At 64.6% G+C, this 115343-nt stretch carries 98 protein-coding genes, 3 tRNA genes, 2 other RNA genes and 2 pseudogenes (1 of these 105 running past the window's edge); 66 read left to right on the top strand and 39 right to left on the bottom strand.

All coding sequences use genetic code 11. From position 1 onward, the window contains the following. The 12 genes from ASF90_RS00510 to ASF90_RS00455 all read right to left on the bottom strand — a co-directional run. Positions 1-255, bottom strand: partial view of a DsbE family thiol:disulfide interchange protein gene (locus ASF90_RS00510; RefSeq protein WP_055844441.1) — the 5' portion only. 288 nt of this gene lie to the left of the window's left edge; the window shows 255 of its 543 coding nt (coding positions 1-255); its start codon is at positions 253-255; its stop codon lies beyond the left edge, outside the window. Next, complete coding sequence (locus tag ASF90_RS00505; protein WP_055844438.1) at positions 252-2240, bottom strand: heme lyase CcmF/NrfE family subunit; 1989 nt, start codon at positions 2238-2240, stop codon at positions 252-254. Before ASF90_RS00505 ends, ASF90_RS00510 begins: the two co-directional genes overlap by 4 nt. A gap of 63 nt (positions 2241-2303) precedes the next feature. Continuing rightward, positions 2304-2774: a cytochrome c maturation protein CcmE gene (gene ccmE, locus ASF90_RS00500; protein WP_055844435.1), complete on the bottom strand. Its 471-nt coding sequence runs from the start codon at positions 2772-2774 to the stop codon at positions 2304-2306. Further along, positions 2771-2977 (bottom strand): heme exporter protein CcmD, encoded by a 207-nt coding sequence (ccmD, locus tag ASF90_RS00495; RefSeq protein WP_055844432.1) that lies wholly within the window; start codon positions 2975-2977, stop codon positions 2771-2773. The genes ccmE and ccmD overlap by 4 nt, the downstream gene beginning before the upstream one ends. Continuing rightward, complete coding sequence (gene ccmC / locus ASF90_RS00490) at positions 2974-3732, bottom strand: heme ABC transporter permease CcmC (protein ID WP_055844428.1); 759 nt, start codon at positions 3730-3732, stop codon at positions 2974-2976. Before ccmC ends, ccmD begins: the two co-directional genes overlap by 4 nt. A gap of 10 nt (positions 3733-3742) precedes the next feature. Further along, complete coding sequence (locus ASF90_RS00485) at positions 3743-5062, bottom strand: S8 family serine peptidase (RefSeq protein ID WP_055844425.1); 1320 nt, start codon at positions 5060-5062, stop codon at positions 3743-3745. Beyond that, complete coding sequence (locus ASF90_RS00480; RefSeq protein ID WP_055844422.1) at positions 5059-5709, bottom strand: zf-HC2 domain-containing protein; 651 nt, start codon at positions 5707-5709, stop codon at positions 5059-5061. The genes ASF90_RS00485 and ASF90_RS00480 overlap by 4 nt, the downstream gene beginning before the upstream one ends. After that, the gene (locus ASF90_RS00475) at positions 5706-6299 is read right to left on the bottom strand and encodes a sigma-70 family RNA polymerase sigma factor (protein WP_193552531.1); all 594 of its coding nucleotides are present in this window, start codon (positions 6297-6299) and stop codon (positions 5706-5708) included. Before ASF90_RS00475 ends, ASF90_RS00480 begins: the two co-directional genes overlap by 4 nt. A 51-nt stretch (positions 6300-6350) precedes the next feature. Then, positions 6351-7013, bottom strand: a complete 663-nt coding sequence (locus tag ASF90_RS00470) for a hypothetical protein (protein ID WP_055846152.1) — start codon at positions 7011-7013, stop codon at positions 6351-6353. A 526-nt stretch (positions 7014-7539) separates the two neighbouring features. Beyond that, positions 7540-7929, bottom strand: a complete 390-nt coding sequence (locus ASF90_RS00465; protein ID WP_055844416.1) for a c-type cytochrome — start codon at positions 7927-7929, stop codon at positions 7540-7542. Positions 7930-7952: 23 nt separating this feature from the next. Continuing rightward, positions 7953-9299 (bottom strand): hypothetical protein, encoded by a 1347-nt coding sequence (locus ASF90_RS00460; RefSeq protein WP_055844413.1) that lies wholly within the window; start codon positions 9297-9299, stop codon positions 7953-7955. 71 nt (positions 9300-9370) lie between these two features. Beyond that, positions 9371-9880 (bottom strand): cytochrome b/b6 domain-containing protein, encoded by a 510-nt coding sequence (locus ASF90_RS00455; protein WP_055844410.1) that lies wholly within the window; start codon positions 9878-9880, stop codon positions 9371-9373. A 411-nt stretch (positions 9881-10291) separates the two neighbouring features. Here ASF90_RS00455 and ASF90_RS00450 point away from each other — a divergent pair, with 411 nt between their 5' ends. The 14 genes from ASF90_RS00450 (at position 10292) to ASF90_RS00385 (ending at position 24157) form a co-directional block, all read left to right on the top strand. Beyond that, a complete protein-coding gene (locus ASF90_RS00450; protein WP_055844407.1) occupies positions 10292-10729 on the top strand; it encodes an FdtA/QdtA family cupin domain-containing protein in 438 nt (145 codons plus the stop codon). Beyond that, positions 10726-11397, top strand: a complete 672-nt coding sequence (locus ASF90_RS00445; protein ID WP_055844404.1) for an acetyltransferase — start codon at positions 10726-10728, stop codon at positions 11395-11397. The genes ASF90_RS00450 and ASF90_RS00445 overlap by 4 nt, the downstream gene beginning before the upstream one ends. Before the next feature lie 3 nt (positions 11398-11400). Beyond that, the gene (locus ASF90_RS00440) at positions 11401-12354 is read left to right on the top strand and encodes a hypothetical protein (protein ID WP_055844402.1); all 954 of its coding nucleotides are present in this window, start codon (positions 11401-11403) and stop codon (positions 12352-12354) included. After that, positions 12341-13273 (top strand): GNAT family N-acetyltransferase, encoded by a 933-nt coding sequence (locus ASF90_RS00435; RefSeq protein ID WP_055844399.1) that lies wholly within the window; start codon positions 12341-12343, stop codon positions 13271-13273. Before ASF90_RS00440 ends, ASF90_RS00435 begins: the two co-directional genes overlap by 14 nt. Beyond that, positions 13273-14385, top strand: a complete 1113-nt coding sequence (locus tag ASF90_RS00430; RefSeq protein WP_055844396.1) for a DegT/DnrJ/EryC1/StrS family aminotransferase — start codon at positions 13273-13275, stop codon at positions 14383-14385. The genes ASF90_RS00435 and ASF90_RS00430 overlap by 1 nt, the downstream gene beginning before the upstream one ends. Beyond that, positions 14382-15635, top strand: coding sequence for an O-antigen translocase (locus tag ASF90_RS00425; protein ID WP_055844393.1), 1254 nt, complete (start codon positions 14382-14384; stop codon positions 15633-15635). The genes ASF90_RS00430 and ASF90_RS00425 overlap by 4 nt, the downstream gene beginning before the upstream one ends. Next, positions 15632-16582 carry a glycosyltransferase gene (locus ASF90_RS00420; RefSeq protein WP_055844390.1) on the top strand — a complete coding sequence of 317 codons (951 nt, stop codon included), beginning with the start codon at positions 15632-15634 and terminating at the stop codon, positions 16580-16582. Before ASF90_RS00425 ends, ASF90_RS00420 begins: the two co-directional genes overlap by 4 nt. Next, entirely contained in the window at positions 16579-17712 is a 1134-nt protein-coding gene (locus tag ASF90_RS00415) for a hypothetical protein (RefSeq protein ID WP_055844387.1), read from the top strand. Before ASF90_RS00420 ends, ASF90_RS00415 begins: the two co-directional genes overlap by 4 nt. Before the next feature lie 39 nt (positions 17713-17751). Beyond that, complete coding sequence (locus ASF90_RS00410; protein WP_055844384.1) at positions 17752-18594, top strand: Wzz/FepE/Etk N-terminal domain-containing protein; 843 nt, start codon at positions 17752-17754, stop codon at positions 18592-18594. Positions 18595-19013: 419 nt separating this feature from the next. Beyond that, positions 19014-19856 (top strand): class I SAM-dependent methyltransferase, encoded by an 843-nt coding sequence (locus tag ASF90_RS00405; protein ID WP_055844381.1) that lies wholly within the window; start codon positions 19014-19016, stop codon positions 19854-19856. A gap of 12 nt (positions 19857-19868) precedes the next feature. Next, complete coding sequence (locus ASF90_RS00400; protein ID WP_193552569.1) at positions 19869-21086, top strand: amidohydrolase family protein; 1218 nt, start codon at positions 19869-19871, stop codon at positions 21084-21086. Beyond that, positions 21083-21781 (top strand): methyltransferase domain-containing protein, encoded by a 699-nt coding sequence (locus tag ASF90_RS00395; RefSeq protein ID WP_055844375.1) that lies wholly within the window; start codon positions 21083-21085, stop codon positions 21779-21781. The genes ASF90_RS00400 and ASF90_RS00395 overlap by 4 nt, the downstream gene beginning before the upstream one ends. A 127-nt stretch (positions 21782-21908) precedes the next feature. Further along, positions 21909-23039 (top strand): glycosyltransferase family 4 protein, encoded by a 1131-nt coding sequence (locus tag ASF90_RS00390; RefSeq protein ID WP_055844372.1) that lies wholly within the window; start codon positions 21909-21911, stop codon positions 23037-23039. Beyond that, the gene (locus ASF90_RS00385; protein ID WP_055844370.1) at positions 23036-24157 is read left to right on the top strand and encodes a glycosyltransferase family 4 protein; all 1122 of its coding nucleotides are present in this window, start codon (positions 23036-23038) and stop codon (positions 24155-24157) included. The genes ASF90_RS00390 and ASF90_RS00385 overlap by 4 nt, the downstream gene beginning before the upstream one ends. Positions 24158-24522: 365 nt before the next feature. Here ASF90_RS00385 and ASF90_RS00380 read toward each other — a convergent pair whose 3' ends face one another. Both ASF90_RS00380 and ASF90_RS00375 read right to left on the bottom strand, forming a co-directional pair. Next, positions 24523-25737: a nucleotidyltransferase family protein gene (locus ASF90_RS00380; protein WP_055844367.1), complete on the bottom strand. Its 1215-nt coding sequence runs from the start codon at positions 25735-25737 to the stop codon at positions 24523-24525. Between the two features lie 161 nt (positions 25738-25898). Then, positions 25899-27453, bottom strand: a pseudogene (locus tag ASF90_RS00375) (radical SAM protein). A gap of 156 nt (positions 27454-27609) precedes the next feature. Here ASF90_RS00375 and ASF90_RS00370 point away from each other — a divergent pair. Beyond that, positions 27610-28680, top strand: coding sequence for a hypothetical protein (locus ASF90_RS00370; protein WP_055844364.1), 1071 nt, complete (start codon positions 27610-27612; stop codon positions 28678-28680). A gap of 78 nt (positions 28681-28758) precedes the next feature. Further along, positions 28759-30486, top strand: coding sequence for an ABC transporter ATP-binding protein (locus ASF90_RS00365; protein ID WP_055846148.1), 1728 nt, complete (start codon positions 28759-28761; stop codon positions 30484-30486). Positions 30487-30531: 45 nt separating this feature from the next. Here ASF90_RS00365 and ASF90_RS00360 read toward each other — a convergent pair whose 3' ends face one another. After that, the gene (locus tag ASF90_RS00360) at positions 30532-31929 is read right to left on the bottom strand and encodes an MFS transporter (RefSeq protein ID WP_193552570.1); all 1398 of its coding nucleotides are present in this window, start codon (positions 31927-31929) and stop codon (positions 30532-30534) included. Positions 31930-32138: 209 nt separating this feature from the next. On the opposite strand from ASF90_RS00360, the gene ASF90_RS21065 reads away from it, so the two are divergent. The 3 genes from ASF90_RS21065 (at position 32139) to ASF90_RS00350 (ending at position 33918) form a co-directional block, all read left to right on the top strand. Continuing rightward, positions 32139-32214, top strand: a non-coding RNA gene (locus ASF90_RS21065) — sX9 sRNA. Positions 32215-32355: 141 nt separating this feature from the next. Further along, on the top strand, positions 32356-33357 hold the full coding sequence (locus tag ASF90_RS00355) for an LLM class flavin-dependent oxidoreductase (protein ID WP_055844361.1): 1002 nt from the start codon (positions 32356-32358) through the stop codon (positions 33355-33357). A 60-nt stretch (positions 33358-33417) separates the two neighbouring features. After that, complete coding sequence (locus ASF90_RS00350) at positions 33418-33918, top strand: pyridoxamine 5'-phosphate oxidase family protein (RefSeq protein WP_055844359.1); 501 nt, start codon at positions 33418-33420, stop codon at positions 33916-33918. A gap of 423 nt (positions 33919-34341) precedes the next feature. On the opposite strand, the gene ASF90_RS00345 is transcribed toward ASF90_RS00350, so the two are convergent. Together ASF90_RS00345 and ASF90_RS00340 are read right to left on the bottom strand one after the other, a co-directional pair. Beyond that, the gene (locus ASF90_RS00345) at positions 34342-35013 is read right to left on the bottom strand and encodes an exopolysaccharide biosynthesis protein (protein ID WP_055844356.1); all 672 of its coding nucleotides are present in this window, start codon (positions 35011-35013) and stop codon (positions 34342-34344) included. After that, on the bottom strand, positions 34997-36337 hold the full coding sequence (locus ASF90_RS00340; protein ID WP_055844353.1) for a hemolysin family protein: 1341 nt from the start codon (positions 36335-36337) through the stop codon (positions 34997-34999). Before ASF90_RS00340 ends, ASF90_RS00345 begins: the two co-directional genes overlap by 17 nt. Before the next feature lie 274 nt (positions 36338-36611). On the opposite strand from ASF90_RS00340, the gene ASF90_RS00335 reads away from it, so the two are divergent. The 3 genes from ASF90_RS00335 to ASF90_RS00325 all read left to right on the top strand — a co-directional run bounded on the left by ASF90_RS00335 (position 36612) and on the right by ASF90_RS00325 (position 39245). Continuing rightward, positions 36612-37238: a DUF47 family protein gene (locus ASF90_RS00335; RefSeq protein WP_055844350.1), complete on the top strand. Its 627-nt coding sequence runs from the start codon at positions 36612-36614 to the stop codon at positions 37236-37238. Positions 37239-37247: 9 nt separating this feature from the next. Next, positions 37248-38375 carry an inorganic phosphate transporter gene (locus ASF90_RS00330; RefSeq protein WP_055844347.1) on the top strand — a complete coding sequence of 376 codons (1128 nt, stop codon included), beginning with the start codon at positions 37248-37250 and terminating at the stop codon, positions 38373-38375. A 108-nt stretch (positions 38376-38483) separates the two neighbouring features. After that, entirely contained in the window at positions 38484-39245 is a 762-nt protein-coding gene (locus ASF90_RS00325; protein ID WP_055844344.1) for a YdcF family protein, read from the top strand. Between the two features lie 61 nt (positions 39246-39306). On the opposite strand, the gene ASF90_RS00320 is transcribed toward ASF90_RS00325, so the two are convergent. After that, positions 39307-40809, bottom strand: a complete 1503-nt coding sequence (locus tag ASF90_RS00320; protein WP_055844341.1) for a S10 family peptidase — start codon at positions 40807-40809, stop codon at positions 39307-39309. Positions 40810-40948: 139 nt separating this feature from the next. Here ASF90_RS00320 and ASF90_RS00315 point away from each other — a divergent pair, with 139 nt between their 5' ends. Continuing rightward, the gene (locus tag ASF90_RS00315; protein WP_055846142.1) at positions 40949-41743 is read left to right on the top strand and encodes a CDP-diacylglycerol diphosphatase; all 795 of its coding nucleotides are present in this window, start codon (positions 40949-40951) and stop codon (positions 41741-41743) included. A 307-nt stretch (positions 41744-42050) separates the two neighbouring features. Here ASF90_RS00315 and parE read toward each other — a convergent pair whose 3' ends face one another. Continuing rightward, positions 42051-43940 carry a DNA topoisomerase IV subunit B gene (gene parE / locus ASF90_RS00310; RefSeq protein ID WP_055844337.1) on the bottom strand — a complete coding sequence of 630 codons (1890 nt, stop codon included), beginning with the start codon at positions 43938-43940 and terminating at the stop codon, positions 42051-42053. A gap of 164 nt (positions 43941-44104) precedes the next feature. Between parE and ASF90_RS00305 the strand changes: the two genes are divergently transcribed. The 8 genes from ASF90_RS00305 to ispF all read left to right on the top strand — a co-directional run bounded on the left by ASF90_RS00305 (position 44105) and on the right by ispF (position 50680). Further along, positions 44105-44347 carry a hypothetical protein gene (locus ASF90_RS00305; protein ID WP_055844334.1) on the top strand — a complete coding sequence of 81 codons (243 nt, stop codon included), beginning with the start codon at positions 44105-44107 and terminating at the stop codon, positions 44345-44347. 171 nt (positions 44348-44518) lie between these two features. Next, on the top strand, positions 44519-46183 hold the full coding sequence (locus ASF90_RS00300; protein ID WP_055844331.1) for a CTP synthase: 1665 nt from the start codon (positions 44519-44521) through the stop codon (positions 46181-46183). 199 nt (positions 46184-46382) lie between these two features. Then, positions 46383-47213, top strand: coding sequence for a 3-deoxy-8-phosphooctulonate synthase (gene kdsA, locus ASF90_RS00295; RefSeq protein ID WP_005992423.1), 831 nt, complete (start codon positions 46383-46385; stop codon positions 47211-47213). A 13-nt stretch (positions 47214-47226) separates the two neighbouring features. Beyond that, the gene (locus ASF90_RS00290) at positions 47227-47589 is read left to right on the top strand and encodes a hypothetical protein (protein ID WP_115559800.1); all 363 of its coding nucleotides are present in this window, start codon (positions 47227-47229) and stop codon (positions 47587-47589) included. A gap of 124 nt (positions 47590-47713) precedes the next feature. Next, complete coding sequence (gene eno, locus ASF90_RS00285) at positions 47714-49006, top strand: phosphopyruvate hydratase (protein WP_055844328.1); 1293 nt, start codon at positions 47714-47716, stop codon at positions 49004-49006. A 3-nt stretch (positions 49007-49009) separates the two neighbouring features. Continuing rightward, positions 49010-49375 carry a cell division protein FtsB gene (ftsB, locus tag ASF90_RS00280; protein WP_055844325.1) on the top strand — a complete coding sequence of 122 codons (366 nt, stop codon included), beginning with the start codon at positions 49010-49012 and terminating at the stop codon, positions 49373-49375. Continuing rightward, entirely contained in the window at positions 49372-50172 is an 801-nt protein-coding gene (gene ispD, locus ASF90_RS00275) for a 2-C-methyl-D-erythritol 4-phosphate cytidylyltransferase (protein ID WP_055844322.1), read from the top strand. The genes ftsB and ispD overlap by 4 nt, the downstream gene beginning before the upstream one ends. Positions 50173-50188: 16 nt before the next feature. Beyond that, positions 50189-50680: a 2-C-methyl-D-erythritol 2,4-cyclodiphosphate synthase gene (ispF, locus tag ASF90_RS00270; protein ID WP_055844320.1), complete on the top strand. Its 492-nt coding sequence runs from the start codon at positions 50189-50191 to the stop codon at positions 50678-50680. A 4-nt stretch (positions 50681-50684) separates the two neighbouring features. On the opposite strand, the gene ASF90_RS21055 is transcribed toward ispF, so the two are convergent. Then, positions 50685-50760, bottom strand: a non-coding RNA gene (locus ASF90_RS21055) — sX9 sRNA. A gap of 166 nt (positions 50761-50926) precedes the next feature. Here ASF90_RS21055 and truD point away from each other — a divergent pair. Further along, positions 50927-52030 carry a tRNA pseudouridine(13) synthase TruD gene (truD, locus tag ASF90_RS00265; RefSeq protein WP_055846136.1) on the top strand — a complete coding sequence of 368 codons (1104 nt, stop codon included), beginning with the start codon at positions 50927-50929 and terminating at the stop codon, positions 52028-52030. Between the two features lie 644 nt (positions 52031-52674). Here truD and ASF90_RS00260 read toward each other — a convergent pair. Further along, positions 52675-53214 carry a Smr/MutS family protein gene (locus tag ASF90_RS00260; protein WP_055844315.1) on the bottom strand — a complete coding sequence of 180 codons (540 nt, stop codon included), beginning with the start codon at positions 53212-53214 and terminating at the stop codon, positions 52675-52677. Between the two features lie 99 nt (positions 53215-53313). On the opposite strand from ASF90_RS00260, the gene surE reads away from it, so the two are divergent. From surE to ASF90_RS00240, 4 genes are read left to right on the top strand one after another with little or no spacing between them, the layout of a single operon-like run. Beyond that, entirely contained in the window at positions 53314-54093 is a 780-nt protein-coding gene (gene surE, locus ASF90_RS00255; RefSeq protein WP_055844314.1) for a 5'/3'-nucleotidase SurE, read from the top strand. Continuing rightward, positions 54090-54770 (top strand): protein-L-isoaspartate(D-aspartate) O-methyltransferase, encoded by a 681-nt coding sequence (locus ASF90_RS00250; protein ID WP_055844310.1) that lies wholly within the window; start codon positions 54090-54092, stop codon positions 54768-54770. Before surE ends, ASF90_RS00250 begins: the two co-directional genes overlap by 4 nt. An 18-nt stretch (positions 54771-54788) precedes the next feature. After that, positions 54789-55403: a YqaA family protein gene (locus ASF90_RS00245; protein WP_055844306.1), complete on the top strand. Its 615-nt coding sequence runs from the start codon at positions 54789-54791 to the stop codon at positions 55401-55403. Further along, positions 55400-56176, top strand: coding sequence for a peptidoglycan DD-metalloendopeptidase family protein (locus tag ASF90_RS00240; RefSeq protein ID WP_055844305.1), 777 nt, complete (start codon positions 55400-55402; stop codon positions 56174-56176). Before ASF90_RS00245 ends, ASF90_RS00240 begins: the two co-directional genes overlap by 4 nt. 195 nt (positions 56177-56371) lie before the next feature. Here ASF90_RS00240 and ASF90_RS00235 read toward each other — a convergent pair whose 3' ends face one another. Continuing rightward, complete coding sequence (locus ASF90_RS00235) at positions 56372-56746, bottom strand: Mth938-like domain-containing protein (RefSeq protein WP_055844294.1); 375 nt, start codon at positions 56744-56746, stop codon at positions 56372-56374. A 15-nt stretch (positions 56747-56761) separates the two neighbouring features. Further along, complete coding sequence (gene yhbY / locus ASF90_RS00230; RefSeq protein WP_055844291.1) at positions 56762-57067, bottom strand: ribosome assembly RNA-binding protein YhbY; 306 nt, start codon at positions 57065-57067, stop codon at positions 56762-56764. Between the two features lie 66 nt (positions 57068-57133). Between yhbY and rlmE the strand changes: the two genes are divergently transcribed. The 15 genes from rlmE to ASF90_RS00155 all read left to right on the top strand — a co-directional run bounded on the left by rlmE (position 57134) and on the right by ASF90_RS00155 (position 75468). Continuing rightward, positions 57134-57766, top strand: a complete 633-nt coding sequence (gene rlmE / locus ASF90_RS00225; RefSeq protein ID WP_055844288.1) for a 23S rRNA (uridine(2552)-2'-O)-methyltransferase RlmE — start codon at positions 57134-57136, stop codon at positions 57764-57766. A gap of 60 nt (positions 57767-57826) precedes the next feature. Beyond that, positions 57827-59767 (top strand): ATP-dependent zinc metalloprotease FtsH, encoded by a 1941-nt coding sequence (gene ftsH / locus ASF90_RS00220; RefSeq protein ID WP_055844285.1) that lies wholly within the window; start codon positions 57827-57829, stop codon positions 59765-59767. A gap of 411 nt (positions 59768-60178) precedes the next feature. Next, positions 60179-61081, top strand: a complete 903-nt coding sequence (gene folP, locus ASF90_RS00215) for a dihydropteroate synthase (RefSeq protein WP_055844282.1) — start codon at positions 60179-60181, stop codon at positions 61079-61081. Beyond that, positions 61081-62064 (top strand): tRNA (adenosine(37)-N6)-dimethylallyltransferase MiaA, encoded by a 984-nt coding sequence (gene miaA / locus ASF90_RS00210; protein WP_055844279.1) that lies wholly within the window; start codon positions 61081-61083, stop codon positions 62062-62064. The genes folP and miaA overlap by 1 nt, the downstream gene beginning before the upstream one ends. Before the next feature lie 77 nt (positions 62065-62141). Next, the gene (hfq, locus tag ASF90_RS00205) at positions 62142-62420 is read left to right on the top strand and encodes an RNA chaperone Hfq (protein WP_005915027.1); all 279 of its coding nucleotides are present in this window, start codon (positions 62142-62144) and stop codon (positions 62418-62420) included. Between the two features lie 11 nt (positions 62421-62431). After that, on the top strand, positions 62432-63751 hold the full coding sequence (gene hflX, locus ASF90_RS00200) for a ribosome rescue GTPase HflX (protein ID WP_055844274.1): 1320 nt from the start codon (positions 62432-62434) through the stop codon (positions 63749-63751). Positions 63752-64125: 374 nt separating this feature from the next. Further along, positions 64126-64620 carry a CinA family protein gene (locus ASF90_RS00195; RefSeq protein WP_005992383.1) on the top strand — a complete coding sequence of 165 codons (495 nt, stop codon included), beginning with the start codon at positions 64126-64128 and terminating at the stop codon, positions 64618-64620. A 255-nt stretch (positions 64621-64875) separates the two neighbouring features. After that, positions 64876-67410, top strand: a complete 2535-nt coding sequence (locus ASF90_RS00190; RefSeq protein WP_055844271.1) for a TonB-dependent receptor — start codon at positions 64876-64878, stop codon at positions 67408-67410. Positions 67411-67848: 438 nt separating this feature from the next. Beyond that, on the top strand, positions 67849-69525 hold the full coding sequence (gene ubiB / locus ASF90_RS00185; protein ID WP_055844268.1) for a 2-polyprenylphenol 6-hydroxylase: 1677 nt from the start codon (positions 67849-67851) through the stop codon (positions 69523-69525). Positions 69526-69605: 80 nt separating this feature from the next. Continuing rightward, on the top strand, positions 69606-70247 hold the full coding sequence (gene lexA, locus ASF90_RS00180; RefSeq protein WP_055844265.1) for a transcriptional repressor LexA: 642 nt from the start codon (positions 69606-69608) through the stop codon (positions 70245-70247). 172 nt (positions 70248-70419) lie between these two features. Further along, entirely contained in the window at positions 70420-71454 is a 1035-nt protein-coding gene (gene recA / locus ASF90_RS00175; protein WP_055844262.1) for a recombinase RecA, read from the top strand. Positions 71455-71701: 247 nt separating this feature from the next. Next, positions 71702-72190, top strand: coding sequence for a recombination regulator RecX (recX, locus tag ASF90_RS00170; RefSeq protein WP_055844260.1), 489 nt, complete (start codon positions 71702-71704; stop codon positions 72188-72190). A gap of 101 nt (positions 72191-72291) precedes the next feature. After that, complete coding sequence (alaS, locus tag ASF90_RS00165) at positions 72292-74940, top strand: alanine--tRNA ligase (RefSeq protein ID WP_055844257.1); 2649 nt, start codon at positions 72292-72294, stop codon at positions 74938-74940. 139 nt (positions 74941-75079) lie between these two features. Further along, positions 75080-75292, top strand: coding sequence for a carbon storage regulator CsrA (csrA, locus tag ASF90_RS00160; RefSeq protein WP_003481884.1), 213 nt, complete (start codon positions 75080-75082; stop codon positions 75290-75292). Between the two features lie 83 nt (positions 75293-75375). Then, positions 75376-75468 (top strand) — tRNA-Ser (locus ASF90_RS00155). Positions 75469-75555: 87 nt separating this feature from the next. Here ASF90_RS00155 and ASF90_RS23130 read toward each other — a convergent pair. After that, positions 75556-75723, bottom strand: coding sequence for a hypothetical protein (locus tag ASF90_RS23130; protein WP_156364934.1), 168 nt, complete (start codon positions 75721-75723; stop codon positions 75556-75558). 1771 nt (positions 75724-77494) lie between these two features. Here ASF90_RS23130 and ASF90_RS00150 point away from each other — a divergent pair. Next, a complete protein-coding gene (locus tag ASF90_RS00150; RefSeq protein WP_193552590.1) occupies positions 77495-79426 on the top strand; it encodes a PAS domain-containing methyl-accepting chemotaxis protein in 1932 nt (643 codons plus the stop codon). A gap of 270 nt (positions 79427-79696) precedes the next feature. Here ASF90_RS00150 and ASF90_RS00145 read toward each other — a convergent pair whose 3' ends face one another. Further along, complete coding sequence (locus tag ASF90_RS00145) at positions 79697-80398, bottom strand: pirin family protein (protein ID WP_055844255.1); 702 nt, start codon at positions 80396-80398, stop codon at positions 79697-79699. Between the two features lie 135 nt (positions 80399-80533). Here ASF90_RS00145 and ASF90_RS00140 point away from each other — a divergent pair, with 135 nt between their 5' ends. Together ASF90_RS00140 and ASF90_RS00135 are read left to right on the top strand one after the other, a co-directional pair. Continuing rightward, the gene (locus ASF90_RS00140; protein WP_055844252.1) at positions 80534-81478 is read left to right on the top strand and encodes a LysR substrate-binding domain-containing protein; all 945 of its coding nucleotides are present in this window, start codon (positions 80534-80536) and stop codon (positions 81476-81478) included. Between the two features lie 44 nt (positions 81479-81522). After that, positions 81523-82515: a DedA family protein/thiosulfate sulfurtransferase GlpE gene (locus ASF90_RS00135; protein ID WP_055844249.1), complete on the top strand. Its 993-nt coding sequence runs from the start codon at positions 81523-81525 to the stop codon at positions 82513-82515. Positions 82516-82797: 282 nt separating this feature from the next. On the opposite strand, the gene ASF90_RS00130 is transcribed toward ASF90_RS00135, so the two are convergent. From ASF90_RS00130 to ASF90_RS00090, 9 genes are all read right to left on the bottom strand, one after another. Then, positions 82798-82874 (bottom strand) — tRNA-Arg (locus tag ASF90_RS00130). A 93-nt stretch (positions 82875-82967) separates the two neighbouring features. After that, a tRNA-Arg gene (locus ASF90_RS00125) sits at positions 82968-83044 on the bottom strand. A gap of 40 nt (positions 83045-83084) precedes the next feature. Next, a complete protein-coding gene (locus ASF90_RS00120; protein WP_055844246.1) occupies positions 83085-84005 on the bottom strand; it encodes an alpha/beta fold hydrolase in 921 nt (306 codons plus the stop codon). Then, positions 84002-84811, bottom strand: coding sequence for a bifunctional hydroxymethylpyrimidine kinase/phosphomethylpyrimidine kinase (gene thiD / locus ASF90_RS00115; RefSeq protein WP_055844242.1), 810 nt, complete (start codon positions 84809-84811; stop codon positions 84002-84004). Before thiD ends, ASF90_RS00120 begins: the two co-directional genes overlap by 4 nt. Positions 84812-84880: 69 nt before the next feature. Then, positions 84881-85363: a hypothetical protein gene (locus tag ASF90_RS00110; protein WP_055844240.1), complete on the bottom strand. Its 483-nt coding sequence runs from the start codon at positions 85361-85363 to the stop codon at positions 84881-84883. Next, positions 85363-86760, bottom strand: coding sequence for a PhoH family protein (locus ASF90_RS00105; RefSeq protein WP_055844239.1), 1398 nt, complete (start codon positions 86758-86760; stop codon positions 85363-85365). Before ASF90_RS00105 ends, ASF90_RS00110 begins: the two co-directional genes overlap by 1 nt. Before the next feature lie 82 nt (positions 86761-86842). Further along, positions 86843-87325, bottom strand: a complete 483-nt coding sequence (locus ASF90_RS00100) for a peroxiredoxin (RefSeq protein ID WP_055844227.1) — start codon at positions 87323-87325, stop codon at positions 86843-86845. A 39-nt stretch (positions 87326-87364) separates the two neighbouring features. Continuing rightward, positions 87365-87715, bottom strand: a complete 351-nt coding sequence (locus ASF90_RS00095) for a ribonuclease E inhibitor RraB (protein ID WP_055844224.1) — start codon at positions 87713-87715, stop codon at positions 87365-87367. A 13-nt stretch (positions 87716-87728) separates the two neighbouring features. After that, on the bottom strand, positions 87729-88355 hold the full coding sequence (locus ASF90_RS00090) for a glycine cleavage system protein R (RefSeq protein WP_115511939.1): 627 nt from the start codon (positions 88353-88355) through the stop codon (positions 87729-87731). Between the two features lie 93 nt (positions 88356-88448). Between ASF90_RS00090 and dapA the strand changes: the two genes are divergently transcribed. Beyond that, complete coding sequence (gene dapA / locus ASF90_RS00085) at positions 88449-89357, top strand: 4-hydroxy-tetrahydrodipicolinate synthase (RefSeq protein ID WP_055844221.1); 909 nt, start codon at positions 88449-88451, stop codon at positions 89355-89357. A 16-nt stretch (positions 89358-89373) separates the two neighbouring features. After that, the gene (locus ASF90_RS00080; protein WP_055844218.1) at positions 89374-89889 is read left to right on the top strand and encodes a hypothetical protein; all 516 of its coding nucleotides are present in this window, start codon (positions 89374-89376) and stop codon (positions 89887-89889) included. 107 nt (positions 89890-89996) lie between these two features. Here ASF90_RS00080 and fdxA read toward each other — a convergent pair whose 3' ends face one another. The 5 genes from fdxA to ASF90_RS00055 all read right to left on the bottom strand — a co-directional run bounded on the left by fdxA (position 89997) and on the right by ASF90_RS00055 (position 94178). After that, positions 89997-90320, bottom strand: a complete 324-nt coding sequence (gene fdxA, locus ASF90_RS00075) for a ferredoxin FdxA (protein ID WP_005994928.1) — start codon at positions 90318-90320, stop codon at positions 89997-89999. Between the two features lie 300 nt (positions 90321-90620). Further along, on the bottom strand, positions 90621-91499 hold the full coding sequence (locus ASF90_RS00070) for a 2-dehydro-3-deoxygalactonokinase (RefSeq protein WP_055844215.1): 879 nt from the start codon (positions 91497-91499) through the stop codon (positions 90621-90623). Continuing rightward, a complete protein-coding gene (locus ASF90_RS00065; RefSeq protein WP_055844212.1) occupies positions 91496-92407 on the bottom strand; it encodes an SMP-30/gluconolactonase/LRE family protein in 912 nt (303 codons plus the stop codon). The genes ASF90_RS00070 and ASF90_RS00065 overlap by 4 nt, the downstream gene beginning before the upstream one ends. Further along, positions 92401-93549, bottom strand: coding sequence for a galactonate dehydratase (gene dgoD, locus ASF90_RS00060; protein ID WP_055844210.1), 1149 nt, complete (start codon positions 93547-93549; stop codon positions 92401-92403). The genes ASF90_RS00065 and dgoD overlap by 7 nt, the downstream gene beginning before the upstream one ends. Further along, the gene (locus ASF90_RS00055; protein ID WP_055844207.1) at positions 93546-94178 is read right to left on the bottom strand and encodes a 2-dehydro-3-deoxy-6-phosphogalactonate aldolase; all 633 of its coding nucleotides are present in this window, start codon (positions 94176-94178) and stop codon (positions 93546-93548) included. Before ASF90_RS00055 ends, dgoD begins: the two co-directional genes overlap by 4 nt. Before the next feature lie 414 nt (positions 94179-94592). Between ASF90_RS00055 and ASF90_RS00050 the strand changes: the two genes are divergently transcribed. The 10 genes and pseudogenes from ASF90_RS00050 to ASF90_RS00005 all read left to right on the top strand — a co-directional run. Next, entirely contained in the window at positions 94593-95564 is a 972-nt protein-coding gene (locus ASF90_RS00050) for a LysR family transcriptional regulator (RefSeq protein WP_055844203.1), read from the top strand. Positions 95565-95823: 259 nt separating this feature from the next. After that, positions 95824-98757, top strand: coding sequence for a TonB-dependent receptor (locus ASF90_RS00045; protein WP_055844200.1), 2934 nt, complete (start codon positions 95824-95826; stop codon positions 98755-98757). A 333-nt stretch (positions 98758-99090) separates the two neighbouring features. Continuing rightward, positions 99091-101811: a TonB-dependent receptor gene (locus ASF90_RS00040; RefSeq protein ID WP_055844198.1), complete on the top strand. Its 2721-nt coding sequence runs from the start codon at positions 99091-99093 to the stop codon at positions 101809-101811. 111 nt (positions 101812-101922) lie between these two features. Further along, on the top strand, positions 101923-104181 hold the full coding sequence (locus tag ASF90_RS00035; protein ID WP_055844195.1) for a hypothetical protein: 2259 nt from the start codon (positions 101923-101925) through the stop codon (positions 104179-104181). A 106-nt stretch (positions 104182-104287) separates the two neighbouring features. Beyond that, a complete protein-coding gene (locus ASF90_RS00030; protein WP_055844192.1) occupies positions 104288-106204 on the top strand; it encodes a sialate O-acetylesterase in 1917 nt (638 codons plus the stop codon). Positions 106205-106215: 11 nt separating this feature from the next. Next, positions 106216-107958 carry a GH35 family beta-galactosidase GalD gene (galD, locus tag ASF90_RS00025; RefSeq protein ID WP_055844189.1) on the top strand — a complete coding sequence of 581 codons (1743 nt, stop codon included), beginning with the start codon at positions 106216-106218 and terminating at the stop codon, positions 107956-107958. 59 nt (positions 107959-108017) lie between these two features. After that, positions 108018-110921, top strand: coding sequence for a TIM-barrel domain-containing protein (locus tag ASF90_RS00020; protein WP_055844186.1), 2904 nt, complete (start codon positions 108018-108020; stop codon positions 110919-110921). A 133-nt stretch (positions 110922-111054) separates the two neighbouring features. Beyond that, complete coding sequence (locus ASF90_RS00015) at positions 111055-113385, top strand: glycoside hydrolase family 95 protein (RefSeq protein ID WP_055846129.1); 2331 nt, start codon at positions 111055-111057, stop codon at positions 113383-113385. Continuing rightward, positions 113382-114875 (top strand): xylulokinase, encoded by a 1494-nt coding sequence (xylB, locus tag ASF90_RS00010; RefSeq protein WP_055844184.1) that lies wholly within the window; start codon positions 113382-113384, stop codon positions 114873-114875. The genes ASF90_RS00015 and xylB overlap by 4 nt, the downstream gene beginning before the upstream one ends. A 36-nt stretch (positions 114876-114911) precedes the next feature. Further along, positions 114912-115343, top strand: a pseudogene (locus tag ASF90_RS00005) (xylose isomerase); the annotation flags it as partial.

The following is a 115343-nucleotide window of genomic DNA, read 5'->3' as shown; positions in this document are numbered from 1 at the left end:
CAGCACCGGATGCTCGTGCACGCATTCGGCGCACCAACTGCCGAATACGTTGAGCACATACGGCTTGCCCAGCAGCTGCTCACGGGTGACAAGCTGGTCGGGCGCATCCAGCCGCGGCAGCGAGAAGGCCGGTGCCGGTTTGCCGATCAATGGGGAGGGCACATCACGCGGGTTGTGCTGCATGGTCCAGTAGATGCCGAAGCCGAACAGGGCGGCGATCAACAAGAACCCCAGCAAGGGCAGCATGCGCTTCACGGGTGCGACTCCTGCGCGATGATGGGCGCTTGGTATGTCGGCGATGCAGCCGCCTTGGCTGCAGAGACCGGCGCGCGAAAGCGCCGAGCGCAGGCGCTGACGAAGCCGCCCAGCATCATCAACAGGCCGCCGGCCCAGATCCAGCGGATGAAGGGCTTGTAGTACAGCCGCAAGGTCCAATCGTGTTCGATGTGCTGGTCGTCCAGTGGCTCACCAAGCGCGACATAGAGATCGCGGGTGATGCCGGGATCGATCGCCGATTCGGTCTGGATGCGTTCGCTGCTGTACAGGCGTTTTTGCGGATGCAATTGCGCAATGACCTTGCCATCGCGGCTGACTTGCACGCTGCCTTGTTCGGCTTTCCAGTTAGGCCCGTCGACCAGCTGCACGCCGTCGAAGCGGAACGCATAGCCGGCAATATCCGCGCTCTGGCCGGGCGACAGCCGTACATCGCGTTCGACCGACAGGCTGTCGGAGATCAGCACGCCGGCGACGAACACCGCGACCCCCGCATGCGCGATCAACATGCCGGCCATCTCTGCCGGAAAGCGCCGCCCACGCGGCATCTCGCGCCAACGTTTATAGACGTAAAGCGCCGTGCCGGTGGCCACCCATGCCGCCACGCCAATGCCGGCGATGGCCTTGGCCTGGCCCTCGGCAAACAGGCTGCCGACCAGCGCGCAGGCGATTGCAGCGATGCCGGCGCGGGCACCCAGCGCCTTCAAGGGGGCGGCGTCGGCCTGTCCCCAACGCAGGTAGGGGCCGAACGGCAGCAACAGCACTACCGGCAACATCAGCAACGGGAACAGCAGGCCGAAATACGGCGGCCCCACCGACACCTTGCCCAGGCCGAAGGCGTCGGCAATCAGCGGGAACAAGGTGCCTAGCAACACCATCGCTGCGGCGACGGTAAGCAATAGATTGCCGATCAGAATCCCAGTTTCGCGCGAGGCGGCGGCAAACGGTTTGCCGCTGGCGATTCTGGGTGCGCGCAAGGCGTAGAGCAGTAACGAACCACCGACCACTGCGACCAGGAAGATCAGGATGTACAGCCCACGGCGCGGGTCGGCGGCGAACGCATGTACCGAGGTCAGCACGCCCGAGCGCACCAGGAACGTGCCCAGCAGCGACAGCGAGAACGCCAGGATCGATAGCAGGATGGTCCACGCACGCAGGCTGCCGCGTTTTTCGGTGACAGCCTGGGTGTGGATCAACGCGGTGCCCACCAGCCACGGCATGAAACTGGCGTTTTCCACCGGGTCCCAGAACCACCAGCCGCCCCAGCCCAGTTCTGCATACGCCCACCAGCTACCGGCCACGATGCCGGCTGTGAGGCAGGCCCAGGCCACATTGGTCCATGGCCGCGCCCAGCGCACCCAGGCCTGTTCCAGTTCGCCGCCCAGCAGGGCCGCTACCGCGAACGCAAAGGCCACCGAGAAACCGACATAGCCGGTGTAGAGCACCGGCGGGTGGAAGGTCATGCCCGGATCCTGCAACACCGGATTGAGCTCGTTGCCGTCCAGCGGAATCGGCGACAGCCGCCCGAACGGATTGGAGGTCAGCAGGATGAAGGCCAGAAAGCCCACCGACACCAGGCCCAGCACCGCCAACACGCGTGCAGCGAAATACTGCGGCAGATGCCGGCTGAAAGCGGCCAGCAACACCGTCCAGGTGGCAAGGATGGCGATCCACAGCAGCAGCGAGCCTTCGTGCGCGCCCCACACCGCGGCAAAGCGGTAGTACCAGGGCAGGGCGATGTTGGCGTTGGCGGCGACATAGCCGACCGAAAAATCCAGCGACAGCAGCGACCAGGCGAGCAGGCCGAACGCCATCCACACGAACACGGCCTGACCCACCGCTGCCGGCCGCGCGACGCCCATCAAGGCGGTATTGCCACGCCAGGCACCGATCAGCGGCAACACGCCCTGGGCAAGCGAAAGCAGCAGCGCCAGGATCAGTGCGATCTGGCCGAGTTCAGGCGTCATGAGTGGGTCGCAGCGTGCGGCAAAAAGAGATTGGCGAGTGAGCGGCGCGCAGCCAACGCCGCCTCAACGCGACGCGGCCAGCGGCATGGCGGTCGCGGGGATCGGCTTGCCGACATGGCCTTCGGCCATCGCGTCCTTGAGTTCTTTCGGCATGTAGGTTTCGTCGTGCTTGGCCAGCACTTCGTTGGCGACAAAGCGTTCGCCCTGCATGCGCCCGTTGGCGATTACCGATTGGTTGTCGCGAAACAGGTCCGGCAGGATGCCGGTGTACTCGACCTGGGTGGCCGCATGTTTATCGATGACGGTGAAGCTGACTTTCAGCGAGTCGCTGGCGCGCTGGATCGAGCCGGCCTTGACCATGCCGCCGAGACGGAACTGTTGATAGCTGGCCGCTTCGCCGGCGTGCACCTGGCTGGGCGTGAACAGGTAGCTCATGTTCCGCTGCAGCGCGAACACGATCAGCGTCACCGCGAGCGCGGCGGCGGCGATGACGCCAAGCACCAGCCACAGACGTTGTTTGCGCGTGGCATTCATGGCGCGTCGCGCTCCAGCGTTGGCGCCGGTTGATCGCGCGCACGGCGCGGGGTTTGCCGCTGCAACTGGCCACGCAGTTCGCGCGGCAGGCGTCGGCGTCGCAACCACGGCGCGGCCAGGTCCGCCAACAGCACCAGCACGAACAACGCGTAGGACGTCCACACGTATTGGCCGTAGCCGCCCATCGCCAAAAACGTAGTCATGCGGTGCGCTCCGTCAATACGATGCGTCGTGCCCAGTCCTTGCCGCTTTCCAGCGCCAGCAGGTCCACGCGCACGCGCCCGAACAGGCTGGCGACGTAGTAGCACTTGGTGGCCAGCATCATCGTCAGCAACGGCCACAGCATGTCCGCGCCCATCTTTGAGGGGCCGAGCAGGCGCACGGTGGAGCCCTGGTGCAGCGTGTTCCACCACACCACCGAGTAATGCACGATGGGCAGATTCACCAGGCCGACCAGGGCAAGCAAGCCGGCGGCACGCATCGCCTGACGACGGTCTTCCACCGCGTGGTACAGGCCCAGCACGCCCAGATACAGAAACAGCAGCAGCAACTCCGAGGTCAGTCGCGCGTCCCAGGTCCACCAGGTGCCCCACATCGGCTTGCCCCACAGCGAACCGGTGCACAAGGTGATGAAGGTGAACGCCGCACCGATCGGTGCCGATGCCATGGTCACCACTTCGGCCAGCTTGATCCGCCACACCAGCGCGATAAACGCCGACACGCCCATCGCTGCGTAGATGAAAAGACTCATCCAGGCACTGGGCACGTGGATGAAGATGATGCGGTAGGCATCGTGCTGCTGATAATCCGGCGGCGCCAGCACCAGCCCGCCGTAGGCGGCCACCGCGCCGAGCAGCAAGGCCAGGCCCAGCGCCCACGGGCGCACGCGTCCGGCGAAGCGGTAGAACGTCGGCGGCGAGCTGAGTTTATGCAGCCACAAGGGAATCCACTTGGCCATGCCGGTGTCGTCAGTTGGAATGTTTGGAAGGCGACAGCGCATCGACGGCGGCGCCTGCATTGACCTGCAACTGGCCGTCGGAGACCTTGCTGGTGCGTTGCAACAGGTCGCGCAGCGCAGTGGCATCCATCGACGGCGACAGCGACAACAGCAGTGCGGCCATGCCGCTGACATGTGCGGTGGCCATCGACGAGCCGGAGGTGAAGTCGTAACGGCCGTTCGGCTGGGTGGTCAGAATGTCCTTGCCGGGTGCGCTGAGCACGCCGGGCATGGCAGTGGTGGCGCTGCTGCTGCGAACCACCAGCACGCCGGGCACATCATTGGGAAAGCCATCCAGCCGCCCGTTCGGCGGCATTGCCGCGACCACGATGCGGCCCTGCTGCACCAGATGCAGCAGCATCTTGCTCAGCAGCGGGTCGGCCGGGCCGCCCAGGCTCAGGTTGACCACGCGTGCGGAGCTGTTGTTGATCGCCGCCAGCGCCTTGGCCAGGGTGAAGGTATTGCAGCGTGCGGTGGCGCCCACCGTGGGCGCATACCAGCACGCCTTGTAGACGCTCAGCATGGCCTTGGGCGCCATGCCGACGATGCCTTGATGGTTGTTGCTGCCGGCCGCAATGATCCCGGCCACTTCGGTGCCGTGCGAATCGCTGCTGGTCATGCCCGGCTTGTCGTCGACCAGGTCGTGCACGTCGCGGATGCGCGATTTCAGATCGGGGTGGTTGATGTCCACGCCGGTATCGACCACCGCCACCAGCACACCGCGGCCCTGGGTGATGGCCTGCGCGCTGGCGGCATCGGTATCGATGAAGCCACGCTGCATATCCACGTATGGGTCGTTGTAGCCGGACAACGGTGTGGTCTTTTCCGCCGCATCGGTAGAAAACACCGAGAAATCCTGCACCGGCTGCACCAGCTCCACGCCCTCGTCGTCAGCCAGGGCGGTGACCAGCTCATCGCGCGACACGCCCGGTGGCGGCTGCAGCACCGCGCAATACAGGCCCAGCGAAGTGATCGGCCAGCCGGACACTTCGCGCAGCTTGTAACGTTGCTTGATGGCTTCCATGCGCACGGCGGCCTTCTGGCCGGCGCCGTAATAGCTGGAGGCGTAGCCGATCAGGCTGGAGCCGGCGCGGGCCGGCGGCGCGCTGAGCGGATTGGCCACCGCCAGCAGGATGTCCCGGCTGCTGTCGGGCGTATGCGCATCGGCGGACGTCGCGTTGGCGCTGGCTGCATCCTCAGCAGTGTTCTGCAACGCCGCGGCATGCGCATTGCCATGCACGCCCATGCTGAGCAGCGCGGCGACCAGGCCGATGGCGAGGAAACGGCTCATGGGGCGGAGACGATCTCGGCCAGCCGGATGCCCGGATTGGCGCGCAGTTGCTGCACGGTCCGTTGCGGCTGGGCCGGCGGCTGCGGCGCAGCAGGCACCACGGTGTAGGCGCCCATGTCGTTGGGCCCACCGATCACCTGCAACTGCTGCGCATGCAGCAGGCGGTCCCAGTCGGCTACGGTCATGCTGGCATCCGGCACCACGCGGATAGCGCCTTGCGGCACCGGCAGCGCAGTGGCGCTGCTGAGTGTGCGGTAGTCGTGCGACGGTGCCGGCGAGGCCAGCTTGACGCCCATGACACCCAGGCCGATGGCCTGTACCAGCGCGGCCGCGGCCAGCGCACGCACGGTCCAGCTGCCGGAGCGACGCACGGCCGGTGCCGGTGCGATGCGTACCTCGGGTGCATCCAGACGACCGAGCAGGCGTTGCAGGCCGGCGTTGGCGTCCAGTTTGACCGCCGGCGGTAGCGCCAGCGCCTGACGCAGGCGATTTTGCTGGGCGAACTCGGCGCTGCACGAGGTGCATTTGGCCACGTGCGCGATCAGCCAGGTGTTTTCTTCCTCGGTCGCGCTATCCAGCAGAACGGCCGGCATCAGTTCCCAGGCGTGCGAGCATTCCTTGCCAGGCGCGATGAAAAACGTCTTCATTGCAGGGTCTCCGTGTAAGGGGTGTTGCCGGCCAGGCCGGGCAGCACATTGCGTAATTTGACCCGCGCATGAAACAGCCGGGCTTTGATCGTGCCCACCGGGCACTGCATGATTTCGGCGACTTCTTCCAGCTTGTGGCCAACGCCGTAGACCAGTTCGATCACCAGGCGCTGATCCGGCGACAGCCGTTCCATGCCCTTGTCCAGCCAGTCGCGTAGCTCGCGGTCGTCGTTGTCGTCGGTGCTGGGGGCGTGGTCTTCCACCAAAACGGTATCGTCGATGGACTCGCCGTCGTGCTGGCGCAGGCATTTGAGCCCGCAGCGGTAAGCGATGCCCATGATCCAGGTCGACACTTGCGAGTCGCCACGGAAATCGCCCGCTTTTTGCCAGGCAATCCAGAAGCAGTCGTTGATGGCCTCTTCGATGATGTCCGGGCGGCGCGTCAGGCGCGACAAAAACCGGCACAAGCGGCCGTGGTAGCTGTGGTACATGCTCGCCAGGGCGTCACGATCGCCCGCAGCCATGCGGCGCAACAGCATGCGGTCGGTGGCATCGCCAAGGGTGTCGGACTCATTCATCGAAGCAGGCATGGGGTAGGACACCTCTAGGTGCCCGCAGGCGGGCGAAAGGTTGCGGTTGAATCAGAAACTGCGGGACACCATGCCCACCCACGGCGTTTCGCCGGGCCCGCCTTGCGCGCGCGGGGTGTTGTTGCTGGTGACGACCCGGTCCAGCTTCACTGTCCATGCCGCGCGGCTCCACTTCAGGCCCACTTGCCCATACCGATAGCGGCCGGAACTCTGGGCGCCGTAGGACATCGCCGGAAAGTCCGAGATGCCGGCACCGGCCGAGAGGCTGAAATCCCCCGTCAGCGGCACGTTGGCGGTGACGTCGACCACCATGTTCCAGGGCGAGCGTTGCGCGCGCGGGAAATTGAAGCTGGAGAGCGAGAAGGTGAGCGTGTCGCGGTAGGACCAGGCCAGACTGGCTTCCTGGCGGTCGAAGCTGCGCGACTGGCGGTCGGCCGGATAGGCGTAATACAGCAGGCTGGCCTGCATCTGCCAGCGATCGCCCAGCATCCAGCCACGCGCGCCCTGAAACGTGAGCGCCACCGGGTCGCTAAAGGAGGGCGACTGCAGCGCCGCAGAGGCCGACATCGACCAGCCGGGCGAGGGCAGCCAATAGCCGGCCGCCTGCAAGGTGACGCGGTTGGGTGCGATGGAGATGCCGCGGTCGATCAAGGTGGACGCCACCGCCACTGCGCCGCCGACGTTGTCTGCCATTGCAGTGCCGCAGGGGCCCATGACCAGCGCAAGCAGCAACGCGCGACGCAACCCCAGCTGCCGGCACCGCTGTAACTGGCAAGGCACCCTCGGCAGGATGGGAAGGCGCGGCTGTCGTGCCGAGCCACTCGCGGGCAATGGCTGCCCGTCGCAGACGGTGTGGCGTCGCGGTCGGCAAGGGGACGGCTTGGCGGGCGAAACGTTCGGCAAGGGCGTGGGACGTGGACCGTAGCGGTGCGCGATGGTGACCCATCACGCGGGGCGAGACCGCCGTGTCTGTGGCGGTTCCGTCCGTATACGCGAAGGGTTCGTGTCAGGCAACGCGGGCCGTGCACCTGTGCAGGTGCAGCGGTGACCCGCATGCAGGCCGCGGACACTGCGGCCGGCACGCTGTACCGGGCTTGAAGCGATCCTCACAATGGCACGCGTCGCGTTCAGGCCTGCGCTGGCGATACCGCACGCCGGCACGTCCCTTCGGACCGCGCCGATTGCGCTTGCGCCATGCGTGCCGGCCCGGCCAGTGGTGCCAAGGCGGGCCGGCAGACCATCAACGCAGGGTGCTGAGGTAGGTGACCAGGGCGTCGAGTTCCTTGTCGTCTTCAAGCCCTTCGTACTTCATCTTCGTATTCGGCAGCGTGGCCTTGGAATCTTTTTTGAGGAAGTCCTTGAGGCTGGCGGTATCCCAGGTGCGCTTGCTTGCCTTGAGATCGGCCGAGTAGCCGCTGAAGTCCGCCACGGTGGCTGCGGGACGGTTGACGATGCCGAACAGCGACGGGCCTTTCTTGTTCTTGCCCTGCGTCGCGCTGTGGCACTCGGCGCATTCGCTAATGAACACACTTTTGCCATCGGCGGCGCGTGCCGAGCCAGGCAGCAGTGCGCCGGCCAGCAACAGGCCGGCCAGCGACGCGCAAAACAGGGTTGGGTGGAATGACTTCATGGGGGTCCTTACGTGTGGGGGGATCAGAACGTCAGATTGACCGACATGGTGAAGCTGTCCAGATCACGCGGGTTGGTGATCGGCGGGCCGCGGAACACGTTGGAGGTGCTGCCGTTGAACTTGTCGAACCGGAACCAGCCCGCCGACAGACGCAGGTTGGCGATCGTGGTGTAGGTGCCTTCCTTGCCGAACGGGGTCCAGTACAGAAGGATCAGGTTGCTGGTGGTGTCCGGAATGCCCACCGGCGAATAACGCGCCGCATCGAATGAGCCGGTGTTGATCATGTGCGCGGCCAGCACGCCGTAGGTCTGCTTGAACGCGTAGTTCATGCTGATGGTCTGATCGCGCACGTTGCCGCGCTCCAGCGCGGGGATGGTCGGGTCGGCCGACATCAGCGGGGTGCCGTATTTGCGGCGCTCGTAGATGTTGACGTAGGCCAGCGACATCACATGCTCGCGGGTGCCCAGGAACTGATAGGTCAGGTCGTAGCCGAAGTCGGTGAGGTCGTCGCTGGGCCCGTTGCGCGGACGCTGGCGGCGCGTGTTGAGCGCAGTCAGGCCGACCGAGAAGAACTGCCGCTTCATGTCTTTCATATAGGCAAGGCGGGCATAGCTGGTATCGCTGAGCTTGCCCGGGTCGCCGTTGATCGGCCAGCCGAGGCGATCCTGCGCAGACGGCGACAATGCGCTGTAGCTGCCCACTTCGCCGTACCAGTTGCGGTCGTACAACCCATACACGCTGGCACCGATGACGCGGTTGGACAGCGACGAGGAGCTGAGCATGGTGGACGCGCCGCCGTTGGAGGCCGGCGTCAGGGTGGAGGCATTGGGCAACACATGGATCGGATCGGAGATGCCCGGATTGTTGTTGACGCTGACGCCGATCATGGTGTCCTTGCCGGCCATCTGGAACGGCTTGCTGACAAAGCGCAGATCCACATCGTCCAGGCGCGTATCGAAGGTGGCGTTGCCGCTGTTGTTGGAGCGGATCTTGGAGTAGCCGCCGATGTTGTCGTTGACGCGGCCGGCCAGATACAGATCGGCCTGGGTCAGGCGTGCGGTGCTGTCGCCGCGGCTGGGATTGCTGCGCGCCCAGGTGAGCTGACCGGACACCGGAATCTTGGTGCCTTCGCCATTGGTATCGGTGAAACCACCCAGCTTGAAGCGCATGCCGTAGGGCGTCAGCGACGGACCATAGGAGCCGATATGGCAATCCGCGCACGAAGAACCGGTCTGCCGGGCGAACGAGGGGATCGCCTGTGCCTGCGTGCTGGCCAGCAGCAACAACGGGCCGGACACGCATAACAAGGACGTCAGGGAAGCGGTGCGCGATGCACTGGCGCGGCGCGGAGCAGGCTGGGAGATAGGCATGGAAAGTCCTTGTTCGACGGTGCGGGGTTCAGCGGAGAGAGAGCGGACGAGGGCGAGGGAGGTGCGGCGACTCATGCGCGCTTGCCCGGCAGCACGCGGTACAGCAGGCCATCGCGCAGCACCAGGTGATGCCAGAGCGCAGCGCCGATATGCAGGGTCACTAATGCCAGCAACGCCCAGGCGGCATTCAAATGCCACACGCCCAGGGTGTCGCCCAGATCCGGGTCTGCCTCGATGAGATTCGGCAGCGCCAGTCCGAACAGATAGACCGTCTTGCCGAACGCGTTGCTCAGCGACCAGCCGATCAACGGCAGCGCAAGCATCAGCCCGTACATCGCCAGATGGGTGCCGCCTGCGGCCAGGCGCGTGATCAAGGATGCGGGCGGGCCGGGTGGCAGCGTGCGCAAACGCAGCCGCAGGCCGACGCGCAACACGAACAACAGCAGCACCATCAGGCCGAAATGGCGATGGCCTTCGAGCAGCCATTGACGCAATGCGCGTCCATCGAGCTCGGCGCGCAGCAGAATCAGGCTGGCCGCCATCACCAGGCACAGCACGGTGAGCCAGTGCAGCACCCGCATCGGTTTGGGTAAAGGCGTCACGCCCGCCGCAGGCGCGGCCTGTGTCGAGGAGGGCCGCGCTGTTGCGCTGCCGGTGGCTACCGTGTCGGGCGCCTGGGGAGATGGGTGCATCTGGTTGGTGTCCTCACCGGTGGTGGTCGTTGGTTCCGGCAGTGCGTGCTGCGCTGCCAGGCCTGGCTCCCCACGCCGGCCGGAACTGCGGCCAGGTGAACGTGCACCGATATGTGCGGAGCTACCGATGAAAGGTTGCGTCGCCACAACGAATTTTTATCGTTCCGGAATGCGCTCGAAGGCGAAGCTGCGCTTGCACGCACGTGGCTTCGCAGGGTCGTGACGTCGCGCAACCTTTCACGCATCCCGGCGCACTCAGGCATGTCGCACTACGTGCAGTCAGCGCTTACGCCCCGGATCATGGCCTTCGAACCCATCCAGTTGCATACCCACGGCGACGATCGTGGCCTGCTCATTTCATTGGAGCAGCAGCGCAATGTCCCGTTCGAGATACGCCGCGTGTATTACCTGTTCGGTACCCGCAGCGGCGTCCACCGCGGCCAGCACGCGCATCGCCAGCTCAATCAGCTGGCGGTGGCCCTGCATGGCTCGGTGACGATCCTGCTGGACGCAGGCAAGGGCGATGGCCCGACCGAGGTGACCTTGAACGACCCCTCGCAAGGCCTGCTGCTGGGCCGCATGGTGTGGCGCGACCTGCATCATTTCAGCCCCGACTGCGTGCTGATGGTGCTGGCCGACCAGCTCTACGACCCTGGAGATTACATCCTGGATTACGACGAATTTCTGGGCGAAGTGCGCGGGGAACATCGCCTGGATGCATGCAGGCTGGAAGCATGAGCCTGCGCAAACCCTTGGTGATCGTCGGTGCGGGCGAGTTTGCGCAGATCGCCTGCGAATATTTTCAGCACGACAGCGACTACGACGTGGTCGCCTTCAGCGTGGAGCGCGATTTCCTGCTCCGGCCCACCCTGGCCGAGTTGCCCGTAGTGGCTTACGAGGAACTTGAGCAGCGCTATCCGCCAGATCAGTACGCGGTGTTCGTTGCGATTCCGGCAACGAAATTGAACCGCCTGCGCATGCGCTTCTTCGAAGACGTGGTGCGCCGTGGTTACCGCTGCGCCACGTATATCAGCTCGCGTGCGTTTGTCTGGCGCAATGCGCAGATCGGCGCCAATAGTTTCATCTTCGAAGGCAATGTCATCCAGCCGTTCACCCGTATCGGTGACAACTGCATCTTGTGGAGCGGCAACCATATCGGCCATCGCACCGTGGTGCAGGACCACGTGTTCATCGCGTCGCATGCGGTGATTTCCGGCTATTGCGAGATCGGCAGTGGCAGTTTCGTCGGTGTCAACGCCACCTTGAGCGACAAGGTGCATGTTGCCGCAGACAACATCATCGGTGCCGGCGCACTGGTGACGCGGCATACCGAGGCCGGGCGTGTGTACGTCGGTTCGCCGGCGCGCGCGGTGGCCAGCAGGTCCAGCTTCGATGTGGAGCTCTGAGCCATGTTTACCTGGACCAAGCGTGGGTTGGTCTTCGATGTCGCGCGCGATGGCGTGGGCGGCTGGATGCAGCATGCGGCGCTGACGCCTACGCCGTACCGGCTGTCCGCGCAGGTGCTGCGCGTGTATGCGGGCTTTCGCGATAGCCAGGGCGTGAGTCGAATCGGCTATGTGGATGTGCGCGCCGATGCGCCGACGCAGATCGTCGGTGTGAGCAAGGTCCCGGTGCTGGACATCGGGCGCGATGGCTGCTTCGACGACAACGGCATGATCCTGGGCGACGTGGTGGCCGGCCCGGATGGCCTGTACATGTTCTATGTGGGCTTCCAGCTGGTGGCCAAGGCGAAGTTTCTGGCATTCACCGGCCTGGCTATCTCGCGCGATGGTGGCGAAACCTTTCAGCGCCGCCAGGAAACGCCGCTGCTGGACCGCGCGCCGGGCCGCAGCACGATTGCAGCAGTGCATTCGGCGCGCTACGAGGATGGGCGCTGGCGGCTGTGGTATGCGGTGGGCGACGATTGGGAGTCCATCGACGGTCAGCCGTATCCGCGCTATCACATTCGCTATGTGGAAACCGACGACCTGATCCGCATTCCCGCCGCCGACAGCATCTGCCTGCGTCCACGCGACGACGAGTACCGCATCGGACGCCCGCGCGTGTACCGGCTGGACGAGCGCTATCTCATGTATTTCACGCGCGGCGACACCCGTGGCGGCTACTTCCCCGGCATCGCGTTCAGCCGCGATGGCGTGCACTGGGAGCGGGACGATGCTGCGTTGGGCCTGCAGTTGTCCGCCGATGGTTGGGATGCGCAGACGCTGTGCTACCCGGCATTGATCCAGCAGGGCGAGCGGGTGTTGATGTTCTACAACGGCAACGCGATGGGCCAGGCCGGGTTCGGTCTGGCCGATGCCGTCTTGCCGATGGAGCTGCAGGGCTGTCATGTATTCGGTTAGGTCGTACGTTGCCAACGATGCACTCGCCTGGGATGCGCTGGTCGCGTGTTCGCGCAACGGCAACCTGTTGCATCGGCGCGGCTACATGGATTATCACGCCGACCGTTTCGTAGACGCCTCGTTGCTGGTGGAGCGTGGCGGCGAGGTGCTCGCTGTATTTCCTGCCAGCGTGCAAGGCGACTGCATCAGCAGCCATGCCGGGCTGACCTACGCCGGGCTGCTGTCGTCGATGGCCATGCGCGCCAGCGCCACCTTGCAGGTGTTCGAGCAGATTGCCGCGCATTACTGCGCAGCCGGCATGCGCGAGATCGTCTACAAGCCGGTGCCGCATGTGTTTCATGCGTATCCGGCCGAAGAAGAGCTGTATGCGCTGCATCGGGTTGGCGCGCAGCTGTATCGGCGCGACTTGTCGTCGGTGATTGCGTTACGGCAGCCGTTTGCTTTCAGCGCCGAGCGGCGGCGCTCGATCGCCAAGGCGCGCAAGGCAGGCGTGAACATCCAGACCGGCACCACGCTGGACGCGTTTCATGCACTGCTGAGCGAGGTGTTGCAGCGGCATGGCGTTGCGCCCACCCATCGGCTGGATGAACTGCAACTGCTGCAGAGCCGGTTTCCGCATCACATCGTGCTGCACGAGGCGCGCGCCGACGGACAACTGCTGGCCGCCGCACTGGTGTACGACTTCGGCCGCAGCGTACATACGCAGTATCTAGCGGTCTCCGAGCGCGGCCGCCAGCTGGATGCGCTGAGTCTGCTGCTGGCCGAACTGATCACCCAGGTGTATGCGGCGCGCGATTACTTCAGCTTCGGCATTTCCACCGAACACGGCGGGAAGCTGCTCAACGACGGCTTGGTCGAACAAAAGGAGCGCTTCGGCGCACGTGCGGTTGTGCAGGATTTCTATCGATGGACCTTGTAATGGATGTGCCGTTCCTGGATTTGCGTGCGGTCAACGCACGTTACGCGGATGAACTCAAAGCCGCTGCCGCGCGGGTGATCGATGCTGGCTGGTATGTGCTCGGCCAGGAGCTGGCTGCATTCGAAGAAGAGTTCGCCAGTTACTGCGGCGCGGCGCATGCGGTCGGGGTGGGCAATGGGCTGGACGCGTTGTCGCTGATCCTGCGCGGCTACCGCGAGCTGGGCGTGCTACGCGAGGGCGATGAAATCATCGTGCCGGCCAATACCTTCATCGCGACCTTTCTGGCGATCAGCCAGAACCATCTGGTGCTGGTACCGGTGGAGCCGGACCCGGTCACCTTCAATATGGACCCGGCCAGTGTGGAGAAGGCGATCGGGCCACGCACCCGCGCCATCATGGCGGTGCACTTGTACGGCCAGCTGGCTGACATGGCGGCGCTGCAGACGCTGGCGCATCGCTACGGGTTACTGCTGATCGAAGATGCAGCGCAAGCGCATGGCGCAACGATGCAGGGCAGGCGTGCAGGTGCTTTCGGCGATGCCGCCGCGTTCAGTTTCTTTCCGACGAAAAATCTTGGTGCGCTGGGCGATGGCGGCGCAGTCGTGACTTCCGATACGCGATTGGCCGAGCGTATCCGCGCGCTGCGCAACTACGGCTCGGAGGTGAAGTACAACCATCTCTACCAGGGTGTGAACTCGCGCCTGGACGAGCTGCAGGCCGCCTTGCTGCGCGTCAAACTGGGCTATCTGGACGAAGAGATCGCGCTGCGGCGCGCGGTGGCGCGGCGTTACCTGCAAGGCATCGACAACCCCTTGATCGTCTTGCCGACAGTGGTCTCCGACGAACAGCATGTCTGGCATCTGTTCGTGGTGCGCAGCCCACAGCGCGATGCCTTGCAGGCGCATCTGTTGCGCCATGGCATCCACACCCAGATTCATTACCCGGTGCCGCCGCATCGGCAGCCGGCCTACGCAACACTCGGCGATGCGTGTCTGCCGGTGAGTGAGCGCCTGCACGCCGAAGTGCTGAGTCTGCCGATGGGCCCCGCGCTGGATACAGCGTCGGTGGAACGCGTGATCGCCGCCTGCCAATCGTTCGGTGCAGGTGCATGAATCTGGTGCGCAGCAGCGCCTACACTGGCGTGGCGACGCTGGCGAAGTTGCTCGCTGCGCTGGTGGTGGTCAAGTTGGTGGCCGTCTACGCCGGGCCGCAGGGCGTGGGGCGACTCGGCCAGTTTCTCAATGTGATGGCGGTGCTGGCGGTGTTGGCGGGTGGTGGCATCAGCGCCGGTATCGTCAAATACGTCGCCGAGTACCGCGACGACCCGCCGGCCCAGGCGCGCTTGCTCAGCGCGGCGTTGTGGTACGCGTTCTGTGCGTCTTGCGTGCTGGCGGTGCTGGCGGTGGCGTTCAGCGGGTTGCTTGCCGAGCGGCTGTTGGGCGATGCCAGCTACCAACCGCTGATTTGCGTGCTGGCAGTCGCGCAGTTGGGCATCGCGCTGGTCAATTACATTCTTGCAGTGATCAACGGGTTCATGGATGTGCGCCGCCTGGCCATCGTGCAGGTGAGCGGCGCGGTAATCAGCGTTGCGCTGGTTACATGGCTGTCCAGCCTGGCGCAGCTGCAGGGTGCATTGTTCGCACTGGTGCTGGGGCAGGTGGTGTGGCTGTTGGCGGGGGTGCCGGCGCTGCGGCGCAGCCCATATTTTCGGCGCGAGATGTTGCGCCCGCGCTTCGATGCCGTCATGACACGCAGGCTGGCGGCCTTTTCGGTGATGACGCTTACCTCCACCTTGGTGCCGCAGCTGGCGATCATTTTGGTGCGCGACCATCTTGTTGCCCGGTTTGGGTGGGAGCAGGTGGGCTACTGGCAGGCAGTGAGCCGGGTGTCGGATGCCTACCTGCTGTTTTTCACTACCGCCATCAATGTGTATTACCTGCCCAAGCTGGCCTCGCTGCATGCGCGTGCCGCATTGGGGCGCGAGCTGCGCGCTGCGTATCGTTACGTGATGCCGGCGGTGATCGCGATGGCGTTGGGTGTGTATGTCTGCCGCGATTGGGTGACCTGGCTGTTGTTCGACCCGCAGTTTGCTGCGGCCAGAGTGCTGTATGGCCCGCAGCTGGTGGGCGATGTGGTCAAAATCGCCGCCTTCGTGTTGTCGTATGTGATGTTGGCCAAGGCCATGACGCGCTTGTTCGTGGTGTCCGAATGCGTGTTTGCCGCTAGCTATCTGGGGTTGGTGTACCTGTTTACCGGGTACTTCGGGCTGATCGGTGCGATGTACGCCTTCGTCGCCAACTACGTGCTCTATCTGCTGTTCAATATCGTGGTGGTACGGCGCTATCTGGTGCAGCCGGCATGAACGACTGCACGCAACCGGCAGGGCGCGCGCGCTGGCCGTTGGTGTCGGTGTTGATCCCCGCGTTCAACCATGAGCGTTTCGTGCAGCGTTGCCTGGACAGCGTGTTGGAGGACCCGTACCCGTGCAAGGAGATCGTCATCATCGACGATGGCTCCAGCGATGCCACCGGCGAAAAGATCGCCCAGTGGACCGCCGCTCACGGGCATCGACTGCCGGTGCAGTTCGTGCAGCGGGGCAATCGCGGCGTTGCGGCCACGCTCAACGAGCTGGCGTTGCGTGCGAACGGCGAGTTTCTGCGCCTGGGCGCCAGCGACGACTATCTATTGCCCGGCGGGCTGGATGCGCAGGTGCGCTATCTGCGCGCGCATCCGCAGAAACTTGCGGTGATCGGCGATGCCTGCGTGGTCGATCAGCATGGAAAGCAGCTGCATGACAGTGCGATGCGTGATCTGCATGGGGTGGATGTCGATCTCTATCGTTCCGAACAAGGTATTCGCCGTGCGGTGATCCGCCAATGGGCCGTCAGCGGTGCGGTCGCCTTGTTGCGTCGCGGCGCCTTCGACGCTCGCGGTGGCTGGGACGAATCGCTGCGCATCGAAGACTGGGACTTCTTCCTGCGTCTGGCCGCGCGCAATGCGCTGGGATTCATCGATACGCAGGTGTGTGCGTACCGATTGCATGGCAACAACCTCAGCAAGACCGTAAACGTGCCCGCGCGCATCGCCAATCTGAGCGAGTCGCGGCAGGTTGCGCTGCGTTGCGCGGCGCTGTTCGATGAGCCCGATCGCACGCTGTTGTGCGCGCAATCGCGCTACATCGCCGCCAAGGTAGCTTTCCTGCAGCGCAGGCCCCATGCGGTGATCGCTCACCTGCTGGCTTATGCGTGGTTGTCGCTACCGGCTGGCTGGCGGCTCAAGCCAGTGCGCAGTGCGACGGAGCCGGGATGAGCGCTTTGCTGCGACAGCCTGCGACCTATCTGGCCGTGCCGATGCTGCTCAGCTGCGTGTTGACGTTGCTGACCTATACGCTGCCGGACGGCTACCTCAGCGGTATCGTGTTGCTGGCGATCGCTGCGGCGGCGACCTTCGCACTCGATGCCGTGCTGCGCATCCGGTTGCCCGCGGTGGAAGAGTTTCGCCACTATCGCTACGCCGGAACCCGCGATGCGTTTCTGGCGATGACGCTGGCAGCCGTGGTCACAGTGTTTTGCATTGTCGACGTGGTGGTGTTTCCGATTCCCTTATTCAGCGATCCATCGTCCTATGCCACCTTGAGCCCGTTGCGTTCGCACGTGCGGCATATCTCCAACATGTGCTGGATCCTGCCGCCGATTGCGTTGCTCTGCGTACGCCATCGCGGCCTGCGCGCGGCAATGGTGACGTTTGGATTTGTGTTCCCGATTGTGGTGATCGACCGCAATCGGATCTTTGCCGGCCTGTTCTCGTTCGTGCTGGTGATGGTGCTGCGGCGTGACCCAGCGCGCCTGTTGCCGTGGAAAACTATCGTTGTGCTGGCGCTTGCGGGTGGCGGCGTGTTCTCGGTGCTCGGTGCCTTGCGTTCCGGCTCGCTGGCGACCGTGGCATTGCCGTTCAGCGCCTTCTACCGTGCCATGCCGCAAGGCGTGCAGTGGCTGCTGCTGTACATCAGCGCCGGGCCGTACAACTTTGGCGCCATCCTGGCCAAGGGCTACGAAAACGCCAGTTTTCTGATCAACCAGCTGGTGCCGTTTAGTGGTTCGATTGCCACCGCCGGTACCAGCATTCCGCTGGATGCGCCCAACATCAATGTGGGTACGGAGTTCTTTCCGTTTCTGATGGCCTGGGGCGCGCCGGGGGCGTTGCTGGCGCTGTTGGCGTTGTATGCCGGCCTGGTGTGGAGCGTCCGCCGCCTCAATGGCTCGCTGTCGATTTTCCACGTGCTGATTTTCTTACGTATCGCCTACGCCTGCCTGATGTCGCCATTCGCGCCTCAGGCGTTCACCTGGACCAACTTTGGCTTCATTGCGCTGTGTTTGGTGCTGCACGCCTGCACCGTGTTGTTGCCCACCCGCCATGCAGTACCCCCATCTGTCGCGTAAGCGCGGCAACCCACTGTCACGTATCAGAGCCTGCGTACCATGAATCAACACGACGAAATCTATCTGATCGATCTGTGGCGCATCCTGCGACGCGAATGGCGCTGGGCGCTGGCTGCGTTGGTGCTGGTGCTGGGCATGACGTTCGTCTTCCTGCGCGTGGCAAAGCCGCAATGGGACGCCACCGCGTGGATCCAGGTGGGCGAGATCGGCCCCACGCCTGCCGGCCGCGACCCCAAGGTTGAGCCGTTCCAGCGGGTGATCGATCGCATGAAGACGCGGCTGTTTCAGGACGCTGTCCTGCACCAGGCCGGGGTGCCGCTCAAGAGCCGTGCCGCGCAGCTGTATCGCGGTAGCCTGAAGCCGGATCCGGACCCATACGCCAATCTCATCGGTGTGACTATTCGTGGCGAGTCGGCGCAGCAGGCGCGCACGTTGGCGATGGCCACCGTTACTGCATTACAGAGCTTGCATGGCGACACCAATACCGCTGCGCTCGCGCTTGCACGTACTCGCCTGCAGGGGCTTGACGAGGATCTGCGCGTTGCCATGCTCAATCGCGAGCAGCTGCAACAGCAACTGCAAGCCGGCACCGCAGCAAGTCCGGCGCAGGTGCTGGCCGGAGTGTTGCTGACCGAAAACACCACCACCATCCGCGCGATCAAGACCGAGCGCGACGATCTGATTGCGCGGCTGACCGCGCGTTACACCTATCAAACCTCATTGGCGTGGCCGTTGTATGCGCCAGAGCAGCGGGCGTTTCCGAATGCGGCGATGGTCTGGGCGGTCGGTTTGCTCGGTGGAGCGGGCTTTGGCGTGCTGGTGGCAGTGGTGCGCAATGCCTGGCGTCGCCGCCGTGCTGAAGGCGCCGGTGCCATCGCTTAAGAGCTAGCAAAAGCGACTGCACGCACCGGCATGCAGCCGCAGCCGCATGGCGGTGCGGCATGGACCACGCGTCCGCTCCGGCGTTGGGTGCGCCGTGCCAGACTACTCCCAAAGTTTTATTAGCCGCTCCATGACGAGCGCTCGCCGCCGTCCACTGCGCGTGCGTCAGAAGTGGCGGGCCGATCCTTGATAGCGCCGTTGGCACGTGTAGGCGTGGCATGGCGTGATTGATACGCGCAGCGCTGCCAGCGGCCTTCTGTCAACGCTGAATCTGTCGCTAGTCCTGCTCGCGCGCGCGGTCGGACTGCAACCAAACCGACTAGTGCTGGCACTCACGGGTCTATCAAGCGATACCGCGTTGGCGGTGCCGCGTCTGGAGAGTGTCGTGAAATCAGCAGGACGGGTTGGGGAGGCGATGCATGTCAGTGGTCAGTGAGCATGCCGCGCGCGGCGGGACGGTCGCGCCGGAGCAGTTGCTGGAGACGCAGCGCGCGTTCGACAGCGTCGCCCCCGATTACGACGGTCCGCGCGGCAACAACGCGCTGATCCAGCGCATGCGCACCACGCTGTGGGACACGGTGGCCGCAGAGTTGCCGGTCGGCTCGCGCTTGGTGGATCTGGGCTGCGGTACCGGTCTGGATGCAGGCGAGTTCGCGCGCCGCGGCTACAACGTGCTGGCCACCGATTGGTCGCCGGCCATGATCGAGCGCACCCGCCACCGCGCGGTGGCGCAGGGTCTGGAGGAGCGTCTGGCGGCCGCGCATGTGGGCATCCAACAGCTCGATCAGCTGGAGGGCACCTTCGATGGCATGTATTCCAACTTCGGCCCGCTCAATTGCGCGCCGGATCTGCCGGCGGTGGCCGCAGAATGCGCGCGTCTGCTGCGTGCTGACGGCTGCCTGGTGTTTTCGGTGATCGGGCGCATCTGCCCCTGGGAAATCGGCCATTACGCCTTGCGCGGGCGCTTCAAGCGCGCGGCGGTGCGAGCAGCAAAGGGCGCAACCGCGGTGGGCATGAACGGCCACACCATCTGGACCTGGTACCACCTGCCGCGCGAGTTCTATCGCGCGTTCGAAAAGCACTTCGTGCTGGACAGCTACCGTGCCCTGAGCCTGTTCCTTCCGCCGCCGTATCTGGTCGATTTTTGCGAGCGCCATCCGCGCGTCTCCGAGCGCCTGGGTCGGCTGGACGACCGTTTCGGTGGGTTGCCGCTGCTGCGCGACATGGGCGATCACTTCCTGATCGTGATGCGCAAACGCTGAGTGGAGATGCCGATGTCCATGGCCGATGTCTGTCTGCAGGGCGCGCGATCGATCACACTCGCGGGCCCGTCGCGCGCAGCGGTGAACCTGCGCGCGGGCCGCTTCGGTGGCACGCTGGGCACCGGGACCTTGCGTCTGGAACTGCAGGGGCATGTGCTGGCGCCGGGCCTGATCAACGCGCACGAGCACTTGCAGGTGAACTGTGTGCCGCCGCTGCCGCAGGGTGCGCCGTTCGCCAACAGCTACGCATGGATCGAAGCGTTTCAGGCGCACTTTCAACATCCGGAAGTGGCTGCGGCATTGCGCGTGCCCAAAGCGGTGCGCTTGCGCCATGGCGGCCTGAAGAATCTGCTCGCCGGCGTGACCTGCGTGGCGCAGCACGACCCCTGGCATGCCACGCTGGATGAGGTCGATTTTCCGGTCAGCGTGCTGCACGAATTCGGTTGGAGTTATGCATTGGGTTGGACCGGCTACGGTCCGCCGGTGCAGGGCAGCTTTGCGGCAACGCCGGCGGCGCACCCGTGGATGATCCATCTGGCCGAAGGCACCGACGCAGTGGCGCGTGCCGAGCTCGACGATCTGGATAGGCTCGGTTGCCTGGCGTCCAACACGGTACTGATCCACGGCGTTGGCATGGGCGAGCAGGATATCGAGCGGGTGATCGCGCGTGGCGCGGCGGTGGTGTGGTGCCCGTCGAGCAATCTGGCGCTGCTGGGGCGCACGCTCGATCCATGGCGGTTGTGCATGGCCGGGCGGCTGGCGCTGGGCAACGATTCGCGCGTCAGTGGCGCGCGCGATCTGCTCGAAGAACTGCGGATCGCCGCCCGCAGCGGGCTGGCGCCGGACCTGCTGTTGGGCCTGGCGACCGAGCAATCGGCACGCATTCTGCGCATGCCAACACGTGGACGCATCGCGCCTGGCGCTGCTGCGGATCTGGTGATCGTGCGCGACCGCGGGGGCGAGCCTGCCAGCAGCGTGATTGGCTGCGAACGCAGCGAGTTGCGTGCGGTGATTCGCGATGGCAAACCACGCATCGCCGATCCGGATTTTGCGTCGTGGTTCGACGCCGCCGGCATCCAGACCGTTCCGGTGGTGCTGGATGGACGCCCCAAATTGCTGGACGCCACATTGGCCGACCCGGCAGTACTAGCGCTCGAACCCGGCCTGCAACGGGTGCAGGACCTCCAGCAAGCGTCGAGCGCAATGGCAGCGATGGGCGTCGCGTCGTGAGCGCGGTTCCGGTACTCGAACCTGACGCAGCGTATGCGTTGTGGGCCCAGGCGTATCCGCCGCACGCGCACAACCCGGTGATGCAGGCCGAAGAGCGCGCGATGCTTGGCTTGATGCCCGCTACCTTGCAAAACCAGCATGTCGTGGATGCCGGCTGCGGCAGTGGCCGCTACATGCTGCATGCGTTACGCCGTGGCGCACGCCATGTCACTGGTGTCGATCTGTCGCCGCAGATGCTCGCGCGCGCCCAAACCGAACTGTCGCAGCATTGGCCAGCTGCGCGGGTGCAGCTGCAGCAGGGCAGTCTGGACCAGTTGCCGCTTGCCGATGCGGTTGCCGACCTCAGTGTGTGCGGCCTAGTGGTCGGGCACCTGCAGCGGCTGTGGCCGGCGCTGGAAGAATTGCATCGCATCACCCGCATCGGCGGCATCGTGTTGTGCAGCGACGTGCATCCCATCGGCCATGCATTGGGTTGGCGCCGCGATTTCAAGGCCGATGGCCAGCACTATGCGGTGCGCCACACCCAGCATCTGTACAGCCATTGGCATTCGGCATGCGTGGCCTTGGGCTTCGCGATCGAAGCGGTCGCCGAGCCGATGCTGGACCCGGCCGATATCCCCGCTGGCGCGCGCTTCGACCAGGCGGCGCTGCAGGTACCTGTGGCGCTGGTGCTGCGGCTGCGGCGTCTCGCGTGAGCGTCGCGCCGGGGCTGTCCCTCCGCAATACGCGTGGCATAGGACCTCAGCAGGATCTGCTGTGGTGCTGCGTGGAGGGCGGCGACGTTCACTCCGCACAGCGCGCCAGCCCAGCGGCGATCGCACCGTGACACGACATGTCGCACAGCTCAATCTGGTGCCGACGCCGGCCGGCCTGAGCGCCGACCAGGTGTTTGTGCAATGGCCTTCGCTTGCCGACATTGCTGAGGCGGTGGCCAGCGTAGATGTACGCGTTTCGGTGATCCAGGCCTCTGCGTTGAACGCGCGTATCGCACGGCAGGGCGTGGACTATCGCTTTGTCGATCTTGGCTTGCGCGGAAGCGCCGCGCGTGCAACCACGTTGTCGGTGCTCTTGCGCGAGATCGACGCCGACGTGATCCATGTGCATGGCCTGGAATTCGCCGGTGATGCGCGCAGGCTTGCGCGCCTTCTGCCGAATGTGCCGATCCTGCTGCAGGATCATGCCAATCGCTCGCCGCGGTGGTGGAGTAGGGCGGTGTGGCGGGCTCGCTATCGCGCCGCTGCCGGCATCGCGTTTACCTCGTTGGACATGGCGCAGCCGTTTCTGCGCGCGCGTCTGTTTCAACGCCGCACGCAGCTGTTTGCGATTCCCGAATCCAGCAGCCGCTTTGTGCCGGGCGATCGCCTGCTGGCACGCGAGCACACGCAGCTGCATGGCGACCCATGTGTGCTATGGGTGGGCCATCTGAGCGCAGCCAAGGACCCGCTGTGCGTGCTCGATGCGGTTGCCAGGGCGGCGCGCCTGTTGCCCGGTCTGCGGCTGTGGTGCGTGTTCGACCAGGCGCCCTTGCTGGAACAGGTGCAGCAGCGGCTGCGCGACGATGCGCGTCTGGCGGGGTGCGTGCAGCTGTTGGGCAAGGTCGAGCATGCGCGCGTGCAGACGCTGTTGCAGGCGAGCGATGTCTTCGTGTCCGCCAGCCATGCCGAAAGTTGCGGCTATGCCGCGCTGGAAGCCTATGCCTGCGGCGCCCTGCCGTTATTGACCGATATTCCGGCCTTCCGTGCACTCAGTGATGACGGCGCGGTCGGTGAACTCTGGCCGGTGGGTGATGCCAGCGCATTGTCGGAATTGTTGTTGCGCGCAGCGCGGCAGCGGCCCAGCCGTGCGCAGGTGCGGGCGCACTTCGATGCGCGGCTGTCGTTCGCGGCAGTGGGGCAGCGCTGGGCGCAGGCGTATGCGAGCCTGCTGAAACCACTGCGAGCGCACACGCGATGAAGTTGGCGCTGGTGGTACCGGGCGGGGTGGATCGCAGCGGCGATGTGCGAGTGATTCCGGTGTTTCTGACTTTAATCGAATGGCTGGCACGCAGCCACGAAGTGCACGTGTTCGTGCTGCATCAGGAACCCTTGCCCGATAGCTGGATGCTGCGCGGTGCCAAGGTGCACAACATCGGCGCGCGACGCACGCGCCTGCGTGCCATCGGCGCCATTGTCGAAGAACATCGGCGTGCGCCGTTTGCGGTGATCCAGGCAATCTTTTCCGGCTATTGCAGCCTGATCGCGGTGAGTGCGGCAAGGCTGCTGCGACGTCCCAGCGTGGTGCATATCGCCGGCGGTGAGCTGGTCGCGCTGGATGCCATCGGTTATGGCGGCCGGCGGCGGTGGCGCGGACGCCTGCGCGAAGCGGTGATCCTGCGCTTGGCCGATCGTGTTACCGCTGCCAGCGCGCCGATCATTGATTCGTTGCAAGCGCTCGGTATCGGTGCGCAGCGCGTGCCGTTAGGGGTGGATTTGCGTGCCTGGCAGCCCGTCCCACCGCGCCCGCGCGAAGGCGCGGTTGCACGTTTGCTGCACGTGGCCAGCCTCAATCTGGTCAAGGACCAGAGCACCTTGCTGCGCGCGATGGCCGCACTCAAACGGGCCGGTGTGGCTTTTACGCTGGACATGGTCGGTGTCGACACGCTGGACGGTGCCATGCAGCACCTAGTGCAGCAGCTGGGCCTGCAGGAGCAGGTGCGTTTTCTGGGTTTCAAAACCCAGCGCGAGTTGCGCCCGATCATGCTGGCGGCCGATCTGCTGGTGATGTCGTCCCTGCACGAAGCCGGGCCGATGGTGCTGCTGGAAGCGGCCGTGGCCGGTGTTCCGACCGTCGGTACGGCCGTCGGGCATTTAGTGGAATGGGCGCCGATCTCAGCGCTGGCGGTGCCGCCAGGCGATTGGGCGGGCATGGCCGAGGCGATCCGGCAAGTGCTCGGCGACGACGAGTTGCGTTTGCGTCTGGCATGGGCGGCGCAGTGCCGCGCGGTGCGCGAAGACGCGGCCATGACCACGCGTCTGTTCGAGCAGATCTACCGTCAGTTATGCGAGCGCCGGCCGCTGGGCCCAACAAAGTAGAGCGACCCCCAAACCTACTGCGCAGCTACCAGGCGGGTAAAGCTGGTACTCGGTTCGGCATATGGCACGCGTGCACGGCGGTGCTGCGCGCGCCGCCCATATCCACCTGGCGACTGCTCGCCACGTTGCTTTGATCGCGCTCGAGGGCGCGATTCAACGACACATCGGGCGCAGCCAGTACGCACGATGTAGTCCAGAGGCAATGTAGCGTGGCTAAGCACGAAGCATCCACTGATTGCTGCTTTGGTCAGCCAATTTGAACGCGGCGATCAACGCAGCATGCAAGGCCGGGGTGTCGGCGCATGTTCCGCGCCAACGCAGACATCAGACGCAAGCACGGCATTCCACAGGACACCAATGCAGCCTTATGCAGGCTGCAGATATCCATCGAGCGCGGCACGCACCACATACAGCATGTCGGTGCGCGGGACAGGCCGGGTCAGCCTAGTCATCAGACGACGTGCCTGGGTCTGGCGCACCCACGGCTGGCCCTGCAGCCACAACTGCGTCTGCAACATGTCGGCCCGCTCTTTGCGGCTCTCTTCCGACGGCACTACGCGTTGTCGCAGATACTGGCGCGCTTCACGCAGCGAACCCGACCACTCGATGCCGGGTAGTGCAGACAACCACAAGTTCGAGCACGAGGCGGTGGTGAGCGTTTGCCGCGCGGCGCGCATGCGCAGCAGTCGCGGACACTGCGCATGCAGGCGCGCCATCACCGTCGCTGGCACCACTGCGCGGTAGTAGCGCTGCAACAACAACAACGGCGGCAGTGCCCACCATGGCGAGATCGCCGGGTCTTCCCACAGCTCCTGCCAATCGCGTGGCCCCATGCGCGTGGCCAACAATGCCAGATCGTGCAGATGCATCAGCCGGATGCTGCGATGGCAGATGCCGCCAGCGGCATGCAGCAGCAGGTGACGCATCAAGGCGCCGATGGAGGGATACGGGTTCAGTCCCGGCTGCGCGCGCTCCGGCCAGACCAGCGCAGTGATGTCCACGCTACGCACCGGCAGGCGTTCCTGGATGCGCGTATGCAGCTCAATGTTGATCGGTGAGTCGCGGTGCTCGCCCAGGCCCGCAACGGCATCGCCCTGCAGCGGTTTGAACACCTGGTGCTTCCATTGTTCGAACGACGCCACATAGCCAAGTTCGCACAGCAGCGCTGCCGCCGCAGCCGCGTCCTCTGGCTGCACCAGCAAGTCGATGTCGGCCATCGGACGATCGCCGGGCAGATACACGCCAAGCCGATGCAAGGCGCTGCCCTTCAGTCCCACCAGCGCAATGCCGGCGCTGCGTGCAGCCGCGTCGATCTGCGTCAGCAGCAGCGCGATACGTCGGTGCCGGTCTTCGACATGGCTGCGCTGCTCGCTCAGGAAGGCCGTCCATTCGGCGTTCTGCCACAACGAGCGCCGCTGCAGCAACGGCGACACGCCATGCGCCGCCGCCGCCGCCGCGGCCAGCTGCCACTGCAGCCGGTCCCACTGCGGCGCGTTGTCGCCAGGCTGCGCCAGCTCGCGCGCCAGCTGCTCGGTGGCAGTGTGCAGGCCATGTCTGATGGTGCGAAGCGAAGGCTGCATGCAGGTGATCCGGAGAGTCGAACAGGTTGGCGAACGGGATAGCGATGCTGATTGTTGGTGGTGTTGCTGGCAGGGCGTGACGCCATTGCAGCAGTGCTGCAATGGGGCTTCCGTGCATACCGCATGATGGTGATCGGGCGGCCGCTTGCTGCCGTGTTTGATCAGCCCACCAGCAGCGTTTCCAGCTGCCGTGGCTGCCGCGTCGCCAGGGTGGCAAGCGGCTCGGTGCGGTGGAGATGTTCCGATGCGATCAGTGCGGCCCAACGCGCTTCCAGTTGCTCTGACGCTTGCGAAAGGGCGTCGGCCGTCATCGTTGCGCGCGCCTGTTGCAGGTCGACCTGGGTATGCAGCAGGTTGCGCACGCTGCGGTAGAACTCCGAGTCGTAGGCACCATGGAACATCATGGCCAGGTCGTCGCTGTCCTGCCAATGCGTCTTGCCGCCCAACTGGTTCTTCACTTCTTCATAGAACTTGGTGCCGGGCAGGGGATACGACACGCTGACGCCGATGATGTCCGGGTTGGCCTGTGTCACCAGTGCGCGCGTGGCCAGAATGTCCTCGAGCTCTTCGCCCAGATACCCCAACTGGATGAAGAAGCCCACGCGGATGCCATGTGCGCCCAGCCGTTCGCGTGCTGCGATCACTTCGGCCACCTGCGTGCCTTTGGTCATCTTGTCCAGGATGCGCTGGCTGCCGCTTTCCGCGCCGATCCAGGCCTCCGCGCAACCGGCACGCGCTAGGGCGGCCGCCATGCGTTCGCTGGCCAGATCGGCACGGGTCTGGATGGTGAAGGGAATCGCGCCGTCGTCCTCGCTCAAACGCTGCGCAAACGTCTCGACCCAATCGATATGGAAGCCGAAGATATCGTCGGCCATCCACAGATGGTCGGGCTGGAAGTTGCGTTTGAGATGGATCATCTCTGCGGCCACATCTTCGGCGCCGCGGCGTTTGTAATGGTTGCCCCAGATCGGTTTGGCGCACCAGTTGCAGCGGAACGGGCAGCCGCGCGAGGCCGCCATGTTCAAGCTGAAATAGCCATGCCGTTGCTGCCAGAACTGCCGATAGCGCGGCATGTCGACCAGGTCCCAGGCAGGCAGCCCGCTCAAACGCGCATCCGGTGGCTGCGCACCGGGATGTGTGCGGACTGCTGCAGGGTCGCTGGTAGCAATGCGTGCAACGCCCGCCAGCCAGGCCTGGTCATCGATCTGCGGATTGGCCTCGACGCGTTCGATCAGTTCGATTAACGGCGCGATGCCTTCACCGATCAAGGTCGCATGTGCACCGGCGGCCAGAAACACGTCTGGGTTGTCGGAGGCATCCGAGCCCGCTACCAGCACCCGGCAACCGGCGGCGCGCGCCTGCCCGATCATGTGGCAGGCGGCCTCGCGCATCCGGCTCAGGCACATCTTGGTGAGAAAATTGAAGTTGTCTTCGTAGAACACCACCAGGTCCGGCTGCGCCTCATGTAGCGCGCCGGCATAGTCCTCCACGTCGTCGGCCAGCATGGCGTCGAACAGGCTCAGCGCATGCCCACGCTCGCGCAGCAATGCGGCAATCTGCAGGGTGGCCAACGGCGGATACGGCTTGCCGCGCTCCCATTGTTTTGGGTCGTAACGCAAGAAATACGAATGACTGACCTGGATCTTTAGCATCTGCACAAGGCTCTCGTTCTGTCGCCAGATGACGCGCAGCGGTGGCGTGCGCAGACACCGGCATTCGGCTCGGCAGTAGGTGCGCACGCAGGCGCCTTTGGTTGCGCTGTTGCGATGCGTCGCAGCGTCGATGGAAGGCGGCGGTACATCGCATTCGGCGATGCAACCTTTCTTAGGCGAATCAGCACACACCGGCTGATCGATGCAATGGATGACAGGCATGCCGCAGTCGGCTGCGTTGGCGCAACACACGCCGGTGAGCGAACGCGCATGCGTGGTTCCGCCGAACACTTTTGCACCGGACACTCTCGCGGCAGACCCGTTCGGTGAGCAGCGTGCGCGTCGTTTCAGCGTACAGCGGCAGATTCTCGGCGCGCTCTTCCACTTTCACAGCGATAGCGAAGCCTTGCTGGCGTTGGTCGATGCCGCCTACGCGGGCCTGCCGGCGCACTGCCTGCCTGCCGCGCCGCAGTTTCATCTCACCCTGGATCTGGTGCCACGCGCGCCGGGCGCCATGGTCGATACGCCGCCGCCGGTGCGCACGCATGCGGTTGGCGGGCTGGTGTGTGGCGTCATGGATGCCTGCAATTACCTGATGCTCTCGGTACCAGAGCGCCGCGCGATGCTGGTGGTGTCCGAAGACATGCTGGCGCATGCCTATCACGTGCGCTATGAACTCATCGAATTTGCGGTGTTCCTGCTTGCCGCGCGTGGCATCGGGCTGGTGCCCTTGCATGGTGCCTGCGTGGGCCGGCACGGTCGCTGTGTGCTGTTGCTTGGCGCCAGCGGTGCGGGCAAATCCACGCTAGCGCTGCACAGTCTGCTGCATGGCCTGGAGTTCATCGCCGAAGACGGCGTGTTCGTGGCGCCGGAGAGTCTGCTGACCACCGGGGTTGCAAACTTTCTGCATCTCCGGCCGGAATCGCTCGGCCTGCTCGATGCGCACACGCGCGCATGGATCGGCGCAGCGCCCACCATTCGTCGCCGCAGCGGTGTGGAAAAGTACGAGGTCGATATTCGCCACGGTCATGCCACCCTTGCGCCCACGCCGTTGCAGCTAAGCGCGGTATTGATGCTGTCCAGCCAGTCTGCCGATGCCTCCGCACCGGGCCTGGTGCCGGTGCCGGTCACGCAGATTGCCGAATCCCTGGCGCGCGACCAGCCATACGCTGCTGGTCAGCCCGGCTGGCAGCGGTTTGTCGCGCAGGTGCAGCGGGTCGGGATGTTTACCCTGCGTCGCGGCGCGCATCCGCACGCCTCGGTCGAGGCAGTGCTGCGGGTGTTGCGATGACGGCCTGCACGATCGAAAGCGCGTGCAATGCGCTGGATGGCAAGCGCCGAACGGCACGGCATGCGCACGGCGGCGCCGATGCATAAGCCCGCACACAGCGGCCGGAATCAGGCAGCGCTACGCAGCTTCATCGACACGCTGGTGCCCGCCGACCTGCCGGCTGTCGGGTTGTACGTCGCGCTATCGCTGGCGGCCGCGTGCGTCGGCAGTATCGTTGCAGTGTGCCTGGTGCCGCTAGTGCAACCCGGTCACAGCGTGCAGTTGGCCGGCTACCAACTCGCATTGCCGGGTGGCCTGCCGACGCAGGCGAGCCTGTTCGTGGTGGTGAGCCTGTTGTTCGCCGCGCTGCGCTGGTGCGGGGCGCGCCTGGCCGCACGCCTGACCAGCCGCTATGCAGTGGGCCTGCGTCGGCGCGTGCATGCCGCCTTGATCGATGCGCCGTTGCCGGCACTGGCTGGCGCCAGCTCGGCCGAAATCGCCAACGTGCTCACCTACAACATCGAGATCGCAACGCAAGGCTTCAGCGCGGTGCTGCAGTTGCTGGTGGCAGGCATCACTGCAGTGGTCAGCGTGTGCATCGCGGTGTTGATCGCACCTGCGCTGCTGTTTGCCACGCCGTTGTTGTTGGTGCTGGCCTGGCTGGGTGTGCGGCTGTCCAGCAGCGATGCGCAGGCACGCATCAGTCGCGACTATGTGGCCGACATGACGCAGCTGTTCTGGTTGAGCGAGGATTTTCCGCGTCGCCTGCGCCATGTGCGCTCGTTTCAGCGCGAAGAGGTCGAAGCAAAGCACTACGAACGCATTTCAACGCGGTTGGGGCAGGGCTACGCGCAGCAACAGGAACTGGTGGCCAGCAGTCGGTTGGTCCTGGAACTCACCGCTGTAGCCGCAATTGCCGGCATCCTGGTGCTGGCCAATCTATGGCAAGGCGCCGACCGCGCCGCGCTGATCACCGTCAGTCTGCTGCTTGGTCGCTTGCTGCCGTATCTGGTGACGACGCGGCAGAGCGTGCAGCAATTACGTTCTGCGTGGCCGGCGCTGCAGTTGTGGCGGCGCCATGTGGATCTGGGTGCACCGCGCATGCAGGCATCGGCCGACGCAGCGCAGCCATTGCCGGCCGCGTTACATGTCGAGCGCATCGAATTGGCGGCGCCGCTGCCCGCGCTGGATATCGGCCCGCTGTTGCTGGTGCCCGGCGAGATGACCCTGATCGTCGGGCCTTCCGGCGTCGGCAAGAGCAGCTTGATGGACGTGCTCTCCGGGCAGGCGCCGCCGGCAGCGTTCGATGCGCATATGGGCGGGCGTCGGCTGGATTTCACTGCTTACCGGCAACTGATCCGGCACAGCGCCTACATCGGCCAGGGCGTGCGGCCCTGGCAGCGCAGCGTGCGCGATTGCCTGGAGTGGGCGTTGCCGGGCACCACCGAGACCCGCATGTGGCAGGTCCTGGCCGAGGTCGGTTTGCACGCGCGGTTGCAGCGTGACGGCCACGGCTTGCTCACCGCGATCAATGGCCCGGAAAGCCGCCTCTCCGGTGGCGAGTTGCAACGTCTGCTGTTGGCGCAGGTGTTGCTGCGCGCGCCGACCCTGGCGGTGCTGGACGAGGCGACCAGCGCACTCGACGCGCAGGCCGAACATCAGCTGCTGTGCACGTTGCGACAGCGCCTGCCGCACACCGTGCTGGTGGTGGTTTCGCACCGCACCAGCCTGGCCTCGGTGGCCGATCGCACCGTCGCACTTGGACAGACACCGGTTTTGCAGCCGCAGGGCAAGAGCGCGGCCTTGGTAAAACGCCACGGCGCATGACGTGAGCCGCGTGCATCGCCGAGCTGTCATACCACTGCGCAGGCGCTAGCCCGCAATCTCTTCCAGCGCACGATTACGCGTGCGCGGCCCGAACACGGCGATCACGCTCGCCACGATCGACATGCTGATCACGATAAACGTCAGCACGCCATGGCTGCCGACCTGGGCAAGCAGCCAGCCGATCAACACGCTGCTCACCGCCGTCGACAGACGGCTGAACGAGTAGCAAAACCCGACCGCACGCGCCCGCAATCCGGTGGGGAACAGTTCGGCCTGATAACCGTGGTAGGCAAAGCTCATCCAGGCATTGCAGAACGCGATCATCGCCCCGCATAGCACCATGCCGATGGCGTCATGCTGCAGCAAAAACAGCACGCCAAACAGCACCGCGCCCAGCGCCGACGCGGTGATCTGCCACTTGTTTTCCCAGCGCTGCGCAAAGCGCAGCAACAGCAGCGGCGCAAGCGGGTAGGCCAGCGAAATCGCAAACGAATAGCCCAGGCTCTTGGTGACACCGGTGCCTTGCGCTGCAATCAAGGCAGGCAACCAGTTGCCGAAGCCGAAGAAACCGATGGCCTGAAAAATGTGGAACACCACCAACATGCCGATGCGCCCGCGATACGGCGCCCGCCACAAGTCCGACACACGCGCCTGGCTGGCGGGCGCTGCGGCGGCCAGTTGCGGCTCGGGCAACGGCGCGCCGATATCGCGCACGCAGCGCGCTTCCAGTTGATTCAGCACCGCATCCGCTTCGGCATGGCGGCCCTGCGCGGCCAGCCAGCGCGCCGATTCCGGCAAGCGGCTGCGCAACCACCAGATCGCCAACGCAAACACACCGCTCAGCAGCACGACCCAACGCCAGCCGCTCACTCCCAGTGGCGCATGCGGCACCAGCAGCCACGCGGCCAGCGCCACTGCGGGCACCGCCAGAAACTGCACGAAGAAGGCAAACGCGAACGCCGCGCTGCGCATGTGCCGCGGGACCAGCTCGGACAGATAGGTATCGATGGTCACCAGTTCGATGCCCAGCCCGATCCCCACCACAAAGCGCAGCACGATGACCCCGGTGGCCGTGCTCTGCAGGCCCATCGCCACGGTGGCGGCGGTGTACCAGACCAGCGCGAAGGTGAACACCAGGCGGCGGCCGAAGCGGTCAGCGAACGGACTCAACAGCGCGGCGCCGACGAACAGCCCAAGAAACGTCGCTGCGGCGAATGCGGCCTGATCCGACATCCCGAAGACGCCATCGGCACCCTTGGCAAAAATGCCGTCGGCAATCAGCCCCGGGCTGATGTAGGCGGTCTGGAACAGGTCGTACAGTTCGAAGAACCCGCCCAACGCCAGCAGGCCGACCAGCCGCCACAGCGTGGCGCTGGCCGGCAGTCGGTCGATGCGCGCAGAAATCTGAGCGGCACCGGAGTCATGGGCAGGCGGGGCGGTCATGGTCATCGTGGTGTCGCATTGCAAGGCAATCCGCATCATAGCCAGCGGCCTGATCCGGCAGCGCCGGCCCTTCGTCGCGCGGTCGATGGGTTCGCGCCTAGGTCACTGCATCTGCTGCTGCCACGCGGCCCTCTGTCCATAGAGCAGTCGATACAACGACTGTGCAGCCGCCAGGCGGGCGCGGCCGGTGCCCGGTGTCCGGCGGGGGCATGTGCCGCTCGTGCACTCCCGTTCTTGCGCGCCGGCCACACCTGCCTCACGACTGCCTGCGATGGGGTGTCAGCCACTGTTGATGACGCAGGCCGCGCCCCGCACCCGGTGTTCGGCTGCTGGAATGCTGTAATCCCCTCAGCGCCGGACAACCGACTGGCAATGCTGCCTGGGCAGCCCCATCTCTTGGACATCACTTAGTTCCGGAGCCGTCCGATGACGCCCATTTCCGTGCTCGACCTGGCGCCCGTCTGCGAAGGCAGCGACACCACCCACGCCTTCGCCAACATGCTCGATCTGGCGCAACATGCCGAGCGCTGGGGCTATCACCGGTACTGGCTGGCCGAGCACCACAACATGCCGGGCATTGCCAGCGCCGCCACCGCAGTGTTGATCGGCCACGTCGCCGGCGGCACCAAGACCATCCGCGTCGGTTCCGGCGGCATCATGCTGCCCAACCATGCCCCCCTGCAGGTGGCCGAACAGTTCGGCACGCTGGCGTCGCTGTACCCGCAGCGCATCGATCTGGGCCTGGGCCGCGCCCCCGGGACCGATCAACCCACCGCACGCGCCTTGCGCCGCTATTTCGACGGTGCCGACCAGTTCCCGCAGGACGTGGCGGAGTTGCTGCGTTACTTCGCCCCCGCAGTGCCGGGGCAGTTGGTGCAGGCCGTCCCTGGCGCCGGGATCGATGTGCCGGTGTGGCTGCTGGGGTCCAGCCTGTTCAGTGCGCGGCTGGCTGCCGCGATGGGGTTGTCGTTCGCGTTCGCCTCGCACTTTGCGCCCGATGCGATGGACGAAGCGGTGGCGATCTACCGCCGCGAATTTCGCCCGTCCGCGCAGTTGGCCAAGCCGCACGTCATGCTCGCCCTGAACGTAGTGGCTGCCGAGACCGAAGCGCAGGCGCGTCGGTTGTTCACTACCCAGCAGCAGAGTTTCGTCAATCTGCGTCGCGGCAAGCTCAGCAAGATCCCGCCGCCCATCGACGATATCGACAGCTTCTGGCAGCCGCACGAGCGTGTCGGTGTGGAGCGTGCCCTGGCATGCACCGTGCTCGGCGATGCCGACCAGGTTGCGCAGGGCGTGGCTGCCTTTATTGATCGCCACGGCCCGGACGAGTTGTTGTTCACCGCCAACATCTACGATCACGCCGCGCGCCTGCGTTCGTTCGACATCGCGGCAGAAGCGGTCCGCGAGGTGGACGTGACCACTGCGTGATTCACGTCGCTTTGCGCGTCGATCCGCTCAGATGCATGCATCTCCATTGGGAACACACGCATGCAACTTCAGGAACGTAGCGAGAGCATCAAGCAGTTGGCGGAATTGATTCGCGGCGTGGACATTGCGATGTTCACGACCGTCTCGGCGGACGGCAAGCTGGTGAGCCGCCCGCTGGGCACGCAGGAAGTCGAATTCGACGGCGACCTGTGGTTCGCCACCGCCGCCGACAGCCCGAAAGTGGCGGAAATCGCCGCCGACCCACGCGTCAACGTGGCCTACGCTTCGGCATCCAAGAACACCTACGTGTCGGTCGCAGGCACCGCGCGCGTGGTGCACGACCGCGCCAAGATCGATGCGTTGTGGTCGCCGGCAATGAAAGTGTTTTTCCCCGGCGGCAAGGACGACCCCAACCTGCGCTTGATCCATGTACGTGCCGAGTCGGCAGAGTATTGGGACGGCCCCAGCGGCCTGCTGGGCAAGGCGTTGTATTTCGTCATGGCCGCCGTCACCGACGATACCGCCAGCCTCTCGGATAACCGCGTGGTCGATCTGAAGTAAGCAAGACCTGAGGTAAGCGCCAAGCCCTGATCTGAGCACCAGGTCATGACGTAACCGACAAGTCCCGATCTGATGACCAAGGTTTGGCTTTAGTACGACGATCGGGTGTTCTAGACGATCGGTCCTTCTAAAGGCGGCGAAAACCAATCGCCGCACGGGCCGTCTGGGTTCCATATGGCGCAAGGCTTCGCTTACAACGCAAGGTTATCCGCATGGTGCGTACGCGACACCACTGCAACCCAAGCGCTTTAGCCCCTCTCCTGCGGGAGAGGGGTTGGGGTGAGGGTACGTCCGCCAGTAACGTCGACGTTGAACGAACATCCCAACCAGCGTTTGCCAGCGAAAAAGTGTCACCCATTCCAGCGTCAGAAGTGATCCGTCAGCGCCAACAAGCCCAATCCGGCGCGCACCAGACGGTAGAACTCAACGCCACGCCACCGGCCACCACCCACGAATCAAATCCAGCAACTGATCCGAGGTGATGCCGAACACCGCGATCGACACCAGCGCCGCCGCCCAGCCGACCAGCATCAACGCGCCGTCGCGCTCCAGCAAGGCCAGAGCAAACAGCAGCAGGATCAAGCCGAACAGGTAGTTGGTAAACGGGATCGGCAGCGTCAGTAAAATGCCGACCAGCACCAGCAGCAACCCGGTGAACACCTGCGCCGGTATCCGATCGAGCACCCCGTGCAAACGCGGCTTGAGCAGGCGGTCCAACCGCTGCAGCGTCGGCGCCAGTTTCGCCACGAAACGCTGGCTGGTGCGTCGCCGCGGCCCACGGTTGCCGATAAAGGCCGGCACCCACGGCTTGCGCAGGCAGCACATCATCTGCACTCCGATCAGCACCGTCAGCGGCCCGCTAATGCCGCCGGCCACGCCCGGAATCGGGATGAACGACGGCAGGATCGCCAGAAATAAAAACACCCCGAACGCGCTCTGCTGCAGGTCGGCCAGAATCTCGCGCACCCGCAGCACCTGCTCCGGGTCGCCGTCGCTGAAGGCCGCCAACAAACTGCGGATGCCTTCATTGCGGTAGCGCATCTGCTCGCCACCGGAGTCGTCGGATGGCGGCGCGCCGTTATCCGACGATGTCATCGCTGTCCTCGTCGCCGACGCGGCTCAGCAACAGCTTGTCCACGCGCGCACCATCCAGATCCACGATCTCGATGCGCCAGCCGGCCCAATCGAAGAATTCGCCGGCCTGCGGAATGCGCCCGAAGTAGTAAATGCACAGCCCGGCCAACGTGTGGTAATCGCCTTCGTCGGCTTCCGGAAGTTCGGCGCCCAGCACTTCGCGCAATTCTTCCACCGGCAGCGAGCCGTCGATCAGCAGCGAGCCATCCGCACGGGTAATCACCAGTGCGTCTTCGTCGGTGTTTTCCACCGCCTGCAGGCGTCCCACCACTGCGCCCATCAAGTCGCTGATGGTGACCAGTCCGCGGATTTCGCCGTATTCGTCGACCACCAGCGCCATCGATTGCTGTTCTTCGCGAAAGATCTCCAGCAGCTTCATCGCATGCGTGGACTCGGACACGAACAAGGTATCGCGCAGTGCCTGGAACAGGTGCTCGCCATGCCCGCCCAGGCGCGTGACCAGCGATTTGACCTCCAGCACGCCGGCAATGTCCTGGTCGCTGCCGCGATACACCGGGTAACGCGAGAACTCGTGCTCGCGCATCATCTGCAGGTTGCGTTCCGGCTCGGCATTGGCATCCAGCCAGGCGATGCGGTTGCGCGGCGTCATCAGGCTGTCGGCGGTGCGGTCGCCCAGGCGCATCACCCGGTTCATCATGTCGCGCTCGTGCGCGTCGATCACGCCGGCTTCGTGGCTTTCGGCCACCAGCATGCGGATCTCTTCTTCGGTGATCGATGCCGATTCGTCCTTGCCCATGCCCAGCATGCGCAGCACCAACCGCGTGGAGCGCGCCAGCACCCACACCCCGGGCGCGGCGATCTTGGCCAGCCAGGTCATCGGCACCGCGACAAAGCCGGCGATATCTTCGGAATTGCGCAATGCCAGCCGCTTGGGCACCAGCTCGCCGAAGATCAGCGTCAGAAAGGTGATCAGCGCCACCGCCAGCGTGCTGCCGATCACCACCGAATACGGTTTGGGATCGCCGACCAGCGAGAAGGTGGCCGACAGCGCAGGGAAGGCCAGCTGCAGCCGCTCGCCGATGGCCTCGCCGATGGCTTCGCCGCCGAACAGGCCGGTCAGGATGCCGATCGAGGTGATACCGATCTGGACCGTGGACAGGAAGTTCTCGGGGCTCTCGGCCAAGGCCAGCGCCCGCGCGGCGCGCTTGCTGGAGCCGGCCATCTGCTTCAGGCGGCTCTTGCGCGAGGTCATCAACGACATCTCCGACATGGCGAAGAAGCCGTTCAACACGATCAGCGCGATGACGATCAGAAACTCAACCACGGGCGTCTTCCCCGGTCAGTGAAGGGGAGGGCGGGCAAGCGCGGGGTTGGCCGGCGCGCACAGGGGCGGGGCGGCAACGGGGAAATATAGGGTCGTCTTCCATAGGATGCGCCCGAAAGCGCGGAGGCATGTTAGCAAATTACAGGGTGATTCGAGCCGGGAAATGCCGATGTGAAGGCCGTGCGCGGCGCCGAGATACCCAGACAGGTCATGGAACGGTCATAATTCGTCCTTGTCGCCCGTCTCTCCCTCGACGGCAGGAAGTTCTCCACCCATGTTCTCGTTGCAGACCATCTTCGGTTCCGGCAAGCAGTTCTATTCGCTTCTGAACGAAGCGGCGCAGGCCGCCTACGACAGCACCAAGGCGTTGCACGCCATGATGCGCACGTCCGACCGGCAGCCCGCGCTGGACGCCTTCAAGCTGGCCCGCCTGCGCGAACGCGCCGCCTCCGACAAGATCGGCCAGGCGCTGGTGGACAGCTTCATGACCCCGATCGAGCGCGAAGACATCGAAGCGCTGGGCTCGGCGTTGTACAAGATTCCCAAGCAGGTCGAAAAATTCGCCGACCGCTATTCGCTGGCCACCAAGCACCTGGAACACATCGACTTCGCTCCGCGCGCGGCGATGCTGGAGCAGGCCGCCGCGGTGGTGGTGGAGATGGTCACCGACCTGCCGCAGATGAACATCGATCGCATGACTGCGCTCAACGACAAGCTGCGCACGCTGGAAAACGAGGCCGACCGCCTGATGCTCGAGTTGTACCGCGACATCTATTCCGGCCGCCTGGACACGCTGCAGATGTTCCTGCTCAAGGAGTTCTTCGAGATCCTGGAGAAAGCCATCGACCGTTGCCGCGAGGCAGGGGTGGTGGTGTACCAGATCGTATTGAAGAACAGCTGAGGTCGCCGCGTGCTTACCCTTGTTCTGGTGGTGATCCTGGCCGCGTTGGTGTTCGAGTTCATCAACGGTTTCCACGACACCGCCAATTCCATCGCCACTGTTGTCGCCACCAAGGTGTTGTCGCCGGGTTGGGCGGTGATGCTGGCCGCCGGCATGAATTTGATCGGCGCCCTGACCGGCACTGCGGTGGCCTTGACGATTGCGTCTGGCCTGCTCAACACCAACGTGGTCGAAGTCACCCCGCAGGTGATTTTGTGCGCGCTGCTGGGCGGCATCATCTGGAACCTGATCACCTGGTGGAAGGGCCTGCCGTCGTCGTCCTCGCATGCGCTGATCGGTGGCCTGTGCGGCGCCGGTCTGGCCGCCGCGCACAACAATTGGGACGCGTTGATCTGGTCGGAAAGCGTCGGCAACTGGGCCAAGAACAAAGGCCTGTTGTGGAAGGTGTTCGTGCCGATGATCACCTCGCCGATCGCCGGGTTCCTGCTCGGTATCGTGGTGATGCTGCTGCTGTGGGCCATCATCGCCGGCATGTCGCGGCTCGGTGGCCGGATCGGGCGGCTGGCGCGGCCGCGCTGGGTCAATGCGTTCTTCGGCAAGGCGCAGATCGCCTCGGCCGCGTACATGGGCTACGCCCACGGCCATAACGATGCGCAGAAGACCATGGGCATCATTGCGATGACCCTGATCGGCGCGCAGTCGGCCGGTGCGCTGGACAATCTGCCGAGCTGGCTGGCATTTCTGCATCCGGGCACCGGCCTGGCCGCCGGTGACGGCATCCCGATGTGGATCGTGCTGACCTGCGCGGTGGTGATGGCGGCCGGTACCGCCTCCGGTGGCTGGAAGATTATCAAGACGCTCGGCCACAAGATGGTCAAGCTGCATCCCATTCACGGCTTTGCTGCCGAAACCAGCTCGGCCACCGTGCTCACCGTGGCTGCGCATTTCGGCATGCCGGTGTCGACCACGCACAGCATTTCCACCGCGATCATGGGCGTGGGGTTTGCCAAGAACCCGCGCTCGCTGCGGCTGGGCGTGATCGAGCGCATCGTCTGGGCGTGGATCCTCACCATTCCCGCTGCAGGCGGTGTGGCGTATCTGATCCTGACGCTGTTCGAGCTGTTTGGCTGGACCTGATGCGATGTCGCGGTGCGGTCACGCACCGCCGTCACGCTGCGCTGTTATTGCGCAAGGGATCTGCCGTGACCGGGGGTGCCTGCGCGTCCTGAGTGAGAACCTTCCGCGATGATGCTTGCCCTGGTGTGCGTGTTGTTCGGCTTGGCCTGGTTGATCGACCGTCGCGGATCGCGGCGGTTGTCGCGCGTGCTGGGCGGCGCCAGCTTGGCGCTGGTATTCGCGGTCGGCTGCGGGCCGCTGCCATCGTGGATGCTGCAGAACCTGCAACACACCGGCGTCAACGATTTCAATGCCTGGGGCGCGCGCAACGTCATCGTGCTGCTGGGCGCCGGCACCGTGCGCCCGGAAGGCCGCGATGCGGTGGCCGAGGCCAATATGTTCGCCTATGGCCGCATCGTCGAATCGGCGCGGCTGCACCGGCAATGCCGGCACAGCGGCGGCGATTGCAAGATCGAGATCAGCGGCGGCGACGCCCGCGGCCTGGGCCTGTCGGAGGCGGTGGTGTATCAGCGCGTGTTGATCGGGCTGGGGATCGATCGGGCGGACCTGATCATGGAACCGTCCAGCATGAACACCTGGCAGAACGCGCAATTCAGTCAGCCCTTGCTGCGCGCGCACCGGCCCGATCGCGTCGTGCTGGTGTCCTCGGCCACGCATCTGCGCCGTGCCGAGCTGTACTTCCGCCATTTCGGGATCGATGCCATCCCGGTGCGCGCCGACTGGCTCACCGCGTCCTGGTCGATCCTGCCGCAGAGCTACAACTTCACCCTGGCCGATGTCGCCTTGCACGAATACCTGGGCATCGCGCGGTATCGGCTTTACCAATGGATGGGCTGGAACGTGAAAGCGACCGCGCCTGGCGCGGTCTAAAGCGTCACGACGCGGTTGCTCCATCGCCGGGCGTAAGTCGCACGCCCGGCACTGCATGCGCTCAGCGCGTTTCGTACATCGCCTTGACGTCACGACGGAACGCGGCCTGGCTATCGGCGCGGTTGTAGAACATGTGGCCGCCCGGATATTCGTGTACCTGCACGCGGTTGGGGTCGCCCATCGCCGGCATCTGATCCACGGTGAGCACCGAGCCCATGAACGGGCAGGAGAGGTCGTTCCAGCCATGTGCGATCAGCACCCGCAGCTTGGGGTCGATTGCCACCGACTGACGCAGCTGCGTCACCGCGCCCTTGCGCAGCTCATCGCCCCATTCCCACGCCGTATTGACCTCGTAATTGATCGCCTGATAGCGCGCATCGACTTTCCAGCCGACGATCCGGGTGACGAAGTCCACCATCGCGGTGGTGGTCGGGGCGATGATGCTGTCCAACAGCGGGTCGCTGGCGCGCTGCGTGGGGTCGTTGGGGAACGGGTCGAAGGCGGTCACGTTGGCGTCGTAGCGGCTGCCCAGCTCGCCCTTGTCGCGAAACACTTCGCGTAGATACGCCTGGGTTTCCAGGCGTCCACCGGAGCGGCGCACATAGGCCGGGTCCAGCCCGGTCATGCGGGTGACCTGTTGCAGCATCGCCTCCGTAGCCTGCGGGTCGGTGCGGCCTTTCATCAGCGCCACCGCGTAGTCGCTGCGGGTGTAGTCGATTACCTGGCGCATCGCGCTTTCGCTGAGTTGGCCCTGGCGTTCCAGATGTGCAGCGGCGATCGAAGGCAGGGTCAGCATCCACGCCAGTGGCGAGACGTCGCTATTGTCGTCCAGGGTCGGGTTGAGGAACGGCGAGACCAGCACCACGCCGTTCATCGCCACGCCAAGTCGGGTCTGCAGATACTGGGTGATGCGCGGGCCACGGAAACCGCCATAACTTTCGCCGACCAGATACTTGCGCGTCTGCAGGCGGCGATTCTTCAGCAGCCAGTCGTAGATCACGCGCGCGAGATATTCGACGTCGGCCTGCGGGTTGTAGAACTGCTTCTTGGCTTCGTCATCGCCGATCAGTGCGCGGCTGAAGCCGGTGCCGACCGGGTCGATGAACACCAGATCCGTAAAGTCCAGCCAGGTGCCAGGATTGTCGCGCAAGGTCGCCGGCGCAGATGCACTGTCGCCTTCGGCGCCGAAGCCGACCACCTTCGGCCCGATCGCGCCCATGTTCAGATACACCGACGCCGCGCCCGGGCCGCCGTTCAAGGCAAAGGTCACCGGGCGGTCCTTGCCGTCCACGGTGTAGGCGGTGAACACCACCTCGCCGGTGGTCTTGCCCTGCGCATCGCGCACCGGCAGCGTGCCGACGGTGGCGGTGTAACTCAGCGTTCGCCCGGCAAGGCGCGTACTTTGGCGCACGCTGACATCGGCCGGCAGCGGTGCGGGTTTGCTCGCAGCGGTATCGGCCTTGGCGTCAGGCTTGGAATCGGTCTTGCTGTCCTGCGCGGCGGCGAATGCCGGGACGCCGAACAGCAGGCAGGCCAGCAGGCCGGTATGGAACAAGGAAGGCATGGGCAATCGGCGTTCGAACGGAAGAACGCCGATGCTAGGCTGCGGCACCGCGCGGTGGATGTGCAAAAAGGCATGCCTGTCGCGCTGACCGATTCCGAGCGGGTCGCTATCATGGCGCGCCCTGGTGATCGAGCTGCAGATGAGGCCTGGCGCCCTTCGACATGCGTGTGCGGTATTGCTGCTGTTGGCTGGCTGTGCGGCAGCGCCACCTGCACCGGTACGCCATTCCAGCGACCCGGATGCGTTGTGGCGCGTCGTCTCGACCCGATGCCTGGCAGAGGCGCCGCGGCCGCCCGACTGCGCCGCCGTGTGGTCGGATCCAGCGCGCCGGGCGGTGCTGTTGAAAGACCGTCACGGCAGCTTCCAGTATTTGTTGGTGCCCAGCGTGCGGGTCAGCGGAATCGAAGACCCCGCGTTGCTGCGCGCCGACGCGCCGAATTATTTCGCCACTGCCTGGGATGCGCGCAGCTTCGTGGCGCAGGCGCTGCAACGTCCGCTGCCAAGGCAATACGTAAGCCTTGCGTTGAACTCACCGCACGGGCGTTCGCAGGAGCAACTGCATATCCACATCGATTGCCTGCGTCCGGACGTGTACGCAGCGCTGCAGCGTCAGCGCACTGAGATCGGCCCGGAATGGCGTGCCCTGGCCGAGCCGCTGCTGGGCCATATGTATCTGGCCAGGACACTGGAAGGCGATGCGCTGGAGCAAGATCCGATTCGCCTGCTCGCAGACGCGCTTCCTGCCGATGCCAGCTTGCGCGATTACTCGCTGGTGGTCGCCGGCGCGCAGTTGCAGGACGGGCGACCGGGGTTCGTTCTACTGGCGACGCGGCAGGATGCACGCAGTGGTAACCGTGCCAGTGGCGAAGAAGTGCAGGACCACGCCTGCGGTCTGGTGACCGGTGCAACGCAGGTGTTGCCTGGCGTACGTTGAGGTGGTGTTAGACCAGCTCGTCAGCGCGCCTTGGTCTTTCAACGCGATACGTTGCAGTTCAAACAGACGGATCGCTGCCGGTAGGTGGCGGAAGTCACTACCGCACACGGTCATCGCTGTATCTGCTTTGCCTGCGCAACTACGCCTGCGGCAAGGCGCTTGGCGGCACGCACACGCGCACCAGTAGTAAGCGCGTGTGCTGCGTCCTCTCTACGCAGAGGGGGCGCTTAACCACGCACACGCGTGCAAGAAGCGTACGCGTGTACGTTGCCCTCTCTGTGTTGAGAGAGGGCGTTTTTGCAGGGCTTTAGACTTCCAGCGACGCCAGGTCGCCCTTGGTTTCCAGCCACTGCTTGCGGTCGCCCGCGCGTTTTTTCGCCAGCAGCATGTCCATCAACGAGCGGGTCTGTTCGCCGTCGTCGATGGTCAACTGCACCAGTCGGCGCGTGTCCGGATGGATGGTGGATTCGCGCAGCTGCTGCGGGTTCATCTCGCCCAGGCCCTTGAAGCGGGTGACGCTGATCTGCCCCTTCATTTTCTCGCGCGCGATCTTGTCCAGCAGCGTGGTCTTTTCTTCTTCGTCCAGCGCGTAGAACACCTGCTTGCCCACGTCCACGCGGAACAGCGGCGGCATCGCCACGAACACATGTCCGGCGGCTACCAGCGCGGGGAAATGCTGCAGGAACAGCGCCGTCAACAACGTGGCGATATGCAGGCCGTCGGAGTCCGCATCGGCCAGGATCACCACCTTGCCGTAGCGCAGCCCGGTGATGTCGTCCTTGCCCGGGTCGCAGCCGATCGCAATGGCCAGGTTGTGCACTTCTTCAGACGCCAGCACGCTGCCCGATGCCACTTCCCAGGTGTTGAGTATCTTGCCGCGCAGCGGCAGGATCGCCTGGAAATCCTTGTCGCGCGCCTGCTTGGCCGAGCCGCCGGCCGAATCGCCTTCCACCAGAAACAGTTCGGTGCGCGACAGATCCTGGCTGATGCAGTCGGCCAGCTTGCCCGGCAGGGCGGGGCCCTGGGTGACCTTCTTGCGGACGATCTGCTTTTCGGTCTTCAGTCGCGCACTGGCGCGGTCGATGGCGATCTGCGCGATCTTCTCGCCGATGTCCACGTTCTGATTGAGATACAGGCTAAAGGCATCGTGTGCGGCGCCTTCGATAAAGCCGGCCGCCTGGCGCGAGGACAGCCGCTCCTTGGTCTGCCCGGAGAACTGCGGGTCGGTCATCTTCAGGCTGAGCACGAAGGTGACCCGGTCCCACACGTCTTCCGGCGCCAGCTTGACGCCGCGCGGCAGCAGATTGCGGAAGTCGCAGAACTCGCGCAGCGCATCGGTCAGGCCCGAACGCAAGCCGTTGACGTGGGTGCCGTGCTGCGCGGTCGGGATCAGGTTGACGTAGCTTTCCTGCACCAGCTCGCCTTCGGGTACCCAGGCTGCGGCCCAGTCGACGATCTCGGTGTCTTTCTTTAGGCTGCCTGCGAACAGGTCGGCCGGCAGCATCTCGTGCTCGGCCATCTCGCCCTTCAAATAATCGCGCAGGCCGTTTTCGAAGTACCAGCTGTCCTGCTCGCCGGTGGCCTCGTCATGCAGCTTGACGGTCAGGCCAGGGCACAGCACCGCCTTGGCGCGCAGCAGATGGCGCAGCGCACGCACGTTGAATTTGGGTGTGTCGAAGTACTTCGGGTCGGCCCAGAAGCGCAGCCGCGTGCCGGTGTTCTTCTTGCCGACCGTGCCGACGACCTCCAGCTTGGAGGCGGCGATGCCGTCGTGGAACTCCATGCGGTGCTCGCTGCCTTCGCGCTTGATGAACAGCTCGACCTTGGTCGAGAGCGCATTGACCACGCTCACGCCAACGCCGTGCAGGCCGCCAGAGAAGGTGTAGTTGCGGTTATTGAACTTGCCGCCGGCGTGCAGGCGGGTCAGGATCAGTTCGACACCGGGAATCTTCTCTTCCGGATGCATGTCCACCGGCATGCCGCGCCCGTCATCGGACACTTCGCAGCTGCCGTCCTTATACAAGGTGACTTCGACCTGCCGGGCGTGGCCGGCCAGCGCTTCATCGACGGAGTTGTCGATCACCTCCTGCGCCAAATGGTTCGGGCGCGCGGTGTCGGTGTACATGCCCGGGCGGCGTTTGACCGGGTCCAGGCCCGACAGCACTTCAATATCGGCGGCGTTATAACGGGTGTTCATGCATCTCGCTGGCACGTGAAACGACGCACAAGTGTGGCGGCTGGGGCGTTTTTTTGCACGCGACCGGCATTCAGTGCGCGGCCGGGTACCACTGGCTACCCTGGCGTTGGTTTCGGAACCAAACGTCCCCACCTGAGGATGTCACCGACGCCAAAGAGGACGCCATGAAGTTCAAGCACATCCTGATGCTCACCCTCGGTGCGGCCGCGGTCGCAGCACTTCCTGCCTTGGCCCAGGCGGCTCCGCAGCAGACCGGGCAGGGCGCCACCGCACAAAAGGCCGACGATGCCAAGGCCAAGACCGACGCTGAGCGCAAGGCCGAGCGCCGCGCCGCCGCTGCCGCACAGAAGCCCAAGGCCGACAACGCGCCGCGTGAGGAAGAGGAAGAAGAGAAGCCCGCACGCTGACGCATCTGCGCAGCGCGACGTGTTCCACGGACGCCCCGGCTTCGGCCGGGGCGTCTGCATTTGCGCGCCGTGGCGCGCATTTGCCGCGTGCGACGCCCTGGGCGTCACACAACCCTTGGGCATTCGCCCGTCACCCGCTAAACTATGGCTTTCCGGGAGGCTTCAAGCCCCATGACCCCCCTGATTTTTGTTACCGGCGGCGTAGTGTCCTCGCTAGGCAAGGGCATTGCCGCCGCTTCGCTTGCCTCCATTCTGGAAGCGCGTGGCCTCAAGGTCACGATGATGAAGCTGGACCCGTACATCAATGTGGACCCGGGCACGATGAGCCCGTTCCAGCATGGCGAGGTCTACGTCACCGACGACGGTGCCGAAACCGACCTGGACCTGGGCCACTACGAGCGCTACGTGCGCACGCGGCTGTCGCGCAAGAATTCGGTCACCACCGGCCGCATCTACGAGAACGTGATCCGCAAGGAGCGCCGCGGCGATTACCTGGGCGCCACCGTGCAGGTGATCCCGCACATCACCGACGAAATCCGCCGTTGCATCGACGAGGCCACGGCCGGCTTCGATGTGGCGCTGATCGAGATCGGCGGCACCGTCGGCGATATCGAATCGCTGCCGTTCCTGGAAGCCATTCGCCAGGTCCGCACCGAGCGCGGCGCGGAAAAAGCCATGTTCATGCACCTCACCCTGGTGCCGTACATCGCCGCGGCCGGTGAGTTGAAGACCAAGCCGACCCAGCACTCGGTCAAGGAACTGCGCTCGATCGGCATCCAGCCGGACGTGCTGCTGTGCCGCTCCGAGCAGGCGGTGCCGGATTCGGAGCGTCGCAAGATCGCCTTGTTCACCAACGTCTCCGAGCGTGCGGTGATCAGCTGCCCGGACATCGACGTGCTCTACGGCATGCCGCTGGAATTGCTGCGCCAGGGCCTGGACGAGCTGGTCATCGATCAGTTCAAGTTGCGCGACAAGGTCGCTGCGGCCGATCTGTCCGAATGGGCGGCGGTGGTGGATGCGGTCAAGCATCCGCTCGACGAAGTCACCATCGCGGTGGTCGGCAAGTACGTCGATCACCAGGACGCCTACAAGTCGGTGGCCGAAGCGCTGCGTCACGGCGGTCTGCGCCAGCGCACCAAGGTCAACTTGAAGTGGTTGGAAGCGCAGGATCTGGAGGGCAGCGACATGGCGGCCTTGCAGGACATCGACGGCATTCTGGTGCCGGGCGGCTTCGGCGATCGCGGGTTCGAAGGCAAGGTGCAGACCTCCAAGTTCGCGCGCGAGCACAAGGTGCCGTATTTCGGCATCTGCTACGGCATGCAGGCCGCGGTGGTGGACTATGCGCGCCATGTCGCCGATCTGGACGCGGCCAACAGCACCGAAAACGATCGCCAGTCGCCGCATCCGGTGATCGGCCTGATCACCGAATGGCGCACCGCCACCGGCGAAGTCGAAAAGCGCGACGAAAAATCCGATCTGGGCGGCACCATGCGGCTGGGCTTGCAGGAGCAACGACTCAAGCCGGGCACGCTGGCGCGCGAGGTGTATGGCAAGGACGTGGTGGCCGAGCGTCATCGCCATCGCTACGAGTTCAACAACCGCTACCGTACCCAGCTGGAAGATGCCGGCCTGGTGATCTCCGGCAAGTCGATGGACGACACGCTGGTGGAAGTGGTCGAGCTGTCGCGCGATGCACACCCCTGGTTCCTGGCCTGCCAGGCGCATCCGGAGTTCCTGTCAACCCCGCGCGACGGGCACCCGTTGTTCATCGGCTTCGTGCGCGCCGCGCGCGAGAAGAAGGCCGGCGGCAAGCTGCTGAAGGAAGCGCGTGCGTGAGCAGTGCCTTCTCCCCTCGGGAGAAGGTGGCGCCAAGCGACGGAGCGCCGCAATACACCGGAAGATGGCGGTCCTGACGAACGCGTCGCCACGCGCAGCCAGGGCCAACCATCGGGCTTCGCAAGCGCTTCGCAACCGTACCCGCACCCCAGCCTCTCTCCCGACGGGAGAGGGGCTTCAATCGAAATAAGGTGACCTGATGAAACTGTGTGACTTTGAAGTCGGCCTCGACCAGCCGTTGTTTCTGATTGCAGGCCCGTGCGTGATCGAGTCGATGCAGTTGCAGCTCGACGTCGCCGGCAAGCTCAAGGAGATCACCGGCAAGCTCGGGGTCAACTTCATCTTCAAGTCGAGCTTCGACAAGGCCAACCGGACCTCGGGCACCAGCTTCCGCGGCCCCGGCCTGGAAGAAGGATTGAAGGTGCTGGACGCGGTGAAAAAGCAGATCGGCGTGCCGGTGCTCACCGACGTGCACGAATACACCCCGATGAACGAAGTCGCCGCCGTCGTCGACGTGTTGCAGACCCCGGCGTTTCTGGTGCGCCAGACCGACTTCATCAAAAACGTCTGCGCCGCCGGCAAGCCGGTCAACATCAAGAAGGGCCAGTTCCTGGCGCCGTGGGACATGAAGCCGGTGGTCGAAAAAGCCAAGTCGACCGGCAACGAGCAGATCATGGTCTGCGAGCGTGGCGCCTCGTTCGGTTACAACAATCTGGTCAGCGACATGCGCTCGCTCAGCGTCATGCGCGACACCGGCTGCCCGGTGGTGTTCGACGCCACGCATTCGGTGCAGTTGCCGGGCGGGCAGGGCAGCAGCTCCGGTGGCCAGCGCGAGTTCGTGCCGGTGCTGGCGCGCGCTGCGGTGGCCGTGGGCATTTCCGGCCTGTTCGCCGAAACCCATCCGGACCCGTCCAAGGCGCTGTCCGATGGCCCCAATGCCTGGCCGCTGGACCGCATGGAAGAACTGCTCGAAACGTTGATGGAGCTGGATGCGGTGACCAAGAAGCACGGGTTCGCGCGCTTCGCATGAGTTTCGACGTCGCATGAGTTCCGACCCATGGGCGTTGGCGGCAGCGCGTCGCCAACGCCGGCACTGGCGGCACTGGCCCTGGGGCTGGATGGCATTGGGGTTGTCGCTCGCGGCATGGGCCTGCCTGGCCGTGATGGCCTTCCTGGTGACCGCCAGCATCGGCATGCCGGGCGACGGCAGCCATGCGATGCAGGCCACGCGCATTCCAATGTTTGTCACGCTGTTGGTAGGCGCGCTGGTCACGCTGGGCGGTCTTGTCGCCAGCCCGGTCGCGTTCTCGCAGCGTCGCCAGCCGGGCGCTGCAGCCATGGGCCTGGCGTTGCTGCTGCTCTTGCTACTGCTGTTTTGTTTGTCGCTGCTGGCCCTGAAGGCTTAGTCGCGCAGTCTTGCCGGTCTGGCACGCATCCGGCCCCATGCGATTTGGCAATGGACCGGTGTGCAGCGATAATCCGGCAGCTTGTTTCCGGTGTACTTCCCCCTTACTGGTAACCGATCGACCTATGACCACTATCGCCAAGATCCTCGCCCGCGAAATCCTCGATTCCCGCGGCAATCCCACGCTGGAGGCCGAAGTCACGCTGGCAGACGGCTCGTTCGGCCGCGCGGCCGTGCCCTCGGGCGCCTCGACCGGCACCAAGGAAGCGGTGGAGCTGCGCGACGGCGACAAGACCCGTTACTTGGGCAAGGGCGTGCGCCACGCGGTGGACAACGTCAACGGCACCATCGCCGAGACGCTCAAGGATTTCGACGCGGCCGACCAGCAGGGTCTGGACCGTCGCCTGATCGACCTGGATGGCACCGAGAACAAGGGCCGCCTGGGCGCCAACGCGCTGCTGGGTGTTTCGCTGGCCGCCGCGCATGCGGTTGCCGCCTCGCGCAAGCAGCCGCTGTGGCAGTACCTGTCCACCATCACCGAATCCGATGTGCAATTGCCGGTGCCGATGATGAACATCATCAACGGCGGCGCGCATGCCGACAACAACGTCGACTTCCAGGAGTTCATGGTGCTGCCGGTCGGTTGCAGCTCGTTCTCCGAAGCGCTGCGCGCAGGCACCGAAATCTTCCATTCGCTCAAGTCGGTGCTCAAGGGCCACGGTCTGAGCACGGCGGTGGGCGATGAAGGCGGCTTTGCGCCGGACTTCCGCAGCAACGTCGAAGCGCTGGACACCATTCTCGAAGCGATCGGCAAGGCTGGTTACACCGCCGGCGAAGACGTGCTGCTGGGCCTGGACGTGGCCTCCAGCGAGTTCTACGACAACGGCAAGTACAACCTGGTCGGCGAGAACAAGCGCCTGACCAGCGAGCAGTTCGTCGACTTCCTGGCCGACTGGGTGGCGCAGTACCCGATCATCAGCATCGAAGACGGCCTGGCCGAAGACGACTGGGCCGGCTGGAAGCTGCTGACCGACCGCGTCGGCAAGAAGGTGCAGCTGGTGGGCGACGATCTGTTCGTCACCAACCCGAAGATCTTCAAGCAGGGCATCGACTCGGGCACCGCCAACGCGATCCTGATCAAGGTCAACCAGATCGGCACGCTGACCGAAACGCTGGAAGCGATCGCCATGGCGCACGCAGCCAACTACGCGTCCATCGTCTCGCACCGTTCCGGCGAAACCGAAGACACCACCATCGCCGACATCGCCGTGGCCACCACCGCCACCCAGATCAAGACCGGCTCGCTGTGCCGCAGCGACCGTGTGGCCAAGTACAACCAACTGCTGCGCATCGAGCAGGCGTTGGGCTCCGGCGCGCGTTACGCCGGCCGCGACGCGTTCGTTTCGATCAAGCGATAAGCCGTGCGCAACTGGCGCTGGCTACTGCTGGTGCTGGCGGTGCTGCTGGCTTGGCTGCAGTACCGCTTCTGGTTCGGGCCTGGGAATTCCGGTGAAGTGATGATGCTGGAAGCCCAGGTCGCGCATCAGACACAGGACAACGAAGGTCTGCGCCAACGCAACCAGGCGTTGGCAGCAGAGGTGAAGGATTTGAAGGACGGCGAGGCGGCGATCGAAGAGCGCGCACGCAGCGAGCTGGGCATGATCAAACCGGGCGAGACGTTCTATCGCGTGGTCGAAGATGCGCCGCTGCTGCCTGCCTCAACGACTGAACCTGCGCCCGCGCCGGCCACGTCCGAGCCCGCATCTGCGACGGAACAACATCCATGACCGGCTCGATCTGGGCCATCGTGCCGGCCGCAGGGCGCGGCACGCGGTTTGGCGGCGCGCTTCCTAAGCAATATCTGCCAGCAGCGGGCCAACCGTTGATGGCCTACACCCTGGCAGCGCTGGCCGCGCATCCGGCGGTCGCCGGCATCCTGGTGGCGATTGCGCCGGGCGATGCCGACTGGCCGGGCTGGACGGCGGTGCAGTCCAAGCCGGTGTTGGCCTGCGTTGGTGGTGCCACACGCGCAGCCTCGGTGCTGGCCGGCTTGCTGGCCCTGCCCGAGAGCGTGCGTGCGGACGACTTCGTGCTGGTGCACGATGCCGCGCGCCCGAATCTGGCATTGGCAGATCTGGACCGGCTGTTGGAAATCGGCCGTGGCGACCCGGTCGGCGCGATCCTGGCCGCACCGGTGCGCGACACGCTCAAACGTGCCGGCGACGACGGCGGTATCGATGGCACCGAGCCACGCGAGCGCCTGTGGCGCGCGCTGACACCGCAGTTGTTTCGGCGGCATCAGCTGATCCGTGGTCTCACCGACGCGTCGGCTGCCGGCGTCGACGTCACCGACGAGGCCATGGCGATGGAGCGACTTGGGTTGCGTCCGTTGCTGGTGGAAGGCGCCGAGGACAATTTCAAGGTCACCACGCCGGCGGATCTGGCACGCTTCGAGTTCGAACTTGTACGCCGCGGCGTTGCGGTAGACGCCGATCCGGGCGCTGCGTCCTACGAGGTTGCGCCACCCGCGCGCAGCGATGCCGGGCTGGGTGTCGTTGCCAGCGACGGCAGCGACGCCTCTTAATCACCACAGGTTTTCCATGTCCTTCAATTTCCGAATCGGCCAGGGCTACGACGTACATGCGTTCGGCGATGGCGACCATGTGATGCTTGGCGGCGTGCGTGTCGCGCATAGCCATGGCGTGCTCGCGCACAGCGACGGCGATGTGGTGTTGCACGCGCTCTGCGATGCGATGCTGGGCGCCTTGGCGCTGGGCGATATCGGCCAGCATTTCCCGCCCTCGGATGAGCGCTGGAAGGATGCCGACAGCGCGCAGTTTCTGCAGCACTGCGATCAATTGTTGCGCGAGCGTGGCTGGCGCGTCGGCAATGCCGATATCACCGTCATCTGCGAGCGGCCCAAGGTTGGTCCGCATGCGCTGGCCATGCGCGAACGCATTGCCGGGCTGCTGGGCATTGAGCTCGATGCGGTCAGCGTCAAGGCAACAACCAGCGAGAAGCTCGGCTTCACCGGTCGTGGCGAAGGTATCGCCGCGCAGGCTGCGGTGCTGCTGGGCAAGATCGCGCTCTAATCGCGGCTAACACACATAGCGAGCGGTCGTCAGGTGGATGTGGACGGCGCGCTCGCAACTGCAGTGTACGAGTCGTACATGCCGCACCGAGTACCGACCGCATCCGGCTGGCGGTGAGCGCCGTGGTTTTGTTTGCTGCTCCACAACGCACTTCTGCATGCCGGGTTTTTGGCATGCACCACGACATTCCGCGCCGAGAGCTCGGCAAACAGCGCACGATCCGTCGGCGCGAAGGCGAACCACACTATGAGCGAGACCTCCTCTCTTCCGCGTGCGCATGGCGCAGCGGTCCTCAGCGCGGCAACGCGCAGCACGCCGGAAGATTTCCAGGTCGATGAGCTGCCGTCGTTCGAGCCCTCGGGCGAAGGCGAGCATCTGTTGCTCACCATTCGCAAGCGTGGGCAGAACACGGCTTATATCGCTAAACATCTGGCGAAATGGGCGGGCATCGCGGAGATGGGCGTCAGCTATGCAGGGCTGAAGGATCGCCATGCAGTGACCACGCAACGTTTCAGTGTGCACCTGCCCAAGCGCATCGCTCCGGACCTTGCCGCGCTCGACGATGCGCAGATGCAGGTGGTCCACAGCACCTGGCATAACCGCAAGCTGCAACGCGGCGCGCTGCTGGGCAATCGCTTCGTGCTGACGTTGCGTCAGGTGCAGGGCGAGCGCGGCGCCATCGAGCAACGCTTGCAGGCAATCGCCGCGCGCGGCATCCCCAACTGGTTTGGCGAACAGCGCTTCGGGCGCGATGGCGGCAATGTGGCGTCTGCGCTGGCGATGTTCGGTTACCTGCAGGAGGCCGACGGCACGCTGGTGCCGGCCCCCAAGCGCCGTCTGCGCAACGATCAACGCTCGATCCTGCTGTCTGCGGCGCGCTCGTCGCTGTTCAATCGCGTGCTGAGCGCACGTGTGGAGCAAGGCAGCTGGGATGCGGCGCTGGATGGCGAAGCGTGGATGCTGGATGGCTCGCGCAGCGTATTCGGCCCCGAGCCGTGGAGCGAGGTGTTGGCCGAGCGGCTGGCACGCTTCGACATCCATCCGAGCGGTCCGTTGTGGGGCGTGGGCGAACTGCGTCCCACCGCTCAGGCCGCCGCGGTGGAGCGGGGCGCGTTAGCAGACCCGCAATCGGAGGCGTTGCGCCAGGGACTGGAAGCTGCCGAATTGAAACAGGAGCGCCGCGCGCTGCGCCTGCGTCCACAAGAACTCCAATATCGTTGGCTGGACGAGCAGACCTTGCAGGTGGAATTCGCGCTGCCACCGGGCTGCTACGCCACTGCAGTGCTGTGGGAGCTGGGCGATGTCAGCGATGCGGGGCGTGCAGCGGCAACCAGTCGTTCCGACGACTGAGCGTGCTCAATCAAAGCACCCTATGCCGCATATGCCAGGCCCCACGCAGCCATCCTTCTCGTAGGAGCGGCCCCGGCCGCGACCTGCACGACCGATCGCTTGTTAGCCGCACGGCAAGCGCGGTTGCAAGCGAAGCAGCTATCCGGCGCAGCGAATACTAGGGAGTGAAGGCGACTGAGCAGGTTAAGCAATCCGCCTGCTGCCACACGCACAACAGCGAGTCCCGCTCTCGTAGGAGCGGCCCCGGCCGCGACCCGCACCACCGATCGCTTGTCAGCCGCACGCAAGCGCGGCTACAAGCGAAGCTGCTATCCAGCGCAGCGAATACTCGGGAATGAAGGCGACTGAGCGGATCAAGCACGCCGTCTGCTGACACACGCACAACAGCGAGTCCCGTTCTCGTAGGAGCGGCCCCGGCCGCGACCCGCACGACCGATCGCTTGTCAGCCGCACGGAAGCACGGTTGCAAGCGAAGCAGCTATCCGGCGCAGCGAATGCTCGGAAGTGAAGACGAATGCTCGGGACTGACTATGGGTGTCGCAACGCAAGCGTCAGTCTGCACGCGCATAGACCACAACTCGTCTCAATACGGCGCCTGCCTGCCAGGCAGCAAACACACCCGCACCTACCCACGCATCACCCCACTATCGCCGCGCCAGTAACACCAACAACGCACCGGTGCCGCCCTGCGTCGGCGGCGCCGAATGAAATGCCAGCACATCGTTGCGCTGGCGCAGCAGGCGGTCCATCAGGTTCTTCAGCACTGGCGCGCCATTGTCCGATTGCAGGCCCTTGCCATGGATGATGCGCACGCAGCCATGTTCGTGCGCATGCGCATCCAGCAGGAACTGCCGCAGCAAGGCCTCGGCCTGGGCTGCGGTGGCGCCATGCAGATCCAGCTCGTCCTGCACCGAAAATTGCCCGCGCTTGAGGCGTTGAAACAAACGAGTGGGAAGATTCTCGCGGCGATAGCTGGCGGTGTCGCCGGCTTCCAGCGGTGCGCTGTCGCGTAGCAATCGGGCGAATTCGGTGTGCGCTTGCGCCTCGTCGCGCTCGGCCATGCGCGCGCGGGGTTTTGGGCGCGGTTTGGCATTGGCCGGCGGCGCCACTTCGCGGATCGGCTTCACCGCGCCGATCGCCGCGCGGAACAGCGCGCTGTCGTCTTCGTCTTCAGGATGTGACATCGGTACAGCGTAACCGGTCCAACCTCAGACACACGCGAAGATCAAGCGGCAAGCGCATGGACGCATCCGGTATCATGGCCGGGTTTTCCGAGGAGTCTCATGCGCGTACTGGTTAGCAACGACGACGGTGTCGACGCCCCCGGCATCCAGATCCTGGCCGAGGCGCTGCGGCATGCCGGTCATGAAGTGATGGTAGTCGCGCCCGATCGCGACCGTTCCGGCGCCAGCAATTCGCTGACGCTGGATGTGCCGATCCGCACCCGCCGCATCGACGCGCAAACCTGCGCGGTGGCCGGCACGCCCACCGACTGCGTGCATCTGGCGCTCACCGGCATGCTGGATTACGACCCGGACATCGTGGTCTCCGGCATCAACAATTCGGCCAATCTCGGCGACGACGTGATCTATTCCGGCACCGTCTCTGCTGCGATGGAAGGCCGCTTCCTGGGCCTGCCCGCGGTGGCGGTGTCGCTGGTGACACATAACCACGAAGCCCATCACTACGACACCGCCGCGCGCGCCGCAGTGGAAATCGTCGCGCGGCTGAAGGCCGACCCATTGCCGGCCGACACCATCCTCAACGTCAACGTGCCGGATCTGGCCTGGTCGGATGTGCTCGGTTTCGAAGTCACCCGGCTCGGCAACCGGCATCGCTCCGAGCCCTGCGTGCCGCAGCAAGACCCGCGGGGCCGCACCGTGTACTGGATCGGCCCGGCCGGTCCGGAACAGGACGCCGGCGCTGGCACCGATTTCCATGCCGTGCGCACGGGGCATATCTCGATCACGCCGATCCATGTCGATCTCACCCGCTACCAGGCGCTGGAGACGGTGGCCGGCTGGGTCGGCGGGCTGACCGCTGCGCTGGACGGCCCGGCATGACGCCGAGGCTGCGCATGCTGCAACCGGAATCGGTCGGCATCGGCATGACCTCGCAGCGCGTGCGCGACCGTCTGGTCGAGCGCCTGCGCGAGGCCGGCATCCAGGACGAAGCCACGCTCAATGCCATGCGCACCGTCCCGCGGCATCTGTTCATCGACGAAGCGCTGGCCTCGCGTGCCTACGAAGACACCGCGCTGCCGATCGGCCACGGCCAGACCATCTCGCAGCCCTGGGTGGTCGCGCGTATGACCGAGGCCGTGCTGCAGGTGGCGCCGACCAAGGTGCTGGAAGTCGGCACCGGCTCCGGCTATCAGGGCGCGATCCTCGCCGCGCTGGGCCTGGAGGTCTACACCGTCGAGCGCATCGGCGACCTGCTGAGGCAGGCGCGCAAACGCTTCCGCCATCTGGGCATGAACGTGCGCAGTAAGCACGACGATGGCCGCATCGGCTGGCCCGAGCATGGCCCGTACGATGCCATTGTGGTCACTGCTGCAGCGCCGGCTCTGGTGGATGCGCTGGTCGATCAGCTCGCGGTCGGTGGGCGCCTGGTGGCCCCGGTTGGCGGCGCGTCCTCGCAGTCGCTGGTGCAGCTCACCCGCGCTGCCGATGGCGAGATCGAGCAACAGGTTCTGGCGCCGGTCACGTTCGTCCCGCTGTTGTCGGGCATGCTGGATTGATCTGATGAGAGTGACTCGATGAAGATTTTCGGGCCGTTGTACGACGTGGCCATCCGTTGGTCGCGCCACCGCCGCGCGCCAGCGCTGCTGACCGGTCTCAGCTTCGTGGAGGGCTTCATCTTTCCGGTGCCGCCGGAAGTGATGCTGGCGCCGATGTCGCTCGCCGAGCCCAAGCGCTCGCTATGGTTCGCCACCTTGAGCCTGGTTGGCTCGGTGTGCGGCGCAATGGTCGGCTATCTGCTGGGGCATTTCGCCTTCGCCGCGCTGCAGCCGCTGATCGAATGGCTGGGCTGGAGCGTGAAGATACAGGCCCAGATCGAAACCTTGCGCGCGCTGGTGGCGGAGTCGCCGTGGAAGGCGTTCTGGGCACTGGTGCTAGTGGGTTTCACGCCGATCCCGCTGAAGATCTTTACCTGGGCCTCGGGCGTGGTCGGCGTGCCGATCCTGCCCTTCATCGCCAGCATGCTGGTCGGGCGCGGCAAACGCGTCTATCTGGTCGCAGGCGCGATCCGCCTCGGCGGCGCACGGGCCGAAGCGGCGCTGCATCGCTGGATCGAGCCGCTGGGCTGGATGGCGATGGCGGTGCTTGCAGCAGGCGCAGCTTGGCTGGTGTGGAAGACAACGAACGGATGAGCAAGACGCAAATGAATTCGGTACGCAAGATAGCAGTCGTGCTCGTAGTGGCAATCGGGCTGACCGCCTGCAGCAGCGCGACAGTGGTGCGTTCCCCTGGCGCCGGTGGCGGTTCGTCATCCTCGCGTCCGTCTGCGGCGCCACGGCCATCGGTGCCGCGTCCCGGTGCGACGGTGACCGTGCAGCGCGGCGACACCCTGTATGCGATTTCTCGCCGCACCAATATCACCGCGCCGGATCTGGCCGCGTGGAACGGCCTGTCCTCGCCCAACACCATTTATCCCGGCCAGACCTTGAAGCTGTATCCGCCCGGTGCCAGCAAGCCGGGAGCAAGCGCGCCGGTGGCTGGTACGGTGGTGCCGCCGCGTCCGGCCACGCCGGTCGCCGCGCCTGTCAGCAGCGGCTTTTCCTGGCGTTGGCCCGCCGACGGCGTGGTGGTCGGTACCTTCGTGACCGGCGAAACCACCAAGCAGGGCGTGGACATCGCCGGCGCCAGTGGTCAGGCCGTGCGCGCAGCCGCCGATGGCGTGGTGGTGTACTCGGGCGCCGGCCTGGTCGGCTATGGCGAGCTGATCATCATCAAGCACAACGACCAGTGGTTGTCGGCATACGGCCACAACCGCAAGCGTCTGCTCAACGAAGGCCAGAGCGTCAAGGCCGGCCAGCAGATCGCCGAAATGGGCCGCAGCGGCGCCGCCCGCGACATGCTGCACTTCGAGATTCGCTACAACGGCAAACCGGTCGATCCGTTGCTGTATTTGCCGAAGAAGTGATTGGGGAGTGGGGATTAGGGATTCGTAACAGCCTGGGGCTGTTGGCGCTGCGGGATGGGCTGGGTCGCCGCTCTAAGGCCGGCTGATTGTGGAGTTGGAGAATTTTCGCTTGACAGCGAAACCTTCGTAAACACGCTTTCCCGATTCCCGATTCCCGATTCCCGATTCCCGATTCCCGATTCCCGTCCCAGCCAATCAGCCAGGCAAGACCATCGCCAGCGCCACCCGCCGGCCTTCGCTGGCCAGCACGTTGTAGGTGCGCGCCGCAGCGGCATTGGTCATCGCTTCCAGCCCGATGCCGCGGGTCAGGCAGGCGGCAAGCACTTGTGCGTTCGGAAAGCGCTGGCGCTCGCCGGTGCCCAGCAGGATGACCGCCGGCGTCAGCGCCAGCACCGCATCCATGTGGCTTGCATGCAGGTGTTCCAGATCCTGCACCGGCCAGCGTTCCACCAACTCATCCGGCATCAGGATGAAACTCTGCTGCAGGATCTGCTCGTTGACCTTGGCATGGCGGCCGTCGGCCGCGCGCAGCGCGTAGGCGTAATCGGGATGTTCTTGGCTTAAAGGCATAACAAACTCGGTTGATCAGCCGCGCGGCAGCACGATCTGACGCTTTTCCTTGCTGGGGCGGTACAGGATGGCGACGTGGCCGATCCGCTGCACCAGGGCGCTACCGGTTTGCCCGACCAGCTCGGCGATCAGCGCGTCGCGGGTCTCACGATCCTCGGAGGCCACCTTCACCTTGATCAGTTCGTGGCGCTCGAGCACTTCCTCGAGTTCGGCCAGAAATGCTGGCGTGACCCCTTTGCCGCCGGTTTGCAGCAGCGCCTTGAGATCGTGGGCCTGGCCGCGCAGGAAACGGTTCTGGGCGGAGGTGAGAACAATGGACATGCAGGATCGAAAGGCAGCAAAGGGTGTTCAGGGTATCATGGCGGCCCGTTCGGACCCCCGTTGCCAATGCCTTCCCGTAGTAAAAGCAGCCAGCGCTGGCTCAAGGAACACTTCGCCGACCCTTACGTGAAGAAGGCTCAGGCCGAAGGCATGCGCTCGCGTGCCGCCTACAAGCTGGAGGAATTGCTCCAGCGCGATCGCCTGCTCAAGCCGGACATGGTGGTGGTCGATCTGGGCGCCGCGCCCGGTGGCTGGTGCCAGCAGGTGCGCAGGTCGCTCGGCGACACCGGCCGGGTGCTGGCGCTGGATATCCTGGAGATGCCCCCGCTGGCCGGGGTGGAGTTCCTTCATGGCGACTTCAGGGAACAAGCCGTCCTATCGGAATTCGAAGCGATGTTGGGCGATGTGCCGGTGGACCTTGTTCTGTCCGATATGGCCCCCAATAAGAGTGGCATGGATGCGGTCGACCAACCGCGGATGATGCACCTGGCGGAACTGGCGATGGAATTTGCCGACACCCACCTCAAGCCGGGTGGGGCGTTTTTGATCAAGCTGTTCCAGGGTGTTGGGTCCGACGACTACATTCGCGAGCTTCGCCGCCGCTATGACAAGGTGACGATTCGCAAACCGGCGGCCTCGCGCAAGCGATCCCCGGAAGTTTATGCGCTCGGTCAGGGCAAGCGTGCCCAGATCAAGTAAGCTGCCAATGATCGCTGAATTTCAAGAATAGAAGAGTAGAGGGCACCGGAGCCAATGAGGATGAACGACTTGACCAAGAATCTGCTGCTGTGGGTGGTCGTCGCGGTTGTGCTGATGGTCGTCTTCCAGAGCTTCTCGCCGCGGATGGCGGGCGGCGTCGGCCCCGACTCGATCACCTATACCCAGTTTCTGAAAGAAGTGGACTCCGGGCGCGTCAAATCGGTGGACTACACCGATGAGACCAACCTCGCGGTCAACGCGATCCGCTTCAAGCGTACCGATGGCAGCGAAGCCACCGTGTACGGTCCGCGCGACGACAAGCTGGTCGACGTGCTGTACAGCAAGAACATCGAAATGACCCGCCAGAAGCCGTCCACCGGACCGGGTTTCTGGTCGCTGGTGCTCAACTTCCTGCCGGTCATCCTGATCATCGGCTTCTGGCTGTTCATCATGCGCCAGATGCAGGGCGGTGGTGGCGGTGCCAAGGGTGCGATGAGCTTCGGTAAATCGCGGGCCAAGCTGCAGGGCGAGGATCAGGTCAAGATCACCTTCGCCGACGTTGCCGGTTGCGACGAGGCCAAGGAAGAAGTCGGCGAGCTGGTCGACTTCCTGCGCGACCCGACCAAGTTCACCAAGCTGGGCGGCAAGATTCCGCGCGGTGTGTTGATGGTCGGCCCGCCGGGTACCGGTAAGACCCTGCTTGCCAAGGCGATTGCGGGCGAAGCCAAGGTGCCGTTCTTCAGCATCTCCGGTTCGGATTTCGTCGAAATGTTCGTCGGCGTCGGTGCGAGCCGCGTGCGCGACATGTTCGAGCAGGCCAAGAAGCATGCGCCGTGCATCATCTTCATCGACGAAATCGATGCAGTGGGTCGCCATCGCGGTGCCGGTCTCGGCGGCGGGCATGACGAGCGCGAGCAGACCTTGAACCAGTTGCTGGTCGAAATGGACGGCTTTGAAGGCGGCGAAGGCGTGATCGTGATCGCCGCCACTAACCGTCCCGACGTGCTGGATCCGGCGCTGCTGCGTCCGGGCCGCTTCGATCGCCAGGTCGTGGTGGGGCTGCCGGACGTCAAGGGTCGCGAGCAAATCCTGCGCGTGCATATGCGCAAGCTGCCGCTGGCCGATGACGTGGTGCCGATGGTCATTGCACGCGGTACCCCGGGCTTCTCCGGTGCCGACTTGGCCAATCTGTGTAATGAGGCCGCATTGTTTGCGGCGCGTGGCAGCGAGAAGGAGGTCCGCATGGACCATTTCGACCGTGCCCGCGACAAGATCCTGATGGGTGCCGAACGCCGTTCGATGGCCATGAGCGAAGATGAGAAGACGCTGACTGCGTACCACGAAGCTGGCCATGCCATCGTCGGGCGGCTGGTGCCGGAGCACGACCCGGTCTACAAGGTCACCATCATTCCGCGCGGTCGGGCACTTGGTGTGACCATGTATCTGCCGGAAGGCGACCGTTATTCGATGAACCGTGTCGCGATCGAATCGCAGCTGTGCTCGCTGTATGGCGGCCGTGTTGCCGAAGAGCTGATCTTCGGTGGCGACAAGGTCACCACCGGTGCGTCCAACGATATCGAGCGTGCGACCAAGATGGCGCGCAACATGGTCACCAAGTGGGGCTTGTCCGACGAGCTTGGCCCGGTCGCCTATGGCGAGGAAGAGGATGAGGTGTTCCTGGGTCGCTCCGTGACTCAGCACAAGAATGTCTCGGACGAAACCGCGCGCAAGATCGACGAAGTGGTGCGTTCGATCCTGGACAAGGCCTACGGCAAGACCAAAGCCATCCTCACCGAGAACCTGGACAAGCTGCACGCGATGTCGCAATTGCTGCTGCAGTACGAAACCATCGACGTGCCGCAGATCGACGCCATCATGGAAGGCCGCGAGCCGCCGCCGCCAGCCGGTTGGGCCAAGTCCGACAAGGACGGTGGCAACAACAACGATAAGGGCAGCCCGCGTCCGTTGCCGCCGATTGCAGGACCGGCCGAGCAGATCTAAGTCAGGCGTTTGCAGTTGCAGATATCCAGCGGGGCCAGGAAGCGATTCCTGGCCCCGCTGCGTTGTGTTGTTTGGAGACGGTGAGCGATCGGCCGGCGGTGAGCGATGAAGTGCATTGCGTTCCGTTCTCCCATGCAATCGAAGCTGCATTCCAGTGTGGGCGCAGCCCTGAGTTCTCCACGCACAAGGTGCGACGCGGTGCGGGCTGCGCGACAATGGCAAACGCTCCCTGCAACAAACAGACGACCCTGCATCAAGCCGCATCCGCTAGCCTCAGCCGTTCACCGGGTGCGCGTCGTCGCTGCAGTCGGTAGCGATTGTCTGCCGCTACCCAAATCGGCGGGCGCTGTCCGCTCACGCCGCACCGGCTCAGATCACCCTCTCTCTCACTCGCTTCAGGAGAAACCACTGATGTTCGATACCGCCCTCAAGCTGGATTGCGCTGGTCGCAGTTTGCGACTTGATGCGCCGCAGGTGATAGGGATCGTCAACGTCACGCCGGACTCGTTTTCCGATGGCGGCCAGCACGCGACCTGTGAGGCGGCGATCGCGCACGGGCTGCGGCTGGTGGAGCAGGGCGCTGCGGTGCTCGACATCGGCGGCGAATCCACCCGTCCCGGTGCCACCGCGGTATCGCTGGAAGACGAATTGCAGCGTGTGATCCCGGTGATCGAGGCATTGGTGCAGCAGACCAGCGTGCCGATCAGTGTGGACACCTTCAAGCCGGAGGTGATGCGCGCGGCGGTCGCTGCCGGTGCCGGCATGATCAACGATGTCTATGCGTTGCGTTCGCCGGACGCGCTGGACGCAGCATCGGAACTGGGCGTGCCGGTGGTGCTGATGCACGCACGCAGCGCACCGCATGCGATGCAGGACGCGCCGCATTACGACGACGTGGTGGCGGAGGTGCATCGTTTTCTGGCCGAGCGCATTTTTGCCGCCGAGATGGCCGGCATCGACAAGCGCCGATTGATCCTTGACCCGGGCTTCGGCTTCGACAAGACCACCGCGCATAACCTGACCGTGCTTGCGCAGTTGCAGCGCCTGCAGGAGTTCGGCTTGCCGGTGCTGGCGGGGCTGTCGCGTAAACGCAGCATCGGCGAATTGACCGGGCGCGAAGTTGCGGCCGAGCGGGTGCATGGCTCGGTCGCGGCGCATCTGATCGCCGCGCAACACGGTGCCATGTTGCTGCGCGTGCACGATGTGGCGGCGACCGTGGATGCCTTGAAGGTCTGGAACGCGGTGGCTGCGATTCCGACCCCGCGGGTCAGTGCGCCGGCGGCGCCGACCATTCGCTGGCCGGACGAGGACTGATGCCGGCCGACCGACGCCCGCTTGCGATCGCCCTGATGGGCCCTACCGCCAGCGGCAAGACTGCGCTGGCCCTGGAGGCGGCGGAACGCTGGAATGGAGAGATCGTCAGCGTCGATTCGGCCCTGGTCTACCGCGGCCTGGATATCGGTGCGGCCAAGCCCGATGCCGCGATGCGCGCCGCAGTACCGCACCACCTGCTCGACCTGCGCGACCCCTGGCAGATTTATTCGGCCGCTGAGTTCGCCGCCGATGCACGCAAGGCGATCGACAACATCGTTGCGCGCGGCAAGTTGCCGATCCTTGCCGGCGGCACCGGGCTGTATTTCCGTGCGGTGCTCGAAGGGCTGTCGCAATTGCCCGAAGCCGACCCGACCGTGCGAGACGCAATCGCCGCCGAGGCCGAACAGATAGGCTGGGCCGGCTTGCATGCGCAACTGGCGCAGGTCGACCCGATCGCCGCAGCGCGCATCCATGCCACCGACCCGCAGCGCATCCAGCGTGCGCTGGAGGTGTACCGCCTCAGCGGGCGGCCGATCAGCTATTGGCAGGCGCTCCCGTCAGGGCCGCGCCTGCCGCTGCGGGTCTTGAAAATCGTGCTGGCGCCGCAAGATAGAGCGGTGCTGCACGCACGTATCGCGCAGCGCCTGGACGCGATGCTGGCGCAGGATTTCCTCGCCGAAGTGGAGCGTTTGCGGGAGTTGCCGCAGATGCGCGCCGTGGCTGCGCCGCTGGATTTGCCGGCAGTGCGCGCGGTCGGTTATCGCCAGGCCTGGGACTATCTGGACGGCGCCGGCAGCTTGGCCGAGTTCCGCGACAAGGCGATTCAGGCGACCCGGCAACTGGCCAAACGGCAGCTCACCTGGCTGCGTGGCGAGCTCGACGCACGCTGGTTCGACCCGGAGCGTGATCGGCATCAATTGGACGACGCACTTGTCGGCTTCCTCGCTCATCGTTCCACTGTGCAGCAGGCTTCAGGCGTGTAACATCCCGTTTCCGGGGCCGGCTGGGGATAGCAGGTGTCGACCGGGACAATAAGAACAATAATGAAGAGGATTTTTCGATGGCTAAGGGGCAATCGTTGCAGGACCCATTCCTGAATGCGCTACGGCGCGAGCGGGTGCCGGTCTCTGTGTATCTGGTCAACGGCATCAAGCTGCAGGGCACCATCGAGTCGTTCGACCAATTTGTGGTCCTGCTGCGCAACACCGTGAGTCAGATGGTTTACAAGCACGCCATCTCCACGGTCGTGCCGGCGCGCAACGTGCGCGTGGGGCCGGGTGGTGGGTATGTGCAATCCAATGAAGGTAATCAAGCGGAAGATGACGACGTCGAGCAGTAATGGAGTAACGCGTGTTTGATCGTTCCCGCAAGGGTGAGCACGCGCTGTTGATTCAGACCCATGCAGGTGGGCCTGCCGAAGACGATGTGCTGGAGGAGTTCGCCGACCTTGCGAGGTCGGCGGGCGCCACGGTGGCGGCAACGCTCACCGCGCGCATCGACAAACCCAGCCCGTCGACCTTGATCGGCAGCGGCAAGCTAGAAGAAATCAAGGCCGCCGCTGAGGCGACTGGCGCAGATCTGGTCTTGGTCAACCACACTTTGTCGCCGGGTCAGGAGCGCAATCTGGAGCGCTACCTGGAGCGGCGCGTGATCGACCGTACCGGCCTGATCCTGGACATCTTTGCGCAACGCGCGCGCAGCCACGAAGGCAAGCTGCAGGTAGAGCTTGCCCAGCTGCGGCATATGGCAACACGGCTGGTACGCGGCTGGACCCACCTGGAGCGTCAGCGCGGCGGTGCGATCGGTCTGCGCGGCCCCGGCGAAACCCAGCTGGAAACCGACCGCCGCCTGCTGCAGAAGCGTGTGGAGCAGTTGCAGCAGCGCTTGGAAAAAGTCGAGGTGCAGCGCACCCAGATGCGCCGTGCGCGGATGCGCAGCGAATTGCCGCGCATTGCATTGGTCGGCTACACCAACGCCGGCAAGTCGACGCTGTTCAATGCGTTGACCGGTGCGCAAGCCTATGTGGCCGATCAATTGTTCGCCACGCTGGACCCCACCGTGCGCCGCATTGCATTGCCAGGCGGCAGTGCGATTCTTGCCGATACGGTGGGCTTCGTCCGCGATTTGCCGCACCAATTGGTTGCTGCCTTCCGTTCGACGTTGTCCGAAGCACGCGATGCCGATTTGTTGTTGCATATCGTCGATGCCGCCGACCCGCTGCGCGAAGAACGCATCCTGCAAGTCGATGAAGTGTTGCAGGCGGTGGGCGCTGGCGATCTGCCGCAGCTGCTGGTGTTCAACAAGATCGACAAGATCGACGGCGCCGAAGTTCGCCACGATGCGCAGGACGGTATTCCGGATCAGGCGCGGCGCGAACGCGTGTGGGTGTCGGCGCGCGACGGGCGTGGCTTGCAGGAACTGCAGCATGCACTCGGTCAACGCCTGGATCTGCGTCATCTGACCGGACAGCTGCGCTTGCCGTCGTCGGCCGGTCGCCTGCGTTCCAAGCTGCATCAGCTGGAAGTGGTGTGCAACGAGCAGTCCGACGAGGACGGTTGGTTGCTGGAAGTCGATCTGCCGATGGTCGAAGCCGAACGGCTTGCCGCCGGAGATGACGGCGCGCCGTTGCGCGCAATGCTGCCGGACCGTCGGGAAGACTGGGAAACCTGACGCGGCATTCGACGGGGCTGGCCGCAGTCAGCTGCGCGCCAGCTGCAGATTGCAGGCCCCGTTCACCCATCGCAGGCGTCACCACGCACGGGCTGCCGCGTCCCGATGCATGTCGGTGCGGACCGTCAGGTCCGCCGTGACTTCAGTGTCGTGTGCGCTCCCTGGATTGACCATCTGTTGCTGCGCAGATCAGCGGGAAACAGTCACCTACGTGCGATGTCAGGCTGCAGCTCCATCAGCGGCATCCCGCACTGCGTGGGCACTTGCCGAAACAGGCGGGCGGTCCAAACACCGATCGCTGACCAGGCAGCTGGCGCAAGACAGCGCGGGCAAATTCGGATAAAAGTGACCGCTGTTCAATCCTGACCCCCGCAATGACGTCTCCCACTGATCACGACCTTCTACAGCTCGCCGAGTCGCTGAGCGCCCAATTACGCGCGGCGCGCGAGCGGCTAGTGACCGCCGAGAGCTGTACCGGCGGCTGGATTGCCAAGGCAATGACCGACATTGCCGGTTCTTCGGACTGGTTCGATTGCGGCATGGTCGCTTACAGCTACGAGGCCAAGCAGGCGCTGCTGCGGGTCAGGCCGCAGACGCTGGAGGTGCATGGCGCGGTCAGCCGGGAAACCGTGATCGAAATGGTGTCCGGTGCATTGGTGACCTCCGGTGGCAGCATTGCCGTCGCCGTGACCGGCATTGCCGGGCCGGGCGGTGGCAGCGAAGACAAACCGGTGGGCACGGTGTGGATCGGCTGGAAACGACGCGGCGGCTACGCCACGGCGCAGTTGTTCCAGTTCGACGGCGACCGCGATGCAGTCCGTCGTCAAACCGTGGTCGCGGCACTGCGTGGCTTGAGCGCGCTGCTATAGCGGATGTGCGGCAGCTACTGCACTTACCGATGTTCCACCTCTGACATCCATGACATCCATCCGGCAGCGGTCAATGTGCGTGCCCCACGCCGGGATCGCTCAAGTTCCACGGCGTAGCGCTAGAGTTCGCTAAGGGAGCGCCGTGTTCGGATTGATGTCCGTGCTCACTGCATATCGGCGTTAACGTCTTTCTCACACGGCTCGTACCATCTGCTGCGCTTGCGCATGTACGCGTCTCTTCATCCGGGGAAGTTGATGAGCATCGAACGCTGCTATTGCACTGCACTTGCGCTTGCCGTTATCGCCGCAATTCAGACCCCGCTGTTGCATGCGCAAACGCAGGCAACTGCCGAGCACACCGAGCCGGCAACGCTGGCCGCGATGAAAGTCACCGCGCAAAAACGCGAAGAAGAACTGCAGGATGTGCCTGTGATCGTGTCGGTGCTGTCCGAGCAGCTCCTGCTGGACACGGGCGTGAACGACATCAAGGATTTGCAGGTGCTGGTGCCGGGCTTGATCGTCACCAGTACGCAGAGTGCGGCACAGACCAGCATCCGCATTCGCGGCATCGGCACCGTGGGCGACAACGCGGGCCTGGAAGCTTCGGTCGGCGTGGTCATCGACGGTGTGGCGCGTGCGCGCAACGGTGTGGCGTTCTCCGATCTGGGCGAACTGGAGCGCATCGAGGTGCTCAAGGGCCCGCAGGGCACGGTATTTGGCAAGAACACCTCCGCTGGCGTCGTCAACGTGGTGACCCGGCGGCCCAGCTTCACGCGCAGTGCCGATGCAGAAATCACCGCCGGTAATTTTGGCGCATTCGGGCTGGCCGCCGCGTTCAATGACGCGGTGGGTGAAACCGCCGCGCTACGCGTCTACGCGGCAAAGCGTCGCCGCGATGGGTTTGAAGACGTGGTCACCGGTAACGGCCCGCGTACCGATACACGCGACGGCGATCAGAATCTTGAGACCGGACGTGTCCAGCTGCTCTGGGAGCCGTCTCACGATCTGGCGATCAACTTCTCTGCCGATGCCACCAACCGCGCGGAGAATTGCTGCGTCACCGTCACCACCGAACGCGGGCCGCTGGCGGCGGTCATGGATGCAGTCGCTCCGGGAGGTCAGGCCGGTATTCCCATTGCTGACCCGTCGCGCCGGCTGGCTTATAGCAATCGCGGCACCGTTCAGAACATTCGCGATCGCGGCGTGTCCGCGCAGGTCGACTGGACCACGCCCTGGCTAAACGAGGCGACGCTGACATCCATCACCGCACTGCGCGACTGGACGGCGGTCAACGGCTTGGACTTCGACTACAGCGCCGCCGATGTGCTGTACCGCGAGCCGCGCAAGGACGAGACGTTCACCGGCTTCAGAACCTTCAGTCAGGAGTTGCGCCTGGCCGGCTCCACCGAACGCGTGGACTGGATGATTGGCTTCTTCTATGCCGACGAAAGGCTGCGACGCAACGAGTCGTATCGCTTCGGAAGCGCCTACGAACCCTATCTTTCGACAGCGCTGCTGGCGCGGGTCAACCCGGCCTTGGCCACGCGTGCAGATGCACCGCGTTTTCTCGCCGATGCCACTGGCGTGCCGGCCGGTTCGCTGTTCCGCGGACTTGGTAGCCAGGATCGTTATCGTCAGGATGGCAAGAGCGTGGCGCTGTTCACCAACAACACCTGGCATGCGACCGATGCATTGGATGTGGTGATGGGTTTGCGCTACACGCACGAAAACAAGGTGCTGGCCTCGACCTACGACAATCCGGACGGCAGCCCGGCGTGCGCCAGTTATTTCGCTGCCAACGGGCAGTTGAATCCTGCGGCATTGCGCCGTATCGGCGCCGCCCTGGGTGCACGTGGCGTGCCTGCCACGGCGGTACCGCTGATCGCGCCGCAGGTGATCGGATTCACCTGCCTGCCGTGGAGTAACGTGGCACACAACGGCCGCAGGACCCACCAGGAACTGACCGAGCGCGAATGGTCCGGGACCGTCAAACTGGCTTATCGCTGGAGCGACGAGGTGATGACGTATGCCTCGGCTGCCCGTGGCTACAAGGCGGGCGGCTTCAATCTGGACCGGGTGCAGTCGGCAGATGGCCTGTCCAGCGGCGCGCAAGGAATCGTGCCGGTAGACGACACGGCGTTTCCCGGCGAGTTCGTCAACAGTTTTGAATTGGGTGCCAAGACCACCTGGATGGACGGCAATCTGCTGTTGAATGCGGCGCTGTTCTACCAGAACGTCAGCGATTTCCAGCTCAACAATTTTCTCGGCACCAGTTTCGTGGTTCGCTCCGTGCCTACCGTGATTTCGCAGGGAATCGACACCGAATTGCTCTGGCAAACCGGCGTGCGTGGCTTGATGCTGCAAGGTGGGCTCAGCTACACGGATACCACGTATGGTGATGACCGTTTGCCCGACGCCGATCTTGCGCTGTTGCCGGGTAGCCGCATGAGCTTCGCACCGCGTTGGTCGGGCAATCTGTCGGCTACCTACGAACGCCCGCTGGGCAATCAGCTGACGGCGCGTTTCAATCTGGGCGCCAAATACTCATCCGACTTCAACGCCGGCACCGACCTGGATCCGCAAAAGGTGCAGCCGGCCTACACCATCGTCAATGCCAGGGCCGGTATCGGCGCAGACGACAAGCGCTGGATGGTGGAAGCCTGGGCGGAGAATCTGGGCAACGAAACCTATCGCCAGGTCGTCATCGACGCGCCGCTGCAGGCCGGTTCCTGGAACGCATTTCTCGGCGCGCCGCGGACCTATGGGTTGACCTTGCGCCTTCGGTATTGAAGCCACTGGGCCGCACTGCGTGCTGCGCGATCGAAGCGTCAACTCGCACGCGCACCACACTGTGCGCTAAGCCCGCAGCGGATAGAGGCGCGACAGCGGCGGAGAGATCGGCTACAAACTAGAATCTCTTCGCCAACCTCTGTGGCCGATGTTCGGGTTTTCCGCTGCTGTGTTCGATACGTTGCCATCCATCTTCATCCGGCGCAGTCCGCCTGGTGCGTCGCCGGTTATTGCTGCGCAGGTGCGCCGGCTTGCGCCACGTGAGGCGGGGAGTCACGCGGCTGTCTTGCCGGCACGTGATGCTGGTGGGCCTGTGGTCGTGGATCGGTCGGTGCGCGAGGCATCGCTATCGCACCAAGAGATCGCTCACGTTGGGGTCTGCGCGCAGGCGTGTAGCGAGCCAGCCACCCGTTTCGAACCTGCGCAGGCGGTGCACTGATGTGGGAAGCGCTTGGCACCGTGCGTGACCTCGGGCGTCTGCAGGAAATCGCCTCGGTCCTGATTCGATACGGCTTTGGCGATGTGGTGCGCCGCATCGGGCTGGCCGATGTGCTCGAACGTGCCGGCAGGTTGCTGCACTGGAACAACGCCGAGGGCCGCTTGCGGATGTCCGCCGCCATGCGTGTGCGTCGTGCGCTGGAGGAGCTCGGGCCAACCTTCGTCAAGCTGGGGCAAGTGCTGGCGACGCGTGTCGACTTGCTGTCGCCGGAATGGATCGAAGAACTGAGCGAACTGCAAAATGCGGTTCCTGCATTGCCGTTCGAACAGATCCGGCCGCAATTGGTCGCCGCATTGGGCGCAGAGCCGGAAAGCGTGTTCGCACGCTTGGACGAACAACCCCTGGCTGCTGCATCGCTGGCGCAAACGCATCGCGCCTGGCTGGCCGACGGCACGCCGGTGGTCTTGAAGATCCGTCGTCCAGGCATCGGTGACACCATCGATGCGGATCTACGTCTGCTTGCGCGGCTGGCCGACATCGTCGAAACGCGCGCACCCGATCTCAAGCGCTATCGCCCGGCTGAAGTGGTGCAGCAATTCACTGTCTCGCTGCGGCGCGAGCTGGACTTCGCCGCCGAGTGTCGCAATGCCGAGCGCATCGCCGCCAACTTCGCGCACGACCCGCAGGTGGTGGTGCCCGCGGTGTATTGGCAGTGGACCTGCGAGTCGCTCAATGTGCAGGAGTTCATCGATGGCATCCCCGGGCGCGACATGGTGTCGGTCGATGCGGCGGGGCTGGATCGCAAGGCGCTTGCGCGCACGGGTGCCGGCATCGTGCTCAAGATGGTGCTGCAGGACGGCTGCTTCCACGCCGACCCGCATCCGGGAAACATTTTCTATCTGCGCGACGGTCGTATCGCCGTCATCGATTTCGGCATGGTGGGGCGTGTGTCCGAACAGCGCCGTTTCCAGGTCGCGCAGCTGCTGCACGGCATGGTCAGCTACGACGCCGAGGCGGTCATCGATGTGCTGCTGGAGTGGGCCGGCACCAGCCTGGATATCGACGAGGCGCGGCTGCAACAGGACATCGGTGCATTCGTCGACGAATACCGTGGCGTGCCGTTGAAAGAGCTACGCATCGGCGCGATGCTCGGCGACGTCACCGCCATCCTGCGCGATCACGGACTGACGCTGCCGTCGGATCTGGCGCTGATGATCAAGGCCTTTCTCACTCTCGAAGGGATGGGGCGCCAGCTGGATCCGGATTTCGACATGGCCACCGAAGCGCGGCCGTATCTGGAGCGCGTGGTGTTGCAGCGGTACGCACCCAGCGCCATGTTGCGCCGCAGTCGACGCACCGTGACCGGCGCGATCGATCTGATCGGCGATCTGCCACGCGATCTCAAGCGTCTGATCCAGGCCGCACGGCGCGGCAAGTTGCAGCTGCACGTGGAAACGCGCGCCCTGCGCGAGTTCGGCGAGCAGGTCGACCGCGCCGCCAATCGGCTCACCATGGGCATCGTGACCGCTGCCTTGGTGATCGGTTCGTCGATCGTTATGAACAGCGTCGGCGGGAGCGCCAGTCGATGGTTACTGGCGCTGGGCGTTGGCGGATTCATCGGCGCCGGCTTGTGCGGCATCTGGATCCTGTTTTCGATCTGGCGCAGCCGGCGCTAGCGATCGTCAGGGCTGCCGGCCTTCTCGACAGGGGAAACTAGCTATTGCGCATGGCCTTGTTAGTAGTAATACTACTAACCATGGACCTGACCGATACCCAGCAAGCAATCCTGGCCTTGATCGCCGAGCGCATCGACGCCGACGGTGTCCCGCCTTCGCAGACCGAGATCGCCCGCGCCTTCGGCTTCAAGGGCGTGCGCGCCGCGCAGTACCACCTGGAGGCATTGGAGCAGGCTGGCGCGATCCGTCGCGTGCCGGGTCAGGCACGCGGCATCCGGCTGGCCGGGCAGGGCGCGCACTCGCGGACGCCGCCGGTCGCCGAGCCACTGCGCGACGACGTGCTGCGCCTGCCGGTGCTAGGGCGTGTTGCAGCGGGCCTGCCGATCGGCGCCGATATCGGGTCCGACGACTTCGTCGTGCTCGATCGGGTGTTCTTCTCGCCGTCGCCGGACTATCTGCTCAAGGTGCAGGGCGATTCGATGCGCGACGAAGGCATCTTCAACGGCGACCTGATCGGTGTCCACCGCACCCGCGACGCGCGCTCGGGGCAGATCGTCGTGGCCCGGATCGATGAAGAAATCACCGTCAAGTTGCTCAAGATCGGCAAGGACCGGATCCGGCTGCTGCCGCGCAACCCGGACTACGCCCCGATCGAAGTGTTGCCAGATCAGGATTTCGCCATCGAAGGCCTGTACTGCGGGCTGCTGAGGCCCAATCGCTGAGGGCTGCACCGATGTCTGTGCTGGCGTTTTCCCCAGCCGGCATTGCAGGATTCGCCGCTGCCCGCACAGGATTCGCAACATTACTCTGAGTGTGTCGCCACCAGTCTCAGCCCGTGCGATACACCGCCGTTACATTTGCTCCACACCGAAATCACTGACAAGGATCACCCAGATGGATGAGAACAAGAAGCGCGCCCTTTCCGCCGCACTGAGCCAGATCGAAAAGCAATTCGGCAAGGGCTCCGTGATGCGCATGGGCGATCGCGTGATCGAGGCGGTCGAAATCATTCCGACCGGTTCGCTGATGTTGGACATCGCACTGGGGATCGGCGGCCTGCCGAAGGGTCGCGTCGTGGAAATCTACGGGCCGGAATCCTCGGGCAAGACCACCTTGACCCTGCAGGCCATTGCGCAGTGCCAGAAATTGGGTGGCACCGCTGCGTTCATCGACGCCGAGCATGCGCTCGACCCGATCTACGCGGGCAAGCTGGGCGTCAATGTCGACGATCTGCTGCTGTCGCAGCCGGACACCGGCGAACAAGCGTTGGAAATCGCCGACATGCTGGTGCGCTCGAGCTCGGTCGACATCGTGGTGATCGACTCGGTGGCTGCACTGACGCCGAAGGCGGAAATCGAAGGCGAGATGGGCGACCAGCTGCCAGGTCTGCAGGCACGTCTGATGAGCCAAGCGCTGCGCAAGCTCACCGGTAACATCAAGCGTTCCAACACCTTGGTGGTCTTCATCAACCAGTTGCGCCACAAGATCGGCGTCATGATGCCGGGTCAGAGCCCGGAAGTGACCACCGGCGGTAACGCGCTCAAGTTCTACGCCTCGGTGCGTCTGGACATCCGTCGTATTGGCGCGATCAAGAAAGGTGACGAGATCATCGGCAACCAGACCAAGATCAAGGTGGTCAAGAACAAGTTGGCGCCTCCGTTCAAGCAGGTCGTGACCGAAATCCTTTACGGCGAAGGCATCAGCCGCGAGGGCGAACTGATCGACATGGGCGTGGAAGCCAAGCTGGTGGACAAGGCGGGCGCCTGGTACAGCTATGGCGACGAACGCATCGGTCAGGGTAAGGACAATGCACGCGGCTACCTGCGCGACAACCCGCAGGTGGCGGCCAAGCTCGAAGCCGAGCTGCGTGAGAAGTTCCAGCCCGCGGAAGCGCCGCGCGAAGCGGGCGACGACGCCGAGAAGGAATAAGCGCTGCCGGCAGCAAGCGATTGCGGTCCGAGTGGGCGGCATGGCGCACATCCCGTCATGTTCCCGCAGGACATGACGGACTCAAGCGCCTGGCAACAGCTCACTACTGAGCGACCGGTAAGGCGGAGTTTTTCTATCGCGAGGACGGCGGAGTCAGTGCCGTTGCTTCTCGCGGTAGATCTATCGAAGGCCAGGAGGGTAGGCGCCATGGAAGGCGCATTGATTCAGCGATCGGGGACACGTCACGATGGACGAGCAAGAGCCCGCACCAAAACGGGGGCGGCGGTTCAAAGAGCAGACGCCGGTCCAGCGCGCACTTGGTCTGCTGGTGCGGCGCGAGCACTCGCGCAAAGAATTAAACCGCAAGCTGCTGGCGCGCGGTATCGAGCCAGATGCTGCACAGGCGGCGGTGGAGCGGCTGGCTGGCGAGGGCTGGCAGGACGACACCCGGTTTGCTGCCGCGGTGGTGCGTAATCGTGCTGGCTCCGGCTACGGCCCCCTGCATATTCGTGCCGAACTCGGAACCCATGGCCTGGATAGCGAGGCAATCAGTGCCGCCATGGCGACGTTTGAAGGTGACTGGACCGAGAACGCACGTGATCTGATCCGGCGCCGGTTCGGCGAGCAAGGCCCGGTAGATCTGCCGCAGCGACGCAAGGCCGCCGATCTGCTGGCCCGGCGCGGTTTCGACGGCAACAGTATTCGTAGCGCCACGCGCTTCGACCTTGAGGACTGAAGGCGTCAGGCCTGCTACCCTTTGTGGTTTCAGGTTGTTCCCCTCATCTGCGCCCACATCTCATTGGGTGACCGGGACTGCCGCCCGCCCAATGCCAGCTCATGAACGCACCTGCCAAATTCAGCACCTCCCAGATTCGTAGTGACTTCCTCGCGTTTTTCGAGGGGAAGGGTCACACCATCGTGCCGTCCGCGCCGCTGGTGCCGGGCAACGACCCAACCTTGTTGTTCACCAATTCCGGCATGGTCCAGTTCAAGGACGTCTTCCTTGGCGCGGAAAAACGCAGTTACGTGCGTGCTGCGGACGTGCAGCGCTGCCTGCGTGCCGGCGGCAAGCACAACGACCTGGACTCGGTGGGCTACACCGCACGCCACCACACTTTCTTCGAAATGCTGGGCAACTGGTCGTTCGGCGACTACTTCAAGAAAGATGCCATCGCCTGGGCATGGGAGCTGCTGACCCAGGTCTGGAAGCTGCCGGCCGACCGTCTGCTGGTGACCGTCTACCACACCGACGAAGAAGCCGTCGCCTTGTGGCGCGACATGATCGGCATTCCCGAAAGCCGCATCGTGCGTATCGGCGACAACAAGGGTGCGCCATACGCGTCCGATAATTTCTGGCAGATGGCCGATACCGGTCCGTGCGGCCCGTGTACCGAAATCTTCTTCGATCATGGCGATCACATCGCTGGCGGTCCTCCCGGTTCGCCGGACGAAGATGGCGATCGCTTCATCGAGATCTGGAATCTGGTCTTCATGCAGTTCGACCGTCAGCCCGACGGCACCCTGGTGCCGCTGCCGGCGCCGTGCGTGGATACCGGCATGGGGTTGGAGCGTCTGGCGGCGATCCTGCAGCACGTCCACACCAACTACGAGATCGATCTGTTCCAGGCCTTGATCGGCAAGGCCAGTGCGCTGACCGGCATCGCCGACCTGGAAAACAAGTCGCTGCGGGTGATCGCCGATCACATCCGCGCCTGTTCGTTCCTGATCGTCGATGGTGTGCTGCCTTCCAATGAAGGCCGTGGCTACGTGCTGCGCCGGATCATTCGGCGTGCGCTGCGGCATGGCTGGATGCTGGGCGTGCGCCAGCCGTTCTTCAGCAAGATGGTGCCCACCCTGGTCGAGCTGATGGGCGAGGCCTATCCGGAACTGGTGGTGGCGCAGGAAACAGTGGCGCGCGCCCTGCTGGCGGAAGAGGAGCGTTTTGCCGAGACGCTGGACGCCGGCATGAAGATCTTCGACGACGTCGCGTCGCGCTCGCAGGACGTGATTCCCGGTGCAGACGCATTCCGTCTGTACGACACCTATGGCTTCCCGGTCGATCTGACCGCCGACATTGCACGCGAGCGCGGTATGCGCGTGGACATGGAGGGCTTCGATTTCGCCATGGAGCGTCAGCGCGAGACCGCGCGTGCGGCAGGCAAGTTCGGCGGCGGCGTCGCATTGCCGGCCGATCTGGTTGCGACCATGTCGCCGACCGTATTTCTGGGCTACGAGGCGTATGACGCCGACGCGCTGAAGGTTGTCGCGCTGCTCAAGCAGGGCCGCCCGGTCGAGCGTGCCGAAGCCGGCGATGAGGTCATCGTGTTCACCGATCGCACGCCGTTCTACGCCGAATCCGGCGGTCAGGTCGGCGATAGCGGGCAGTTGAGTACGGCCGATGTTTCCATCGACGTCGCAGACACGCAGAAGTTTGCCGGCCAGTTCCATGGGCATGTCGGACGCATCACCGAAGGCGCGCTGGCGCTGGGTGACGTGCTGGCAGGCGGCATCGACGTGCAGCGCCGCGGCAAAACCATCCTCAACCACTCGGCCACGCACTTGCTGCATGCCGCATTGCGCGAAGTGCTGGGCACGCATGTGCAGCAGAAGGGCTCGCTTGTGGCGCCCGACCGCTTGCGTTTCGACTTCTCGCATTTCCAGCCCATCACTGCGGAAGAACTGGCAGTGGTCGAGCGCAAGGTCAATGCCGAGGTGCGCACCAACCACAGTGTCGAAGTGCACAACATGGCCATGCAGGAAGCGCTGGATTTCGGCGCGATGGCCTTGTTCGGCGAGAAATATGGCGAGCACGTGCGCGTGCTGAAGATGGGTGGTTATTCCACCGAGCTGTGTGGCGGTACCCATGTCAGCCGCACCGGCGATATCGGTCTGTTCAAGATCACCTCCGAAGGCGGCGTGTCGTCGGGCGTGCGTCGTATCGAGGCGGTGACCGGGCAGGGCGCGCTGGATTACGTTGCCGATGAAGAACGCCGGCTGTTCGAGGCGGCAAGCCTGCTTGGCGGCAACACTACCGAGGTGGTCGACAAGGTGCGCGCACTGACCGAGCGTCAGAAGCGTCTTGAGCGCGAGCTGGAATCGCTGAAGGCCAAGCTGGCCTCCGGCGCGACCGCAGATCTTGGCGCCAGTGCTGTCGACGTGGATGGGGTCAAGGTGGTTTCCGTACGTCTGGAAGGATTCGATGCAAAGGCGCTACGCGAGGCGATGGACCGCTTGAAGCAGCAACTCGGCGATTCGGTGATCGTGCTGGCCGGCGCATCGGCGGGTAAGGTTGCGCTTGTCGCCGGCGTGAATGGCAGCCCAACTGGCAAGGTGAAGGCGGGGGAACTCCTCGGCCATATCGCCAGTCAGATCGGAGGCAAGGGCGGTGGCCGTCCGGATCTCGCCCAGGGTGGTGGCGAGGACGGGCCCGCCCTTGCGACCGCACTCGACGGTGTGCCCTCCTGGGTCAAGCAACACTTGGGCTGAACACTTGTCCTGCTATGCCTTGCTGGCTAGCAGGATGTCCCGCTACCATTTCTGGTCTATTCCCTTTACCTAGGGCGCGTCTCACTCACGAGGCCGTCGATGCTGGTGGGAAATCCACCGGTTCCAGGAGATTTGCAAAATGTTGATCCTCACTCGCCGGGTAGGCGAAACCTTGATGATCGGCGACTCGGTCACTGTTACCGTGCTCGGCGTCAAGGGTAATCAGGTGCGTATTGGCATTACTGCACCGAAAGATGTGGCTGTGCATCGCGAAGAGATTTATCAGCGCATCCAACGTGGGGACGAGCCGGTCGCCTCTGGCGCGCATCACGGCGACGATTCTTCGAATTGATCGTCATAAAGGGTTTACGTTAGCCCCTGTTACCCGGTATTCTTCGCGGCCTGCCACGGACATCGCGGCAGGACGCAAAAACTGGAGCGATGCCCGAGCGGCTGAAGGGGCTCCCCTGCTAAGGGAGTATAGGGTCAAAAGCTCTATCGAGGGTTCGAATCCCTCTCGCTCCGCCAGTGTTCTAAACGCCCGCAAATCCTTGATTTGCGGGCGTTTTTATTTGGGTTGATGGGTGCGGTCAGCGGTGATCGCCAGCTGTGACGTCAAATTCCATCGCCATCGCCATCGCCACTTCCGCTGCCTTTGATGGATTGCGAGCCGTGCGCTCGCTCTTGCTCGGGTGCCTGCTGGGCGTTCATGCCTTCCCGTGCCGTTGTTCCTCGATCGCTGCGTTCTTCATGGCCGCCGCCGGGGATCTTTGCATCGCTCATTGTTGAGGGCGCTGCGGTGCGAGCTGTGTCGCATTGAAGGCGTGAATCCGCGATGCCTGCAACAGGCGGATGTGTGAGTCGACGATGCGTGGGACAGGCGATCGGCAGCTGTGTTGCGGGAGGCTCAGACATTTTCGAAGCATGCGCGGTGGCGTTGCCGCTGCACGTGGCAGCGCTGGCTTCTTGGTCAAGGCTTGTCGTCATCGCTTCCGATAACTGACAGCTACCGCGCCAGACGCGCGTTCGTGAGTATGCGTCGCGGGTTGGTGGCTCGAGCGATGTCGGATTGCCGCGGGATGATCGGTCTGGTGTGCTGGCATTACGCCCTGGGTGAGGCCGCAACCACCATAAATCGCAACCGACATGCAGTTGCCGGGTCTGATCGGCGCCATCCGCCATCCGCCATCCGCCAACCGCCAACCGCCATCCGTATCGGTCGCGTCGTCGACCATTTCGTCACCGAGTGTCGCTGTTGAAGCGATATGTAACGGGTCTCCTGCCACCTGGCCCGGTAGGCGCATTGTTCTTGGCTTTTTCTCCTGTTGCGTGCCCTCATGCTTTTTGATGTTCGAAAAATAGGCGCGCTTGGAGGGGGCGGTTAGCGGACTGCGAAACCATCTTCGCTTGCCGCTTGCCGCTTGCCGCTTGCCGCTTGCCGCTTGCCGCTATTTCCCGCCATGCAAAATGCAGACAGCAAAACAGCAAACAGTAGAGTCAATCTCCTGCGTTCAACTTCGCAGACCACCTACTGCGCTAACTGCAGACCTAAGGCTTAAGGCCTAAAGAAGCTCTGAACGACTCGTCCGTGTGTTTTCGATCAACACTCCTGGCAATCTTCACTACGCGCAACGGCTTGATGTTCAGCATGGAAGACCACCGCGTTCGAGCGACATCCCAGGATCACTCGTCCCGCCGCGCGTCGTTCAGGCCTTTCTTAAGCTGCGGGGTTTGCCTTCTTGCTGGCGTGTTTTGCCCGGCGCTCCCTTGTTCCTGCTAGCTGCCGGTTCTTTGATCAAAGCGGCAACTTTTTTGCCGCACGCGTGTTCCAGTTCGCGTGCCTCGCCGATGCACGACGATGCTGCGAGAGGACGTGGCCGATCTTTATCTGAGCCTCGTTTTGCCGATGATCCAGCGCATGCTGCCGCGTCGGTGACGCTGCCAGTGATGTCGGCAGTGATCTCTGCAAGGCGATAGATGCAATGGGGCGTGTTGCGATGTCGACGGAGTCGCTATGCAACGGGTAAGTCGTCGGTCGCTCGAAAATGCAGAAGCCAGCGGTCCGGAGAGCCGGTCGCATCCGCCGGTGTGAGCGGCGTTTACGGGTGCTTTTTTCCAACGATGCAAGACGGAGGAGGGTCCATCGCGAGCGATCGCCGATACGCTGGTGCTGCGTGCGCCTTGGCGGCCAACGCACTGCATCCGCCACTGTGTTGCAGATCGGAGAAGAAAGTCTGGTCTTCCTTGCACGCCAGGAAACAAGGCCTCGACTTTACGCTGGCGCTGCGTGCGCCTTGGCGGCCAACGCACTGCATCCGCCACTGTGTTGCAGATCGGAGAAGACGGGCCTGGTCTTCCTTGCACACCCAGGAACAGGGCTTCGACTTCGGGAATGGGGGGGGCATGGAGAGGACGATCAGAGAGAGACCATCTGACATCTGAACCACTCGACTCTATGGCAAACGAAGGGGGTCAAGTAAGGCGCGTGCGTGTCGCTAAAGACGTGACCCATATCTCGGATTTCGACGTGATGCGCCTACCGTTGCTTGGACGCCTGTTCTCTTCCTGGAGCCGTGGGCTGCAGCACAAGGCCAATGCGGTGGATCGGGTGATGGCGGTGATCGAATTCGATCTGGACGGCCGCATTCTGGATGCCAATCAGAACTTCCTCACGCTCATGGGATACCGGCGTGACGAGGTGGTTGGTCAGCATCACCGCATGTTCGTGACGACGAGTGATCGCGACAGCGAGAGCTATCGCCAGTTCTGGGATGCGTTACGGCGTGGCGACTTCAATGCCGGGCGCTTTTGCCGACTGGATAAACACGGTCGCGAGGTCTGGATCAATGCCTCCTACAACCCGCTGCTGGATCGTGCGGGCAAGGCCTACCGCGTGGTGAAGTACGCCACCGACATCACCGAGCAGGTCCGTCAGACCGCCGATTTCGAAGGGCGCATCGATGCGATCGACAAGGTGATGGCGGTGATCGAATTTTCGCTGGATGGCACAGTGCTCGATGCCAACCAGAACTTCCTGCAGGTCATGGGCTATCGGCTCGATGAGATACGCGGCAAGCACCACGGCATGTTCGTGGAGGCGCAGACGCGTCAATCGGCGTCCTATCGCGCGTTCTGGGATTCGCTTGGGCGCGGTGCATTCGATGCTGGTCGCTACAAGCGCATCGGCAAGGATGGCAGGGAGGTGTGGATCCAGGCGTCCTACAACCCGGTTCTCGACGAACTTGGTCGCCCTTACAAGGTGGTCAAGTACGCCACCGACGTCACCCGTCAGGTCATCGATTCGGCCGATGCGGATGGGCGCATACAGGCCATCGACAAGGTGATGGGCGTGATCGAGTTCGATCTGCACGGCCGAGTGCTGAGTGCCAACGATAACTTCCTGGCGATTCTTGGTTACTCGTCGAACGAGGCCATTGGCCAGCATCACGGGGTGTTCGTCGATGCGGCCTACCGCGCCTCCGACGAATACCGTCATTTCTGGGCAAAGCTGGCACGCGGCCAGTTCGACGCTGGGCGGTATCGGCGGTTGCGCAAGGATGGCGGCACGGTGTGGATCCAGGCGTCCTACAACCCGATCCTGGATGTCTCCGGGCGCCCGTACAAGGTGGTCAAGTACGCCACCGACGTGACCGATCAAGTGCGCTCTGCCGAGCGCATGCGCGACCTGATGCGGCAGACCATGAGCATCGCGCAGAACGTGCAGCGCGAGTCGCATCATATTTCTGCCAGCAACCAGGAGCTGGTCAGCCGGGTGTCCACGCAGTCCAGCGCCGTGGCGCAGACCTCAAGTACGATCGATCAACTGGCCGCCACCGTGCGCACCAATTCCGAAAATGCCGGCTCGGCCCGACGCATGGCCGAGGACTCGGCTGCGGTGGCGCGGCGCGGTGCGGACGTCATCGCGGACGTGGTCAAGACCACCGCCGGCATTCGATCGGCAACCGACCGCATCGGTCAGATCATCGAAGTGATCGACGGCATCGCGTTTCAGACCAACATTCTGGCGCTCAACGCGGCGGTGGAAGCGGCGCGCGCCGGCGAGCAGGGACGCGGGTTTGCGGTGGTCGCCACCGAGGTGCGCAGCCTGGCGCAGCGCTGTGGCGTGTCGGCCAGGGAGATTCGTTCCCTGATCGACAATGCGACCAACCAGGTCGGCGATGGCTCGCGCCTGGCCGAACAGGCCGGCGTCGTGATGCAGGACGTAGTGGCCTCGGTACTGCGTGTCACCGCGACGGTGGAGCAGATCGCCGCCGCCAGTCACGAGCAGGCGCTGGATATTTCGACTGCGAACACGGCGCTGCACTCCATTGGCGTGCAGGCGCGCGACCAGGCGCAGATGGTCGACGATCTGGCGCGGTCGGCACGCGTGCTGGAAGCCGATGCGGACGCGTTGTTCGCGCTGGTCAACGGCGATGCCGACGGAGCTGCGCAGTCCGACACGCCGTTCAAATCGCAGGCCGCATAACGGCCAATCGCTGAGACTGCGACCGCGGTGGCCGGGTGTCCAAGCCTTCGTCTTCGGCGCTGACGACGGACGTCATGTCATGTCGTGTCGCGGTGCGTGTAAGCCACGTGTTGTCGCAGCAAGGTAAGGCAAGCGCACCAACCACACGCACAGCGTCGCGTCCAGATTTTCGCGCGCAGCACAAAGCCCGCTAGCGCGGGCCTTGTGCGTTGGGGTCAACGCCGCTTGCAGCACATGCAGGTCGTTTGCGCTGCAAGGGCCGTGACCGGCTTACTTCGGCAGATCGAACACCAGCACTTCCGCATCGCGTGCATCGGCCAGCACGATCTCCGGCTCGCCGATGACCTGCACCGCATCGCCGGCCGACAACGCCTGTCCATTGACGCTCAGGCTGCCGCGGGCCACTTGCACGTAGCCGATGCGGCCTTCAGCCAGCGGCTGCTGCAGGCGTACGTCGCCATCGAGGATCGATGCATACAGCCGTGCGTCCTGGTGCAGGCGCAGCGAGCCGTCGTCACCGGCCGGCGAGGCGATCAGGCGCAGCTGGTTGCGCTTGCTGTCGGCATCGAAATGCTTTTCTTCGTAGCTGGGCTCGATACCGTTGCGCTCGGGCATCACCCAGATCTGCAGGAAGTGCACCGGCTCGCTGGACGAATGATTGAACTCGCTATGGGTCACGCCGCTGCCGGCGCTCATGCGCTGCACATCGCCGTAGTGCAGCACCGAACCGGTACCCATGCTGTCCTTGTGCTCCAACGCGCCGTCCAGGACGTAGGAAATGATCTCCATGTCGCGGTGGGCGTGGGTGCCGAAGCCTTCGCCCGGGGTCACCTTGTCTTCGTTGATTACCCGCAGCGGGCCGATGCCCATGTGGCGCGGGTCGTGGTAGCTGGCGAAGGAGAAGGTGTGGCGCGAAGACAGCCAGCCATGCTCGGCACGGCCACGGGTTTCGCTCTTGCGGACATTCAACATGTTGCTTCTCCTTGAAAGATTCGAATTGGCGCCGGGGGTGAATCGGTGTCCCTGCGGCTTGATGCGTAGTCTCCGCCTCTGCCGATCAGAGAAAAAGCGAGTAGATTTGGCTGCTACCATCGAAAAATTCGAACAATGAAAATCAGCCTGGAAGCGCTGCAGATCCTGGATGCGATCGACCGTCGCGGCTCGTTCACCGCGGCGGCCAAGGTGTTGTTCAAGGTGCCCTCGACGATCTCGTACACGGTTTCCAAGTTGGAAGACGATCTAGGCGTGCAGCTGTTCGAGCGGGTGGGGCCGAAGGCAACGCCGACCCAGGCCGGGCGCGAACTGCTGCGCGAAGGGCGCAACCTGCTGCGTGCCGCGCAGGAGCTGGAGGTGCGCGTGCGGCGCGTCGCCTCCGGCTGGGAGTCGGACTTTGCGATCGGACTGGATGCGATGTTGCCGGCTGCACTGCTGCAGGCGCAGATCCTGGACTTCTACGCCGTGGCCGACAGCACCCGGCTGCGGGTGCTCAGCGAGTCGCTGTCCGGCAGCTGGGAGGCGCTACTGGACCGGCGCGTGGATTTGATTGTGGCGGCGGGCGAGGGGCCAAGCGGCGGTGGTTATGTCGCCGAACAGATCGGCACCGTGCGCTTTGTGTTCGCAGTGGCCGCGACGCATCCGTTGGCCGGCGCTCAGCTGCTCGGTGCGACCGAGCTGGCCGACCATCGCGCGATTGCCGTGGCGGATTCGGCGCGGCGTCTGCTGCCGCGCACGGTCGGTCTGTTGTCCGGCCGCGATGTGCTGACCGTGCCGGACATGCACACCAAGTTGCTGCTGCAATTGGCCGGGGCAGGCTACGGGTTTCTGCCTGAGCCGTATGCGCAGGGCGCGCTGCTGGAGGGCCGTTTGCGCCAGGTGCCGGTGGAAACGCACAAGGCCGACGAGACCTTCTCCCTGGCGTGGCGGCCGGGCGAAGAGGGCGAGGCGCTTGGCTGGTGGCGGCGCGCGTTGCGGGCCGACGGTCTGTTCGAGCGATGGTTGCAAGCGCTTGCCGAAACGTATCGTTTCGCTGCCGCCGGGCAGTCGCAAACGTGATCAAGAGCGGATAATGACCGTTCGCCGTCGCGCAGGGTCGTCGCATGCAAGGCTTGATCGAACAGTACGGATTGGCGCTGGTGTTTGCCAACGTGCTGGCGTTGTCGCTCGGGCTGCCGGTGCCAGCGCTGCCGACGCTGGTGCTGGTCGGCGCCGGTTACGCGCTGCGCGGCGGTAGCGAGGCGTGGCTGGCGGGTCTTGCCGCGTGGGGCGTGTCGGTGCTGGCGAGTCTGCTTGGCGACCTGGTGTGGTATCTGGCAGGCCGTCGTTTTGGCAATCGCACCTTGCAGTCGCTGTGCCGGTTGTCGCTTTCGCGCGATACCTGCATGAAGCAGACCGAGCGATTCTTCTCGCGCTGGGGCGTGCGCGTGCTGGCAGTGGCCAAGTTCGTGCCGGGCCTGTCGATGGTGTCGGTTCCGATGGCTGGTGCGATGCGGGTGCGGCCGGGCGCGTTCCTGCGTTACGACGCGTTCGGCGCTTCGCTGTGGGCATTGGTCGGGCTGGGTCTTGGGGCAGTGTTCGCCCATCAGGTGCAGGACGTGCTCGTGTTCTTGTCCGAGCTCGGTTCCGGTGCGGTGGTGGTGTTGGCCGCGCTGCTGGCCTGCTACGTCGGGTGGCGCTGGTGGCGGCGTCACACGCTGCTGCGCTCGCTGGAACAGGCGCGTATTGCAGTGGACGAGTTGGTGCCGCTGCTGGACGGTGACGAGAGCCTGCGGCCGACAGTGCTGGATATCCGTGCGCCGGGATATCGTGACCTGCAGCCGTACACGATTCCTGGCGCGGTGTTTGCCGACGAACGCCAGCTTGCGCAGATTCTGGCCAGCGTGCCGCGTGACCGCAGCGTGGTGATTTATTGCGCGTGTCCCGACGAAGTGTCTGCGGCGTGGCTGGCAGGTCGGATGCGCGAGCGTGGCTATCGCGATGTGCGTCCGTTGCTGGGCGGGCTGGATGCGTGGCGCGATGCCGGGCATCCGGTGACCTCGTTGGTGCCGGTGGTGGTGGTCGGCCAGTCGGATGCTTTGGGCGCTACCGCGTGAGCGATCTGCGTCCTGTTCGATAAGAACAGCTCACCAAACGACTGTGCAGTTGCCTGCCTGGCGCGCGGGCGCGGCCGGTGCTCGCTGCCGCGTCGCTTGCAGCGTGGTTCTGAGCGCGCCTTCCATACCCATCCGGCAACGCGCGCTACGTCTTGATGGGCGCTTTAACGCGCACCGCAGCGCATTCGTATCGATACGCTGCACAAGCTGCATTCGCGGGCGATGCAGGACAAAAACGACAGGCAAAAAAAAGACCAGCAAGCTGGTCGTTTTCTTCAAGATTGGTGCGCCCGGAGAGATTCGAACTCCCGACCGCCTGGTTCGTAGCCAGGTACTCTATCCAACTGAGCTACGGGCGCATATCTTGTTTGACTTGCCATCCGATGCATTGCAGTCGGACGTTTTAACTAAAAAAACAGCGGTTCAGTGCTGTCTTTTTTTGTTCCTGAAGATGGTGCGCCCGGAGAGATTCGAACTCCCGACCGCCTGGTTCGTAGCCAGGTACTCTATCCAACTGAGCTACGGGCGCCTCGTCAGGAGCGGAATTATGCGGATGCCCGACGTACTCGTCAATCCCTTTGTGAAATTCGATTGTCGCCGGCCGCATCGGCACGCGTGCGTTGCAGCGCAGCCGCGACGGCGGCGGGTGCCTTAATCCATGCAAAGTGATCGCTGCGCACGCCCAGTTGCGCATCGTCCAACTGCTGCACCTCGGCATGCGCCTGCGGCATCTTCTGCAGCAGTGCATGCAACGCCGCAGCCGGGCCGAAGTGATCGTGGTCGAAGGTCAGCGCCTTGATCGGTACCGTCAACGCGCCCAGTGCGCGCTCCAGATCCCAGGTGCTGCCTGCAGCGAGATAGCGATTGCTGCGGCCGACCTGCGCCCAGTCGGCGATCAGGCTGCGTGCCTCGGTGCCGCCGAAGCCGAGCGATCGCCCGTGCAGCACGCCTTGCACGCGCGCAAGCCAGGGCAGGGCGCGATACGCCAGCGGCAGCCCGTAGCGCATCGGGCGCGGAAAATTGCGCCAGTACGGCGAGCCGCTGGCAACCAGCCACAGCTGCGCCAGCGGTGAGTCGCGTTGCGAAGAAACTCGCGACGCCTGCAACGCGGCATGACAACAGGCCAGCTGCCCGCCCAGGCTGTGCCCGCCGACGATGCGCGGGTAGTGCGGGTCATGCCGATCCACCAGCGCCTGGCTGGCTGGGAGGTCGTCGGCAAGCAATGCGCGATAGCCCCAGTCGTGTTGGCGCGATGGGCGCAGCGTGCTGCTGCCATTGCCGCGCCATTCGTGCAGGTAGACCGCGATCCCGGTAGCGGCCAATGCATCGGCGAACGCTTGGTAATGCCGAGCTGCCACGCCCAATGCCGGCAGCCACAGCAAGCTGGCGGTCGGTTGCGCTGGTGCACTGCGAATCACCTGCCAGCGATGTCCATCGGCTGCGCTGGCGGGCAGCGTGTCGCTATGCACGCCTTCGCTATGCACGCTCATACCGCTGGAGCGGCGCCGAAGTGGTCGAGCACCAGTACCTCGCTGTGCCCTGGGCGCTGCCCCAGGCGAATGGCGCGCGCCACGTAATCAATCGCTGCTTCGCAGGCATTGAGCAGCGACAGGCCTTGGCACAGTTGCGCGGTAATCGCTGCCGACAGACTGCAGCCGGTGCCGTGCGCATCGACGTCGACACGCGGATGCATGAACACGTCCTGGGTGACGCCGTCATCGAAGCGATCGATCACGCGCGCGCCCTCATGCAGGTGGCCGCCCTTGAGCAAAACAGCGTTCGCGCCCAGCTCCAGCAGCGCGGCGGTCGCATGTTCGGCGGCGTCGGCCGTGTCGATGCGGCGGCCGGTCAGCAGCTCGGCTTCCGGCGTATTGGGCGTGATCAAGGTTGCCAGCGGCAACAGGCGGGTGCGCAGCGCATCCAGTGCCGCGTCCTCGAGCAGGCGCGCGCCGCTGGTGGCGACCATGACCGGGTCCAGCACGATGAAGGGTGGGCGATGGGCTTCGAGCAGATCGGCCACGCAGTGGATGACGTCGGCATTGGCCAACATGCCGAGTTTGACGGCCTGGATCTGGAAATCGGCAAAGCAGGCATCCACTTGCGCGCGCAAAAATGCGATCGGCGGGATGTGCACGGCGGTGACGGCGCGCGTGTGCTGCGCGGTCAATGCGGCAATCGCCGACAAGCCATGCACGCGATGCGCGGCGAAGGTTTTGAGATCGGCCTGGATGCCGGCACCACCGCCGGAATCGGAGCCGGCGATGGTCAATGCGGACAGCGTGCTGGGCGTGGTCATGCGCCGATTCTGCACTGCCGGCTGGCGGCTGTGCAGGAATGGCGCAGCGATGCTGACGTGTGGGCGGTGTTACGGCGTGCCGTTCACCGCGATCTGCGAGAACGCGCCGGTCTGCGGGTCGTACAGCGCACCCCAGAAGGCGCTACCGCCGTCGCAGACCTTGATCGCTTCCCTGGCCGGTTTCACTGGCGGGTCGTTGGGCAGCTTGAAGGCGTTGATATAGATCAGTTGCTGGCCCTCGATCACCACGCCCACATATTGCCGGTCGAACTCGCGCGGCTCGGCGATGCTTGGCGTCAACGCATCCTGCCGGGATTCGAGCTGCTCGATCTGTTGATGGCTCGGTTCCCAATAGCCGGTGATCTGGCCCGGATGACGCGCCGGACTGTCGCGCGAGCAGGTGTCCAGCACCTGCTCGGCGACGCTCTGACGGGTGATGATCCACGACTGCCCGCTTTTGAGGTTGGTCGGTACGGTAGAGGGCGCTTGCGTGGTCGCACAGCCGGCCAGCGCGAGCACTGCAAGGGCTGTAGCGCTGCGAAGCGTTCGCATCACAGCACCTCCGAGGCGAAGTCGGCCAGACGCGAACGTTCGCCACGGCGCAGCGTGATATGCGCGCTGTGCGGCCAGGCCTTGAAGCGATCCACCGCGTAGGTCAGGCCGGACGTGGTCTCGGTGAGGTAGGGCGTATCGATCTGCTCGACGTTGCCCAGACAGACGATCTTGGTGCCGGGGCCGGCGCGGGTGATCAGCGTCTTCATCTGCTTCGGCGTGAGGTTCTGCGCTTCGTCCAGAATCAGATACCGCGACAGGAAGGTGCGGCCGCGCATGAAGTTCATCGAGCGGATCTTGATGCGGCTGGCGAGCAAGTCGTTGGTGGCCGCGCGGCCCCATGAGCCGCCGTCCTGGTTGTGGGTGAGCACTTCCAGGTTGTCGGTGAGCGCGCCCATCCACGGCGTCATCTTTTCTTCTTCGGTGCCGGGCAGAAAGCCGATGTCTTCGCCCACGCTGACGGTGGCGCGGGTCATGATGATTTCGCGGTAGCGCTGCTGATCCATCGTCTGCGCCAGGCCCGCGGCCAGCGCGAGCAAGGTCTTGCCGGTGCCGGCGGTGCCGAGCAACGTGACGAAATCGATCTCCGGGTCCATCAGCGCGTTGAGCGCAAAGTTCTGCTCGCGGTTGCGCGCGGCGATGCCCCAGACCGCGTGCTGGGTGTGGCGGAAATCATCCACCAGGCACAGCGTGGCCTTGCCGCCGCCGACCTTGGCCACACGCAGTTCGACGTCGTCTTCGCCAGGCAGATACAGGTACTGGTTGGGGTACCAGTCTTCGTCGTCGGCCAGCACGATCTCGTAATGGGTGCGGCCGCGCTCGTTCCAGCTGCGCAGGTCCTCATTGTGCTTTTGCCAGAAGTCTTCCGGCAACTCGATGGCGCCGGTGAACAGCAGGCTGAAATCGTCCAGCGCGCGGTCGTTCTGGTAGTCCTCTGCCACCAGGCCGCTGATGTAGGCCTTGATGCGCAGGTTGATGTCCTTGGACACCAGAATGACCGGCACATCCGGGTTTTCTTCGCGCAGCGCCAGCACCGAGGCCAGGATCTTGTTGTCCGGCAGCATCGCGCCGAAGGTGCGGCCCGGGTCGATCGGGTGAATCTGGAAATACAGCCGGCCAATCGCGGCCTGGCCCTTGAGCTGGATGCCCTGCGGGTGACTCAGCAGAATGCCGGCCTGAATCTGCTCGGCGTTGGTGTTTTCCAGCAGTTCGTCCAGGAAGCGGCTGACCTGGCGCGCGTTGCGGCTGACTTCGGAGGTGCCCTTCTTGGCGTTGTCGAGTTCTTCGATCACCTGCATCGGAAGGAACACATCGTGTTCTTCGAACTTGAACAGCGAGGTGGGATCGTGCATCAGCACGTTGGTGTCCAGCACGTAGATGCGCTTGCCTCGGGTCATTGGGTCTTCCAAGTGATGGAGCAGGGGCGAGCCATCACGCCTGCGTGTGCAGGGTGATGGAGGACAGGGGAAACGAGGGGCGTCACTGTTTGGCGTGCGCCTTCACGGCAGCCAGCATAGCCTCGGCATGGCCGGCAACCTTGACCTTGCGCCAGGCCTGCACAATGCGTCCCTCGGGCGACAGCAGGAAGGTGCTGCGCTCGATGCCGAGCACCTGTTTGCCGTACATGTTCTTTTCCTTGATCACGTCGAAAGCGCGGCACAAGGCTTCGTCGCCATCGCTGATCAAGGGAAAGTTGAAGCCTTGCTTGGCGCAGAAATTGTCGTGCGACTTCACCGAGTCGCGCGAGACACCCAGGATGGCAGCGCCGGCTTTCTTGAAGTCCGGCAGCAAGGCATTGAAGTCCAGGCCTTCGGTGGTGCAGCCGGGCGTGCTGTCCTTCGGGTAGAAGTACAGCACCACCCACGTGCCGGCATAGCCGCGCAGGGTGGTCTGGGTGCCGCCGGACAGCGCCAGCGGCAGGTCGAGGGTGGTAGCGGGCAGTTCCAGTACAGCGTCGGTCATCGTTGCTCAGCCTGAAGGGGAGAGGCGGTCGGCGGCCGATCAGGCCGGCCCGACGTCCATCCCATCATAAGCAGCTACATGGAAACGTTTGGCGAGTGCATCGAACTCTGCATTGCGCTGATTCAGCGATTCAATGGTGTGGTGTTCGCGCTTGTCCACATGCAGGAAATACGACTCCTCATCGTCGCCGTCGTCTTCGTCGCGTTCGCCGAGAAAGATGTCGATGACGCGATAGCCGTCCTGGGTCAGCTGCTCGGAAAGTTGTTGAAGCGGCTGCTGCGCCGGGTCGGCGAAAAAGTATTCCCAGCGCAACGGGCCGTCGAGATTCCAGTCGGTCTCGGAGCGGATGTGATCGAACATCTGTTTCAGCGCGGATTTGGCGATGGCCATCGGTGCGTCTGCCTTAGAACTTCATCGGGTCCATGATCGCGTCGAGATTGAGGTGATCACAGAATTCCAGGAAATCATCGCGCAACGCGGCGATGTGCATGTTGGCCGGTACCCCGATGGTCACCTGCGCCGAGAACATCTCCGCGCCGGTCTGCATGGCGCGGTAGCGGGTGCTCTGCAGGTTTTCGATGGTGATGCCCTGGCGGTCGAAGAAATCGGCCAGCTGGAACAGGATGCCCGGCTTATCGGCGGCGATCACTTCGACGATGTACGGCAACAGGTTGGACTGGGTCTGCTTGGGGCCGGTGCGGTACCAGACCAGCTTGAGGCCCTCCTCGCGTTCCAGCCGGGTCAGCATGGCTTCGAGCTTGGCGACCGAATCCCAGGAGCCGGTCGCCAGTGCGGTGACCGAGACATCGCGCCCCACCGTGGCCAGGCGAGCGTCCACGAGATTGCAGCCGCTGTCGGCGATGCGGCGGGTGACAGGCAACAGGGGGGACTCCGGATGCGTCGTATAGGCGTTGATCAGGAGGTGATTTTCGGTCGGCGAGGGCCGGGGTGTAGAGTCAGTCAAAGGGGCTTCCGGCATTGCATCAGGCTGAATGGCCGCCCGGACAGGCGCCCTGGCGGTGACCAGCATACTTGCCCGTGGTTTCGCGCCGCAAGTAACATGCAGGCGGTCGCAACCCGCGTGCGCGCGGGCCTCCCCTTGTCACGTAAGAGCAGCAGAATCTTGTCCCTTTCCGGCATCATCACCGCGCTGGCGACCCCCTTCGGGCCGGACGGCGCACTCGACTTGGATGCCTGGCGGCGGCTGCTGGAGCAGCAGCTGCACGCTGGCGTCCAGGGAATCGTGGTTGCCGGCTCCACCGGCGAAGCCGCCGCGCTGAGCGACGACGAATACGACACATTGCTGCGCGCCGCGGTGGCCCAGGTCGCCGGCCGGGTGCCGGTGCTGGCCGGTACCGGGCTGTCCGGCACCGCAAAAACCATTGCGCAGACGCGCCGCGCCGCCGCGCTGGGCGCGCAATACGCGCTGGTGGTGACGCCGCCGTACGTGCGCCCGACCCAGGCAGGGTTGAAAGCGCATTTTGTGGCCGTGGCCGACAGCGGCGGGTTGCCGGTGGTGTTGTACAACGTCCCCGGCCGTACCGGCTGCGATCTGCTGCCGGAGACGGTGGCCGAGCTGGTCGATCACCCCAACATCGTCGGCATCAAGGAAGCGCGTAGCGAGCCCGAGCGCGTCGCCGCGCTGGTGGCGTTGCGCAGCGACTCCTTCGTGGTGCTCAGTGGCGATGACGGCAGTGCCGCGCAATCGATGCTGTCCGGCGCCCAAGGGCTGATCTCGGTGGCGTCCAACGCGTTGCCGTCGGCGTACCGTCGCTTGTGCGATCTGGCCCGCGATGGCCAGCGCGATGCCGCCCTCGCATGGGATGCGCGCCTGAGCGAATACCATAGCTTCTGCGGGATCGAATCCAATCCCATCCCGGTCAAGGCGCTGCTGCAGCGCGCCGGGATCGGGCACGGCCTGCGCTTGCCGCTGCTGCCACTTTCTGCGGCGCACCAGCCTGCCGCCGACCGCCTTGCCGCCGACGCTGTTGCGTTGGAAGCACTTTCCAGCCGCGAAATGCTCGCGGCCTGACCCAGGAGATCTATCGATGCGTCATTCCGTTTCCCCCGTCCGCGTGCTGTCGCTCGCGTTGCTGGCGACCGCCACTGTCGCCGCCACGAGTGGTTGCAGCTGGTTTCACAAGGGCGCGCGCGGCGACTATGCGTTGGCCCCGGAAGCCCGTCCGCTGGAAGTGCCGCCGGATCTGAACCTGCCCGACACCTCCGGTGCGATGAAGGTGCCGACCCTGGCATCGACCACCCAGCAGACCAATACCCCGCCGTCGGCAAGCGCCAACAGCGGTTTCACCGTGCCGGGCGAGCGCGATGAAGTGTTTGCCAAGGTCGGCACGGCGCTGGCCGAGATTCCCGGCCTGACCGTCGCCAGCAAGGCGCAGATGCTGGGCTCCTACGACGTGAGCTACGAGGGTTCCAGCTTCCTGGTGCGCGTGGTCAAGGTCGAGGCGGGCAGCTATGTGTCGGCAGTGGATCCGCGCGGCATGCCAGCCACGGCCGCTGCACCGGTGGCGGTGATCAGCGCGCTGAAGGGCAAGCTCGGCGGCTGAGTGGTTTGGCCATTACCGGACAGCAAAACGGGCGCTCAGGGCGCCCGTTTTGCGTTGTTGCGGTGTGGTTAGCGGGCAGCGATGCTGTCGCGCGCCGGGACAGCGCCTTAGCGCTGCAGCAGCGGTAGCTTGTTCGGCTTGCCGTCCCAGTCTGCCGCATCGGGCAGGGGCTCCTGGCGCACGGTCAGCACTGGCCAGGCCTTGGCCAGTTCGGCGTTGAGCGCGACGAAGCCTTCCTGGCCTGCGGGCACGTCATCTTCCGGATAGATCGCATTAGCCGGGCACTCGGGCTCGCACAGGGTGCAGTCGATGCACTCGTCCGGGTCGATGACCAGGAAATTCGGGCCGACGTGGAAGCAATCCACCGGGCAGACCTCGACGCAGTCGGTGTATTTGCACTTGATGCAGTTTTCAGTGACAACAAAAGGCATGGCGGAATCCGGCGTTTAGCCTGGTAATTCTAAAGCAGTCGGGTGGTGGGTGTGAGGTGGGACGGAGATTGTTTGCCGCGCAGATGATGGATTGGTCGTGGTCTGCGGTTGTCGTGATGCCTGGATCTCGCTAGGTGGGTTGGCTGTCTTCCGCCGTACCCTCACCCCAACCTCCGCTCCGCGTCCCGGCCCGCGCTTGCGGCGCGGGCGCTCCAAGGCGCGAGCGCCGCTGGCGCGCAAGCCGAGCCTTCTCCCACCACGGGGAGAGGGGCTTTGCATCCTGTCTCCCCCTCCGGGCACTCAGGTCAGGCCGTGTTGCCGGGCCAGCGCGAACAGGCCGGTGGCGGCCAGGTCTTCCGGGTGTTGTTGGGTGGGGACGCCCAGGTGCGTCAACGCCAGGGCGTAGCGCTGCGCCAGGGCGGGGCTGCCGACTAGGTGCACAGTGGCGTGGCTGCCGCGATGCTCGCGGAGCTCGTGGCCGATCAGCAGACCCGAAAGGTACGAGGGCAGGGCCTGTGCACTGAGGCGGTCGAACAGACCCAGCGTGCGGGTGCCGAACAGGTGGTGACTGAGGCCGCCAGGTTCGGCGCTGCGATCCACGCCTGACAGGAATGCGGCCTCATCGAGATCGGAATGGTCGTCGGGCATCAGCTTGCCGAGGATGCTGTGCTGGCGCAGCACCGCGTACAGCTCGCCGGTCATGACGGTGGCGAAGTCGGTCAGCTGGCCGTTGGCGATCGTCGCCCATTTGCTGTGCGTGCCTGGCAGGCAGGCGATGTGGTCGCCGTCGCCAAGTGCGGCGATCAGGCCGACCAGTTGGGTTTCTTCGCCGCGCATGACATCCGGCACGCCATGCTGCGCGCCGGTGCTGACGCCGGGGACGAACCACAGCGTGCGGCCGGGCAGCAGATCGTCGTAGCGGCGCATGGCCGCAGCCAATGCGGCGGTGTCGGCCGGGCAGGGCAGGTAGGCCTGTTCGACCCAGCCGTTGCGGCTGCCGATCATGCCCGACAGCACGACCGGGCCGTCCCAGCCGTCGATCAATGTGCTCAGGACGTCAGCAAAGCGGCCCTGGCAGGCGAGGATGCCGTCGCTGCCGCGGCGTTGATCGAGCACGGCGCCGGTGGCGTCGAGCAGGTAGGCGCGCAGGCTGCTGGTACCCCAATCGACCGCGATCATGCGCTGGCCACCCGGCTTTCGGGCAGGCCGGCGGTGGCGACGTCGCAGACGAACAGGCCGCCGGCTTCGGGCATGCGTGCGAGTTCTTCGGCGCTATGGTCCAGGCGCGAGGAGATCACGTGCAGGCGATCCAGCGCCGCGCCACCGAAGGCGCTGCAGGTGGGGTGTTTGACCGGCAGGTGGACGATGCGCTCGACGCTGCCGTCGGGGCGATAGCGCACCACGCGCGAGGCGCGCCATTGCGCATTCCACAGATGGCCTTGGCTGTCGATGATCGAGCCGTCCGGCTCGGCGTCGTCGCGGTCCAGGGTGGTGAACACGCGCGTGTTGCTGGTTTGCGCGGTCTCCGGGTCGTAATCGCAGCACAGGATCTGCGGGCGCACCGAGTCGCAGTAATACAGTGTGCGGCCGTCGAGGCTGAAGCAGATCGAGTTGGGGATCGACACGCCCGGTAGTGGCAACGCGCGCAAGCCATGTGCCAGCGAGAACTGATACATCGCGCCGCGCGCGGCCTTGTTGTCGTGTTCGTCCATGGTGCCGAACACCAGATTGCCGTGCCGATCGGCGCGGCCATCGTTGCTGCGCGTCAGCGGGTTGTCGGCCTCGATATCGGCCAGTTTTTCGAAGGGCAACACGTCGTCTTCGGTGCTGTCCGGGTCGGCGATGCCGATGGCTTTGGCCAGTGCGATCAGCAGGCGGCCGTCGTCCATCAGGCCGAGGCAGCCGGGGCGATCGGGCAGCGTCCAGTAGCGTGTCTGCGCGCTGGCCGGATGATGCCGCCACAGGCGTTTTTCGCTGATGTCGACCCAGTACAACGCCTCGCGCTGTTCGCACCACAACACGCCTTCGCCATGTGTGCAGCGGCTGTCGACCGCCAGTACGGCGGTGTGCTCGGGCATGCTCACCATTCGGCGATGCTGCCGTCGGCGTGGCGCCACACCGGGTTGCGCCAGTCAGGCGGATTTTCGTTTGCGCGCTTGAGCATCTCTTCGTCGATCTCCACACCGAGCCCGGGCTTGGGCAGTGCGGCGATACTGCCATCCACGCACTGAAAATCGTCTTTATTGATGACGTAATCGAGCAGGTCGGCGCCTTCGTTGTAATGGATGCCGATGCTCTGTTCCTGCAGCACCGCGTTGTGCGACACGAAGTCCACGTGCAGACACGCCGCCAGCGCGATCGGGCCGAGCGGGCAGTGCGGGGCGAAGCCGACGTCGTAGGCTTCGGCCATCGCGGCGATCTTGACGCACTCGGTGATGCCGCCTGCATGCGACAGGTCCGGCTGCACCATGCCGATGCCACCGGCACACAGCACGTTCTTGAATTCGAAGCGCGAAAACATGCGCTCGCCGGCAGCCAGCGGAATCGAGGTGCTGGCGGCCAGGCGCGGGTAGTACTCGGCCTGTTCGGCCAGCACCGGTTCTTCGACGAACAGCGGCTTGAACGGTTCGAGTTCGCGCAGCAACGCCTTGGCCATCGGCGCGCCGACGCGACCGTGGAAGTCGATGCCGAAGTCGATGGTGTTGCCGAAGGCTTCGCGGATTTCAGCGACCTTGACCACGGCGGCATCGACGGCGCGCGCGCTGTCGATCAGCTTCATTTCTTCGGTGCCGTTGAACTTGAAGGTGTCAAAGCCCAGCGCGCGGTAGTCGGTGATCTGCTGGATGATGGCGCCGGGGCGGTCGCCGCCGACCCAGCGGTAGGTCTTCATGCGATCGCGCACCAGCCCGCCCAGCAGCTCGTACACCGGCACGCCCAGCGCCTTGCCCTTGATGTCCCACAGCGCCTGGTCGATACCGGCGATAGCGCTCATCAGGATGGCGCCGCCGCGGTAGAACCCGGCGCGGTACATGGTCTGCCACAGGTCGTTGATGCGCGCCGGGTCCTTGCCGACGACATAGCCGGCCAGTTCGTGCACGGCCGCTTCCACGCTACGCGCGCGGCCTTCGATGACCGGCTCGCCCCAGCCGGTGATGCCCTCGTCGGTCTCGACCTTGAGGAACAACCAGCGCGGTGCGGCGTGGTAGGTGGTGAGGCGGGTGATCTTCATCCTTGCAGTTCCTGGTAGGCCTGCACGAAGTTGCGTGCATGCGTCTGGGTCGTTTCGAGTGATTGCGCGGGTTTGTACAGTTCGCCACCGATGCCGGCGCCGGCGGCGCCCTGGGCGATGAAGCCGGCCAGGGTCTGCGGGCTGACGCCGCCGACCACGTAGACCGGGATGTGGGTGGGCAGCACCGAGCGCAGCGCGCGCACATGCGCAGCGCCATAAGTCGCGGCCGGGAACAGCTTCAGGATCGTTGCGCCGGCATCGATGGCGTCGAACGCCTCGCTGGCGGTGGCGAAGCCGGCCACCACGGTCAGCCCGCGCGACACCGCATGGCGGATCAGGCTGGGGCGCGTGTTGGGGGTGACGATGAAGCGCGCACCGATGTCGGCCAGGGTGTCGACGTCTTCGTTGCGCAGCACGGTGCCGGCACCGATCCAGGCGCGCTCGCCATAGGTCTGCTGGGCGAGGGCGATGCTCTGCTGCCAACGCGGCGAATTGAGCGGGATCTCGATCGCATCGAAGCCGGCGTCGATCAGTGCGCCGACATGGTCCAGCGTTTCTTCCGGCGTGATGCCACGCAGGATGGCGATCAGTGGCAAGGCGAACAGGCTGGCGGTGGTGTCTGAGGTCATGGTGTTACTCGCGATAGAGCGGAAAGCGGCCGTTGGTGGCCAGATGGCCGGCAACGTCGTGGGAGCTTGCGCGACTGCGCGCGGCAAGCAGGTGCTGCCGATGTGCAATCCGGAGAAGAAAACGAAGCGCGGGTGGGTGGGCGCCCGGGTGGTCGATGCGCGCGTGATGCGCGACATATCTACCGCTACGGCCTGCAAGTGGCCGGCAAGATGCCGTCATCGTCGTCCACCTCCGCGGTCATGGCGTGCGTGCTGCCACCTGATCAAAGGCGGTCACGTCTGTTCTGGCCGCGCCCGGGAGGTAGGGGCTCCTGCTGCGGCGAGCGCTAGCCTCGCCTGGGGAGATATGTGCTGCAAATGAAATTTTCGGCATATTCTATTCCTCCGACGAATACACAGCCGCAACCGCACCCCATGGCAAATTCCGGTACTCCCTGGTTCAACGCAGCCCGCCTCAAGACGCGTCAACTGCTGCTATTGCTGCATCTGCACGAACAACGCTCGGTATTGCGTGCGGCCGAGGCCGCCAGCATGACCCAGCCGGCCGCATCCAAGCTGCTGGCCGAGATGGAAGACATGCTGGGGGTCAAATTGTTCGAGCGGCATGCCCGCGGCGTGGAGCCCACGTGGTACGGCCATGTGCTGATCCGGCGTGCCCGTGCGGCGATGTCGGAGATTGGCCGCGCGCAGGAAGAAATCGCCGCGTTGCGGGCCGGCCGCATGGGCCAGGCCTCGATCGGGACCGTGGTCAATCCAGGAACCAATCTGGTGCCGCAGGCCATTGCCGAGGTCAAACGCGAGTTTCCGGACATCCTGGTGCGGGTGGAGATGGACTACAGCCGCCCGCTCGTTGCCAAGTTGCTGGATGGTCAGCTGGACATCGTGATCGGCCGCATCCTCGGCCCGGAAGGCGTGGGCGAACTGGAATTCGAGCCGCTGGCCGATGAGCCGCATTCGGTGATCGCCCGTGCCGGCCATCCGCTGGCCAGCCGCGTCGGCCTGCAGCATGCGGATCTGGTGCGGTATGGCTGGATCCTGCCGCCGGCCGACAGCGTGCTGCGCGCGCGGCTGGACTCGATGTTCATGGAGCACGGCGTGCAGACGCCGACCAACGCCATCGAAACCTCGTCGTTGCCGGTGACTTCCACGCTGTTGCGCGGCACCGACATGTTGACTGCATTGCCGGTGGAATCGGTGGCGCCGCTGATCCAGGCCAAGTTGCTGACGGTGCTGCCGATCGAGCTGGGGGTGCGGATGGAGTCGTTCGGCATCATCCGTCGGCGCGATTACATCCTGCCGCCGGGCGCCGAGCGCATCTTGCAAGCGCTGCGGACCACTGCGCGCCGCTTGTACCCCGGTCTGCGCGGGCCGGAATCCCTTACCTAGCGGGCTCTTCCATTTCTATTCCGTGAAGTAATACCAGTCCGTGAATTTTTCATTGGCTGGCGCTAGACCGTGCGCCTATATCTGTGCGCCAGATCGCACGCTGAAGCGCACGTGAAGTCGGGCAGGTGATCGGCGGCCAAGCCGCCAAGTTGAGCAACGGTGGAGATCGGCATCAGTGCCTGTTTCCACCCGATCACGCGGGGCGTTTTGCGCCGCGACAACCAGTCTTCAGTCGTCTTGCGTCCTGGGAGGGATTCAGATGTTCAAGTTTTCAAGCCATGCCTCGGCAGGTACGGGCGTGCGCGCCCGTCGTCTGCAACATCTGCGTCACTCGGCCATGGCCGTCAGCATAGGCGTGTTGCTTGCTGCACCGGTGTATGCGCAACAGGCGCAATCGTCGCCGGGCGCTGCCTCGAACAAGGCCGGCGCCAGCGCGGTGGACCTGGATACGGTGGAGGTGCGTGGTGTGCGCGCCAGCCTGATCAAGTCGCAGGTGATCAAGCGCGACTCCACCCAGATCGTGGATTCGGTCAGTGCCGAAGACATCGGCGCGCTGCCCGACCGCAGCGTCACCGAAACCTTGCAGCGTGTCAGTGGCGTGACCATCGACCACTTTGCCGCACGTAGCGACCCGGACCACTTTTCGGCCGAAGGCAGTGGCGTGATGATCCGCGGCCTGACCCAGGTGCGTGGCGAACTCAATGGCCGCGACATCTTCAGCGCCGCCAGCGGCCGTGGCTTGAGCTTTGAAGACGTCCCGGCCGAGTTGATGGCCGGCGTGGACGTTTACAAAAACCCGTCTGCAGAAATCATCGAAGGCGGTCTGGGCGGCACGGTCAATCTGCGCACGCGCATGCCGTTCGACAACCCGGGGCGCATCGTCGGCGGCAATATCGACGTCAACTACGGCGACATGAGCAAGAAGTACAAGCCGTCGGCGTCGTTCTTGTTCAGCGATCGCTGGGACACCGGTGTCGGCGAAATGGGCTTCATGATCGATATCGCCCATTCGGAACTGGCGACGCGCTCGGACGGCATCCAGGTGGAGCCGTATGTGCGGCGCACCGACGACGCGGTGCTGGCCGGCAGCGGGCGCAGCGAGGTGTACGTGCCCGGTGGCGTCAACTGGCGTCAGCTGGATTTCGAACGCAAGCGCGACGGGATTGCCGCAGCGTTCCAGTGGAAGCCCAGCGACCAGACCGAGATCTACGCGCAATACCTGCGCTCGCGTTACGACATGAACTGGCAGGAGCGCGCGGCGTTCTTCAACGACAGTAACAACAGCATCAGCCCGGCGCCCGGCACCACCTTCGAGTACGACCAGGACGGCGTCTTCCAGCGCGGCTCGCCGGTGTCCAACTCCTGGCGCGGCGTGCTGACCGGTGACGGCGTGCGCTTCAATACCGACAACCGCTATTCCGAACAGCGCACCACCACCTCGGACCTGTCGGTGGGCTTCAGCCACTATTTCAACGACAACCTGCAGATCAAGGGCGATGTGCAGCTGGTGCAGTCGGAGAACGACCAGCTGGACTTCACCGTGTTCAGTGCGACCTATCTGCCTGGCTTGACCTATGACGTGTCGGGCAAGTATCCGACCGTGCAGATCGCCAACCAGGGCTTCACCCAGGACCCCTCCAATTATTTCTGGGCGGCGGCGATGGATCACCTGGGCAAGAACCGCGGACGGCAGCTGTCCACCCGCGTGGACCTGGAATACACCTTCCAGGACAGCAGCTGGCTGCGTTTCATGCGCTTTGGCATGCGCGCCACCGACCGTAACCAGACCAACAAGAACTCCGGGTACAACTGGGGCGTGTTGTCGGACAACTGGGCGGCGATCCCCGGCAGCGCGACCGGCCTGGCGGACATGTCGCAATACCTGCCCGACGAGTCGTCGCGGTTCACTTTCTCCAATTTCTTCCGTGGCGGCGTGAACGTGCCCACCACGCTGGTGGTGCCCAACGGTGGCCTGGTCAAGAACTACCGGCGCGCGTCGGACCTGCTGCAACAGCAGATCGTGGCATTGCGTGGCTACGGCTGGGCGCCGGATACCTATCAGCCGCAGGACACCAATCGCCAGTTCGAGCGGACTCAGGCCGCGTACGCGGCGCTGTACTTCGGCAACGACGAGGCATGGGGTGTGCCGGTGGACGGCAATATCGGCGTGCGCATCGTGCAGACCAAGACCCAGGCCGAAGGCTTCGGTCAGTTTCAGGACCTGTCCGGCTTGAACGTGTCGCCGGAGCTGCAGGCCCGTTACACCGGCCAGTACTTCGACAACAACGCGCAGGGCAGCTACACCAATGTGCTGCCGAGCTTGAACATGCGCTTCCGCTTCACCGACACCTTGCAGTGGCGTATCGCTGCATCCAAGGCGATGGCGCGCCCGGATTACACCCAGTTGCAGCCATACGTATTGCTCAATGTGGAAACCGACGACGCCGGCAATGCGACCAACTTCGTCGGCACTGCGGGCAATCCGACGCTCAAGCCGATGACCGCCAACCAGTTCGACACCGCGCTGGAGTGGTACTTCGACAGCAGCGACATGCTGTACACCACGCTGTTTTACAAGAAGGTCAAGGATTACTTCTCCACCCAGACCCGCAGCGAGACCTACGACAACCGCGAGTGGCTGGTGACCCGGCCGTACAACACCGACGAAGGCACCATCCGTGGCGCCGAAGTGGGCTACACGCAGTTCTTCGACGAACTGCCGGGCTGGATGAGCGGGTTCGGCATCAATGCCAACTTCACCTTCGTCGACAGCAAGGGCGGCGCCAATACCGCCATCGACCCGTACACCCGCACCACGGTGACCGGCGTCGAGCTGCCGCTGGAAGGCTTGTCGCGGCGCAGCTACAACCTTGCCGGCATCTACGAGAAGGGCCCGCTGTCGCTGCGCCTGGCCTACAACTGGCGCTCGCGTTATCTGTTGACCACCAGCGATGCGGCGACGCGCCTGCCGACCTGGGCCGACGACTACGGCCAGCTCGACGGCTCGTTCTTCTACCGCTTCAACGACCATCTGCAGCTGGGCGTGCAGGCCAACAACCTGACCAACACCGTGACCAAGGTGCTGATGGGCCCGACCTCGTATGCGGACGGCGAAGTGGACCCGCGCCTGTACACGCGCTCGTCCTTCGTCAACGACCGGCGCTATTCGCTGGTGCTGCGCATGAACTGGTAAGCGACGTCGATCACGGATCCATTGTGCGCGGACTCGCAGAGTCGAGTCCGCTTCTGCCGGGCCACTTACCCTGCCTGCCGATGCCGGAGCAATCGGGTTTGCCAGGCTTGCTATAGTTTTAACGAATACCTTTCCAGGAATATTTCATTGGTGTGGCATGACGGCCGCGCCCTATGCTCCCGCCGCAGCCGCAGGTCTGCCCGCCAGGGCGACCACGCATCCGCGCCTCCGGTCTTGCCGGGTGGCAGATGCGGGCCAGCAACAACGACGGGCAGGGCGTTCGCGCACCGGCCCGCTAAAACGAGTAGTACATGCGTCCTGGGAGGGAGCACCATGTCAGTGCAATATCGCCACATTCCGGCAGGCCGGACTGTGGGTCAGCGTTCGATCCGTGATTTCCGCCGCTCCGTGATGGCCATCAGTGTGGCCACGCTGCTGAGCGCGCAGGCCTACGCGCAGGATGCGACCACCACTGCCGCGCCCGCATCGGACGCCACCACCCAGCAGCTGGACACCGTGCAGGTCACCGGCACGCGCAGCAGCGTCACCAAGGCGCAGCTGGTCAAGCAGAACGCCGAGCAGATCGTCGATTCGATCGTCGCCGAAGACATCGGCAAGCTGCCCGACAACAACGTCGCCGAAGCGTTGCAGCGCATCTCCGGCATCCAGATTTCGCGCAACTACGGCGAGGGCAGCTCGATCGCCATCCGTGGTCTGACCCAGGTGCGTACCGAACTCAATGGCCGTGACATCTTCACCGCCAACGATGGTCGCGGCCTGAGCTTCGAAGACGTGTCGGCCGAGCTGCTTGGCGGCGTCAACGTGTACAAGAACCCGTCTGCCGACATGATCGAAGGTGGCCTGGGCGGCACCGTCGACCTGCGCACGCGTCTGCCGTTCGATTACGACGGCCGCAAGATCGCCGGTAGCGTGCAGTACAACCATTACGACCTGGCCGACGACGGCAAGCCGGCGTTCTCGGGCCTGTTCAGCGATCGCTGGCAGACCGGGATCGGCGAGATCGGCATCCTGGTGAACTACTCGCAGCAGAAGAGCCCGTTCCGCCAGGACACCATTTCGATCGAGCCGTGGTATACCCAGACCGATCTGCCAGGCTATGAAGGCCAGCAGATCTCGGTGCCGCACGGCGCCGGCATCAACACCACCGTCGGCGAGCGCGAGCGCAAGACCGGCGCGTTTGCGATGCAGTGGCGTCCCAACGATGCGGTCGAGGTCTATACGCAGGTACTGCGTTCGGACTACGACTTCAGCTGGCACGACTATTCGTTCTTCGCGTTGACCGGTGCCAACCCGATGCAGGGCACGCCGGGCATCCAGATCAACGACCGCAACGAGTTCGTCAACGGCACCTTCCAGAACGTGCCGGCCGACTCCAACACCAGCCTGACCGAGCGGCATTCGGTGACCACCGATTACTCGCTGGGCGCCAAGTGGACGGTCAACGAAAAGCTGACCCTGAGCACCGACTTCCAGTATGTCGATGCCACCACCACCGGCACGCGTTACATCGTGGCGACCGGCTTGAACAACACGCCGTTCTTCAATATCGATTTCCGCGGCGACCTGCCCAAGTTGTCGGTGACCGATGCAAGCGGTGCCGAAGGTTTCCTGGCCAACCAGGACAACTACAACGGCTGGCGCTGGCACCTGGATAACAAAGACGACAACAAGGGCACCGAATTCGCCTGGCGTTCGGATATGGATCTGGCGTTCGACAGCGATTTCGTGCGCAGCTTCAAGGCCGGCGTGCGTTACACCGACCGCGATGCCGAGACCAAGGGCAATGTGTTCCGTTTCATGTGCATCAATGGATGCGCCGGCACGCCGTTCTCGCAGTTCCCCACTGTGGGCGTCGTGACCAACCCGATCACCGACTTCTTCCGTGGCAAGAGCAGCACCTTCGGCCCGACCTTGACCGCATCCGATGTGGCCGTGGGTAACTACGAGCAGACGCTTGCGACCTTTGGCGGCACCCCGCTGGAATTTGCGCCCAACAACATCAACACGCAGAACGAGAAGACCTACGCCGCCTACGGCGTGCTGCGCTTTGGCGTGGATGGCAACATCCCGTTCGACGGCAACATCGGTGTGCGCGTGGTGCGGACCGAAGTCGGCTCGCAGGGCGTGCGGACCGGCACCGACGCTGAAGGCGGCGGTCTGATTCCGGTCGATGCACAGCAGACCTACACCGACGTGCTGCCGAGCTTGAACCTGCGTTGGATGCTGAGCGACCAGCTGCAGTGGCGTTTTGCGGCCTCGCGCGGCATTTCGCGCCCGACCTTCGATCGCCTCAATCCGAACCTGAGCCTGAGCACCGGCACCTCCAATGGTGCGTCGACCTTCACCGGTGCCGCAGGTAATCCGAGTCTGGAAGCGGTCAAGGCCGACCAGTTCGACACCGCGCTGGAGTGGTACTTCGGCCAGGGCTCGATGATGTACGGCACCTTGTTCTACAAGAAGGTGGAAGGCTTCATCGCCAACGCCGTCTTCAACGAGGTGTACGACGGCCAGGTGTGGCAGATCACCCGTCCGGTCAATGGCGACTCGGGCAAGATCCGCGGCGCGGAACTGGGCTACACGCAGTTCTTCGACTTCCTGCCGGGCTGGTTGAGCGGCTTCGGCGTGCAGACCAACTACACCTACGTCGACAGCGAGGCCCCGAGCCCGACTGCCACCGACACCAACGGCCAGTCGTTGACGGTGCCGCTGGAAGGCCTGTCCAAGAACAGCTACAACGCGATCCTCAGCTACGAAACGTCGCGCTTCCAGGGCCGTGTGGCCTACAACTGGCGCAGCGACTGGCTGGTGACCACCGCAGGCAACGGCACCGGCAATCTGCCGGTCTACAACAAGGGCTTCGGCCAGCTGGATGCCTCGCTGCGTTTCAACATCAATGCTGTGTGGTCGATTTCGCTGGACGGCGTGAATCTGCTCGATACCCGTCGCGAAAGCTACCTGGGTAACGAGTCGCGCTACCGCGACTTTGTGATCAACGATCGTCGGTATGGCCTGACATTGCGGGCCAGCCTGTAGAACGCGCCGTAGGAAGTGCGTCTCCGGTCCGGCGAGCTGTGCAGGCAGCTCGTTGGACCGGTGTTTTTCCTATCGATGGCGCTGCCGTCGATCGCGAAGGGAGCCGGAGGAATGATCGCCATGATCGATCCGCCTACTAAGCGCCGCCTTTTCGCAGCACATGCGTGGCCGACTGCTGTTTGCCTGACGCTGGTGTTGCTCTTCATGACGTCTCACGTGCACGCGGCCGAGCCCGTCACGCAGGGGCCGTACCAGTGGCGCAGCGTGGCCATTGGCGGTGGCGGCTTTGTCACCGGTGTGCTGTTTCATCCTGCCGAACGCGATCTTGCCTATGCGCGCACCGATGTCGGTGGCGCGTATCGCTGGGATGCGCGTGCGCAACAGTGGGTGGCACTGACCGACTGGTTGGGCGCCGACGATTGGAATCTGATGGGCATCGATGCATTCGCCATCGACCCTGCCAATCCCGCCGCCATCTATCTGGCGGCCGGGACCTATATGCACGCGCGCGCCGGCAATGCCGCGGTTCTGCGTTCGTTCGATCGCGGCCGCAGCTTCGAGCGCGCCGATCTGCCGTTCAAATTGGGCGGCAATCAACTGGGCCGCGCCAACGGCGAACGGCTGGCGGTGGACCCGCACGATGGTCGTGTGCTGTTGCTGGGCGCACGCGATGCAGGCCTGTGGCGCAGCGACGATCGCGGCGCGCACTGGGCGCGTGTGGACGGATTTCCTGCCGAGGCATTGGCCGGTGCCACCGCGCGCAACCATGTCGGACGCGACCAAACGGTGGGGATCGCCTTTGTCGTGTTCGACGCCGCCAGCGGCCGCGCTGGCAGTCCCACACCACGGATCTACGTTGGCGTCTCCACCGCACACACCAGCCTGTATGTGTCCGACAATGGCGGTCGCACGTGGTCGGCGGTGGCAGGGCAGCCGCAAGGCTTGCGTCCCAGCCATATGGACGGCGGCCGCGATGGGCAGTGGTATCTCAGCTACGGCGATCAGCCCGGCCCGGACTTGATGGCCGGTGGTGCGCTGTGGAAGTACAGCCCGGCGCAGAGGCGCTGGAGCGAGATCAGCCCGATTCCGCAGCCGGCCACTGGCGATGGCTTCGGCTGGGGCGCGGTGGCGGTGGACCCGCACGATCCACAGGTGCTGCTGGCCAGTACCTTCCGCCGGCGGACGCCGCGCGATGAGCTGTTTCGCAGCGTCGACGGCGGCAAGCACTGGACGCCGTTGTTGGCCGATGCGGTGTTCGATCACAGCGCCGCGCCGTGGACCGCGCAGGCGACACCGCACTGGATCGGCGCACTGGCGATCGATCCGTTCGACAGCAACCACGCGCTGTTCGTCACCGGCTACGGCATCTGGGCCTCGCGCAATCTGCGCGACTTCGCTGGCACGCGGCAGCCGTTGCAGTGGTGGTTCCAGGACCGGGGACTGGAAGAGACCGTGCCGTTGGACTTGCTCAGCCCGATGGCCGGCGCGCCTCTGCTCAGCGCGCTGGGCGATATCGATGGGTTTCGCCACGACATTCTGGATACCGCGCAGCTGCAGTATGCCGGCCCGCGTCTGACCAACGGCGAGAGCATCGATGCTGCAGGACAGGCGCCGCTGACGGTGATACGCAGCGGCACCGTGCGCGACCGTCGCCACAACGAGATCCGCGCGCTGCTGTCGCGCGATGGTGGCGCGCACTGGAGCGCGTTTGCCAGTGAACCGCCGGCCGGGCAGGGCGCGGGCACCATTGCCATCGCGGCCGATGCATCGCAGGTGGTCTGGACGCCCAACAACGGCGGCAACTGGCGCACGGGCGATTTCGGCAAGCAGTGGCAGCGCGTGCAGGGGCTGCCCGACACGGCAGTGGTGGTGGCCGACCGCGTCGATGCGCAGCGCTGGTATGCCGCCGACACCGTCAGCGGGCGCTTTTACGAAAGTACCGATGGCGCGGCCAGCTTCCGCGATACCGGGCACCAGGTCGGCAACCCTGCACGCGATGAGCGTGCGCGTCCGCAGCTGCGGCCCGACCCCTGGCGTGCTGGCGTGGTGTATCTGGCCAGCCCTTCGCTGGGCGTGATGCGCTGGCAGAACGGACGCTTGCAGACCCTGTCCAAGCCGGACGAAGCGCGCTCGCTGGGCATCGGCAAGCCACTGCGCGATGGCGCACCGCCAGCGCTGTATCTGGCCGGGCGCGTGGCCGGTGTAGATGGCGTATTCCGCTCCGACGACGACGGCGCGCAGTGGCTGCGTATCAACGACGATGCGCACCGTTTCGGCAAGCCTTACAGCGTCACCGGCGACCCACGACGTCCTGGTCGCGTCTACTTCGCCACCGGTGGCCGTGGCATTTTTTACGGTGATCCACGATGAGCGCTGCGTGCCTGCGCGCGGCATCGCGCTGCCGTACCTTGACCCGCTGCATTCCCTATCGCCTCGTTGCGCGCCGACCGGCCGCGCTGTTCCTGGAGATCACCGCATGACCGCACCTCTCGTTCGCCGCGCCTGCCTGCTGGGCCTGGTGCTGGCCAGTCCGCTCGCGCTGGCCCAGCCGACCCTGCCGCTGTTGTTTGCCGATGGCGCGGTGTTGCAGCGCGACCAGCCCATGCCGGTGTGGGGGTGGGCATCGCCCAATGCCGCGATCACGGTCAGCTTCGATGGCAAGCGCGCCACCGCCAAAGCCGACGCAACGGGCGCCTGGAAGGTGAGCTTGCCCGCGCACAAGGCGGGCGGCCCGTACGTGTTGAGCGTGCAGGGCGATGGTGGGCAGCTGCAGGTGCGCGACGTGCTGGTCGGCGATGTATGGCTGGCCAGCGGGCAATCGAATATGGAATGGCCGCTGGCGCAGGCCAGCGATGGCCCGCAGGCGGTCGCTGCCGCCAACGACCCGCAGTTACGCCACTTCAAGGTGCCCAAGTCGTGGTCGGTGCAGCCGGAAGCGCGCCTGACCGGTGGCGAGTGGAAGGCCGCCACGCCGGCCACTGCCGGCGAGTTCACCGCGGTGGGGTATTTCTTCGCCAAAGAGCTGCGCGCCAGCACTGGCGTGCCGATCGGCATCGTCAACAGCACCTGGGGCGGCAGTGCGATCGAGGCGTGGATGGACGCCGCATCGCTGGGCTTGAATGCCGAGCAGAACCAGGGCGCGATCGAGGCGATCAAGCAACGCGACGCTGCCGCACAGGCCGCCACCGGCAAGCGCATCGCGCGCTGGCCCAAGGTCGACGGCGACATGCCGCAGTGGCGCGACGCCGAGTTCAACGACAGCGATTGGGACAGCATCCCCACCACCCAGCAATGGGAGTCCAACGGTTACGACGGCATGGACGGCATTGCCTGGTACCGCACCATGGTGACCTTGAGCGCTGCCGAGGCCAAGGCCGGCATTACCCTGGGCGTGGGCCAGATCGACGATTCGGACATCACCTACGTCAACGGTCAGCAGGTAGGCACGACCGAGAAGCAATGGAATCTGCCGCGCGTCTACAGCGTGCCGGCGGCGGCACTGCATGCCGGCGTCAATCACATCGCCGTGCGGGTGGAAGACCTCAGCGGCGGTGGCGGCATGCACGGCCCGGATGAGCAGCGCTTCGTGCAGACCAACGATGGTGCCAAGCGCGCGCTGAGCGGCTGGAAATTCCGCCCCGCCGCAGTGCGCGTGTCGTTGGTCGACAACAAGAACCAACTGCCGACACTGCTCTACAACCAGATGATCCACCCGCTGCAGCCGTTCCCGGTCAAGGGCGTGATTTGGTACCAGGGTGAAACCAACGCCACCGACAGCGGAGCAGTGGCGTATCGCGAGCAGTTCGCCGCGATGATCCAGCAATGGCGTGCCGAGCGCGGCGCCAAGGCGCTGCCATTTTTGTGGGTGCAATTGGCCAACTTCAAGGCCGGCGGCGATAAGGGCGAACTGAGCCCGTGGGCGCTGTTGCGCGAGTCGCAGTCCAAGACGCTGGCGCTGCCGGCGACCGGGCAGGCGGTGATCATCGATATCGGCAACCCCACCGACATCCATCCCACCAACAAGCGCGATGTCGGCCATCGTCTGGCGCTGGCGGCGCGGCACGTGGCGTACGGCGAAACGCTGGTGTACAGCGCGCCGGTGTTCAAGCGGGCAACGTTTGAAGGTGGCAAGGCGGTGCTGACATTCGACCTGCAGGGCAGTGCGCTGCAGGTACGTGGCGGCGGTGCAGTGCAGGGCTTGCGTGTCGCTGGTGCCGACAAGCAGTTCCATCCGGCCACCGCGCGCATCGACGGCGATCGGGTGAGCGTGCAGAGCGATGCGGTGCCTGCACCGGTTGCAGTGCGCTACGGCTGGAGCGAGAACCCCGACGACGCCAACCTGATCAATCGCGACGCCCTTCCTGTTTCCCCCTTCCGCACCGATACCTGGTGACACGGAGCCTTATGTCCATGTATTCCCCCGTTGCACATGCCATCACGTATTCCAACGCGCGGCGTTGCCTGCGTCCGCTGCTGCTGTCCGCGCTGACGCTGGCCTTGGCCGCGTGCCAGTCCGGCGAGCAGGGCGATGCAGACAAGCCTGCCGCCTCCACGCCGGTTGCAAGCACCGCAGCGGCAACGCCGGCCAGCGCACAGACGCCGGCCGCGCAGACAGCGATGCCGCAGTTCGTCAGCAAGGACGGCAAGCATGCCTTGATGGTCGATGGCGCGCCGTTCCTGATCCTGGGCGCGCAGGTCAACAACTCCAGCAACTATCCCGGCGTGATGGACAAGGTGTGGCCGGCCATGCAGGTGCTGGGCCCCAACACTGTGCAGGTGCCGATCGCCTGGGAGCAGGTCGAGCCGGAAGAAGGCAAGTTCGATTTCTCCTTCGTCGACACGCTGCTCAACCAGGCGCGCGAACACAAGGTGCGGTTGGTGCTGCTGTGGTTTGCGACCTGGAAGAACAATGGCCCGGCCTACGCACCGTTGTGGGTCAAGGCCGACAACCAGCGCTTCCCGCGTGTGATCACTCGCGAGGGCAAGGCGATCGGGTCGCTGTCGCCGCATGCGCAGGCCACGCTGGATGCCGATCGCAAGGCCTTCGTCGCCTTCATGCAGCACCTGAAAAAGGTCGACCCGCAACACACCGTGATCATGATCCAGCCGGAAAACGAGCCGGGCACCTACGGCAGCGTGCGCGACTTTTCGCCGATGGCGCAAAAACTCTTCGACGGCCCGGTACCGGAGGCACTGCTCAAACGCTTGAACAAGCAGCCGGGCAGCTGGGCGCAGGTGTTCGGCGCCGATGCCGATGAAATCTTCCATGCGTGGTCGATCGGTCGTTACATCGATCAGGTCGCCGAAGCCGGCAAGGCCGAGTATCCGTTGCCGATGTACGTCAATGCCGCGCTGCGTGGCCCGTTCAATCCGGGACAGCCCGGCCAATACGCCAGCGGTGGCCCCACCGACAACGTGCTCGATGTCTGGAAGGCGGCCGGCCCGCATATCGATCTGCTGGCGCCGGACATCTACATGCCCGAGTACCGCATGTACACCACGGTGCTGGAGCGTTACGCACGCCCGGACAACGCCTTGTTCGTGGCCGAAACCGGCAACCGCCAGGAATACGCGCGTTACCTGTATCCCACGCTGGGCCACAACGGCATCGGCTGGTCGGCGTTTGGCATGGACTACACGCGCTATTCCAACTATCCGCTGGGCGCCAAGCACGTCAACGAAGAAACGCTGGCGCCGTTCGCGCTCGGCTTCCAGGCGGTCAGCATGGGTATGCGCCCGTTCGCCAAGGCCGCCTCCGAAGGCAAGTTGCACGGCACCGCCGAAGAGCCCGGCCAGGCCGTGCAGGAGCTCAAGCTCAACGACCGCTGGAGCGCCACCATCACCTACGGCGTGCCACAGTTCTGGTTCAAGGGCGAGCCACCGGGCAACCCGGAGCCGATCGGCGCGGCGTTGATCGCCGAGCTGGGTCCGGATGAATTTCTGGTCACCGGTTACCACGTGCGCGTGACCTTGCACCCGGCCAGCGACGCCACCGCAAACATGTTCTACGACCGTGTAGAGGAAGGCGTGTACGAAGACACCCAGTGGAAGTTCCAGCGCAACTGGAACGGCGACCAGACCGATTACGGCGTCAATTTTTCCAGCGTGCCACAGCTGCTCAAGATCAAGCTCGCCACCTACAAATAATCAGCAACCCATGCGCTGCCGCCCCCGCGGCAGCGTTTCGAAATTCAAAGGGAGTGACCATGCAAACCACCATCCGTTCCGCCGGCGCCGCGCCTGCCAACCGACGTACACCGCTTGCCCATTGCCTGGCGTTGTCGCTGGCCCTGTTGGCCAATGCCGCGCATGCGCAGGAAGTGCGCAAGGCCGCCGATGGCGTCACCGTGGTGCCGAGCGCCAAGGGCGCCGCACCGGTGCGTCTGCAGGTGGTCGATGCCGGCATCATCCGCGTCAGCGCCGATCCGGACGGCGACTTCGCACGCAGCCCCAGCCTGATGCGCGTGCCGGTGCAGGGCGATAGCGCCTTCCAGGTGGCCGAGCAGGCCGACAGCGTGCAGCTGAAGACCGGCAAGGTGACCGCCACGGTGTCCACCGTCGACGGCCATGTCAGCTTCGCCGATGCCAATGGCAAGCCGGTGCTGTCCGAAGTGGCCGGCGGGCGCAGCTTTGCCCCGCTCAAGGTCGAAGGCAAGCAGTACCTGAGCGTGCGCCAGCGCTTCCAGTCGCCCGATGACGAAGCGTTGTACGGCTTCGGCCAGCACCAGCAGGGCTGGATGAATCAGAAGGGCCGCAACGTCGAATTGCAGCAGAACAACATCGACATGGCGGTGCCGTACCTGGTGTCCAGCCGCAACTATGGCCTGCTGTGGGACAACAACTCGATCAGCCGCCTGGGCGACCCGCGCGGTCTGCAGCCGCTGCCCAAGACGCTCAAGTTGTACGACGCCAAGGGCAAGGCCGGCGCACTGACCGCACGCTATGCCATCAACGGCAAGCAGGTGCTGGAGCGTCGCGAGAGCGAGGTGAACTACCAGTACCTCAGCGACCTGACCAAGTTCCCGAAGAAGGCCATCACCAAGGACAAGGACAGCCGCATGCAGGTCACCTGGGAGGGCGAGATCGAAGCGCTCACCGGTGGCGAGCACACGTTCTCGCTGTATTCGAGCGAATACGCCAAGTTGTACGTGGACGGCAAGCTGGTGATCGATCGCTGGCGCCAGAACTGGAACCCGTGGAATCACGAGTTCAAGCTGGACCTGGAGCCGGGCAAGCGCCACACCGTCAAGGTCGAATGGGATCTGATCGACCCCAGCTATATCGCGCTGCTGCATCGCGACCCGCTGCCGGCAGCGGAAGCCAAGGATCTGTCGCTGTGGTCCGAAGCCGGTCAGATGATCGACTACTACTTCGTCTCGGCCGATTCCTACGATCAAGCCGTGGCCGGCTACCGCGAACTCACCGGCAAGTCGGTGATGCTGCCCAAGTGGGCCTATGGTTTCTGGCAGAGCCGCGAGCGTTACAAAAGCCAGGATGAGTTGGTTGGTGTGCTGGCCGAGTACCGCAAGCGCAAGCTGTCGCTGGACAACATCGTGCTCGACTGGTCTTACTGGCCGGAAAATGCCTGGGGTTCGCATGATTTCGACCCGAAGCACTTCCCCGATCCGGATGGCATGGTCAAGTCCGTGCACGACATGCACGCGCAGATCATGATTTCGATCTGGCCCAAGTTCTATCCCACCACGGCCAACTACAAGGAACTGGATGCCGCCGGTTTCATGTACAAGCGCAACGTGGAAGTGGGTGAGCTGGACTGGATCGCCAAGGGCTACAAGAACTCGTTCTACGACCCGTACTCGGAGAAGGCGCAGGCGATCTATTGGCGCCAGGTCAACGAGAAGCTCAACAGCAAGGGCTTCGATGCGTGGTGGATGGACGCCGACGAGCCGGACGTGCACTCCAACCTGGACATCGGCGAGCGCAAGGCACGCACCACGCCAACCGCGCTGGGCTCGTCCACCGAATACTTCAATTCCTACCCGCTGCCGCACACCCATGGCGTCTACGAAGGCGACCGTGCAGCTGACGACAAGCGCGTGTTCATCCTCTCGCGCAAGGGCTATGCCGGCACCCAGCGCAATGCGGTGGCGGTGTGGAGCGGCGACATCGTGTCGCGTTGGGACGACATGCACGACCAGATTTCCGCTGGCGTCAACATGGCGCTGTCGGGCCTGCCCAACTGGACCTTCGACATCGGCGGGTTTGCGGTGGAGAAGCGCTACGAGAACCAGGACCCGGCGCATCTGCCGGAATGGCGCGAGCTCAACACGCGCTGGTTCCAGTTCGGTGCGTTCGTGCCGATCTTCCGCTCGCACGGCCAGTTCCCGTACCGCGAAATCTGGAACATCGCCCCGGAAGGCACGCCGTTCTACGACAGCATGGCCTACTACAACCGCCTGCGTTACGCGTTGCTGCCGTATATCTACAGCCTGGCCGGCGATACCTATCAGCGCGATGGCGTGATCATGCGCGGCATGATGATGGACTTCCCGGATGATGCGAAGGCACGCGACATCAACGACCAGTACCTGTTCGGACCGGCGTTCCTGGTGGCACCGGTGACCCGCTTCGGCGCCACCTCGCGTCAGGTGTATCTGCCGGCCGGCACCAGCTGGCTCGACTTCGCCACCGGCAAGCGTTACGACGGCGGCCAGACCATCGAAGCGGCCGCGCCGATCGAACGCATGCCGCTGTTCGTGCGTGCAGGCTCCATCGTGCCGACCGGCCCGGTGCAGGAATATGTGGACCAAAAACCCGACGCGCCGCTCACCGTGGTGGTCTACACCGGTGCCGACGGCCAGTTCTCGCTGTACGAAGACGATGGCAAGGGCTATGGCTACGAAAAGGGCGAGTTCAGCCGCATTCCGCTGGTCTGGAATCAGGCCAAGGGCGAGCTGAGCATCGGCAAACGCGAAGGCAGCTGGACCGGCATGCAGGCCAAACGCACCATCAATGTGCGCTTCGTCGATGGCCCACGCGACGATGCCGGTGCGCTCGAGCCCAAGACCGACACCAGCCTCCAGTACGACGGCAAGGCGGTCAGCGTGTTGCAGCGCAAGATTGCGTCCGGCAAAGCGCGTCGTCGATGATCGCAGGCTGTCTTCAGTCGATGAGCAAGCAGATGCCGGAACGCCGCAAGGCAGTCGCGGGCGGTTCCGGTGATGCAGCACGGCGGTGGCCGTGCTGACGCGTCGGGAGCTGTGCAAGGCAACCGGGGCCGCGATGGCGGTCCTGGGCGCCGCACCGGTCGCAGCACAGGCCGCAGCGTCTTCCAAACACGCCGCGTTGCCGCCCGTGGCGGCCGCTGACGCATTGCAGCTGTGGTACCGCGAACCGGCCAACGAATGGGTGGAGGCCTTGCCGGTCGGCAATGGCCGACTCGGCGCGATGGTGTGGGGCGGTATTGCCCACGAGCGCCTGCAACTCAACGAAGACACGCTCTACGCTGGCGGGCCCTACGATTCCACCAGTCCGGACGGATTGGCCGCGTTGCCGCAGGTACGTGCGCTGATCTTTGCCGGGCGCTATGCCGAGGCCGAACAACTGGCCGATGCCAAGCTGCTCTCGCGTCCGCTCAAGCAGATGCCGTATCAACCGCTGGGCGATCTGTTGCTGGATTTCGATCGTGTCGACGGCATCAGTGAGTATCGCCGTCAGCTGGATCTGGACACCGCAGTGACCACCACCAGCTTCCGCTCTGGCGGCGTGCTGCATCGGCGCGAGGTGTTCGTCTCTGCGCAGTCGCAGTGCATCGTGGTGCGTCTGTCGTGCGAGCGGCCACGCGCGATTTCCTTGCGCGTGGGCATCGACAGCCCGCAACACGGCGAGGTCACGGCAGAGCAGGGCAGTTTGCTGTTCACCGGCCGCAACGGCAGCTTTGCCGGCATCGACGGCAAGTTGCGGTTTGCGTTGCGCGTGCTGCCGCAGGTGAAAGGCGGCAAGGTGACCGCGTTGCGCGATCGCTTGCGTATCGAAGGCGCCGATGAAGTGGTCTTGCTGCTCACCGCAGCCACCAGTTACCAACGCTTCGACGCGGTGGATGGCGACCCGCTCGCACGCACCGCAGCGAGCCTGCGCAAGGCCGGAACGCTGGACTCTGCCGCATTGCTGCGCGCGCATCTGGCCGATCACCAACGCCTGTTCCGGCGTGTGGCGATCGACCTGGGCACCAGCGACGCGGCAGCGCTACCCACCGACCAACGCGTGCAGCGGTTTGCCGGCGGCAACGACCCGGCATTGGCCGCGCTCTACCATCAGTACGGCCGCTATCTGCTGATCTGTAGCTCGCGGCCCGGCTCCCAGCCGGCCAACCTGCAGGGCATCTGGAACGACCTGATGCAGCCGCCGTGGGAAAGCAAGTACACCATCAACATCAACACCGAGATGAACTACTGGCCCAGCGAGCCCAACGCCTTGCACGAGTGCGTGGAACCGCTGGAATCCATGCTGTTCGACCTGGCCACCACCGGCGCGCATACCGCACGTACGCTCTACGACGCACCCGGCTGGGTGGTGCACAACAACACCGATCTCTGGCGTCAGGCCGGGCCCATCGATGGCGCCAAGTGGAGCCTGTGGCCGATGGGCGGGGTGTGGCTGTTGCAGCAGCTATGGGACCGCTGGGATTACGGCCGCGACCGTGCGTACCTGAGCAAGATCTACCCGTTGTTCAAGGGTGCGGCGGAGTTCTTCGTTGCCACCTTGATGCGCGACCCACAAACGGGCGCGATGGTGACCAATCCATCGATGTCGCCGGAAAACCAGCATCCGTTCGGCGCTGCCGTATGCGCCGGGCCGACCATGGATGCACAGCTGTTGCGCGACCTGTTCGCGCAGTGCATCGCGATGAGCAAGTTGCTCAACGTCGATGCAGCGCTGGCGCAGCAGCTGGCCTCGCTGCGCGAGCAACTGCCGCCCAACCGCATCGGCAAGGCGGGGCAGTTGCAGGAGTGGCAGCAGGATTGGGATATGGACGCGCCGGAGATCCACCATCGTCACGTCTCGCATCTCTACGCGCTGCATCCGTCGAGCCAGATCAATCTGCGCGATACGCCGGAGCTGGCCGCTGCCGCCAGGCGTTCGCTGGAAATCCGTGGCGACAACGCCACCGGCTGGGGGATCGGTTGGCGGCTGAATCTGTGGGCACGGCTGGCCGATGGCGAGCATGCGTATCGCATCCTGCAACTGCTGATTTCGCCCGATCGCACCTACCCGAACCTGTTCGACGCACATCCGCCGTTCCAGATCGACGGCAACTTCGGCGGCACCGCCGGCATCACCGAAATGCTGTTGCAAAGCTGGGGCGGCAGTGTATTCCTGCTACCCGCCTTGCCCGCTGCCTGGCCGCGCGGCAGCATGCGCGGCGTGCGCGTGCGTGGCGGCGCCAGCATCGATCTGGAATGGGATGGCGGTCGCTTGCAGCAGGCACGCCTGCACAGCGATCGTGGCGGACGCTATCAACTGTCCTACGCAGGGCAGACCCTGGACCTGGAACTGGGCGCGGGCCGCACCCAGCAGGTGGGACTCAACAATAACCGATTGGTGAAGCAATGAGCTTGTACGTAGGACTGGACGTGGGCACGCAGAGCGTCAAGCTGGTGGCCTACGACGCGCAGGAGCGCGCCGTGATCGCCACCATCGCCGCACCGATGGAGCTGATCAGCCGCGATGACGGCACCCGCGAGCAGCAGGCGCAGTGGTGGGTCGACGGCATCGTGCATTGCTTTGCGCAGCTTGATGGCGAACAACGTGCGCGCGTGCGCGGCATCTCGGTGTCGGGCCAACAGCACGGCTTCGTGCCGGTGGCCGCCGATGGCAGCGTCACCGCGCCGGTCAAGCTGTGGTGCGATACCAGCACGGCACTGGAGTGCGACGAAATCATGGACGCGGTGGGCGGCGCAGCGGGCAGCGTGGCTGCCGCAGGCAACCCGATCCTGGCCGGTTACACGGCATCCAAATTGCCGTGGACGCGCAAGCATCGCCCTGAGGCATATGCGGCGATGACCACGGTGATGCTGCCGCACGATTACATCAATTTCTGGCTCACCGGCGAACGCTTTGCCGAAGTGGGCGATGCCTCCGGCACCGGCTGGCTGGATGTACGCACGCGCCAGTGGTCCGAGCGCATGCTCGGCGCCGTCGATGCACAGCGTGACCTGCGCGCGGCGTTGCCGCCGCTGGTGGAAACCGGCGCGGTGTATGCCTTGTCCGATGCGGCCGCCGATGCATTGAAGTTGCCGGCCGGCGTGCGCGTCACCACCGGTGGTGGCGACAACATGATGGCGGCCATCGGCACCGGCAATGTGGTGCCGGGCCGCCTGACGATGAGCCTGGGCACCAGCGGCACCTTGTTCGCCTACGCCGATCATCCGGTGGTGGACGACGACGCACGCTGGGCCGCGTTCTGCTCGTCCAGCGGCGGCTGGTTGCCGCTGATCTGCACCATGAACTGCACCGTCGCCACCGAAGCGGTGATGCGCATGTTCTCCATCACTCGCGAGCAGACCGAGGCGATGATTGCCGACACCGCACCCGGTGCCGACGGGCTGGTGCTACTGCCGTTCTTCAATGGCGAGCGCACACCCAATTTGCCTGATGCACGCGGCTGTTTGTTCGGTATGGATCTGCACAACACCACTGCTGCGCATTTCTATCGCGCCGCGATGGAAGGGGCGACCTATAGCCTGCGCAATGGCTTCGATGCTTTCGTCGCGGCCGGCCTGCAGTTCGATACCATCCTGCTCACCGGCGGCGGCAGCAAGAGCGCGCAGTGGCGGCAGATGGTGGCCGACGTTTTCAATCTGCAGGTCGTGGTGCCAACCCAACCCGAAGGTGCCGCCTTCGGTGCCGCGCTGCAGGCGTTGTGGGCCTGCGACCGCGACGATGGTGGCGATGCCGCGTTGTCGGAGGTGGTGCTGGAGCACCTGCAGGTAGACGACGCACTCGCCGCAAAGCCCGACCCGCAGCGCGTAGCCCAGTATCAGCAGCACTACCAAGCCTTCCTCAAGCACCTGCACGTCGTCAGCCCGCTCTACGCTGACTGATTCACCACTCCCCCAGAACCAAGGACATCACACCCCATGAGCAACACCGTTTTCATCGGCGCGAAGGAATATTTCCCCGGCATCGGCAAGATCGGCTTCGAAGGCCGCGACTCCGATAACCCGCTCGCGTTCAAGGTCTACGACGCCAATAAAAAAATCGGCGACAAGACCATGGCCGAGCATCTGCGCTTTGCCGTGGCCTACTGGCACAGCTTCTGCGGCAACGGCGCCGATCCGTTCGGCCCGGGCACGCGCGCGTATCCGTGGGATGCGGGCAACACCGCGCTGGGTCGCGCCGAAGCCAAGGCCGACGCTGCATTCGAATTCTTCACCAAGCTCGGCGTGCCGTATTACTGCTTCCACGACATCGACCTGTCGCCGGATGCCGACGACATCGGCGAATACGAAAGCAACCTCACCCACCCAGTCGATGTTCCACTGCGGGTCGTAGTGCTCCCACACCAACCC

Source organism: Xanthomonas sp. Leaf148 (genome assembly GCF_001423585.1).
GTDB lineage: Bacteria > Pseudomonadota > Gammaproteobacteria > Xanthomonadales > Xanthomonadaceae > Xanthomonas.
The sequence above is the reverse complement of the archived record's forward strand: the minus strand, read 5'-3'. Positions and strand labels throughout refer to the sequence as shown.

Bases quoted from the DNA above. Each gene is read 5' to 3' on its own strand.
- ASF90_RS00460 (WP_055844413.1), bottom strand. From the start codon at position 9,299: ATGCCTATCTCCCAGCCTGCTCCGCGCCGCGCCAGTGCATCGCGCACC.
- ASF90_RS00035 (WP_055844195.1), top strand. From the start codon at position 101,923: ATGATCGCCATGATCGATCCGCCTACTAAGCGCCGCCTTTTCGCAGCA.
- ASF90_RS00480 (WP_055844422.1), bottom strand. From the start codon at position 5,709: ATGAAGACGTTTTTCATCGCGCCTGGCAAGGAATGCTCGCACGCCTGG.
- xylB (WP_055844184.1), top strand. From the start codon at position 113,382: ATGAGCTTGTACGTAGGACTGGACGTGGGCACGCAGAGCGTCAAGCTG.
- truD (WP_055846136.1), top strand. From the start codon at position 50,927: ATGAGCGAGACCTCCTCTCTTCCGCGTGCGCATGGCGCAGCGGTCCTC.
- ASF90_RS00365 (WP_055846148.1), top strand. From the start codon at position 28,759: ATGCATAAGCCCGCACACAGCGGCCGGAATCAGGCAGCGCTACGCAGC.
- ASF90_RS00140 (WP_055844252.1), top strand. From the start codon at position 80,534: ATGAAAATCAGCCTGGAAGCGCTGCAGATCCTGGATGCGATCGACCGT.
- ASF90_RS00135 (WP_055844249.1), top strand. From the start codon at position 81,523: ATGCAAGGCTTGATCGAACAGTACGGATTGGCGCTGGTGTTTGCCAAC.
- ASF90_RS00235 (WP_055844294.1), bottom strand. From the start codon at position 56,746: ATGCCTTTAAGCCAAGAACATCCCGATTACGCCTACGCGCTGCGCGCG.
- folP (WP_055844282.1), top strand. From the start codon at position 60,179: ATGTTCGATACCGCCCTCAAGCTGGATTGCGCTGGTCGCAGTTTGCGA.
- galD (WP_055844189.1), top strand. From the start codon at position 106,216: ATGTCCATGTATTCCCCCGTTGCACATGCCATCACGTATTCCAACGCG.
- ASF90_RS00410 (WP_055844384.1), top strand. From the start codon at position 17,752: ATGAATCAACACGACGAAATCTATCTGATCGATCTGTGGCGCATCCTG.
- ASF90_RS00505 (WP_055844438.1), bottom strand. From the start codon at position 2,240: ATGACGCCTGAACTCGGCCAGATCGCACTGATCCTGGCGCTGCTGCTT.
- ASF90_RS00260 (WP_055844315.1), bottom strand. From the start codon at position 53,214: ATGTCACATCCTGAAGACGAAGACGACAGCGCGCTGTTCCGCGCGGCG.
- ASF90_RS00400 (WP_193552569.1), top strand. From the start codon at position 19,869: ATGTCCATGGCCGATGTCTGTCTGCAGGGCGCGCGATCGATCACACTC.
- ASF90_RS00475 (WP_193552531.1), bottom strand. From the start codon at position 6,299: ATGCCTGCTTCGATGAATGAGTCCGACACCCTTGGCGATGCCACCGAC.
- parE (WP_055844337.1), bottom strand. From the start codon at position 43,940: ATGAACACCCGTTATAACGCCGCCGATATTGAAGTGCTGTCGGGCCTG.
- ASF90_RS00145 (WP_055844255.1), bottom strand. From the start codon at position 80,398: ATGTTGAATGTCCGCAAGAGCGAAACCCGTGGCCGTGCCGAGCATGGC.
- ASF90_RS00455 (WP_055844410.1), bottom strand. From the start codon at position 9,880: ATGCGGGTGCTGCACTGGCTCACCGTGCTGTGCCTGGTGATGGCGGCC.
- ASF90_RS00320 (WP_055844341.1), bottom strand. From the start codon at position 40,809: ATGCCTTCCTTGTTCCATACCGGCCTGCTGGCCTGCCTGCTGTTCGGC.
- kdsA (WP_005992423.1), top strand. From the start codon at position 46,383: ATGAAACTGTGTGACTTTGAAGTCGGCCTCGACCAGCCGTTGTTTCTG.
- ASF90_RS00305 (WP_055844334.1), top strand. From the start codon at position 44,105: ATGAAGTTCAAGCACATCCTGATGCTCACCCTCGGTGCGGCCGCGGTC.
- ASF90_RS00300 (WP_055844331.1), top strand. From the start codon at position 44,519: ATGACCCCCCTGATTTTTGTTACCGGCGGCGTAGTGTCCTCGCTAGGC.
- ASF90_RS00065 (WP_055844212.1), bottom strand. From the start codon at position 92,407: ATGGTGAGCATGCCCGAGCACACCGCCGTACTGGCGGTCGACAGCCGC.
- surE (WP_055844314.1), top strand. From the start codon at position 53,314: ATGCGCGTACTGGTTAGCAACGACGACGGTGTCGACGCCCCCGGCATC.
- ASF90_RS00360 (WP_193552570.1), bottom strand. From the start codon at position 31,929: ATGACCGCCCCGCCTGCCCATGACTCCGGTGCCGCTCAGATTTCTGCG.
- ASF90_RS00445 (WP_055844404.1), top strand. From the start codon at position 10,726: ATGAGCCTGCGCAAACCCTTGGTGATCGTCGGTGCGGGCGAGTTTGCG.
- ASF90_RS00120 (WP_055844246.1), bottom strand. From the start codon at position 84,005: ATGAGCGTGCATAGCGAAGGCGTGCATAGCGACACGCTGCCCGCCAGC.
- ASF90_RS00095 (WP_055844224.1), bottom strand. From the start codon at position 87,715: ATGGCCATCGCCAAATCCGCGCTGAAACAGATGTTCGATCACATCCGC.
- ASF90_RS00240 (WP_055844305.1), top strand. From the start codon at position 55,400: ATGAGCAAGACGCAAATGAATTCGGTACGCAAGATAGCAGTCGTGCTC.
- ASF90_RS00420 (WP_055844390.1), top strand. From the start codon at position 15,632: ATGAACGACTGCACGCAACCGGCAGGGCGCGCGCGCTGGCCGTTGGTG.
- fdxA (WP_005994928.1), bottom strand. From the start codon at position 90,320: ATGCCTTTTGTTGTCACTGAAAACTGCATCAAGTGCAAATACACCGAC.
- ASF90_RS00485 (WP_055844425.1), bottom strand. From the start codon at position 5,062: ATGAGCCGTTTCCTCGCCATCGGCCTGGTCGCCGCGCTGCTCAGCATG.
- ASF90_RS00050 (WP_055844203.1), top strand. From the start codon at position 94,593: ATGGCAAATTCCGGTACTCCCTGGTTCAACGCAGCCCGCCTCAAGACG.
- ASF90_RS00465 (WP_055844416.1), bottom strand. From the start codon at position 7,929: ATGAAGTCATTCCACCCAACCCTGTTTTGCGCGTCGCTGGCCGGCCTG.
- ASF90_RS00105 (WP_055844239.1), bottom strand. From the start codon at position 86,760: ATGACCCGAGGCAAGCGCATCTACGTGCTGGACACCAACGTGCTGATG.
- ASF90_RS00070 (WP_055844215.1), bottom strand. From the start codon at position 91,499: ATGATCGCGGTCGATTGGGGTACCAGCAGCCTGCGCGCCTACCTGCTC.
- rlmE (WP_055844288.1), top strand. From the start codon at position 57,134: ATGCCTTCCCGTAGTAAAAGCAGCCAGCGCTGGCTCAAGGAACACTTC.
- ASF90_RS00385 (WP_055844370.1), top strand. From the start codon at position 23,036: ATGAAGTTGGCGCTGGTGGTACCGGGCGGGGTGGATCGCAGCGGCGAT.
- ASF90_RS00440 (WP_055844402.1), top strand. From the start codon at position 11,401: ATGTTTACCTGGACCAAGCGTGGGTTGGTCTTCGATGTCGCGCGCGAT.
- ASF90_RS00405 (WP_055844381.1), top strand. From the start codon at position 19,014: ATGTCAGTGGTCAGTGAGCATGCCGCGCGCGGCGGGACGGTCGCGCCG.
- ispF (WP_055844320.1), top strand. From the start codon at position 50,189: ATGTCCTTCAATTTCCGAATCGGCCAGGGCTACGACGTACATGCGTTC.
- ASF90_RS00370 (WP_055844364.1), top strand. From the start codon at position 27,610: ATGCCGCAGTCGGCTGCGTTGGCGCAACACACGCCGGTGAGCGAACGC.
- ASF90_RS00430 (WP_055844396.1), top strand. From the start codon at position 13,273: ATGGATGTGCCGTTCCTGGATTTGCGTGCGGTCAACGCACGTTACGCG.
- ASF90_RS23130 (WP_156364934.1), bottom strand. From the start codon at position 75,723: ATGAGCGATGCAAAGATCCCCGGCGGCGGCCATGAAGAACGCAGCGAT.
- ASF90_RS00425 (WP_055844393.1), top strand. From the start codon at position 14,382: ATGAATCTGGTGCGCAGCAGCGCCTACACTGGCGTGGCGACGCTGGCG.
- csrA (WP_003481884.1), top strand. From the start codon at position 75,080: ATGTTGATCCTCACTCGCCGGGTAGGCGAAACCTTGATGATCGGCGAC.
- ASF90_RS00090 (WP_115511939.1), bottom strand. From the start codon at position 88,355: ATGCTGGTCACCGCCAGGGCGCCTGTCCGGGCGGCCATTCAGCCTGAT.
- alaS (WP_055844257.1), top strand. From the start codon at position 72,292: ATGAACGCACCTGCCAAATTCAGCACCTCCCAGATTCGTAGTGACTTC.
- ASF90_RS00040 (WP_055844198.1), top strand. From the start codon at position 99,091: ATGTCAGTGCAATATCGCCACATTCCGGCAGGCCGGACTGTGGGTCAG.
- ccmD (WP_055844432.1), bottom strand. From the start codon at position 2,977: ATGACTACGTTTTTGGCGATGGGCGGCTACGGCCAATACGTGTGGACG.
- miaA (WP_055844279.1), top strand. From the start codon at position 61,081: ATGCCGGCCGACCGACGCCCGCTTGCGATCGCCCTGATGGGCCCTACC.
- ccmE (WP_055844435.1), bottom strand. From the start codon at position 2,774: ATGAATGCCACGCGCAAACAACGTCTGTGGCTGGTGCTTGGCGTCATC.
- ASF90_RS00110 (WP_055844240.1), bottom strand. From the start codon at position 85,363: ATGCGAACGCTTCGCAGCGCTACAGCCCTTGCAGTGCTCGCGCTGGCC.
- ccmC (WP_055844428.1), bottom strand. From the start codon at position 3,732: ATGGCCAAGTGGATTCCCTTGTGGCTGCATAAACTCAGCTCGCCGCCG.
- ASF90_RS00250 (WP_055844310.1), top strand. From the start codon at position 54,090: ATGACGCCGAGGCTGCGCATGCTGCAACCGGAATCGGTCGGCATCGGC.
- ASF90_RS00345 (WP_055844356.1), bottom strand. From the start codon at position 35,013: ATGACATCGTCGGATAACGGCGCGCCGCCATCCGACGACTCCGGTGGC.
- ASF90_RS00245 (WP_055844306.1), top strand. From the start codon at position 54,789: ATGAAGATTTTCGGGCCGTTGTACGACGTGGCCATCCGTTGGTCGCGC.
- ASF90_RS00415 (WP_055844387.1), top strand. From the start codon at position 16,579: ATGAGCGCTTTGCTGCGACAGCCTGCGACCTATCTGGCCGTGCCGATG.
- ASF90_RS00100 (WP_055844227.1), bottom strand. From the start codon at position 87,325: ATGACCGACGCTGTACTGGAACTGCCCGCTACCACCCTCGACCTGCCG.
- ispD (WP_055844322.1), top strand. From the start codon at position 49,372: ATGACCGGCTCGATCTGGGCCATCGTGCCGGCCGCAGGGCGCGGCACG.
- thiD (WP_055844242.1), bottom strand. From the start codon at position 84,811: ATGACCACGCCCAGCACGCTGTCCGCATTGACCATCGCCGGCTCCGAT.
- ASF90_RS00450 (WP_055844407.1), top strand. From the start codon at position 10,292: ATGGCCTTCGAACCCATCCAGTTGCATACCCACGGCGACGATCGTGGC.
- ASF90_RS00020 (WP_055844186.1), top strand. From the start codon at position 108,018: ATGCAAACCACCATCCGTTCCGCCGGCGCCGCGCCTGCCAACCGACGT.
- ASF90_RS00470 (WP_055846152.1), bottom strand. From the start codon at position 7,013: ATGGGCCCCTGCGGCACTGCAATGGCAGACAACGTCGGCGGCGCAGTG.
- dgoD (WP_055844210.1), bottom strand. From the start codon at position 93,549: ATGAAGATCACCCGCCTCACCACCTACCACGCCGCACCGCGCTGGTTG.
- ASF90_RS00290 (WP_115559800.1), top strand. From the start codon at position 47,227: ATGAGTTCCGACCCATGGGCGTTGGCGGCAGCGCGTCGCCAACGCCGG.
- ASF90_RS00335 (WP_055844350.1), top strand. From the start codon at position 36,612: ATGTTCTCGTTGCAGACCATCTTCGGTTCCGGCAAGCAGTTCTATTCG.
- ASF90_RS00030 (WP_055844192.1), top strand. From the start codon at position 104,288: ATGACCGCACCTCTCGTTCGCCGCGCCTGCCTGCTGGGCCTGGTGCTG.
- recX (WP_055844260.1), top strand. From the start codon at position 71,702: ATGGACGAGCAAGAGCCCGCACCAAAACGGGGGCGGCGGTTCAAAGAG.
- ASF90_RS00190 (WP_055844271.1), top strand. From the start codon at position 64,876: ATGAGCATCGAACGCTGCTATTGCACTGCACTTGCGCTTGCCGTTATC.
- ASF90_RS00380 (WP_055844367.1), bottom strand. From the start codon at position 25,737: ATGCAGCCTTCGCTTCGCACCATCAGACATGGCCTGCACACTGCCACC.
- lexA (WP_055844265.1), top strand. From the start codon at position 69,606: ATGGACCTGACCGATACCCAGCAAGCAATCCTGGCCTTGATCGCCGAG.
- ASF90_RS00055 (WP_055844207.1), bottom strand. From the start codon at position 94,178: ATGACCTCAGACACCACCGCCAGCCTGTTCGCCTTGCCACTGATCGCC.
- ASF90_RS00195 (WP_005992383.1), top strand. From the start codon at position 64,126: ATGACGTCTCCCACTGATCACGACCTTCTACAGCTCGCCGAGTCGCTG.
- ASF90_RS00315 (WP_055846142.1), top strand. From the start codon at position 40,949: ATGAGGCCTGGCGCCCTTCGACATGCGTGTGCGGTATTGCTGCTGTTG.
- ASF90_RS00080 (WP_055844218.1), top strand. From the start codon at position 89,374: ATGCGTCATTCCGTTTCCCCCGTCCGCGTGCTGTCGCTCGCGTTGCTG.
- hfq (WP_005915027.1), top strand. From the start codon at position 62,142: ATGGCTAAGGGGCAATCGTTGCAGGACCCATTCCTGAATGCGCTACGG.
- ASF90_RS00325 (WP_055844344.1), top strand. From the start codon at position 38,484: ATGATGCTTGCCCTGGTGTGCGTGTTGTTCGGCTTGGCCTGGTTGATC.
- ASF90_RS00015 (WP_055846129.1), top strand. From the start codon at position 111,055: ATGGCGGTCCTGGGCGCCGCACCGGTCGCAGCACAGGCCGCAGCGTCT.
- recA (WP_055844262.1), top strand. From the start codon at position 70,420: ATGGATGAGAACAAGAAGCGCGCCCTTTCCGCCGCACTGAGCCAGATC.
- ASF90_RS00355 (WP_055844361.1), top strand. From the start codon at position 32,356: ATGACGCCCATTTCCGTGCTCGACCTGGCGCCCGTCTGCGAAGGCAGC.
- eno (WP_055844328.1), top strand. From the start codon at position 47,714: ATGACCACTATCGCCAAGATCCTCGCCCGCGAAATCCTCGATTCCCGC.
- ASF90_RS00350 (WP_055844359.1), top strand. From the start codon at position 33,418: ATGCAACTTCAGGAACGTAGCGAGAGCATCAAGCAGTTGGCGGAATTG.
- ubiB (WP_055844268.1), top strand. From the start codon at position 67,849: ATGTGGGAAGCGCTTGGCACCGTGCGTGACCTCGGGCGTCTGCAGGAA.
- ASF90_RS00045 (WP_055844200.1), top strand. From the start codon at position 95,824: ATGTTCAAGTTTTCAAGCCATGCCTCGGCAGGTACGGGCGTGCGCGCC.
- ftsH (WP_055844285.1), top strand. From the start codon at position 57,827: ATGAACGACTTGACCAAGAATCTGCTGCTGTGGGTGGTCGTCGCGGTT.
- ASF90_RS00435 (WP_055844399.1), top strand. From the start codon at position 12,341: ATGTATTCGGTTAGGTCGTACGTTGCCAACGATGCACTCGCCTGGGAT.
- yhbY (WP_055844291.1), bottom strand. From the start codon at position 57,067: ATGTCCATTGTTCTCACCTCCGCCCAGAACCGTTTCCTGCGCGGCCAG.